General features: G+C 69.6%; 79 protein-coding genes, 1 tRNA gene, 1 pseudogene and 1 riboswitch (2 of these 82 only partly in view). Of the genes and pseudogenes, 33 read left to right on the top strand and 48 right to left on the bottom strand.

Annotated features, from left to right (window positions below; genetic code table 11):
* Positions 1-162: the 3' end of an excinuclease ABC subunit A gene (locus ACE3SG_RS02315; protein ID WP_374562327.1), read on the top strand. 2,502 nt of this gene lie to the left of the window's left edge; 162 of the gene's 2,664 nt are visible here — the last part of the coding sequence; its start codon lies off the left edge, out of view; it ends in the stop codon at positions 160-162.
* A gap of 49 nt (positions 163-211) precedes the next feature.
* Here ACE3SG_RS02315 and ACE3SG_RS02310 read toward each other — a convergent pair whose 3' ends face one another.
* From ACE3SG_RS02310 to ACE3SG_RS02300, 3 genes are all read right to left on the bottom strand, one after another.
* Positions 212-730, bottom strand: a complete 519-nt coding sequence (locus ACE3SG_RS02310; RefSeq protein WP_374562326.1) for a hypothetical protein — start codon at positions 728-730, stop codon at positions 212-214.
* 84 nt (positions 731-814) lie between these two features.
* Complete coding sequence (locus ACE3SG_RS02305) at positions 815-2,146, bottom strand: HlyD family type I secretion periplasmic adaptor subunit (RefSeq protein WP_374562325.1); 1,332 nt, start codon at positions 2,144-2,146, stop codon at positions 815-817.
* Complete coding sequence (locus ACE3SG_RS02300; protein ID WP_374562323.1) at positions 2,143-3,918, bottom strand: type I secretion system permease/ATPase; 1,776 nt, start codon at positions 3,916-3,918, stop codon at positions 2,143-2,145. Before ACE3SG_RS02300 ends, ACE3SG_RS02305 begins: the two co-directional genes overlap by 4 nt.
* A gap of 254 nt (positions 3,919-4,172) precedes the next feature.
* Here ACE3SG_RS02300 and ACE3SG_RS02295 point away from each other — a divergent pair, with 254 nt between their 5' ends.
* A complete protein-coding gene (locus ACE3SG_RS02295) occupies positions 4,173-17,537 on the top strand; it encodes a hypothetical protein (RefSeq protein ID WP_374562322.1) in 13,365 nt (4,454 codons plus the stop codon).
* A gap of 307 nt (positions 17,538-17,844) precedes the next feature.
* Here the strand turns inward: ACE3SG_RS02295 and ACE3SG_RS02290 are convergent, their stop codons facing one another.
* A complete protein-coding gene (locus ACE3SG_RS02290; protein ID WP_374562320.1) occupies positions 17,845-19,092 on the bottom strand; it encodes a choice-of-anchor tandem repeat GloVer-containing protein in 1,248 nt (415 codons plus the stop codon).
* 278 nt (positions 19,093-19,370) lie between these two features.
* Here ACE3SG_RS02290 and ACE3SG_RS02285 point away from each other — a divergent pair, with 278 nt between their 5' ends.
* The 3 genes from ACE3SG_RS02285 to ACE3SG_RS02275 all read left to right on the top strand — a co-directional run bounded on the left by ACE3SG_RS02285 (position 19,371) and on the right by ACE3SG_RS02275 (position 28,212).
* Positions 19,371-26,753, top strand: a complete 7,383-nt coding sequence (locus tag ACE3SG_RS02285) for a tetratricopeptide repeat protein (protein ID WP_374562318.1) — start codon at positions 19,371-19,373, stop codon at positions 26,751-26,753.
* Between the two features lie 41 nt (positions 26,754-26,794).
* Positions 26,795-27,244: an adenylyltransferase/cytidyltransferase family protein gene (locus ACE3SG_RS02280; protein ID WP_374562447.1), complete on the top strand. Its 450-nt coding sequence runs from the start codon at positions 26,795-26,797 to the stop codon at positions 27,242-27,244.
* 98 nt (positions 27,245-27,342) lie between these two features.
* Positions 27,343-28,212 carry a hypothetical protein gene (locus ACE3SG_RS02275; protein ID WP_374562317.1) on the top strand — a complete coding sequence of 290 codons (870 nt, stop codon included), beginning with the start codon at positions 27,343-27,345 and terminating at the stop codon, positions 28,210-28,212.
* A 302-nt stretch (positions 28,213-28,514) separates the two neighbouring features.
* On the opposite strand, the gene ACE3SG_RS02270 is transcribed toward ACE3SG_RS02275, so the two are convergent.
* From ACE3SG_RS02270 to rfaE1, 3 genes and pseudogenes are all read right to left on the bottom strand, one after another.
* The gene (locus tag ACE3SG_RS02270; RefSeq protein ID WP_374562316.1) at positions 28,515-29,912 is read right to left on the bottom strand and encodes a Kelch repeat-containing protein; all 1,398 of its coding nucleotides are present in this window, start codon (positions 29,910-29,912) and stop codon (positions 28,515-28,517) included.
* Between the two features lie 182 nt (positions 29,913-30,094).
* A pseudogene (gene rfaD, locus ACE3SG_RS02265) lies at positions 30,095-31,075 on the bottom strand (ADP-glyceromanno-heptose 6-epimerase); the annotation flags it as partial.
* Entirely contained in the window at positions 31,063-32,076 is a 1,014-nt protein-coding gene (gene rfaE1 / locus ACE3SG_RS02260) for a D-glycero-beta-D-manno-heptose-7-phosphate kinase (RefSeq protein ID WP_374562315.1), read from the bottom strand. The gene rfaE1 and the pseudogene rfaD, both read right to left, overlap by 13 nt.
* A gap of 128 nt (positions 32,077-32,204) precedes the next feature.
* Between rfaE1 and ACE3SG_RS02255 the strand changes: the two genes are divergently transcribed.
* From ACE3SG_RS02255 to ACE3SG_RS02245, 3 genes are all read left to right on the top strand, one after another.
* Positions 32,205-32,280: transfer RNA gene (locus ACE3SG_RS02255), tRNA-Thr, on the top strand.
* 241 nt (positions 32,281-32,521) lie between these two features.
* Positions 32,522-33,145 (top strand): hypothetical protein, encoded by a 624-nt coding sequence (locus tag ACE3SG_RS02250; RefSeq protein ID WP_374562314.1) that lies wholly within the window; start codon positions 32,522-32,524, stop codon positions 33,143-33,145.
* Positions 33,099-33,326: a tyrosine-type recombinase/integrase gene (locus ACE3SG_RS02245; RefSeq protein ID WP_374562313.1), complete on the top strand. Its 228-nt coding sequence runs from the start codon at positions 33,099-33,101 to the stop codon at positions 33,324-33,326. The genes ACE3SG_RS02250 and ACE3SG_RS02245 overlap by 47 nt, the downstream gene beginning before the upstream one ends.
* Before the next feature lie 161 nt (positions 33,327-33,487).
* On the opposite strand, the gene ACE3SG_RS02240 is transcribed toward ACE3SG_RS02245, so the two are convergent.
* From ACE3SG_RS02240 to ACE3SG_RS02195, 10 genes are all read right to left on the bottom strand, one after another.
* The gene (locus ACE3SG_RS02240) at positions 33,488-34,009 is read right to left on the bottom strand and encodes a hypothetical protein (protein WP_374562312.1); all 522 of its coding nucleotides are present in this window, start codon (positions 34,007-34,009) and stop codon (positions 33,488-33,490) included.
* 142 nt (positions 34,010-34,151) lie between these two features.
* Positions 34,152-34,445 (bottom strand): hypothetical protein, encoded by a 294-nt coding sequence (locus ACE3SG_RS02235; RefSeq protein WP_374562311.1) that lies wholly within the window; start codon positions 34,443-34,445, stop codon positions 34,152-34,154.
* 618 nt (positions 34,446-35,063) lie between these two features.
* A complete protein-coding gene (locus ACE3SG_RS02230; protein ID WP_374562446.1) occupies positions 35,064-35,429 on the bottom strand; it encodes a carboxymuconolactone decarboxylase family protein in 366 nt (121 codons plus the stop codon).
* An 89-nt stretch (positions 35,430-35,518) separates the two neighbouring features.
* Positions 35,519-37,534 carry a nitric oxide reductase activation protein NorD gene (locus tag ACE3SG_RS02225; RefSeq protein WP_374562310.1) on the bottom strand — a complete coding sequence of 672 codons (2,016 nt, stop codon included), beginning with the start codon at positions 37,532-37,534 and terminating at the stop codon, positions 35,519-35,521.
* A 6-nt stretch (positions 37,535-37,540) separates the two neighbouring features.
* Positions 37,541-38,341: a CbbQ/NirQ/NorQ/GpvN family protein gene (locus ACE3SG_RS02220; RefSeq protein ID WP_374562309.1), complete on the bottom strand. Its 801-nt coding sequence runs from the start codon at positions 38,339-38,341 to the stop codon at positions 37,541-37,543.
* A 4-nt stretch (positions 38,342-38,345) separates the two neighbouring features.
* Positions 38,346-39,725, bottom strand: a complete 1,380-nt coding sequence (locus tag ACE3SG_RS02215) for a cbb3-type cytochrome c oxidase subunit I (protein ID WP_374562308.1) — start codon at positions 39,723-39,725, stop codon at positions 38,346-38,348.
* Positions 39,726-39,738: 13 nt separating this feature from the next.
* A complete protein-coding gene (locus ACE3SG_RS02210) occupies positions 39,739-40,575 on the bottom strand; it encodes a c-type cytochrome (RefSeq protein ID WP_374562307.1) in 837 nt (278 codons plus the stop codon).
* 261 nt (positions 40,576-40,836) lie between these two features.
* A complete protein-coding gene (gene phnE, locus ACE3SG_RS02205; protein WP_374562306.1) occupies positions 40,837-41,664 on the bottom strand; it encodes a phosphonate ABC transporter, permease protein PhnE in 828 nt (275 codons plus the stop codon).
* On the bottom strand, positions 41,661-42,509 hold the full coding sequence (locus tag ACE3SG_RS02200) for a PhnE/PtxC family ABC transporter permease (RefSeq protein WP_374562305.1): 849 nt from the start codon (positions 42,507-42,509) through the stop codon (positions 41,661-41,663). The genes phnE and ACE3SG_RS02200 overlap by 4 nt, the downstream gene beginning before the upstream one ends.
* Positions 42,506-43,336, bottom strand: a complete 831-nt coding sequence (locus tag ACE3SG_RS02195) for a phosphonate ABC transporter ATP-binding protein (protein WP_374562304.1) — start codon at positions 43,334-43,336, stop codon at positions 42,506-42,508. The genes ACE3SG_RS02200 and ACE3SG_RS02195 overlap by 4 nt, the downstream gene beginning before the upstream one ends.
* A gap of 263 nt (positions 43,337-43,599) precedes the next feature.
* Between ACE3SG_RS02195 and selD the strand changes: the two genes are divergently transcribed.
* A complete protein-coding gene (gene selD, locus ACE3SG_RS02190) occupies positions 43,600-44,685 on the top strand; it encodes a selenide, water dikinase SelD (RefSeq protein WP_374562303.1) in 1,086 nt (361 codons plus the stop codon).
* Positions 44,686-44,829: 144 nt separating this feature from the next.
* Positions 44,830-45,513, top strand: a complete 684-nt coding sequence (locus tag ACE3SG_RS02185; RefSeq protein WP_374562302.1) for a hypothetical protein — start codon at positions 44,830-44,832, stop codon at positions 45,511-45,513.
* 54 nt (positions 45,514-45,567) lie between these two features.
* Here the strand turns inward: ACE3SG_RS02185 and ACE3SG_RS02180 are convergent, their stop codons facing one another.
* On the bottom strand, positions 45,568-46,215 hold the full coding sequence (locus tag ACE3SG_RS02180; RefSeq protein WP_374562301.1) for a UPF0149 family protein: 648 nt from the start codon (positions 46,213-46,215) through the stop codon (positions 45,568-45,570).
* A gap of 94 nt (positions 46,216-46,309) precedes the next feature.
* Between ACE3SG_RS02180 and ACE3SG_RS02175 the strand changes: the two genes are divergently transcribed.
* Both ACE3SG_RS02175 and ACE3SG_RS02170 read left to right on the top strand, forming a co-directional pair.
* A complete protein-coding gene (locus ACE3SG_RS02175; protein WP_374562300.1) occupies positions 46,310-47,305 on the top strand; it encodes a Bug family tripartite tricarboxylate transporter substrate binding protein in 996 nt (331 codons plus the stop codon).
* 8 nt (positions 47,306-47,313) lie between these two features.
* Complete coding sequence (locus ACE3SG_RS02170) at positions 47,314-47,862, top strand: methylated-DNA--[protein]-cysteine S-methyltransferase (protein ID WP_374562299.1); 549 nt, start codon at positions 47,314-47,316, stop codon at positions 47,860-47,862.
* Between the two features lie 46 nt (positions 47,863-47,908).
* Here ACE3SG_RS02170 and ACE3SG_RS02165 read toward each other — a convergent pair whose 3' ends face one another.
* Positions 47,909-48,520: a tRNA-uridine aminocarboxypropyltransferase gene (locus ACE3SG_RS02165; protein WP_374562298.1), complete on the bottom strand. Its 612-nt coding sequence runs from the start codon at positions 48,518-48,520 to the stop codon at positions 47,909-47,911.
* Positions 48,521-48,686: 166 nt separating this feature from the next.
* Between ACE3SG_RS02165 and ACE3SG_RS02160 the strand changes: the two genes are divergently transcribed.
* On the top strand, positions 48,687-49,160 hold the full coding sequence (locus ACE3SG_RS02160; protein ID WP_374562297.1) for a hypothetical protein: 474 nt from the start codon (positions 48,687-48,689) through the stop codon (positions 49,158-49,160).
* 58 nt (positions 49,161-49,218) lie between these two features.
* On the opposite strand, the gene ACE3SG_RS02155 is transcribed toward ACE3SG_RS02160, so the two are convergent.
* Both ACE3SG_RS02155 and ACE3SG_RS02150 read right to left on the bottom strand, forming a co-directional pair.
* Positions 49,219-50,040 (bottom strand): hypothetical protein, encoded by an 822-nt coding sequence (locus ACE3SG_RS02155; protein WP_374562296.1) that lies wholly within the window; start codon positions 50,038-50,040, stop codon positions 49,219-49,221.
* A 104-nt stretch (positions 50,041-50,144) separates the two neighbouring features.
* The gene (locus ACE3SG_RS02150) at positions 50,145-50,747 is read right to left on the bottom strand and encodes a hypothetical protein (RefSeq protein WP_374562295.1); all 603 of its coding nucleotides are present in this window, start codon (positions 50,745-50,747) and stop codon (positions 50,145-50,147) included.
* A 217-nt stretch (positions 50,748-50,964) separates the two neighbouring features.
* Between ACE3SG_RS02150 and ACE3SG_RS02145 the strand changes: the two genes are divergently transcribed.
* From ACE3SG_RS02145 to ACE3SG_RS02130, 4 genes are all read left to right on the top strand, one after another.
* Complete coding sequence (locus ACE3SG_RS02145; protein WP_374562293.1) at positions 50,965-51,696, top strand: BPSS1780 family membrane protein; 732 nt, start codon at positions 50,965-50,967, stop codon at positions 51,694-51,696.
* Between the two features lie 55 nt (positions 51,697-51,751).
* The gene (locus ACE3SG_RS02140) at positions 51,752-53,698 is read left to right on the top strand and encodes a radical SAM protein (protein WP_374562291.1); all 1,947 of its coding nucleotides are present in this window, start codon (positions 51,752-51,754) and stop codon (positions 53,696-53,698) included.
* Between the two features lie 265 nt (positions 53,699-53,963).
* On the top strand, positions 53,964-55,526 hold the full coding sequence (gene gshA, locus ACE3SG_RS02135) for a glutamate--cysteine ligase (RefSeq protein WP_374562290.1): 1,563 nt from the start codon (positions 53,964-53,966) through the stop codon (positions 55,524-55,526).
* Positions 55,527-55,921: 395 nt separating this feature from the next.
* Positions 55,922-57,703, top strand: a complete 1,782-nt coding sequence (locus ACE3SG_RS02130) for a S8 family peptidase (RefSeq protein ID WP_374562289.1) — start codon at positions 55,922-55,924, stop codon at positions 57,701-57,703.
* 113 nt (positions 57,704-57,816) lie between these two features.
* On the opposite strand, the gene ACE3SG_RS02125 is transcribed toward ACE3SG_RS02130, so the two are convergent.
* From ACE3SG_RS02125 to yicI, 17 genes are all read right to left on the bottom strand, one after another.
* Positions 57,817-59,511 carry a diguanylate cyclase gene (locus ACE3SG_RS02125; RefSeq protein WP_374562287.1) on the bottom strand — a complete coding sequence of 565 codons (1,695 nt, stop codon included), beginning with the start codon at positions 59,509-59,511 and terminating at the stop codon, positions 57,817-57,819.
* 260 nt (positions 59,512-59,771) lie between these two features.
* On the bottom strand, positions 59,772-61,565 hold the full coding sequence (locus ACE3SG_RS02120) for a diguanylate cyclase (RefSeq protein WP_374562286.1): 1,794 nt from the start codon (positions 61,563-61,565) through the stop codon (positions 59,772-59,774).
* 82 nt (positions 61,566-61,647) lie between these two features.
* Positions 61,648-61,881, bottom strand: coding sequence for a DUF1653 domain-containing protein (locus ACE3SG_RS02115; protein ID WP_374562285.1), 234 nt, complete (start codon positions 61,879-61,881; stop codon positions 61,648-61,650).
* A 22-nt stretch (positions 61,882-61,903) separates the two neighbouring features.
* Positions 61,904-63,961, bottom strand: a complete 2,058-nt coding sequence (gene paaZ, locus ACE3SG_RS02110; protein WP_374562284.1) for a phenylacetic acid degradation bifunctional protein PaaZ — start codon at positions 63,959-63,961, stop codon at positions 61,904-61,906.
* A gap of 218 nt (positions 63,962-64,179) precedes the next feature.
* The gene (locus tag ACE3SG_RS02105; protein ID WP_374562283.1) at positions 64,180-65,322 is read right to left on the bottom strand and encodes an ABC transporter substrate-binding protein; all 1,143 of its coding nucleotides are present in this window, start codon (positions 65,320-65,322) and stop codon (positions 64,180-64,182) included.
* Positions 65,319-65,987, bottom strand: a complete 669-nt coding sequence (locus ACE3SG_RS02100; RefSeq protein WP_374562282.1) for a TetR/AcrR family transcriptional regulator — start codon at positions 65,985-65,987, stop codon at positions 65,319-65,321. Before ACE3SG_RS02100 ends, ACE3SG_RS02105 begins: the two co-directional genes overlap by 4 nt.
* A 12-nt stretch (positions 65,988-65,999) precedes the next feature.
* The gene (locus tag ACE3SG_RS02095) at positions 66,000-66,893 is read right to left on the bottom strand and encodes a hypothetical protein (protein WP_374562280.1); all 894 of its coding nucleotides are present in this window, start codon (positions 66,891-66,893) and stop codon (positions 66,000-66,002) included.
* A complete protein-coding gene (gene paaE, locus ACE3SG_RS02090) occupies positions 66,883-67,968 on the bottom strand; it encodes a 1,2-phenylacetyl-CoA epoxidase subunit PaaE (RefSeq protein WP_374562279.1) in 1,086 nt (361 codons plus the stop codon). The genes ACE3SG_RS02095 and paaE overlap by 11 nt, the downstream gene beginning before the upstream one ends.
* Complete coding sequence (gene paaD, locus ACE3SG_RS02085; RefSeq protein WP_374562278.1) at positions 67,965-68,537, bottom strand: 1,2-phenylacetyl-CoA epoxidase subunit PaaD; 573 nt, start codon at positions 68,535-68,537, stop codon at positions 67,965-67,967. The genes paaE and paaD overlap by 4 nt, the downstream gene beginning before the upstream one ends.
* Positions 68,538-68,542: 5 nt before the next feature.
* Entirely contained in the window at positions 68,543-69,328 is a 786-nt protein-coding gene (paaC, locus tag ACE3SG_RS02080; RefSeq protein WP_374562277.1) for a 1,2-phenylacetyl-CoA epoxidase subunit PaaC, read from the bottom strand.
* A 16-nt stretch (positions 69,329-69,344) separates the two neighbouring features.
* On the bottom strand, positions 69,345-69,635 hold the full coding sequence (gene paaB, locus ACE3SG_RS02075; RefSeq protein ID WP_374562276.1) for a 1,2-phenylacetyl-CoA epoxidase subunit PaaB: 291 nt from the start codon (positions 69,633-69,635) through the stop codon (positions 69,345-69,347).
* 22 nt (positions 69,636-69,657) lie between these two features.
* On the bottom strand, positions 69,658-70,659 hold the full coding sequence (paaA, locus tag ACE3SG_RS02070) for a 1,2-phenylacetyl-CoA epoxidase subunit PaaA (RefSeq protein WP_374562275.1): 1,002 nt from the start codon (positions 70,657-70,659) through the stop codon (positions 69,658-69,660).
* Between the two features lie 117 nt (positions 70,660-70,776).
* Complete coding sequence (gene paaK, locus ACE3SG_RS02065; protein ID WP_374562274.1) at positions 70,777-72,084, bottom strand: phenylacetate--CoA ligase PaaK; 1,308 nt, start codon at positions 72,082-72,084, stop codon at positions 70,777-70,779.
* A 692-nt stretch (positions 72,085-72,776) separates the two neighbouring features.
* Positions 72,777-73,763, bottom strand: a complete 987-nt coding sequence (locus ACE3SG_RS02060; RefSeq protein ID WP_374562273.1) for a hypothetical protein — start codon at positions 73,761-73,763, stop codon at positions 72,777-72,779.
* 380 nt (positions 73,764-74,143) lie between these two features.
* Entirely contained in the window at positions 74,144-75,511 is a 1,368-nt protein-coding gene (locus ACE3SG_RS02055) for an MFS transporter (RefSeq protein ID WP_374562272.1), read from the bottom strand.
* A 12-nt stretch (positions 75,512-75,523) separates the two neighbouring features.
* Positions 75,524-78,769, bottom strand: coding sequence for a glycoside hydrolase family 9 protein (locus tag ACE3SG_RS02050; RefSeq protein WP_374562271.1), 3,246 nt, complete (start codon positions 78,767-78,769; stop codon positions 75,524-75,526).
* 2 nt (positions 78,770-78,771) lie between these two features.
* Positions 78,772-81,048, bottom strand: a complete 2,277-nt coding sequence (gene yicI / locus ACE3SG_RS02045) for an alpha-xylosidase (RefSeq protein ID WP_374562270.1) — start codon at positions 81,046-81,048, stop codon at positions 78,772-78,774.
* Positions 81,049-81,117: 69 nt separating this feature from the next.
* Here yicI and ACE3SG_RS02040 point away from each other — a divergent pair, with 69 nt between their 5' ends.
* The 12 genes from ACE3SG_RS02040 to ACE3SG_RS01985 all read left to right on the top strand — a co-directional run bounded on the left by ACE3SG_RS02040 (position 81,118) and on the right by ACE3SG_RS01985 (position 102,063).
* Positions 81,118-82,425, top strand: coding sequence for an ROK family protein (locus ACE3SG_RS02040; protein ID WP_374562269.1), 1,308 nt, complete (start codon positions 81,118-81,120; stop codon positions 82,423-82,425).
* Positions 82,425-83,903 (top strand): xylulokinase, encoded by a 1,479-nt coding sequence (gene xylB / locus ACE3SG_RS02035; RefSeq protein WP_374562268.1) that lies wholly within the window; start codon positions 82,425-82,427, stop codon positions 83,901-83,903. The genes ACE3SG_RS02040 and xylB overlap by 1 nt, the downstream gene beginning before the upstream one ends.
* A gap of 28 nt (positions 83,904-83,931) precedes the next feature.
* Positions 83,932-85,251 (top strand): xylose isomerase, encoded by a 1,320-nt coding sequence (gene xylA, locus ACE3SG_RS02030; RefSeq protein WP_374562267.1) that lies wholly within the window; start codon positions 83,932-83,934, stop codon positions 85,249-85,251.
* 201 nt (positions 85,252-85,452) lie between these two features.
* Entirely contained in the window at positions 85,453-88,485 is a 3,033-nt protein-coding gene (locus ACE3SG_RS02025) for a TonB-dependent receptor (protein WP_374562266.1), read from the top strand.
* 13 nt (positions 88,486-88,498) lie between these two features.
* Positions 88,499-90,157, top strand: a complete 1,659-nt coding sequence (locus ACE3SG_RS02020) for a DUF5597 domain-containing protein (RefSeq protein WP_374562265.1) — start codon at positions 88,499-88,501, stop codon at positions 90,155-90,157.
* A gap of 7 nt (positions 90,158-90,164) precedes the next feature.
* Positions 90,165-92,402: a hypothetical protein gene (locus ACE3SG_RS02015; protein ID WP_374562264.1), complete on the top strand. Its 2,238-nt coding sequence runs from the start codon at positions 90,165-90,167 to the stop codon at positions 92,400-92,402.
* A gap of 5 nt (positions 92,403-92,407) precedes the next feature.
* Positions 92,408-94,798: a glycoside hydrolase N-terminal domain-containing protein gene (locus ACE3SG_RS02010; protein ID WP_374562263.1), complete on the top strand. Its 2,391-nt coding sequence runs from the start codon at positions 92,408-92,410 to the stop codon at positions 94,796-94,798.
* Complete coding sequence (locus tag ACE3SG_RS02005; protein WP_374562262.1) at positions 94,795-96,093, top strand: GDSL-type esterase/lipase family protein; 1,299 nt, start codon at positions 94,795-94,797, stop codon at positions 96,091-96,093. The genes ACE3SG_RS02010 and ACE3SG_RS02005 overlap by 4 nt, the downstream gene beginning before the upstream one ends.
* A gap of 41 nt (positions 96,094-96,134) precedes the next feature.
* Positions 96,135-97,493 carry a GH1 family beta-glucosidase gene (locus ACE3SG_RS02000; RefSeq protein ID WP_374562261.1) on the top strand — a complete coding sequence of 453 codons (1,359 nt, stop codon included), beginning with the start codon at positions 96,135-96,137 and terminating at the stop codon, positions 97,491-97,493.
* Positions 97,494-97,504: 11 nt separating this feature from the next.
* Positions 97,505-98,968: an MFS transporter gene (locus tag ACE3SG_RS01995; RefSeq protein WP_374562260.1), complete on the top strand. Its 1,464-nt coding sequence runs from the start codon at positions 97,505-97,507 to the stop codon at positions 98,966-98,968.
* A 76-nt stretch (positions 98,969-99,044) separates the two neighbouring features.
* Positions 99,045-100,439, top strand: coding sequence for a glycoside hydrolase family 5 protein (locus tag ACE3SG_RS01990; protein WP_374562259.1), 1,395 nt, complete (start codon positions 99,045-99,047; stop codon positions 100,437-100,439).
* A gap of 7 nt (positions 100,440-100,446) precedes the next feature.
* Entirely contained in the window at positions 100,447-102,063 is a 1,617-nt protein-coding gene (locus ACE3SG_RS01985) for a family 43 glycosylhydrolase (protein WP_374562258.1), read from the top strand.
* Positions 102,064-102,075: 12 nt separating this feature from the next.
* Here the strand turns inward: ACE3SG_RS01985 and ACE3SG_RS01980 are convergent, their stop codons facing one another.
* The 4 genes from ACE3SG_RS01980 to paaG form a co-directional block, all read right to left on the bottom strand.
* Entirely contained in the window at positions 102,076-103,047 is a 972-nt protein-coding gene (locus ACE3SG_RS01980) for an ABC transporter substrate-binding protein (RefSeq protein WP_374562257.1), read from the bottom strand.
* Positions 103,048-103,332: 285 nt separating this feature from the next.
* Positions 103,333-105,387: a M13 family metallopeptidase gene (locus tag ACE3SG_RS01975; protein WP_374562256.1), complete on the bottom strand. Its 2,055-nt coding sequence runs from the start codon at positions 105,385-105,387 to the stop codon at positions 103,333-103,335.
* A 23-nt stretch (positions 105,388-105,410) separates the two neighbouring features.
* Positions 105,411-105,872: a hydroxyphenylacetyl-CoA thioesterase PaaI gene (paaI, locus tag ACE3SG_RS01970; RefSeq protein WP_374562255.1), complete on the bottom strand. Its 462-nt coding sequence runs from the start codon at positions 105,870-105,872 to the stop codon at positions 105,411-105,413.
* Entirely contained in the window at positions 105,873-106,667 is a 795-nt protein-coding gene (gene paaG, locus ACE3SG_RS01965; protein ID WP_374562254.1) for a 2-(1,2-epoxy-1,2-dihydrophenyl)acetyl-CoA isomerase PaaG, read from the bottom strand.
* A gap of 463 nt (positions 106,668-107,130) precedes the next feature.
* Between paaG and ACE3SG_RS01960 the strand changes: the two genes are divergently transcribed.
* Positions 107,131-108,684, top strand: a complete 1,554-nt coding sequence (locus ACE3SG_RS01960; protein ID WP_374562252.1) for a cytochrome ubiquinol oxidase subunit I — start codon at positions 107,131-107,133, stop codon at positions 108,682-108,684.
* 12 nt (positions 108,685-108,696) lie between these two features.
* On the opposite strand, the gene ACE3SG_RS01955 is transcribed toward ACE3SG_RS01960, so the two are convergent.
* From ACE3SG_RS01955 to ACE3SG_RS01945, 3 genes are all read right to left on the bottom strand, one after another.
* Positions 108,697-109,278: a TMEM165/GDT1 family protein gene (locus ACE3SG_RS01955; protein ID WP_374562251.1), complete on the bottom strand. Its 582-nt coding sequence runs from the start codon at positions 109,276-109,278 to the stop codon at positions 108,697-108,699.
* Between the two features lie 12 nt (positions 109,279-109,290).
* A riboswitch (yybP-ykoY riboswitch) is annotated at positions 109,291-109,480 on the bottom strand.
* 83 nt (positions 109,481-109,563) lie between these two features.
* Entirely contained in the window at positions 109,564-110,493 is a 930-nt protein-coding gene (locus ACE3SG_RS01950; RefSeq protein WP_374562250.1) for a diguanylate cyclase domain-containing protein, read from the bottom strand.
* A gap of 46 nt (positions 110,494-110,539) precedes the next feature.
* Positions 110,540-110,773, bottom strand: a complete 234-nt coding sequence (locus tag ACE3SG_RS01945; RefSeq protein WP_374562249.1) for a hypothetical protein — start codon at positions 110,771-110,773, stop codon at positions 110,540-110,542.
* Between the two features lie 134 nt (positions 110,774-110,907).
* On the opposite strand from ACE3SG_RS01945, the gene ACE3SG_RS01940 reads away from it, so the two are divergent.
* From ACE3SG_RS01940 to ACE3SG_RS01930, 3 genes are all read left to right on the top strand, one after another.
* On the top strand, positions 110,908-111,657 hold the full coding sequence (locus ACE3SG_RS01940) for a glucose 1-dehydrogenase (RefSeq protein WP_374562248.1): 750 nt from the start codon (positions 110,908-110,910) through the stop codon (positions 111,655-111,657).
* 67 nt (positions 111,658-111,724) lie between these two features.
* Positions 111,725-113,116: a hypothetical protein gene (locus ACE3SG_RS01935; RefSeq protein ID WP_374562247.1), complete on the top strand. Its 1,392-nt coding sequence runs from the start codon at positions 111,725-111,727 to the stop codon at positions 113,114-113,116.
* Positions 113,061-113,390, top strand: coding sequence for a hypothetical protein (locus ACE3SG_RS01930; protein ID WP_374562245.1), 330 nt, complete (start codon positions 113,061-113,063; stop codon positions 113,388-113,390). The genes ACE3SG_RS01935 and ACE3SG_RS01930 overlap by 56 nt, the downstream gene beginning before the upstream one ends.
* A 68-nt stretch (positions 113,391-113,458) precedes the next feature.
* On the opposite strand, the gene ACE3SG_RS01925 is transcribed toward ACE3SG_RS01930, so the two are convergent.
* The 3 genes from ACE3SG_RS01925 to ACE3SG_RS01915 form a co-directional block, all read right to left on the bottom strand.
* Positions 113,459-114,205, bottom strand: coding sequence for a hypothetical protein (locus ACE3SG_RS01925; RefSeq protein ID WP_374562244.1), 747 nt, complete (start codon positions 114,203-114,205; stop codon positions 113,459-113,461).
* A gap of 143 nt (positions 114,206-114,348) precedes the next feature.
* On the bottom strand, positions 114,349-114,837 hold the full coding sequence (locus tag ACE3SG_RS01920) for a hypothetical protein (RefSeq protein WP_374562243.1): 489 nt from the start codon (positions 114,835-114,837) through the stop codon (positions 114,349-114,351).
* 303 nt (positions 114,838-115,140) lie between these two features.
* Positions 115,141-115,343, bottom strand: the final stretch of a protein-coding gene (locus ACE3SG_RS01915; RefSeq protein WP_374562242.1) for a TPM domain-containing protein. The gene runs 298 nt beyond the window's last position; 203 of the gene's 501 nt are visible here — the last part of the coding sequence; the start codon falls outside the window, past its right edge; it ends in the stop codon at positions 115,141-115,143.

Genomic DNA, 115,343 nt, shown 5'->3' with positions numbered 1-115,343 from the left:
CGCACGGTGGCCGCGAGCGACTGGGTGATCGACCTGGGGCCGGGGGGTGGGCTGTCAGGCGGCCACGTGATCGCCACCGGCACGCCCCGGCAGGTATCGCAAGACCGCGCCAGCCGAACAGGGCAGTACCTGGCCCGGTATGTCGATACCGCGCCAGGCTGAGGCTTGCGCTGCAGCGGCCCCGGCGAAAAGACCGGGGCCGCCGCCGGCGTCACTTGCCGTCTCTGTCCGAGTCGCCCGGCGTCGCGCGCTCGACGGCGTCGCTCACGCGAGACCATGCGTCGCGGGTCGCGTGCTTGGCGCGGTCCCACTCCAGCGACGAGGTGCCGCGGGCCGTGGCCCACTTGCGCGACAACTCGGGCTCGATCTCGTCGTAGCTGCGGCTCGGGTAGGTGCTGAACGCCTCCACGCCGTAGGCATAAGCAGGGCCGAAATCATCGTACGGGGCATCACCCACGTAGGGCCGGGCCTTGTAGTTCTCGCGCCAGTAGGCGTCTTCGGCGGTCGGGTCGACCATCTCGGCCACGCCCTTGCCGGCCAGCCCTCCAAGCACGGCCCCCACGGCCGCCCCTGCGAGCGTTCCGACCGGGCCGGCCACGGTGCCCGTCGCGGCGCCGGCGGCGGCCCCGCCGATCACGGCGCCGAGGCCGGTGCCGACCGGGTGCGCGCCCGGTGCGCCGGTGATCGGATCACGGTTGGCCGAGGTCTGGTCTTTCGTCACGTTTCCCATGGCTTGTCCTTTCGCTTTGCGCAGAGGCGAACATCGCCACTGCTGCTGTGGGCGTATGGCAAGCCATGTGCCGGCGCTGGTGTCTCAGCGCTCGGCCAGCACCCCGTTCAGGCGCTTGGTCAGCGGGTCCAGCAGGTAGGCCAGCATCGAGCGCTGGCCGGTGGCGATCATCACCTGGGCCGGCATGCCGGGCTGCAGGCTGGCCACGCCGGCGTCTTTCAATGCCTGCGGCGTCACCGCCACCCGCACCAGGTACCAGCCTTCGGGGTTCTGCATGTCGGCGCTGCGGTCGGCGGCCACGTAGACCACCTGGCCTTCGGCCGGGCGGGTCAGGCGCTGGTCGCGCGAGGTGAAGCGCACCTGGCCAGTCATGCCGGTGACCAGGCCATCGGCCAGCCGCACCGGCACCTGGGCCTCGACCAGCAGGGCTTCGTGGCTGGGCACGATGTCCATCAGCTTCTGGCCCGCGGTGGCCACGCCGCCTTCGGTGTGCACCGCGAGGTCGACCACCGTGCCGTCGACCGGCGCGGTCAGCGTGCAGCGCTCGAGTTCGTCGCGCAACGCCGCGCGCTGCTCGCGCAGCTCGGCGATGCGCGACTGCACCTCGCTCAGCTGGGTCTCGATGTCGCGCCGCAACTCGGACTGGCGCTGCGCGCGCTTGGCCTGGGTCTCGGCCACGCTGCCTTCGACACGCGACAAGGTGCCGATGTCCTGGCTGTACTGGCCTTGCACGGCCATCAGGTTGCGCTCGATCTCGAACAGGCGCGCCCGCGCCACATAACCTTGCGCCTGCAGCTCACGCCAGGTCTTCAACTCTTCGTTCAACGAGCGGATCTGCTCTTCTCGCGTGCCCGACTGGTCTTTCAGCCCGCTGCCGTAGGCGCGCAGTGAATCGACCGCCGCCTGTTGCGCCACGTCGTCTTGCGACAGCGCGGCGCGGCGGGCATCGAACAGGCGCTGCTGGGCGCCCATTGCATCGGCCGCGGCAGGCGCTTTCGCATCGCGCAGCTCGCTCGGGAAGGCGATGCGCGCCAGGCCGTCGCGCTCGGCCAGCAGGCGCGCCTCTTGCGCGAGGGCCGGCCACCAGCGGGCCTCGATCATGCCGAAGCGGGCCCTAGCGTCGGTGTCGTCCAGCCGCAGCAGGGGCTGGCCCTGGTGCACCGTGTCGCCATCGCGCACGAGGATCTCGCGCACCGTGCCGCCATGCGCGTGCTGCACGCTGCGCCGGCTGCCTTCGGTCTTCACCACCCCGTCGGCCGGCACGCCTTCGGCCAGCGGCACCGCGGCCGACCACCACAGGGTGACGGCTGCGCCGATGGCCAGCGCGCCGAGGCCGAAACGCAGCGGGCGTTTCAGGTCCAGCGGCACCGGCGGTGGTGCGAGGTCGATCGTTTCCATCGTCTTGCCCGCGTTCATGCGCCGGCCTCCGTTGTCTCGGCCTGCGGCACCACGCGCGGCGGTGCGGCAGGCGGCGGCGTATTCGGCGCGGCAAAGCGCGCCAGCACCTCTTGCTTGGCACCAAAGGCCAGTGCGCTGCCTTCTTGCAGCACCAGCAGCTTGTCGGCCAGGCCCAGCACGCCGTTGCGTTGGGTGATCACGAAGACGGTCGCGCCGCGGGCCTTGCAGCCGATCAGCGCGGTGTGCAGCGCAGCCTCGCCGTCGGCGTCCAGGTTCGCGTTCGGCTCGTCCAGCACCAGCAGGCGCGGCTCGCCGTACAGCGCGCGGGCCAGCGCCACGCGCTGTTTCTGCCCGCCGGACAAGCCCGCGCCGTCCGGCCCCAGGGGCGTGTCGTAGCCGTGCGGCAGCTTCAGCACCATGTCGTGCACGCCGGCGGCGCGGCCCGCGGCCACCACCTTCTCGGCGTCCAGCGTGCCGAAGCGCGCGATGTTCTCGGCCACCGTGCCTTCCATCAGGTCCACCGACTGCGGCAGGTAGCCGATCCACGGGCCCAGCGCTTCGCGCGGCCATTGCGTGAGTTCGGCACCGTCCAGCCGCACCTGGCCGGCGGCCGGTGCGTCCAGCCCGATCAACAAGCGGCCCAGTGTCGACTTGCCCGAGCCGCTGTGGCCGATCACGCCGACGATGTCGCCCGGCATCGCCGAGCAGTTGATGCCCACCAGCACCGGCCGCGCACCACCCGGGGCCAGCGCCGACACCTGGTTGACGCTGATCTGCCCGCTCGGGGCCGGCAGCGCCATGCGCTCGGGCGGGTTGCCGGCTTCGATCAACAGGCTGTCCAGCCGGTCCCAGGCGTTGCGCACCTGAACCACCTGGCGCCACAGGTTCAACACCTGCTCGACCGGCGCCAAGGCGCGGCCGACGATCAGCGAGACCGCGAAGATGCCGCCGGCCGACAGCTCGCCATCGAGCACCAGCCAGGCCCCGAGTGCGAACACCAGCGACTGCATGGCCATGCGGGCGAAGCGTGTGCCGGCGCCCAGGGTCTCGGCCGCTTGGCTGGCGCGTGACTGCCAACCCAGCATCGCCAGATGGCGGCGCAGCCAGCGCTCGCGCATCACCGATTGCATGCCCAGTGCACGCACCAGCTCGCCATGGCGCGCGGTTTCGGCCAGCGACTGCTGGGCCAGCGCCCCCTCGACACCGGCACGCGCCAACGGCCCGGCGCTGCGCCATTCGCTGAGCCAGGTCAGCGTCAGCAGCATCAGCGTGGCACCAAGCACATAAAGACCCAGCAGCGGGTGCAGCAGCGTCGCGGCCAAGGCCATCACCGGCAGCCACGGCAGGTCGAACAAGGCATGCAAGGCCGGGCCGGAGATGAACTGGCGCACGGTGTGCAGGTCGGCCTGCGCCGCATTGGCGGCCAGCGCACCGGCGCCGGGGCGGCCGACCGCCGCGTCGTAGACCCGCTGGCGCAGCTTCTCGTCCAGGCGCATGCCGGCCACCACCATCAGCTCGCCCCGCGCCCAGTCGAGCGCGGCCAGCAACAGATAGAGCCCGAGCGCGATCGCGGTCAGCGCCAGCAAGGTGATGCCGTGGCGGCTGGACAGCACCCGGTCATAGATCTGCATCGAGTAGACCGACGGCACCAGCAGCAAGACGCTGGAAACCCCGCTGAACAAGGCGCAGGCAGCCAGCGCCCGTTTTTCGCCGGCCAGGGCGTGGGCCATCGGGCCCTGGCGGCGGCGCGGGGCGGTGGCGGGGCGGGCGGGCAATGCAGAAGAGGTCATCGGAAAACGATCCATGGCCGAGCGCCCGCCACATACAGCGGGTGCCAACGACAGGCAGGGTAGCCCCCCGGTAAACGCTTCAATCGAGAAATAAAGCCTGCGAATAACCCTCACTGGCGCTTCAAGCTGCGCCGCCCGAAGCCGAAAACTCGATGACGACCTGAAGGAGGGGGCGTCCGGCTGCGGCCGGCTCGCCAGACTTTCAGGTCACCCAGAACGTCAAAAACGTCACGCTTCAAGACCTCGGAGTTCTCATGATTGATTCGGTCGATATCAACGGTGTTGTCATCTCGGGCAACGTCAGCAGCATCGGCGGCACCACCGCCACCACGGATGTGCTGACCCTGCTCGGAACCGGTGGCAGCATCGCGATCAGCGCGATCGAAACCGTCCTGGGCTCCACCGGCACCGACGCGGTGACCTTGGATACCGCGAACAGCGGCACGGTGTTCGTCTCTGATATCGAGACCGTCGTCGGCTCGACCGGCACCGACGTGCTGTCGATGCTGACCAGCGGCACGATGTCGGTCAGCGGGGTCGAGAGCGTGCTCGGCACCACCGGCGCCGATGTGCTGAACCTGCTGGCCGGCGGCGCGGTCGCGGTCAGCGACATCGACACCGTGATCGGCTCGACCGACACCACCGACGCGGTCACGATGCTGGCCACCGGCACGATGACGGTCTCGGCGGTCGAATCGGTGATCGGCTCGACCGACAGCACCGACATCGTCAACCTGCTCGGCGGCGGCTCGCTCAGCGTCTCAGGCGTCGAATCGCTGGTCGGCACGACCGCGGTCGAAGTGGTTCGCCTGGCCAACGCCGGCGACTCGCTGTCGGTCTCGGCGATCGACACCATCATCGGCACCACCGACACCACCGAGGCGCTGACGCTGCTGGCCGCTGGCACCGTGTCGGTCTCGGCGATCGATTCGGTCACCGGCACCACCGGCACCGATGTGCTGAATCTGCTGGCGGCGGCAGCCGTCACTGTCAGCGATGTTGAATCGATCATCGGCTCCACCGGCACCGACACCGTCACGCTCGGCACCGCCGGCAACCTGGCGATCAGCCGTGTCGAGAGCGTGATCGGCACCACCGACACCACCGAAACCATCACGCTGCTGGCCACCGGCTCGGTCGCCGTCAGCGACATCGACTCGGTCGTCGGCACCACCGCCACCACCGATGCGGTGACGATGCTGGCCACCGGCTCGCTGGCCGTGTCGTCGGTCGACACCGTCACCGGCTCGACCGACACCACCGACGTGGTCACGCTGCTGAACGCCGGCACCGTGCGCGTCTCGGCGGTCGAGTCCGTGCTCGGCGCCACCGCCCAGGTCGAGGTGCTGCAACTGCTGGCCGCTGGCGCGGTCGCCGTCAGCGACATCGACACCGTGCTCGGCTCCACCGGCGCCGACGCGCTGACCATGCTGGCCACCGGCACCGTCAAGGTCTCGGGCATCGAGACCGTGATCGGCACCACCGACACCACCGACGTGGTGCAGCTGCTGGCCGCTGGCGCGGTGCGTGTGTCCGACGTCGACTCGGTCATCGGCTCGACCGGCGCGACCGATGCGGTGACGATGACCACCACCGGCGCCCTGTGGGTCTCGGCGATCGAGACCGTGGTCGGCACCGGCGACACCGCCGACGTGCTGACGCTGGGCGCCGCCGGCACCGTGCGCGTGTCCGACGTGGCCACCGTGCTGGGCTCGTCGTCGAACATCGAAGTGCTGCGCATGATCGGCGGCACGGCCGTCGCCGTGTCCGACATCAACACCGTGATCGGTGGCACCGGCGCGACCGACGCGGTCACGATGCTGACCACCGGCGCGCTGGCCATCTCGGCCGTCGAGAGCGTGATCGGCACCACCGACACCAGCGACGTGCTGACGATGCTGGTCACCGGCAGCGTGGCCGTCAGCGACATCGAAACCGTGCTCGGCAGCACCGCCGCCACCGACGCACTGACGATGCTGACCACCGGCACGCTGGCTGTCTCGGGCATCGAATCGGTCACCGGCACCACCGACACCACCGACGTGGTGAACATGCTGGCCGCCGGCTCGTTGAGCGTCTCGTCGGTCGACAGCGTGCTCGGCACGACCGCGGTCGAAGTGGTTCGCCTGGCCAACGCCGGCGACTCGCTGTCGGTCTCGGCGATCGACACCATCATCGGCACCACCGACACCACCGAGGCGCTGACGCTGCTGGCCGCTGGCACCGTGTCGGTCTCGGCGATCGATTCGGTCACCGGCACCACCGGCACCGATGTGCTGAATCTGCTGGCGGCGGCAGCCGTCACTGTCAGCGATGTTGAATCGATCATCGGCTCCACCGGCACCGACACCGTCACGCTCGGCACCGCCGGCAACCTGGCGATCAGCCGTGTCGAGAGCGTGATCGGCACCACCGACACCACCGAAACCATCACGCTGCTGGCCACCGGCTCGGTCGCCGTCAGCGACATCGACTCGGTCGTCGGCACCACCGCCACCACCGATGCGGTGACGATGCTGGCCACCGGCTCGCTGGCCGTGTCGTCGGTCGACACCGTCACCGGCTCGACCGACACCACCGACGTGGTCACGCTGCTGAACGCCGGCACCGTGCGCGTCTCGGCGGTCGAGTCCGTGCTCGGCGCCACCGCCCAGGTCGAGGTGCTGCAACTGCTGGCCGCTGGCGCGGTCGCCGTCAGCGACATCGACACCGTGCTCGGCTCCACCGGCGCCGACGCGCTGACCATGCTGGCCACCGGCACCGTCAAGGTCTCGGGCATCGAGACCGTGATCGGCACCACCGACACCACCGACGTGGTGCAGCTGCTGGCCGCTGGCGCGGTGCGTGTGTCCGACGTCGACTCGGTCATCGGCTCGACCGGCGCGACCGATGCGGTGACGATGACCACCACCGGCGCCCTGTGGGTCTCGGCGATCGAGACCGTGGTCGGCACCGGCGACACCGCCGACGTGCTGACGCTGGGCGCCGCCGGCACCGTGCGCGTGTCCGACGTGGCCACCGTGCTGGGCTCGTCGTCGAACATCGAAGTGCTGCGCATGATCGGCGGCACGGCCGTCGCCGTGTCCGACATCAACACCGTGATCGGTGGCACCGGCGCGACCGACGCGGTCACGATGCTGACCACCGGCGCGCTGGCCGTCTCGGCCGTCGAGAGCGTGATCGGCACCACCGACACCACCGATGTGCTGTCGCTGCTGGCCTCGGGCAGCATCGGCGTGAGCGATGTCGACACCGTGATCGGCGGCAGCGGCATCACCGAAATCGTCACGCTGCTGACCGCCGGCGCGATCGCCGTCAACGCGGTCGACACCGTGATCGGCACCACCGACACCACCGACGCCGTCACGCTGCTGGCCAGCGGCGCGATCAAGGTCTCGGCCATCGAATCCATCACCGGCACCGGCCTGGGCGGCGACGTCGTCACGCTGATGGGCAACGGCGCCGCGGCCACCGTCAGCGACGTGGCCACCGTGCTCGGCTCGACCGGCACCGACACCTTGACGATGGCGACCGCGACGCTCGCCACCTCGGGCATCGAAAGCATCGTCGGCTCGACCGGCACCACCGACGCCTTGACGCTGCTGGCCGCCGGCTCGGTGACCGTGTCCGATGTCGAAACCGTGGTCGGCAGCGCCGGCCTGACCGAAGTGGTCACGCTCGGCACCGCCGGCGCGGTCGCCGTCAGCGCGGTCGACACCGTGATCGGCACCACCGACACCACCGACGCCGTCACGCTGCTGGCCAGCGGCGCGATCAAGGTCTCGGCCATCGAATCCATCACCGGCACCGGCCTGGGCGGCGACGTCGTCACGCTGATGGGCAACGGCGCCGCGGCCACCGTCAGCGACGTGGCCACCGTGCTCGGCTCGACCGGCACCGACACCTTGACGATGGGCAGCGCGGCGGTCGCCGTGTCGGCCATCGAGAGCGTGGTCGGCACCACCGGCAGCACCGACGTGCTGACTCTGCTGGGCAGCGGCGGTGTCGCCGTGTCCGACGTCGACAGCATCGTCGGCGGCAGCGGCACGGTCGAGATCGTCACCGTCGTCGGCACCGGCGCCGCGCTGTCGGTCGCCAACATCAACACCGTGATCGGCTCGACCGACACCACCGACGTGATCACGCTGGCCGCCAGCGGCGCGCTGGCCGTGTCCGGCGTCGAATCGGTCATCGGCACCGGCGCCACCGGCGATGTGCTGAGCCTGCTGGGCAACGGCGCGACGCTGGAGGTGAGCGACATCGCCACCGTGATCGGCTCCACCGGCGCCGACCAGGTGACGATGGGCACCGCCACGCTGGCCGTGTCGGCCGTCGAAAGCGTCGTCGGCTCCACCGGCAGCGATGTGCTCACCCTGGCCGGCGGCGGCAGCGTGCAGACCAGCGATGTCGAAACCGTGCTCGGCGCCGCCAGCTCGGTCGACACCGTGACCTTCGAAGATGCCGGCGCGCACAGCGTCAGCAGCGTCGAGAGCGTGATCGGCTCGACCGCCACGACCGACGCGCTGACACTGCTGGCCGCGGGCGGCATCGCGGTGACCGACATCGAGACCGTGATCGGCTCTGGCGGCACCAACACCGTGACCCTGCTGGCTTCGGCCACGGTGGCGCTGTCCGACGTCGAGACCCTGATCGGCGCGGCCGGCACGACCGACGAGGTCACGCTGCTGAACGCCGGCACCGTGACGCTGTCGGGCGTCGAAAGCATCACCGGCTCGACCGGCACCGACCGCGTCACGCTGGTCGGCGGCGGCAGCGTCACCGTGGCCGGTGGCGCCAACGCCGTCGAATCGTTGACCGGCGCGGCCAATGCGGTCGAGGTGGTCACGCTGGCCGCTGCGACCAGCAGCAGCATCACGCTGTCGGCCATCGACACCGTGCTCGGCTCGACCGGCACCGACATCCTCTCGATCGCCACCGGCAGCCTGGCTGTCAGCGACGTCGAAACCGTCACCGGCACCACCGGCGTCGAGGTGCTGAGCCTGTTGACCGACGCGAGCATCAGCGTCTCGGCCGTCGACAGCGTGCTCGGCTCCTCCGGCACCGACGTGGTCACGCTGCTGTCGGCCGGCGCGGTCGCTGTCAGCGACGTGGAAACCGCCATCGGCACCACCGGCACCACCGACGCGCTGACGCTGCTGAACAGCGCCGCGATCGAGGTCTCGGCGTTTGAAACCATCACCGGCTCGGCCGGCTTCGGCGACACGGTGACGCTGCTCGACACCAACGCCAACGTGCTCGTCGGCGGCGTCGAGAGCGTGATCGGCCAGAGCGGCGGCACCGACGTGGTCACGCTGTCTTCCGCCGGTGCGGTCTCGGTCAGCGACATCGAGAGCGTGGTCGGCAGCACCGGCGCCGACAGCGTCAGCATGCTCGACGCGACCTCGCTGCATGTCAGCGCGATCGAGACCGTCACCGGCACCACCGCGACCGACGACACGGTCACGCTGGACGCGGCCGGCAACCTGTCGATCAGCGACATCGAATCGGTCGTCGGCTCGGGCAGCGGCGACGTCGTCACGCTGCTGGCTGGCAGCAGTGTCAGCGTGTCCGGCGTGGCCACGCTGGTCGGCTCGTCGGCCACCAACGACACCGTCACCCAGCTCGACACCAACACCACGCTGGCGGTCAGCGCGGTCGAAAGCGTGATCGGCGCCGGCGGCACCGCCGACACCGTGCAGATGCTGGTGGCCGGCGCGATCTCGGTCAGCGACGTGGACCTGCTGCTGGGCACCACCGACACCGCCGACGAAGTGACGCTGCTGACCGAAGGCACGCTGCAGATCTCCGGCGTCGAAAGCGTGACCGGCTCGGACGGCACGCTCGACGAGATCCAGCTGGTGACCGCGGGCAACCTGTCGGTCGCCGGCATCGAATCCGTTCGCGGCACCACCGGCACCGATGTGCTGACGATGCGCGACGGCACCGCCCTGACCGTCAGCGCGGTCGACACCGTGCTCGGCTCGGCCGACCTGGCCGACAGCGTGACGCTCGGCGCCGCCGGCACCCTGGCGGTGCAGGACGTCGAAAGCGTCAGCGGCAGCACCGCCACCACCGACGTGCTGCACCTGCTGGCCGCCGGCGAGGTGACCGTGTCCGACTTCGAGACCGTGGTCGGCGCTGCCGGCGCGGGCGACATCGTCACGCTGGGCACCGAAGGCGTGGTCGCGATGTCGGCCGTCGAGACGGTGATCGGCTCGACCGGCACCGCCGACGAGATCCATTTGATGACGAGCGGCAGCATCGTGCTGTCCGACGTCGAAACGCTGGTCGGCGGACTGGGCTCGACCGACAGCGTGACGCTGCTGACCACCGGCAGCCTGTCCATCAGCCAGGTCGAATCGGTGCGCGGCACCGGCGAATCGACCGATGTGGTCACCCTGCTGGCCGCCGGCACCGTGGCGGTCTCGTCGGTCGCCAGCATCATCGGCACCACCGGCGCCGACGCGCTGCGCCTGCTGGCCAGCGAAGCCGTTAGCATCAGCGACATCGACACCGTGCTGGGCACCGGCAACGCCAACGACGTGGTGACGCAGCTGAGCGAAGACGTGACGCTGCATGTGTCGAGCGTGGCCACGGTGGTGGGCACTACCGGCACCGCCGACGTGCTGCACCTGCTGGCCACCGGCGCGGTCGAGATCGATGCGATCGAGACCGTGCTGGGTTCGCTCGGCGTGACCGACGCGGTGACGATGGCCAACGGCGGCGCGCTCGCCGTCAGCGGCGTCGAGAGCGTGACCGGCAGCGCCGCCACCGACGACGTGGTCACCCTGCTGGCCGCCGGCGGCCTGCGCGTGTCGGACGTCGAGACCGTCGTCGGCACGACCGGCGTCGACGGCGTCTGGATGCTGACCGCTGGCGCGCTGGCCGTCTCTGCGATCGAGACCGTGGTCGGCACCGGCGACACCGCCGACGAAGTCACGATGCTGACCTCGGGCACGCTGCACGTGCGCAGCATCGCCAGCGCCATCGGCACCACGTCGACGACCGACATCCTTCACATGTTGTCCGCCGGCAGCATCGGCATCTCCGACATCGAGACGGTGCTGGGCAGCACCGGTACCGATGTGGTCACCGTGAACAACGGCGGCAACATGGCGATCTCCGGCGTCGAGACGGTGATCGGCACCGAAAGCACCGACGTGGTGACCCTGGTGGGCGCCAGCTCGATCAGCGTGTCCAACGTGGACACCGTGCTCGGCGTGTCCGGCTCGGCCGACGTGGTGACCATGCTCGCCGCCGGCTCGCTGGCCGTGCAGGATGTCGACACCGCGATCGGCACCACCGACGCCGGTGACACGCTGGAGCTGCTGGCGGCCAGCACGATCCGCGTCAACCGTTTCGAAACCGTCGTCGGCTCGACCGGCACCGACATCGTCACCGTGGCCGCGGGCGGCAGCATCGAGGTCAGCAGCGTCGAGACGCTGATCGGCACGACCGCGACGACCGACACCGCCACGCTGCTGAACGCCGGCACGATCGCCGTGTCCAGCATGGCCAGCGTCAACGGCTCGACCGGGACCGACGTGGTGCGCATGCTCACCGCCGGCAGCCTGACGACCAGCGACATCGAGACCGTGCTCGGCTCGGCCGGCGTGGCCGACATCGTGCGCATGACGACGCCGGGCACGATGTCCGTCAGCGGCGTCGAGACCGCCATCGGCACCACCGACACCGACGACGTGCTGGCCCTGCTGGCTGGCGGCGCGATCTCGGTCTCGCGCTTCGAAACCGTGACCGGCACCACCGGCACGACCGAAGCGGTGACGCTGATGACCGCCGGCAGCCTGTCGCTGTCGGGCGTCGACACCCTCGTCGGCACCACCGGCACCGATACCGCCACGATGCTGGCCGCCGGCACGCTGAGCATCAGCAAGGTCGACAGCGTGGTCGGCTCCACCGGTACCGACATCCTCAACATGCTGGCCACCGGCACGGTCAACGTCAGCGCCATCGAGCGCGTGGTCGGCTCGGCCGCCGCGACCGATGTCGTCAACGTGCTGGACGGCGGCTCGCTCGAAGTCTCCGACGTCGAATCGGTGGTCGGCAGTGGCGGCAGCGATACCGTCACGATGTTGGCCGCCGGCGCCCTGAAGGTCAGCGACGTGGCCAGCGTGATCGGCGCTTCGACGCTGGTCGAAGTGGTCACCCTCGCCTCGGGCAGCACGCTGGCCGTGTCCGACATCAACACCGTGCTGGGCCAGACGGCCGTCAACGACACGGTGCGGATGCTGGCCACCGGCAGCCTGGCCACCTCGGCCGTCGACAGCGTGCTCGGCACCACCGGCACGACCGACGCGCTGACGCTGCTGGCCGCCGGCGCGGTGACCGTGTCCGGCATCGAGAGCGTGACCGGCAGCGCCGCGCTGACCGAGACCGTGCGCCTGGGCGCCGCCGGCGAAAGCCTGCTGGTGCGTGGTGTCGACACGGTCATCGGCACCACCGGTGCCGGCGAATCGGTGAGCCTGCTGGCCACCGGCTCGCTGGCCGTCTCGGCGATGGAAAGCGCCGTGGGCACCACCGGCACCGGCGAAGTGCTGACCCTGCTGGCCGCAGGCAGCCTGACGGTGTCGGCCTTCGAATCGGTGATCGGCTCGACCGGCACCGACGTGCTGACGCTGGACGGCGCCTCGGCGACGATCGCCGTCTCGCGCATCGAAACCCTGGTCGGCACCACCGGCACCGACGTGGTGACGCTGAACGGCGGCGGCACGCTGCGTGTCAGCGGCGCCGAGACGGTGATCGGCAGCGCCGCCGCGACCGATGTGGTGACCCTGCTGGGCGCGCAGGCCGCGTTGTCGGTGTCGGCCATCGACAGCGTCATCGGCGGCACCGGCACCAGCGACACGCTGACCCTGCTCGCCGCGGGCAGCACCTGGGTCTCGGCGATCGAGTCGGTGATCGGCTCGACCGGCGTCGAGGTGCTGAGCATGAGCGCCGCCGGCGGCCTGGCGATCAACGGCGTCGACACCGTGCTGGGCACCACCGGCACCGACACCGTGACCTTGACCGGCTCGCAGACCGCCGTCGCCGTCTCGTCGGTCGACAGCGTGATCGGCAGCACCGGCAGCACCGACGCGGTGACGATGCTGGCCGCCGGCACGCTGCGCTTCAGCGGCATCGAGTCGGTCATCGGCTCGGCCGGTGCCGGCGACATCGTGATGCTGAACGCCGGCGACACGCTGCGCGCCTCGGGCGTCGAGACCATCATCGGCGCCACCGGCACCGAGGTGCTGACGCTGATCGGCAACGGCACGGTCGCCGTGTCGGCGATCGAGACGGTGACCGGCTCGACCGGCACCGCCGACACGCTGACGCTGCTGGCCGCACCGACCAGCGCGATGGCGATCTCGGGCATCGAATCGGTGATCGGCTCGACCGCCTCGACCGACGCACTGCAGATGCTGGCCGGCGGCACGCTGGCCACCTCGGCCATCGAGACCGTGCTGGGCAGCACCGGCACCGCCGACGCACTGACGATGCTGGCCACCGGCAGCATGTCGATCTCGGCGATCGAATCGGTCGTCGGCACCACCAACGCCGGCGACGTCATCACGCTGCTGGCCACCGGCGCGATCAAGGTCTCGGCCGTCGACACCGTCGTCGGCACCACCGCGACGACCGACCAGGTCAACCTGCTGGCCGCCGGCGCGATCGCCGTGTCGGACATCGACAAGGTCATCGGCACCACCGACCTGGGCGACACGCTGACGCTGCTGTCCGGCGGCGCGGTCGCGGTCTCGGCCTTCGAATCGGTGATCGGCACCGGCGCCGGCAGCGGCGACGTGCTGACGCTGCTGGCCGCCGGCCGCGTCGCGGTGTCGGACGTCGACAGCGTGATCGGTGCCACCGGCGCCGATGTGCTGAAGATGCTCAACACCGGCGCGGTGAGCGTCAGCGCGGTCGAGACCGTGCTGGGCACCACCGCCGCCGGCGACTCGGCCACGATGCTGGCCGCCGGCACGCTGGCGGTCTCGGCCGTCGAATCGGTCACCGGCACCACCGGCACCACCGACGTGCTGAGCCTGCTGGCTGCGGCGTCGGTCAGCGTCGACAAGATCGACACGGTGATCGGCTCGGCCGGCACCGACGTGGTCACCGTCACCGATTCCGGTGCGGCCGGCGCGTTGTCGGTCTCGGCGGTCGAAACGGCGATCGGCACCACGGCCACGGCCGAAGTGCTGACCCTGCTGGCCAACGGCAGCATCGCTGCCAGCGGCTTCGAGCGCGTGATCGGCTCGACCGGCGCCAGCGACACGCTGCGCCTGCTCGAATCGGCCGCGGTGCAGATCTCGGCGATCGAATCGGTCGTCGGCGGTGGCGACACCACCGATGTGGTCACGCTGCTGGCGGCCGGCTCGGTCGCGGTCAGCGCGGTCGAATCGGTGGTCGGCTCGACCGGCATCGATGTCGTTACGCTGCGCGGCGGCGGCGAGCTCCAGGTCTCCGGCGTCGAGAGCGTGCTGGGCACGACCGCCGTCGACGTGATCAGCTTCAACGGCGGCACACTGGCGATCAACGCCATCGACACGGTGACCGGCTCGACCGCCACCACCGACGTGCTGCGCCTGCTGGCCACCGGCACCGTCGCGCTGACCGGCGTCGAAACCCTCATCGGCACCACCGCCGTGACCGACGTGGCGCTGCTGCTGAACGGCGGCACGCTGGCGGTCTCGGGCGTCGAGACGGTCGACGGCACCGCCGCCGGCACCGACCGCGTCACCATGCTGGTGGCGGGTGTGCTCAACGTCTCCGACGTCGAAACCGTGACCGGCAGCGCCGGCGTGGATACCGTGAAGATGCGCACCGGCGATGCGCTGGCCGTTTCGGCGGTCGAATCGGTGGTCGGCTCGGCCGGCACCCGCGACGTGGTCACGCTGCTGGCCACCGGCAGCGTCAAGGTCTCGGCGGTCGAAACCCTGATCGGCACCACCGCCACCACCGATGTGGCGACGATGCTGGCCGGCGGCCGCCTGACCGTGTCGGCGATCGACTCGGTCATCGGCACCACCGGCACCACCGACATCGTGGCCCTGCTGGCCGCCGGCAACGTCGGCGTGTCGGGCATCGAAACCGTGCTGGGCACCGGCGCCAGCGGTGACGTGGTGCGGCAACTGGTCGGCGGCGCGCTGAAGGTCAGCGACGTGGCGACCGTGATCGGCACCACCGGCCTGACCGACGCGCTGACCCTGCTCGACGCGGGCACCGTCAGCATCAGCGCGATCGACAGCGTGGTGGGCAGCACCGGCAGCGACCAGGTCAACCTGCTCGCCGGCGGCAGCGTGCGCGTCAACGGCGTCGAAACGGTCTACGGCCTGGGCGGCAGCGTCGAGGTGGTCACCCTGGGTGTCACCGGCGCGCTGAGCGTGTCCAGCGTCGACACCGTGATCGGCACCACCAGCACCACCGACAGCGTCACGCTGCTGGCGGCCGGCGCGATCGCCGTCTCCGGCGTCGAGACGGTCACCGGCACGCTGAGCACCGGCGATGTCGTCACGCTGCTGGGCGCGGGCACGGTCGGCGTCTCGGATGTCGAGACCGTGATCGGCAGCACGCTGGCCGGCGACGCGGTGACGATGCGCCAGCAAGGCAGCCTCACCACCAGCGGCGTCAGCAGCGTGATCGGCACCACCGGCCTGAGCGACACACTGAGGCTGCTGGCCGACGTGAACGCGACCGGCATCTCGGCGATCGAGTCGGTGATCGGCTCGACCGCGGCGACCGACGCGATCAGCCTGCTGGCGGCGTCGACGATCGACATCTCGGCCGTCGAATCGGTGACCGGCTCGACCGGCACCGACGTGGTCTCGATGCTGGCCACCGGCACGCTGGCCGTCTCGGCCGTCGAAACCGTGGTCGGCACGACGGCCGCGACCGACGTGCTGCGGTTGCTGGCCGCCGGCGGTGTCTCGACCTCGGCGATCGACACGGTGCTGGGCACCACCGGCGCCGATGCGCTGACCCTGCTGCAATCGGGCACCGTGAAGGTCTCGAGTGTTGAGACGGTCAACGGCGCCAGCGGCTCGACCGACGTGATCCAGATGCTGGCCACCGGCACGCTGTCGGTGTCCGGCGTTGAATCGGTCGTCGGCACCACCGCGGCCACCGATGTGCTGGCACTGCGCGGCAGCGGCTCGGTCAGCATCCGCGTGTCGGGTGTCGAGTCGGTCAACGGCACCACCGCCACGGCCGATGTCGTGACGCTGGTCGGCGGCGGCTCGCTGTCGGTCAACGCGATCGAATCGGTGCTCGGCAGCACGGCCACCAACGACGTGGTCACGCTGCGCGGCACCGGCTCGCTGCGCGTGTCGGCGGTCGAGAGCGTCATCGGCACCACGCTGTTGACCGACACGGTCACGATGCTGGCCGCCGGCTCGATGCTGGTGAACAAGATCGACACCGTGATCGGCTCGGCCGGCACCGACATCGTCACCCTCACCGTGGCCGGCGCCCTGCGCGCCAGCGGCGTCGAAACCGTGATCGGCACCACCGGTGCCGACTCGGTGGTGATGCTCAGCGCCAGCCTGGCCGCCAGCGCGATCGAAACCGTGCTCGGCACCAACGGCACGACCGACGTGCTGCAGATGCTGGGCACCGGCGGCGTGCGCGTCGGCAACATCGAGACCGTGCTCGGCACCACCGGCACCGACAGCGTGACGCTGCAGGTCGGCGGCTCGCTGAAGGTCAGCAGCGTCGAGAGCCTGATCGGCACCACCGGCACCACCGACATCGTCACGATGCTGTCGGCCGGCAGCCTGAGCGTGAAGGACATGGAGTCCGCCCTGGGCTCCACCGGCACCGACACGCTGACCATGCTGACCGGCGGCGCGCTGCGCGTCGGCTCGATCGAATCGGTCAACGGCACCGCAGGCACCGCCGACGCGTTGACGATGCTCAGCGCCGGCAACCTGTCGGTCTCGGCGATCGAGAAGGTCACCGGCACCACCGGCACCGACGTGATCACGCTGCGCGGCACCGGCCTGCTGCAGGTCTCGTCCATCGAAACGGTGATCGGCACCACCGGCAGCACCGACAACGTCACCTTGCTGGCCGCCGGCAGCCTGTCGATATCAGGCGTCGAGACGGTGACCGGCTCGGCCGGCGCCGACACGCTGACGATGCTGGCGGCGGGCGCCGTGTCGGTCGGTGCGGTCGAAAGCGTGGTCGGCTCCGCCGGCAACGACACCATCACGATCCGCAGCGGCGCCACCACCGTCTGGGCCAAGGGCGGTGTCGATGCGATCACCGCCGGCATCGGGGTCGACAAGATCCTGTTCAAGGCAGCGTCGGAATCGGGCACCGGCTCGTCGGCCGACACGATCACCGGCTTCAACGCCGGCACCAACGCGACGGCGGTCGACCAGATCTACCTGCTGGGCCTGGTGCAGGGCACGCTGGGCTTCCGCGGCACGGGGGCCTTCACCTCCAGCGGCAACACCGAGGTGCGCGCCGTCAGCGGCACCACCTACGGCAGCGGCCTGGGTGCGGGTGACACCGTGCTGCTGGTCGACGTGAACGGCGACGGCGCGGTCGACATGGAGATCAAGCTGCTGGGCACCAATGTCAGCAACGTCGACGCGGGGGACATCTTCGGGAGTTGAGGCCCCCACGCCGGGGATGGAGCTCCCACGGCCCCTCGGGGCCTGCCTTGCAGGCCGCGCCGAGCCGGAGGCCCGGCCCTTTGCTAGACACAAACAGTCCTCAGGACTGTTTGTGTCCGAGCAAAGCCCCCCGGGCTCGCGCAGCGGACTGGTAAAGCCAGATCCGCCCACACCGCTTGATGTACGGCGGCGCTGCGCGCGCTTGAATCGGACGGAGAGGGTTGTGGCCTCGCATTGAGATGCGGTGCCGCCACCCTGCCCGCTCGCCACAAGCCGGCCCGCTTACTGCCCGACGACCCGCATCGCCCTATGGCTTGATCGTGAAGATCACGCCGGAGTCGACGCTCCCTCCAAACTCAGTCGTGCCAAGCAGCTTGTCTTCGCCCAGGCGTACGAGACCATCGCTCGGAAATACCCCATCGCTCCCGTTGAAGTTGTGAAGAGTTTTGTACGTCCCGCTTGTGGAGACGGAGTAGGCAGCGCCACAACCCGCCGGTTTGCAGTTCACATCATCCCCGCCATAACGGAGGACGCCATAGAGAAGATTCTCAGGTCCGAACACAAGCGTGCCAGTTGGAGAGTTGCCTTCGTGCAGGGAGTCGAACTGATGCACCAAGCTGTAGTCGCCGGTGGTGGTGATACGAAACACCGTGCCGCCATTGCCACTGCCCCCGCCGGTGGTGGTGCCATAGAGCACCCCGTCAGACGCTTCGACGAGGCCGGAGGAGGGGCTGTCGCCGGCTGAGCTATCAAAATCGTGCAGCACCGTTACCTCGCCTTCCGGCGTCATGCGATACAGCGTTCCGTACTGATGCTTGCCACCTTGCCAGGTAGTGCCGTAGAAATTCCCATCCTTGGCCAGCATCAATGGGCCTGACGGGAATGCTCCGTCACCATCTTGACCAGTGAACGAGTACAGCATGCGGACAACGCCCGACTTGCGGGAATATTTGAAGATGGCGCCGCAGCCCGAAGCATCATTGACAAAGCAAATCGGAGCCTGACCGGTGCCTCCTTCCACCGTGGTCCCGTAGAGCGAGCCATCTGGACCTTCTACCAGCGCCGCCGCAGGCAACGCGCCCTTCCTGCCACCGCGCTTAAATGCGTACAACAGCTCGAAATTGCCGTCGGCGTCCATGCGGAACAAGGTGCCACCATCCCGCGGGCCTCCGTAGTATGTCGTCCCGTAGAAATTGCCATCTGAGGCCAGAAGCAGTGAAGCCCAGGGAAACTGCCCGTCGGTCACGAAGTCGAATGAATGCAGCATCTTCGTAGTGCCATTCGGCTTCATCCGATAGATGGTTCCGCAACCGTAGGGCCGGCAGTGGGTTCCGACTCCGCCCTCGCTGGTCGTCCCATAGAAGTTGCCATCGGGCCCCAGGACCAAGGCGGCATTGGGGCGCCCGCTCAGCGGGGCGCCCTCGAAATCGTGCAGTACCTTGAATGACTCGCCGGCAGGCATCTGGTTGGTGGCCCGGTCGGGCGTCTGGGCGTTGACCAACGCGCAAGCCAGCGCAGTCGCACCCCAAGTCAGTATTCGAAACGTCAATGTCAAGGCATCCTCCCGTTTGATCCGTGTGAGTTTGACCGTGTGAGATTGGCAGCCAGCTGCCATGCCCCCTCCGGCCGATTGTCGGCGGCCGCGAAGTCGGCCAACCCCTCTGTCGAGGCTTGCACATTTGACAGGGACAGTGGCTCAACAGGTGATCCCACCCACGCCGATGTCGCGAGACACGGGTCAAGGGGATTGCCACAAAAGCTCCGGAATAGCCCGCCCACCGACCGTCTTTTCGGCGCTTGGGGCTGGCGCCGGCCCCCTACCCTTGGCAGGATATGGAGCTGCTCGCCCCCCCACCTGCCCTGCCCGCCCCGGACCTGGCCACCGCGCCACCCTCGCCGCCTGTCGGCGAGGTGCTGGACCTGCTGCGCCAGGCGGTCACCGCCTTTCGCGCCGGCCAGCCGCAGGCGATGGCCGAGGCCTGCCTGGCGGCGCTGAAGCTGGCGCCGACCCAGCCCGAGGCGCTGCAGCTGATGGGCGTGGCCCAGCACCTGCTCGGCCGGCACGAGACGGCGCTCGAATGGCTGGACAAGGCCGCCGAGCACAAGGCCGATGCGGCCGACCTGCACGTCAACCGCGGCGAGGTGCTGCGCACGCTGACGCGCTGGCCAGAGGCCGAGGCGGCGCTGCGCCGCGCGCTGGAGCTGCTGCCCGACAACGTCGAGGCGCTGAACAACCTGGGCCTGGTGCTGCAGGCCCGCGGCAACCACGCCGAGGCCGACGCCGCCTACCAGCAGGCGCTGGCGCTGCGGCCGGGCCATGTCGAGGCGTTGAACAACCTGGGCACGCTGCACCAGGAAACGCGTCGCCCAGCCGAGGCCGAGGCCTGCTACCGCGCGGTGCTGGCCGCGCAGCCGAACCATGTCAACGCACTGAACAACCTTGGCACCTTGCTGAAGGAAGCCGGCCGCGGCGACGATGCCGCCGCGCTGTACCGGCGCGTGCTCGAGATCGACCCGAAATTCCACCGCAGCTGGAACAGCCTGGGCCAACTGGCCAAGGACCGCGGCGACTACGACGAGGCGATCCGCTGCTACCAGCGCTCGCTCGAGCTCTCGCCCGGCAACGCCGACACGCTGTACAACATCGCGCTGGCCGACCTGCTGTTCGGCCACCTGCAGCGCGGCTTCGCCGGCTACGAAATACGCTACCACCCCCGCTCGCAGAACAAGAGCGCACCGCGCCCGCCGGCGCTGGGCTGCCCGATGTGGCAGGGCGAGCCGCTGCACGGCAAGCACATCGCGCTGGTGCGTGAGCAGGGCCTGGGCGACCAGCTGCAGTTCTGCCGCTACGCCGCGATGCTGCGCGACGCCGGCGCCGAGGTCACGCTGATCGTGGACGGCCCGCTGGTCGAGCTGTTCAAGAGCCTGGACGGCCCGGCGCGTGTGATCGCCCCCGGGCAGATGCACAACCACCGCTACGACTACTGGTCGTTCCTGCTGAGCCTGCCGCACCGCATGGCCACCACCGCCGGCCGCATCCCGGCGGTCGTGCCCTACCTGCGCGCCCCGGCCGGCAAGGCCGCCGCGTGGCGCCAACGGCTGGCCAAGCCGCCGGGCGTGCGCGCCACCGTGGGCCTGGTCTGGGGCGGCAACAAGGACCACGCGAACAACCGCAACCGCTCGGCCCGGCTGCAGACGCTGGCGCCGCTGCTCGAGCTGCCCGGCCTGCGTTTCGTCAGCCTGCAAAAAGGCGAACCGGCCGAAGAGCTGCGCACCTCGCACTGGAAAGACCAGGTGCTCGACCTCGACGCCGAGCTGAACGACTACACCGACACCGCCGCCGCGATGGCCGGGATCGACCTGCTGATCTCGGTCGACACCTCGGTCGTGCACCTGGCAGGCGCATTGAACAAACCCTGCTGGGTGATGGTCGCCCACGGGCCCGATTGGCGCTGGCTGCGCGAAGGCGAGACCACCGACTGGTACCCCAGCCTGCGGCTGCTGCGCCAAAGCGCGCCGCAAGACTGGGACAGCGTCGTGCAGACGATGCGCGAGCGGCTGGCCAACTGGGCCCCGGCCCGGCTGGTGCACGCCGCGACCGAGTTGCTGAGCCGCGCGATGGCCGCGCTGAACGCCGGCCAGGACAGCCGCGCCGAAGCGCTGTGCCGCGAGGCGCTGCTGGCCGACGCACAGAGCATCGACGGCTGGCATTTGCTGGCGCTGGCGTTGAAGCGCCGCCACCGCTTTGCCGAATCGCTGGCCGCGTTCGAGCAGGCGCTGGCGCTGGCGCACGAGCCGGGCTTTCGGGCCGTCATCCTGTCGAACCGCGGCAACACGCAACAGGCTGCCGGTGACCTGGCCCATGCGGTGGCCAGCTACCGAGAATCGCTCACGCTGGTGCCGCGCCAATCCGCCGCCTGGTCGGCGCTCGGCCAGTCGCTGCTGGCCCAAGGCAAGCCGGCCGAGGCCGAGGCCGCCTGGCGCGATGGGCTGGCCAGCGGCTGCGAACCTGCCGGCCTGCTGAACCTGCTGGCCGCCGCCGCCCAACGCCGCGGCGCGCCCACCGAAGCCGAACAACTCTTCCAGCAATCGCTGTCGCACGAGCGCAGCGCGCCGACCGAATACAACCTCGCCAACCTGTACAACGACGCCGGCCGCCCGGCCGACGCGATCGCGCACTACCGCGCCGCGCTGGCGATCGACCCGCAGTACAGCCTGGCCCAGACCTCGCTGCTGCGGGCCTTGCAGGCGGCCTGCGATTTCGACGGCGCCCGCGTGGCCACCGAGCAGGTGCTGGCCGCGGTGGACAGCGGCGGCGAAGACCCGCTGGCCGGCCCCGCGCAGCCGGTGTTCCCGTTCGCCTACCTCGCGCTGCCGGCCACCCGCGCACAGCAGCGCCGCTGCGCGCGCCAGTGGGTGGCCCGCCAATACGCCGCGCAGATCGCGCGTGCACCGCAGATCCGCTATGCCCCTGCGCCCGAGCGCGCCGCGGTCGACAGCAAGCTGCGCATCGGCTACCTCTCGTCGGACCTGCACGCCCACGCCACCGCTTACCTGATGGCCGAGGTGTTCGAGCGGCACGACCGCTCGCGCGTCGAGGTCTACGCCTACAGCTGCGGCCCGAACGACGGCAGCGCGATGCGTGAACGCCTGGTGCGCGCCGTCGACCACTTCATCGACTGCGCCACGCTCGGCCTCGAAGACCTGGCCCAGCGCATCCACGCCGACGGCATCGACATCCTGGTCGACCTGAAGGGCTACACCCGCGACACCCGCAGCGGCGTGCTCGCGCTGCGCCCGGCGCCGGTGCAGGTCAACTTCCTCGGCTACCCGGGCACGCTGGGCGCCGACTTCGCCGACTACGTGATCGGCGACCCGGTCGTCACGCCGCTGGGCCACGCCGCCGACTACGACGAGCGCATTGCCCAGCTGCCGCACTGCTACCAGCCCAATGACCGCCAGCGCGCGGTCGGTGCGAAGCCGTCACGCGCCGAGGCCGGATTGCCGGACGACCAGGTCGTGCTGGCCTGCTTCAACTACAGCTACAAGATCACCGAGGCGGTGTTCGCGCGCTGGTGCCAGGTGCTGCAGCGCGCGCCGAACACCGTGCTGTGGCTGTTGCGCTCGAACCCGCTGGCCGAGGCGAACCTGCGGGCCGCAATGCAGGCGCAGGGCCTCGATCCGCAGCGCCTGTATTTCGCCCCCGAGAAGCCGCTGGCCGAGCACCTGGCCCGCCTGCAGCTGGCCGACCTGGTGCTCGACACCGAGCCCTACAACGCCCACACCACGTGCAGCGATGCGCTGTGGGTCGGCGTGCCGGTGCTCACGCGCACCGGCGACACCTTTGCCTCGCGCGTGGCCACCAGCCTGCTGCACGCGGCCGGCGTGCCCGAGCTGGCGACGGCCAGCGCCGAGGCCTACATCGAGCTGGCCGTGGCGCTGGCGCAAGACCCGGCGCGCCTGCAATCGATCAAGCACCGCCTGGTCACCCAGCGCCTGGCGATGCCGCTGTTCGACAGCACCGCCTGGACGCGCGACCTGGAGAACCTCTACGACCGCATGGCCTGGCGCCAGCGCGAGGGCCTGAAGCCCACCGCGCTCGGCGCGATGACCGCCTGGCCGGCCACCGCGATCGAGCGCGCCTTCACGCTCTACCAGGCCGGTGCCGACGACGAGGCGCTGCCCTATGCCGAGGCGGCCCTGCGCGCCGAACCGGGCCGCGCCGACGGCTGGACGCTGCTGGGCATCCTGCACAAGCGCCGCGGCGACCTGGCCCTGGCCGAGGCGGCCTACCTGCGCGCGACCGAGCTGCAGCCAGCCTATGCCGACGCCTGGAACAACCTGGGCAACCTGCGCCGCGACCGCGAAGACAAGGCCGGCGCGCTCGCCGCCTACCGCGAGGCCGTGCGCCTGAACCCCGACAACGCCGAAACCGTGCACAACCTCGGTGTGGCGCTCGAACACTTCGGCGACTGGGACGACGCGCTCGCCGCCTTCGACACCACCGTGCAGCGCGACCCGCAGCATGTCGACGGCCACTGGAACCGCGCGCTGGCGCATCTGCTGCACGGCCAGTTCCAGCAAGGTTTCACCGATTACGAATGGCGCTTCGCGCGCCGCCAGCCCGAGCCGCGCGATTGCCCGCAGCCGGTGTGGGACGGCTCACCGCTGAACGGCCGCACCGTGCTGGTCTGGGCCGAGCAAGGCTTTGGCGACGCGCTGCAGTTCCTGCGCTTCGTGCCCGAGGTCAAGCGCCGCGGGGGCCGCGTCGTGCTCGAAGTGCTGGGCGAGATGATGGGCCTGGCGGCGCGCATCCCGGGGGTCGACGCGGTCACGCAGCGCGGCCTGCCGCCGCAGGCGCTTCCTGCCTTCGATTGCCACATCGCGCTGATGAGCCTGCCGCACGTGCTGGGCATCGCCGACGACACGCTGCCGACGCTCGTGCCCTATGTGCATGCCGACGCCGTGCGTTGCACGCATTGGCGCCAGCGCCTGGTGGACCATGGCTGGCAACCCGAGCGCGAGCTGGCGGTCGGCTGGGTCTGGGCCGGCAACCCGAATGTCAAGAACGATGGCCAGCGCTCGCCGCGTTTCGCGCCGTTCGCACCGTGGTTGCGCCTGCCGGGGCTGCGCTGGTTCGTGCTGCAAAAGGGCGACGGCCAGCGCGACCTCGCGGGGCAAGACCTGCCCGCCCACTTCGTCAACCTCGACAGTGAGATCCAGAGCTTCGACGACACCGCCGCGGTGATCGCCGAGCTGGACCTGGTCATCACGTCCGACACCTCGGTGGCCCACCTGGCCGGCGCGATGGGCAAGCCGGTCTGGGTGACGCTGCCCTTCCACCATGACTGGCGCTGGGGCCTGGACGACACGCAAAGCGCCTGGTACCCGAGCGCGCGCCTGTTCCGCCAGGCCACGCGCGGCGACTGGTCGCCGGTGCGCGACCGCGTCGCGTCGGCCCTCGGCCAACTCGTTCGGCAGCAGCTGCCTCGCACCGCGGGCGCCGCCCCGGCAGATGCGGCCGGCTGGCTGCAGCGCGCGTTCGCGGGTTACCAATCGCCGGTGTTCGACGCGGCCCGCGCCGAGGCCGACGTGGTCGCCGCATTGCAGCGCACACCGCAGCGCGCCGACGCCTGGGCGCTGCTCGGCGCCGTCCACCGCCGCGCCGGGGCCGATGGCCGCGCGGCCGAGGCCTACCGCCGCGCGATCGATGTCGACCCCGCCTACACCGACGCGTGGCGCAACCTGGCCAACCTGCACAAGGCACGCGGCGAATTCACCCAGGCCGATCGCCTGTATGCCGAGGCACTGCAACGGCAGCCGCACGATGCGTTGGCGCTGTCGCAGCAGTCCGACCTGTGGCGCCAGCAGGGCCGCACCGCCGACGCGGTGCGCGCCGCGCAGGCCGCGCTCGCGTTGCGGCCCGGCTTTGCCGAAGCCGCCCTGCACCTGGGCAACGCCTGCCTCGATGCGCACGACACCGAGGCCGCGCTGGCGGCCTACGAGCGTTGCCTGGCGCTGCAGCCCGGCAGCCTCGAAGCTCACTTCAACCTGGGCATCGCATTGCAGCGCGCCGACCGTGCCGCCGACGCGCTGCCGCATTTCGAGGCCGTGCTGGCCATGCAACCGGCCCACCACCGCGCCCGCTACAGCCTCGGCCTCGCGCTGCAATCGCTGCAACGCCTGGACGACGCGCAGGCGCACTACGAAACCTTGCTGGCCGCCGAGCCAACGCACTTTGCCGCGCGATTCAACCTCGCGGCGATCCACCTGGCGCGCGGCGCCCACGCCGCTGCGCTGGCCGAGCTCGAACATTGCCAGCGCTTGCAGCCCGGCCACCTGGGCGTGCAGTTGCAGGTGGTCCATCTGCGCCAGCAGTTGTGCGACTGGGGCCAATTGCCCGACGCGGCGGCCCTGCGCACGCTGGTGCAGCAGCTGGGCACTGCCCCGGCGGCCGATGCACCGGCCTTCGACCCACCGTCACCGTTCTCGGTGCTGTCACTGCCGCTGCCCTTGAGCGATGCCGACATCGCACCGATCGCTGCACGGCACGCCGCACACATCGCACAACGCGCCGGCCCACCGCTGGCGCCACGCCGCGCGGTCGACCGGCCGCGCCTGCGGCTGGCCTACGCCTCGGCCGACTTCCACAACCACGCGACGATGCACCTGATGCGCGGTGTGTTCGCGCGCCATGACCGCGCACGCTTCGAGCTGAGCGCCTGGTCCTTCGGGCCCGACGACGGCAGCGACTACCGGCGTGGGCTGAAGCGCGACGTCGACCAGTTCCACGACGCCAGCCACCTGACCGACCGGGCGCTGGCCGAGGCGCTGCGCGCGGCCGAGGTCGACATCCTGATCGACCTGAAGGGCTACACCCGCGACGCACGCCCCGGCGTGTTCGCGCTGCGCCCGGCACCATTACAGCTCACCTGGCTCGGCTACCCCGGCGCCGCCGCGGCACCGTGGTTCGACGCGACGATCGGTGACGCCACCGTCACGCCGCTGTCGGCGCAACCGGCCTTTGTCGAGCCGATCGTGAACCTGCCGCACTGCTACCAGTGCACCGACGACACCCAGCGCGTGGCCTCGACCGGCCTGACGCGCGCCGACTGCGGCCTGGCCGACCACGCGGTCGTACTGGCTTGCTTCTGCACCCACTACAAGCTCGACGCCGAGACCTTTGCGATGTGGCTGCGCCTGCTGGCCGACGAGCCGCGCGCGGTGCTGTGGCTGGTCGACGGCCCGGCCGAGACGCGCGAGCGGCTGCGCGCCGCCGCACAGGCGGCCGGCATCGCCGCCGAGCGCCTGGTGTTTGCGCCGGTCTGGCCCAAGCCCCGCCACCTGGAGCGCCTGGCCCTGGCCGACCTGGTGCTCGACACACGCTTCTACAACGGCCACACCACCGTCAGCGACGCGCTGTGGGCCGGCGTGCCGGTGCTGACCGTGCTCGGGTCGACGTTCGCCGGCCGCGTGGGCGCCAGCCTGCTGCGCGCGGCCGGCCTGCCCGACGGCGTGTCGAACAACGTCGCCGACCATGAAGCACTGGCCCGCCGCCTGATCGCCCACTCCCATGAGCGCCAGGCCTTGCGCCAGCGCCTGCGCGAAGCGCGGGGCCGCTCACCGCTGTTCGACACCCACAGCTTCGTGATCGACTTCGAAGCAGTCATCGAGCGCCTGTGGCGCGACAAGCTCGCGTCACAATCCGCAGCGTGAGCACCGACACCTCGTTCGATCGATTCGACCCCGCCCGCAAGCTGCTGAGCCTGGAACAGGCCGTGGCCGAGCACGGCAGCCGGCCCGGCACCGTGTTCACCAACGGCGTGTTCGACGTGCTGCACCGCGGCCACGTGGCCTACCTGGCCGCGGCCCGCGCACTCGGTGACCGGCTCGTCGTCGGCGTCAACAGCGACGCCTCGGCTCGCCGCCTGGGCAAGGGCCCGGACCGGCCGCTGAACCGCGAGATGGACCGCGCCTACCTGCTGGCCGGGCTGGAGAGCGTTGACGCGGTGCTGCTGTTCGACGAAGACACGCCGCTCGCGGTGATGGCCCGGCTGAAGCCGCTGATCTACGTCAAGGGTGGCGACTACGACATGGCGACACTGGCCGAAACCCCGCTGGTGCAGAGCTGGGGCGGTCGCTCGCTGGCGCTGCCGTTCGTCGACGGCTACTCGACCACCGCGCTGGTGCGCCGCATCCGCGGCTGAGGGGCGCCGAGGGCGCGGGTACGCCCGCTTGCAGCGGCCCGTGCGCGGGCCAAGAATCGATGCGCCAGGGAGCCCATCTGAAACGAAGGAATCGACACATGCGATGTCGCAGCCTGGCGCTTGTGGGGCTCGCCCTGCTGGCGGCGGCCGCTTGGGCAGCACCAGCCTCGCCCGCCGTGCAAACCATCGTCTACCCGCGGTCCGAAACCTTCGTCGACCCGCGTGACGACTACCCGGTCGAGCTGCTCGCGCTGGCGCTGCGCAAGGCCGACAAGGCCGTCGAGCTGAAGCCCAACCCGATCTTCATGCTGCAGGTGCGGCAGATCGTCGAGCTGGAGCAAGGCAACAGCCTCGACGTGATCTGGACGATGACCTCGATCGAGCGCGAGAAGACGCTGCTGCCGGTGCGCGTGCCGATCGACCGCGGGCTGCTCGGCTGGCGTTTGCTGCTGGTGCGGTCGCAGTCGCTGCCGCGGTTCGCCGGCCTGTCGACGGCGCAGCAACTCAAGCCGCTGCGCGCCGGCCAGGGCTTCGATTGGCCGGACACGGCGATCCTGCGCAGTGCCGGCTTCGAGGTCGACGAATCGGTGCGCTACAGCGACATCTTCCTGAAGCTCTCCGGTGGCCGCATCGACTACTTTCCGCGCTCGGTGCAAGAAATCTGGGGCGAGCTGGCGGCCCACAGCGGTTCGGCTTTCGCGGTCGAGCCGTCGCTCGCGCTGCACTACCCGGCGGCGATGTACTTCTTCGTCAACCGCCAGAACACGGCGCTGGCCGCCGACATCCAGCTCGGGCTCGAGCGCGCGCTGGCCGATGGCTCGTTCGAGGCGCTGTTCCAGCGCCACTTCGGCGCGGCACTGAAGCGGGCCGAACTCGACAAGCGCCGGGTGCTGGAGCTGGGCAACCCGCTGCTGCCGCCCGAGACCCCGCTCGGCAACCGCAAGCTCTGGTACCAGCCCACACGCTGAGACAAAAAAATAGGGCCACGATGGTTGCCCATGGTGGCCCCGAGGAGGAGTGGTCTCTGATCAGCGGATGGCGCTCGCCGCATGGTTCACATGCTCGTCGCGCCTCCCGCACCAGGCTAAGAGCACGGGCTGTGCCATGACCCGCTGAAGCTCGGGAAAGTCCGTAAGAAACGGCCGCCGAAACCGCCACCATCACCCTTCAGAGCCCGGCACCGGCAACAGCCGGCAACAACCAGGGCGGATTTCCGCACCGCGCGCCGCACCGGAAGTGCGGGAATCCACACCTGCCGGTCGGGCCGGGTTCAGTGATACAGCTCGGTGCTCGACAGCAGGCTGCGGTCGTCGCCGCCGGCGCCGATCAGCAACTTGCCATTCACCAGCAGCGTTGCGGTGTGGCCCCGCCGGTCGTGAGACAAGGACGCGCCGGCGGTCCACTGGCCGTTCGACGGGTCGAAGAGTTCCGCACTGCCCAGCACGTCATGGAAGGTCTGGACGCTGCCGTTGGCATCCAGACCACCGGTCAGCAGCACCCGACCATTGGGCAGCAGCGTGGCCGTGTGCTCCGCGCGCGCGGCCGTCAGCGGTGCGGCCGCCGACCACGTCCGGGTCGCCGGGTCGAACAACTCAGTGGCCAGGCCGGCGCCGAATCCGCCTGCCGCCAGCACCTTGCCGTTCGGAAGCAGCGTGGTCGAATGAACACCGCGAGGGACGACCATGTGCCCCGCCTCAGACCACTTGCCGGATGCCGGGTCGAACAGCTCGCTGCTGCCGACAAAACGCTCGACGGGAGACAAGGCATCGATCCCGCCGCTGACCAGCACCTTGCCGCTGGGCAACAACACGGCCGAGTGACGCCAGCGCCCATCGTGCATGGTGGGCAGGCTTTGCCATTTGCCGGTCGCCGGGTCGTACAGCTCGGCGCCTTTGAGCGTGCTGCTCAGCGTGTCGGAGCCCCCCGTGACCAACACCTTGCCATTGGGCAGCAGCGTGGCGGTGTGGTACTTGCGGTTCGTGTCCATGGAGCCGGTCTGCGTCCATGTGCCGGTGGCGGGGTCGTACAGCTCTGCGCTCGATTCGGCGAACAGGAAGAAGTTGGCCCAGTCGGCGCCGCCGACGACCAGCACCCGCCCGTCCAGCAGCCGGGTGGCCGTGTGCGCCACCCGTCGAGCCAACGGATCGCCGGTGGCCGTGAACGCCCCCGAGACCGGGTCGTACAACTCTGCGGACGCGTCTCTGGACTGGGTCTGCCCATGGCTGAGCAAGACCTTGCCATTCGCCAGCAGCACGGCCGTGTGAGCGTAGCGCGCGTGGCCCATCGCACTGGCGGGGGCGAACTCGCCCGTGCCGCCCGGCAAGCCACAGATCACGTTGACGTTGGCGATGTCGTTGCCGCCCATCGTGCCGACGCCATAGGTCGATGTGCAGGGCTGCGGCGTGGGCGTGGTTGCCGCCAGGTCGACGCGGTAGGCGCTGTCTTCGGCCACGCCCTTGGCAAAGGCGAAGCGCCCGTCGGCATGGACAGTCACGCTGTCACCGTTGTTGGTCAGCACCAGGCTGTTGCCGGCCATCAAGCCGGTCACCGTCCCGCCCAGCGAGCGAGAGACGGCGCTGGAGCCCCCGCCCCCGCCACACCCGACCAGCACGGTGATGGCCGCCATGGCCGCAGCGCGAGCACGCCACGCGTTAAAAGCATGTGTCATTTTGAATCCTCCCGAAATGCAACCGAGGATTCTGGCCCAGCGAACGCGTCGCCAATGACGCGGCGTGCGCGCCACTGCACGATTGGTTGAGATCAGGCCGATCGGCTGACTGCGCGCGCGACTTTGGTCGCAGTTTTGAGCGTATTGCCGCCGTGCGCCGGCAGGCCGTCGGTCGGGTTCAGCAGCCACTGCGCGTACAGCGCCACGCCGGTCGACACGTTGGTCATCGGGCGGGTGTAGCCGGCCTGGCGCAGCGCGCGCAGATCGGCTTGGGTGTGGCACTGGTAGTGGCCATGCAGGGCTTCGGGGAACGGCGTGTAGCGCAGTTGGCCGGCGTCGACCAGTGTGGACAAGGCCAGCGGCTCGTCGCCCCGCGCGACGCGGCAGCTGTTGAGCATCGCCGCCGCCACCGCGTTGAAGGGTTCTGCCCGGCCCGAGCCGACGTTGAACACGCCGCTCGCGCCGCCGTTTTCGAGCAGCCACAAATTCACGTCGACCACATCGCCGACCCAGACGAAATCGCGCTCGTGCGCGCCGGGGCCGTAGCCGTTGTAGTCGCCGAACAAGGCCACGTGGCCCTGGCTCTGGAACTGGCCGAAGTGGTGGAACGCGACCGAGGCCATGCGGCCCTTGTGCTGTTCACGCGGGCCGTAGACGTTGAAGTAGCGCAGGCCGGCGATCTGGCTGCCGGCACCGGCGGCCATGGCGCGCCGCACCGTCTGGTCGAACATCAGCTTGGACCAGCCGTAGACGTTGAGCGGCCGCTCGTGGTCGGGCTTTTCGGCGAACACCGTCGAGCCGCCATAGACCGCCGCCGACGAAGCGTAGATCAAGCGCGTGCCCTGCGCCAGGCAGGCTTCGAGCAGTCGGCGCGAGCACTCGTAGTTGCGCGCCATCATCAGCTTGCCGTCGTGCACCATCGTGTCCGAGCAGGCGCCCTGGTGCAGCACCGCGTCGACGCGGCCGAACTCGCCGCGCTCGAAGCGGGCGTAGAACTCGTCCATGTCGACATAACTCGACAACTGCGTGCCCACCAGGTTGCGAAACTGCTGGCCGTTGGTCAGGTCGTCGACCGCAATCACGTCGTCGATGCCGCGCGCGTTCAGCGCGTGCACCAGGTTGCTGCCGATGAAGCCGGCGGCGCCGGTGACTACGACACGCATGATTCGTTGCTGCGCTCACGCGCCGAGGTGGCGCGCTTCGGAATCGGCGTGGGCGCGGGCGCCGGGCCGGCTTCGTGCATCGCGGCCAGCAGCTCGTCGCGATCGACCGTGGACGTGCCGAACTTGCCGACCACGATGCCGGCGGCGCGGTTGGCCCAGCGCATCGCCTCGAACGCGTCGTCGCCCTGCGCCATGCGCCAGGCCAGCGTGGCCAGCACCGTGTCACCGGCGCCGCTGACGTCGAACACCTCGCGCACCCGGGCTGGCTCGTGCACCATGCCGCGGCCGTTGAACATCGTCATGCCCGCTTCGCCTTGCGTGACCAGCAGGTAGGTCCAGCCCAGGCGTTTGCGCAAGGCCACCGCTTGGCGCTGGAAGGCCGCGTCATCGGCCCACGGGCCGGCCACCGCCTTGAATTCACCGAGGTTGGGCTTGACCAGCGTCGCGCCGGCGTAGCGCGCCCAGTCCAGGCCCTTGGGGTCGACCAGCACCGGCTTGGCGTCCCTGCGCGCGGCGTCAATCAGGTACTCGCAGCGCGACAGGGCGCCTTTCGCATAGTCCGACAGCACCACCAGGTCGTGCTGGTTCAGCAGCGCCACGTAGCGCTTGGCCAATGCTTCCAGCATGCCGGGCAGCGGCTCGCTCTCGAAGTCGGCCCGCAGCATCTGGTGCTGGCGCGCCACGCAGCGGATCTTCTGGATCGTCGGGTAAGCCGGGTCGGCCACGCGCTCCAGGCGCACGCCGGCCTCGGCCAGGATTCTTTCGAGCGCGTCACCGGCTTCGTCGCGGCCCGCTAGCGTCAGCAAGGTGACCTGTGCACCCAGCGCGGCCAGGTTCAGCGCCACGTTGGCGGCGCCGCCGGCACGGTCGTAGCGGCGCGTGACGCGCAGCACCGGCACCGGGGCTTCGGGTGAGATGCGGTCGACGCTGCCGTCCCAGTAGCGGTCCAGCATGGCGTCGCCGACCACCAGGATGGGTTGGCTTTTTTCCACGGGAGCCATGTTCCCACCCACCCCGGAGGGCCAAGCCGTTGAAAAGACGGCCACGCACCGCCCAGTTTCGGCCGATGCGCCCGGCCAGGCTGGGGCTTCGAAGAAGGCGGAACAGCTCTGCTAGAATCCCGGTTTTCGCCGGTGTAGCTCAGTTGGTAGAGCAGCGCATTCGTAATGCGAAGGTCGGGAGTTCGACTCTCTTCACCGGCACCATCTTCAGTAGTGGCGCGGATTTCCGGCCCGTCAGGTCAGCAGCGGAATGCGATGGTCGCAGGACGCTGGTTACAACCCGACGAGGCCAGAGATGTTCAAGTCTTCAAACGCCCGGGATGCGACGATCGCGCCCCGGGAGGCGTCTTCCCAAACGCCTGACTCGATCGAAGGGCCCAGCAGCACGCTGGGCCCTTCCGCTGTCTATGCCCCGCGCCTGAACGCCCACGCCCTGGCACAGCGCATGGCCGCCAAGGCCACGCGCCTGCAGCGCCGGCACCAGCTTTCCGAAGTCATCCGCCAGTACATCGCCGACAACGGCGGGCTGCTCGAACGCGACCCCGGTCGACTGTCGACGCTGCGCATGTGGGATTCGGTGTTGGGTCAGCACATGCTCGACGAGATCAGCTCCGACGAAGTGGCCGAAGCTCTGGCCATGTACGCCGAGACGCCGGTGCAGCGCTATGTCGGCATCGACCGCGCAACCGGTCAGAGGCGCTACGTCGAATGCGGCCAGCGCTCGCCGGCCACGGTCACTCGTGCGAAGGTCGTGCTGTCGGCGGTCTATGCCTTCGCCAAGGACAAGGGTCTGTTGTCGCGTGGCTTCGCGCCACCGACGCGCGAGATCCGAGGCCGGGGCTTCAAGGCCGCCGAGCTGCCCGACCGCGCCCTGAGCTTAGCCGAAGTCGAGAACCTGCTGGCGCACGCCCGCACCGCACCGTGGGAAAGGTTCTACCTGTTCGTGCTAATGGCCTTGACCACTGGCGCCCGTCGCGGCGAGCTGAGCAAGATCCGGGGCCGTGACCTGAACCTGAATGGCGATGAGCCGCATGCGGTTGGTCAGGCGCTGCGGCGATCTATCAAATAAGCGCTTCCACCATCTGCGCCACACGGCAGGCACCAGCTTCGCCAACGACGGCAGAAGCGAGTCGGAAATCGCCGCGCTGTTGGGCCACAAGACATTGGCCATGGTGTCCCGCTACACCCAGGTTCAGCCGCACGCCAAGGCGCGCACCTTTCGCGAATCCTCGCTGGCCAAGCGGAAATGAACGATAGCCCCGTCGGGGCCGTCGTTCACGCGAACCCGGTTGACATTGGACGGCTGGCAATTCGCACTATCGCGGCACCAGGCCTGGCGAGCGCGTGAAAAGCGAGTGGGCACTGACGGCCTTTTGGTTCTGTCCGCAACTGATCCCCGTCGGCCTACCGGCTACCAGTGAACCCTAACGTCTTCGAACTCCTGGCTTTCTGAGAAAGCGGCAGGTAGTGGCGCGAAGTTCATGCGTCCATCAACCACCGACACCGCGGTAATTTGTCTGTAGACCAAGTCGACATACTCTCCGCAGTACAAGGCTTGATCGGGGCTAGGTGCCGTCGGGGGCTTTGCGCCCACAGGGAAAAGCTTCCTGAACACGCAACGCCAGCTAGTTGAAATCTGTCCAGCAAAACTGGCACGCACACCGGCCATGATGGCGCCACCTAATCCGTATGGGCCGCAAAGCTGATCAGCATAGTCGCACAGGTCGAACTGCTCTAGTGCGGTAAGACCGACCAGTCGCCTAACTCGAATAAATGACGCACCGCTCGCACTTGTGAAAAGGCGGTGGCTAACCCCCGGCTTCAATGCAGCGTCAAAGACATGATCTTTGCCAGCATACATCGCCACATGTGTGAACGCAGAGTGGCAAAAAGGGTAGACGAGCCGCTGAGCGCCGATGATGGTGTGCTGCACCAGGTCCGGAACCTGGGGTGCGAATAGCACTATGTCGCCAGGCAACACCCCATGCGGAACGCCGGGATGTCCCGCCGGGGCAGGTGGCAAGATGCCCCAAGCGGCATTCCACAGAGGAGGCCAAGCCATAGGCTTGGCCGTCTTAGCTCGAAGTGAGCTGAACTACCGCCCGCTTGCTGTTGACGAAGAACTTGACCGCTTGGCCTTCATGCAGCACCTCGAAATCTCTCGGGGTGAGCAACCGCTTCGTGAGCGTGAACAGGAAGCCTGTCGCCCCCTCTCTCAGGTACCCGGACTTGAGTTGAGGGTCAAAGGCGACGACGACACCCTCCTTCTGATCTCCCACGGGACTGCGAAGCGCGAGGTCCTTCTCGGCATCCGCTGCCGAAGGCGCGGGGCGCTTCGCTGGAAGCTCGCTAAACAGGGCGGTTGACATGTCGTTCTCCGTTTAAAGCCATTGAACTCGTCATTTGGCGAGCCGGATACCCTGCGTCTTTGGGATGCCGGGGTATCGGTCGCGTAGGCGCTCTTGTTGAGTGGCGATACGACGTCGAAGGACCAAAGGATGCATCTCTGTGAGACTCTTGGCATAGACAACCCGTACGAGCGAATCGCGATTCGTCCCCGTCAAGGTTGGCGCACTATCTTGCGCACGTGTAGTGGATAACGCTTGAAGCGTCTTCAAAGGCCGGATAAACCCTAAAAAACCAGGGTCTTTTGCAAACAGCACCACGGTACACATGCCTCGGTAGCGACTCTGCGCGGTTCCCATAGAGTGGGCAACTGTCGATCCCGCATGCGGCACTATGTGATCAGTGCAAATTTGCAAGTTCAGCAATCGTCATGCCCGGCAACTGCATCGCAATTGTGCTGTCGCGGGCCACTGCAGCGGTTGATCGACGTCAACGCCCCTAGCCCCAAAAGCCTCAAGTCACCGGCACCAATCTCGACGAGGGCCTGCAGGCCCTTGTTTCGTCTGGGGGCCTTGTCACCGCGTTGCCAGCGGCGCGGCGCCTCGGTCAGGCGCGGCGCCCGCTCGTCGCGCGACGGCCGCTCAGGCCACCGCCACGGTCGCCTGGCTGAATTCGTCGAACGCGGCCAGCGCGTTGGCGCTGTACATCAGTGACGGCCCGCCGCCCATGTAGACGGCCACGCCGAGCGCTTCCTCGACCTCGCCTCTGGTCGCCCCCAAGCGCACGAGCGCCTTGGTGTGGAAGCCGAGGCAGGCGTCGCAGTGCGCCGCCACGCCGAGCGCCAGCGCAATCAGCTCTTTGGTCTTGGGCGACAGTTCGCCACTGGCCAAGCTGGCCTTGGCCAGCTCGCTGAAACCCTTCATCGTTTCTGGTTGGCCGCTGCGCAGCGTCGCGAGATGCGCCGAAACCCCGCTCGTCAGCGTCTGGTAGGAGGTGCTTGATGTCATCTTTTCAGCATGCCCCGGCGCCGCCCGCCAGGTGTTGACCCCTATCAACCCCATCTCCGCCAGGGCAGGCCCGCCCGGATTGCCCGTCATCATGACGCCTGCAGCAGCCGCCTCATCCAGTCGAGCAGCACGGTCGGCAGCAGTTCGGGCCGGGGCAGCAGCGCGTACTGGTGGGCACCGAAGATGCCGGGCATGTAGGCCGCCGCCTGACGGTCGACGGTGAGACAGAACGGCTGGATGCCCTGCAGCCGGGCCTCGGTCACGGCCTGGCGCATGTCCTCGGCGCCGTAGCGGCCCTCGTAGTCGTCGATGTCGTTCGGCTTGCCGTCCGACAGCATCAGCAGCAGCCGGTGGCGGGCCGGCTGCTGCATCAGCACCGCGGTGGCATGGCGGATCGCCGCGCCGGCCCGGGTGTAGTGCTCGGGCTCCAGGCTCGCGATCCGCCGCGCCACGGCGGCGCCGAAAGGCTCGTCGAACGGTTTGACGACCCGGATGACCACACCATGCGGCCCCTCGCCCGAGAACGCCAGGATGGCATTCGGCTCGGCCATCCCCTGCAAGGCGATCGAGACCAGCAACAGCGCCTCGCGCTCGACGTCGATCACGCGCTTGTTGGCGCCAACCCAGCCGTCGGTCGAGCCGCTGATGTCGGCCAGCAGCACGATGGCCATGTCGCGCCGGGCCTGGCGGCAGCTCTGGTAGAGCCCTGGCAGCATCGGGTGGCCTGCCCGAAAGTCGGCATAGGCGGCGATGTAGGCATCCAGGTCAATCTCGTCGCCTTCGAGCTGCTTGTGCACCCGCACCCGCCGGGCCTTGAGCATCTCGAAGCGCCGCTTCACCAGGTTGATCGTCGACCGATGCTGGTCGAGCGTCGCGTCGACCCAGGCCTGCGGGCCCTCGGGCGCGGTGCCCACGTGCACGGTCACGCCGCGTTCGCGGTAGGCCTGCACGGCGCAGTCCCATTCGGGGTAGTGCAAGGCATGGCCCTGCCCGGCCGCGGTGGCGGCGCCGCGCCCCGCGCGCGCTTCGGGCGGCTCGTCCGACAGCAACACCTCCTTGGGCCGACCGGGTGAGCTGACCAGGCGGGCCTCGGGCAGCTCCGACAGCGAATCGGCAAGCTCTTGCGCGGCGGTCGCCTCGTCCCGGTCCGTCGGGCGTTGCAGGCCGATGGGGTCTTCGGCTTGCTCGTGCGGCGCCGCGGTCTGCACCATGAATGCGCCTTGCTTCTCGTCGTCTTCGTCTTCGGGCGCTTCGCGCACCTCGGGCCGGCGGCTCATGCGCGCGCTGCGAGGCGGCCCGCGCTCATCGTCATCCGCCAGTGGCTCGGCAGCTTGCGCAGCAACAGACGTTGTCAGCGGTGCACGCAGTTCGCCGGTCCAAAGATCGCGGTAGAGCAGCCGCCCTTTCACCGGGCGCATGCCCTGGCCACGCAACTCATTCGCCACCTCGCGAGCACGCGCCACGCAGTCAGGCAGCGGGTGGACCGGCGATGCGGCGATGTCGGCCGCCAACGCGCTGCGCACCAGCGCCTCCAGCGGTGCCCGGTGCGCGGGGAACAGCGCCAGCGCCGGCCGCTGCGCCAGCGCCATGCGCCGCAGTGCGTGCAACGCCGTGGCGGTGCCGGGCAGTTGGCGCACCAGTTCGGCATCGGCGGCCTGGGCTTCGAGCAGCAAAAAGACCGCCTGCTCCAGCCGGTCCTGCAACGATGGCCACACCGCGGCGCCACCCCGGCTGGCCCGCTGCGCCTGTTGCAGCGCGAGCACGCGAAACTGCTCGAGCCCGCTGAAGCCGGGTTGGTCGGGCAGCAGCGCCGGCAGCCAGATGCTGTGGCCATCGGTGGCCGGCAGCGCCGCGGTGACCCTCGGGCCCTCGGCTTGGCGGAACACCTTCGTCAGAAACGTGGCCGGGGCCGGTGGCTCGGCGATGCGCAACAAGAACGATCTGCCGAAGACCGCCGACAGCAGCAGATCCAGGCGCGGCGCCACGTCGCGCAGGCCCGTGACCTTCGGGCCGGGCAGGCCGCGGCGATGGCGGCGCCACAGGTCGCGTGCAAAGACGGTGGCGTGCCGCGCCACATCGGTGATGACCTCTTCGGCCTCGGCCATAACCTCTCAGACAAAAGTGGCGTCGACGAGGTCGCGCATCGCGCCGACCAGCGCGTCGTCGTCGGAGAGCGGCGCGACGATGGCCACGTAGCACGCCTGCCGGACCTCGATGCCGCTGGCCACCAGCCGGGCCGCGGCGATCAGCAGCCGCGTGCTCGGCACCTCGGCCAGCCCCCGGTCCTGCAAGGCCCGCAGGCGCTGTGCGAGCGACACCAGCGCGGTCGCGGTGGCGTGGTCCGACACGCCCTCGCGCTGCACGATGGCCGCCTCGCGCGGCGCCGGCGGAAAGCCGAAATCGAGCGCGACGAAACGTTGGCGCGTGCTCGGCTTCAGGTCTTTCAGCAGCCGCTGATAGCCCGGGTTGTAAGACACCACGAGCTGGAAACCGGCCGCCGCCTCGACCAGCTCGCCGGTCTTGTCGATCGGCAGCAGGCGGCGGTGGTCGGTCAGCGGGTGCAGCACCACCACCGTGTCCTGCCGGGCCTCGACCACCTCGTCCAGGTAGCAGATGGCGCCTTCGCGCACCGCGCGGGTCAGCGGCCCGTCCTGCCATTGCGTGCCGTCGTGGCGGATCAGGAAGCGGCCGATGAGGTCGCTCGCGGTGAGGTCGTCGTGGCACGACACGGTGACCAGCGGCCGCTTCAACCGCCAGGCCATATGCTCGACGAACCGCGTCTTGCCGCAGCCGGTGGGGCCCTTGAGCATCACTGCCAGGTGGCGAGCGTGGCACTGCTCGAAGATCTCGACCTCGCGGCCCGATGGCAGGTAGTACGGCTCCTCGGCCTGGCGCGTCAAGTCATCGACCACTCACTCAAGCCCTCGCGGGACTGGCCACGCGCCCCGGCGGCGCGTCACGCTCTGCGTCTGCCGTGATCTCGAACCGCGGCGCATGGCGGAAGAAGTCGATGATGAACAGCGCCACCCCCAGCGCGAACAGCGAGGCGGTCGCGATCAGCATCAGGAAGTGCACCTGGATCTTCAGCTGCGCGTCGAGGTAGCCCAGCCCCAGGATGCGCTCGAGGTACACCTGCCCGATGCCGGCCGTGGCGAACGACAAGGTCATGCCGAACATGCCGGCCACCTGCAGCCAGAAGGCCCAGTAGCCCATCGGTGAGCCCTCTTCGCGCCGGCTCGGCGCCATGGCCGGCAGCGCATAGGTGATCATCGCCAGCACGATCATCGCGTAGGCGCCGTAGAAGGCAGCATGGCCGTGCATCGCGGTGATGAGGGTGCCGTGCGTCCACTTGTTGACCTGCGGCCAGGTGTGCGCCAGGCCCAGCACGCCGGCGCCGAAGAGCGTGAAGACGGCGCTGCCCACCGTCCAGTGCAGGGCCAGCGTGTTCGGGTGGGCCAGCCCCGAGCGCCGCATCGCCGAGTAGGCGTAGACCGCCATGCCAATCAGGGCCACCGGTTCGAGCGCGCTGAACAGGCCACCGATCGGCAACCAGTAGCTGGGCACGCCGACCCAGTAGTAGTGGTGCGCGGTGCCGAGGATGCCGGCGATGAACACCAGCCCGACGATGACGTAGAGCCATTTCTCCATCACCTCGCGGTCGGCGCCCGACAGGCGGATCAGCAGGTAGGCCAGGAAGCCGCCCTGGATCATCTCCCACACGCCCTCGACCCACAGGTGGATCGTCCACCACCGGTAGAAGATCGAGACCACGTAGTTCTTGTATTCGAACAGCGCCGGCAAGAACAGCACCGCCGCACCCGCCACACCCAGCAACAGCACGCCCTCGGTCGTCGTGAAGCGGCCCGACTTGCGGATCGTCATCGCCACGTTGTAGAGGAACATCAGCATCACGACGACGATGATCAGCTTGTGCGGCAGCGGCTGCTCGAGCAGCTTGTTGCCGGTGCCGTAGCGGAACAGGTAGCCCACCACCGCGGTCACGCCCATCAGCACCCACAGCGCCAGTTGCACATAGGCCAGCTTGACGCTGTGCAGCTCGGTGCGCGACTCGTCCGGCACCATCCAGTAGGTGGCGCCCATGAAGCCGGTCAGCACCCACACGATCAGCAGGTTGGTGTGGATGACCTTGGTGACATCGAAGGGCAGGATGTTGATCAGCGGGTCGGGCCCGAGGTACTTGGCCGCCGACAGCAGGCCGAACACGATCTGCAGGCCGAACAGCACCATGGCCACCGCGAAGTACCAGTACGCCACCGATTGGGACTTGTATCGCATCGCCGCTCCCCTGTTATTTGAGGCTCAACAGATAGGCCGCGAGTTGGTCGACCTGTTCGGGCTTCAACGATTGCCCATAGGTGTTCGGCATGAACGACACGCCGTCGGCCGAGTACATGGCGCCCGGCACGACATGCGCGCTGGGCTCGAGGATGGACTCGTGGACATAACCTTGCGCGTCCTTGGCCTTGCCCTTGTAGCCAGGCGACGAAACGGTCTTGAGCGCCCGCTCGCCCACGCCCGCGAGCGAGGGCCCTGCCATGTTGACCCCCGGCGCCACCGAGTGGCAGGCGTTGCAGGCCGGCGTGACCGAGCGGAACAATCGCTCGCCCAGCGCCATCGGGTTTTCGCTGCCGCTGACCGGCCGCGCGGCCGGTGGCGCGCCGGCGGACTCGGTCGTGTCGGTGCCGGGGATGGTGGCCCCGGTCACGAGGATCGGCCGCGGTGGCCAGCCCTGGTTGTCGACCTTGCTGACCCAGTCGAGAAACGCGATCAGGTGCTTGATCTCGTCGTCGCTCAGGTTCTGCTTGGGCATCAGGCGCCGGTGCCGCTGCTCGTCGTAGAACTGCGACGGGTTCTTCATGTAGGCGGTCAGGTACTGCTCGCCGCGCAGCTTGGCGATCTTGGTCAGGTCGGGCGCGTAGTAAGCGCCTTCGCCGAACAGCGTGTGGCAGTTGACGCAGTTGTTCTTGTGCCAGACGTCCTTGCCGGCCACGACCTCGTCGGTCAGCTGATCGGCGTTGGTGAGCTTCGGAAACTGCCGGTGGCTGTCGACCGTCAGCGCAAGAAACGCGAGGGCCGCGATCGCCGTCGAACCGATGGCGAAGAGCCGTGTTTGCCGCTTGTTCATCGTGGCGCCTCCACAGTGCGCGTCAGACGCCGATACCGGTCCAGTAGGTGACCGAGATGTACGCGGCATACAGCACCGCCAAGGCCATCAACAGCACGATGGCATAGCTCACCAGCTTGAGGGGTCCGTGCACGCGGCACCTCCGTCCTTGGTCGTTCTTGTGTGGCGTGACCGTAGCATGCATCGGGCGCACTGGAAAGCGCTTGGCCCGCGCCCGGCCAGGTCTTTGGCCATGTCGCAACGCCGTGCCCGGCGCCATGCCTACCGCGTCATCCACCGCCGCCAGACATGGCTGGCCAGATCGACGCCCCCCACCAGCAGCAGCATCGCGATCAGGATCGTCGCCGTCTTGCCCATGTGGAACAGGCCCATGTGGAACACCAGCAACTGGCCCAGCCCGCCCGCGCCGACCACCCCCAGCACGGCCGCCGCGCGGATGTTGTTCTCCCAACGATACAAGGCATAACTCATCAGTTGCGGCAACACCTGCGGCAGCGTGGCATACCAGAAGACCGGGCCGGCGCGCACGCCCTGCGTTCGCAACGCGGCGGCCGGGCCCGGCGGGGCGTTCTCGATCGCCTCGGCGAACAGCCGCCCGAGCACGCCGGTGGTGTGCACCGCCAGCGCCAGCGTGCCTGCAAAAGGCCCGAGGCCGGCGGCGATCAGCAGCAGCGTGGCCCACACCAGCTCGGGCACCGAGCGCAGTGCGTTCAGCAGCAGCCGCGTCGGGGTGCGGGTGTGCGCCGCATCTTGTGCGTGCAGGCGGCTGGCGGGCAGCGCAAGCAGCAGGCCGCCCACGGCCGCCAGCGCCGTGCCCAGAGCCGACATGGCCAGCGTCTCCCAGGTGGCACCCAGCACCTGCCGCAAGAACGGTGCGCTCACATCGGGCGGAAAGAACTCGCCGCCGAAACGCGCCATGCTGCGCGCCGCGTCGGGCGAGAAGAACTGTGCCCACTGCAGATCGAGCGACCAGAAGCTGGCGACCACCAGCACCAGCAGGCCGGCGCAGAACCAGCGGGCCTTGTTGCGCGCGTCGAAGATCTGCGGCGGCAGCTTGTAGGGCGGGTTGGCGGCGCGGCGCTGCGTCATGCCAGCACCTTTCGCAGCCAGGCGCTGGTGCGGTCGGCCAGCGCCACCAGGCCAAAGAACACCAGCAGCATCGTGCAGACCTCGCCACCGGCGAACATCTTCATCGCGCCATCGAGCTGCTGGCCCAGGCCGCCCGCGCCGACGAACCCGAGCACCACGGTCGAGCGGATCGCGCATTCCCAGCGGTAGACGGTGTACGAGACCAGCTCGCCGGCGTTCTGCGGCAACAGGCCGAAGCAAAACGCCTGCAGCCGGCCACAGCCGTTGCGCAGCAGCGTTTCGGTCGCATGCAGCTCGCCGCTCTCGAGGATCTCGCCGTAGACCTTGCCCAGCATGCCGCCGTAGGTCAGCGCAATCGCCAGCACACCGGCGGTCGGCCCCAGGCCCACGACCCGCACGAAGACCAGCGCCCACACCAGCTCGGGCACGCTGCGCAGCGCGATCAGCAGCCACCGCACCGACTGCCGCACCACAAAAGGCACGCCGGCCATGCGCCCCCGCAGCGCCGACACCGACAGCACGCGCGTCGACACCAGCGTGAGCGGCAGCGCGATGAGCAGGGCCAGCGTCATGCCGGCGGTCGCGATGGACACGGTGCGCCAGGTTTCTCGCGCCACCATCGACAGGAAGTCGGGCGACAGCGCCGGCGGCAGAAAGCTGCGCAGGAACTTGCCGGTCACCTGCAGGCTGCGGGCGTCGAACGCCTGCCAGGGCTTGAACTCGGTGGCCACCAGCAGCGGCCACAGCAGCACCAGCGCTGCGCCGGCCCAGAACAGCCGGCCCCGCCACGCGGGGTCACGCGTGGGCGGGCCGAGCGCCGCGCGCAGCGGGGCAGCGCCGTTCATCGGCAGTGCATCACCACGGGTGCCGGCACCGGCTCGCCCGGCATGGCCGGCGCGGCAGCGCCGTGCAGCTCGTCTTCGTGCTGCGCGTAGAGCTGCTGCAGGCGCTCTGGCGTCACCTCGGCGGCCGGCAGGTCGAAGGCGATCCGGCCATCGCGCAGGCCGACGATGCGCGGGAAGTGGGCGAGCGCGGCGTCGACCTGGTGCAGGCTGGTGACCAGCGTGACCTGGCGCTCGCGCGCCGAGTCGACCAGCGTGGTCAGGGCCTGGCGGGCGCGGGTCGGGTCGAGCGACGACAGCGGCTCGTCGACCAGCCACAGCCGGGCCGGCGACAGCAGCGCACGCGCCAGGCCCACGCGCTGGCGCTCGCCGCCGGACAAGCGATCGACCCGCTCGAACAACTTGTCATCGAGATCGAACCGCGCCAGCGCTTCATACGCCGCGGGGATGTCGGCCGGGTAGAACAGCGAGCGCAGGCTGGCCAGCAGGCCCATCGCCGGCAGGCGGCCGGCCAGCACCGCGGTCACCACCCGTTGACGCGGGGGCAGCGGGGGCACCTGCGGCGCGAGAAAGAGCTGGCCACGCAGCCGGTGCAGCTCACGCGTGGGCAGGCGCCACGGCGCTTGCCCGTCCCACCGGTAGTCGCCCGCAGCAGGCGGCAGCGCGCAGGCCAGCAGCTGCAGCAGCGTGGTCTTGCCCGCGCCCGAGGGGCCGATCACCGCCAGTTGCTCGCCACCCGCCACCTGCAGGTCGATGGCCCGCAAGGCCGGCGCGGCCGCGGCGCGCGCAGCGGGGTGGCGCGCGTCCACCTGCGCGAGTTGCAGCTTCATCCGCGCCCCTTCGCCGGCGAGCGGATGTTTGATTCAGCGGCCGCCGAGGCGGCAGCGGGTTGCGGGTGGGCCATGCCCGGGCACTCTATCCGCAAGAGGGCCGTTCAGGCGCCGGCGAGCGCACCGGCACAGCGGTGCCGGTGCCCCCTGCCGGCGTGCGTGCGCCGCGCGCCCGCTATGCTTGCCCGCACGCACCCGCCATGCGCGGCGCGCCGGTCTGCCCGGGCGCGCTGCGCCGGCCCTCTCCCCCTTCGAGCCTTGCCATGAATTCACCTGCCTCGCCCACCACCGACCTGCCGGCCGTGACCGAGCCGCGCCTGACCTCGCTGTCGCACGGCGGCGGCTGCGGCTGCAAGATCGCGCCCGGGGTGTTGTCCGAGATCCTCAAGGGCACCGCGGCGATGCCGGTGCCCAAGGCGTTGCTGGTGGGCATCGAGACGTCCGACGACGCGGCGGTCTACCAGCTCAACGACGAGCAGGCGCTGATCGCGACGACCGACTTCTTCATGCCGATCGTCGACGACCCGCACGACTTCGGCCGCATCGCCGCCACCAACGCCATCAGCGATGTCTACGCGATGGGGGGCCGCCCGATCCTCGCGCTGGCGCTGGTGGGCATGCCGATCAATGTGCTGTCGACACAGACCATCGGCCGCATCCTCGAAGGCGGCGCGTCGGTCTGCCGCGCGGCCGGCATCCCGATCGCCGGCGGCCACACGATCGACTCGGTCGAGGCGATCTACGGCCTGGTCGCCCTGGGGCTGGTGCACCCGAAGCACGTCAAGCGCAACGCCGATGCGCAGCCGGGCGACCTGCTGGTGCTGGGCAAGCCGCTGGGTGTGGGCGTGCTGTCGGCGGCGTTGAAGAAAGGCGAGCTGGGTGACGCCGGCTACGCGCAGATGATCGCCTGCACGACCCAGCTCAACACGCCGGGGCCCGACCTGGCCGCGCTGCCGGGCGTGCACGCCTTGACCGACGTGACCGGCTTCGGCCTGGCCGGGCACACGCTGGAGATGGCGCGCGGCGCGCGCTGCGACGCCCAGCTCGACTGGTCGGCCGTGCCCTTGCTGGCCGGCGCCAAGGCGCTGGCCGCGCGCGGCTTCGTCACCGGCGCGTCGGGGCGCAACTGGGCCGGCTACGGTGCCGACGTGCGCCTGCCCGCCGGCTTCGCGGCCGAAGACCAGGCCTTGCTGAGCGACCCGCAGACCAGCGGTGGCCTGCTCGTGGCCTGCGCGCCGCAGGCGCTGGACGCTGTGCTCGCGGTCTTTGCCCGCCACGGCTTCGCCCAGGCCGCGGTGGTGGGGCAAATGGCGCCGGCCAGCGGCGCCCCGCGGCTCGTCGTCGGCTGAGGGCGCCGGTTACACCGGGCGCGATCCGGCGTGTAACCGCCCCCGATCCTGCGCAGCAGCGCACGGCCACCTTGTAAACACCCGCCTTTTCCGGCTCAACGCGCCGCCCGGCATGACGAAGACGCCTTCAACAGGAGTCTTCTCGTGCGCAAATACCTGCTGGCCTGCTTCACGGTGTTCACGTCGCTGGCGGCCACGGCCGCCGACCTCACCGACACCGAGATGCGCTGGCTCAAGGGCGCGTGGCCGGTCATCACTTATGCCGAGCAGGCCAAGCTGCCGCTGGACATCGTGGTGCAGCCGCAGCCCACGCCCGGGCAAGCGCCGCTGGCGCTGGGGTTCGTCGACGGCCGCTGCAAGCTGGTGCTGTCGATGCGCGGCAACCCCGAGGCCGAGGCCACGCTGCAGCGCATTGCGCCGGATCTGCTGAACACCACGCTGGAGCTGATGGCCGCGCATGAGCTGGGCCATTGCCGCCGCTACCTCGACGGCGCGTGGATGGGCCTGCCGGCCGGCTTCACCGCGGTCGAGCCCGAGGGCCTGAAGCCCGAGTTGCGCAGCGCCTGGCAAAGCATGAAGGCCACGCGCCGCGAAGAAGGTTATGGCGACCTGGTCGGCCTGGCCTGGACACAGCAGCACCACCCCGAGGCCTATGCGCGCCTGCACGCCTGGCTGCTGAGCGAACGCGCGATCGACCTGATCCCCGGCAGCCACCACGACACGCTGGCCTGGGTGCGCCTGGCCACCGATGGCCGGGTGCTGGCCGGCGCCACGCCGTTTGCCGGCGCCAGCGAGCTGTGGAAAGCTGGGCTGGCCTCGCAGGAGTGAGCGGCCCGGTCTGACGGCCCCCGGGGCAAACCTCGGCAAAGCCGCAGCAGAACTTCAGTCTTTGGGCGATGCGGCGTAACGCCGCGCGTGCATCGCCAACACGCCGGCCACCACCTCGCGCGCCATCGCATCGCGCGCCGCCGGGTCGGCCAGGGCCTGCGCCTGTTCGCTGTCGGGCTCGGGCACGTCGTCGCCGCCCAGCAGCGCGATCGTCGCCAGGGCCGGGCCCAGCTCCGCGTCGGCCTGCCAGTCGGCCCAGGCCTCGGGCTGCAGGTCGATCGCCTGCAGGAAACCGGTGCACCAGTCCTGCGCGTCGACCCACTCTTCGTGGCCCTCGGCGGCGTCGGCTTCGACGATGCTGAACAGCGGCTCCCAGAACTTCGCCTGGTCACGCAGCTGGCAGGCCACCGCCTGCAGGTGGCGCAAGGCGAACAGCGTGGCGCGCTTGCGCTGGCGGTTGCTGGCAAAGGGCTCGCCGTTGGGGCCGTCGCCGCCCCAGATCAGCGGCAGCCAGTCGGCGGTGGGGGCCTGGTCCAGCCCCTCGGCCGGGCCGAGCAGCATCGCGGTCAGGTAGCCGTCCACGCCTTCGATGTTCATCGCGCCGTCGGCAGGCAGGGCCTGCAACAGCTCGTCAAAGGCCTCGAGCTCTTCGTCGCTCAGCGGCGAGTTGTTCGAGGCGCGGTCGAATTGCGGGTAATTCATGGTGGGCGCTGATTGTGGCGCAGCAGGGCCGGCCCCGCACGCCCATGCCAGGTCTGGGTTAGGCTGGCACCTTCACCACGAGGAGAGCCCGCCCATGCCCAGCCTGCCCTGTTTCAGCCGCCGCCAAGGCCTGGCTGCCGTCCTGGCCCTGGCCGCCACCGCATTGACCGGCCTGGCCCAGGCTCAGCCGCTCACCGGCAAGACGGTCAAGCTGCTGGTGGGGTTTCCGGCCGGCGGCGGCACCGATGCGATCGCCCGCGTGCTGGCCGAGAGCCTGAAGGACGAACTGGGCGCGACGGTGATCGTCGAGAACAAGCCCGGCGCCGGTGGCCAACTGGCCGCGCAAACCTTGAAGACCGCCGCGCCCGACGGCACCACGCTGTTCCTCAGCCACGACCACTCGATCTCGATCCTGCCGCAGGTCGTCAAGACACCGGGCTTCGACCCGGCGGTCGACTTCGTGCCGGTGGCGGGCTTCGCCACCTTCGTCAACGCCTTCGCTGTGTCGGGCGGCACGCCGGCCAAGTCGTTCAACGACTATGTCGCGTGGGTCAAGAGCGCCGGCGGCGGCAAGGGCGCGGTCGGCGTGCCGGCGCCGGCCTCGGTGCCCGAGTTCCTGGTCAAGGTGATCGCCGAGAAATACAAGCTCGACCTGGTTGCCGCGCCCTACCGCGGCAGCGCGCCGATGATGGCCGACATGCTCGGCAACCAGATCGCCTCCGGCGTGGGCTCGGTGCCCGACTTCATCGAGAACCACAAGAGCGGCAAGCTGCACGTGGTGGCCGTGCTGGGCGGCACCCGCCAGCCGGCGCTGCCCGATGTGCCGACCTTCGCCGAGCTGGGCCTGGCCGGCTTCGAAGACGTGCCCTACTACGGCGTCTTCGCGCCCGCCGGCACGCCCAAGGCCACGCTGGACCAGTTCTCGGCCGCGCTGGCCAAGGTGCTGGCCAAGCCCGCGGTGCACGACCGCCTGACCGCGATGGGCCTGACGGTCGGCCACATGAGTGGCGAGCAGCTGGGTGCGCGCGAAAAGGCCTACACCGCGACCTGGGCCAAGATCATCAAGGCCACCGGCTTCGTGCCGCAGTAAGCGCATCGATGGGCGGCTTCGCGTTCTTCGACACCCCGGCCGGCCTGTGCGGGCTTGCCTGGAACGACGCGCTCGCCGTCTGCGGCGGGCAGTTGCCCGAAGCGACCGCGGCGCTGACGCGCCAGCGCATGCAGCAGCGCTTTCCACAGCTGCATGAGAGCGCCCCGCCGCCCGCCATGGCCGACGTGCTGCGCCGCTTGGCCGCGGCGCTGCAAGGCGCCCCCGACACGCTCGAAGACGTGCCGCTGGCCGATGCCGAGGTGCCCGAATTCAACCGCCGCGTCTACGCGCTGGCACGCCGCATCCCACCTGGCCAGACACGAAGTTATGGCGAACTCGCGGCCGAGCTGGGCGGCCCGGCCGTCGCCCGCGCCGTGGGCCAGGCCTTGGGCCGCAACCACTTCGCGCCGCTGGTGCCCTGCCACCGCGTGATGGCCGCCAACGGCCAGTCGGGCGGCTTCTCGGGCCCGGGCGGCCTGAAGACCAAGCTGCACCTGCTGCAGCTCGAAGGCGCGCCACTCGGCAACGCCTCGGCCGATCAACCGGGCTTGTTCTGACGGCCCTGTGCGAGGGGCTGCGGTAGCCGTGGCTCGATCGTGACGATCACGCCGCCGCAGGCTGATGCCGGGCCGCCACGCCGGCCACGAAACAACCGAAGGCATCGAGCAGCGGCGCGGCGTCGAAGGCCGGGCCTTCCAGCATCGCCAGGGCCTGCACGGTGGCTTCGAGTGTCGAGACCTGGTCGGCCCGCCGCGCTGCGCGGATCGCGCGGTAGCGGGTTGGCGCCGGTGCGCCCAGCGCCAGCCGCGGCAGCGCAGCCAGGGCCGGGTGCTCGATCAGCATCCGCAGGCTCTTGCGCCATGTCGCGTCGAGCACCACCAGCCGCAGCGGCGTGCCCACCGGCATCGCCGGGGCCAGCGACGCGGGTGCGGCCGGCACGTCCGGGTAGAGCAGCCGCGTGTGCCGCCCCGGGCGCTGCAACAGTGCCTGCAGCGCCTCGGGCGCGAAGCGCTCGCCCACGACCACCTCGCAGTGCGCGAGGGACAAGCGCAGCAGCGCCACGCTGTTCTTGGCCTGGCGCTGCTCCTGCGGGTGCTGCAGCACCAGCACCTCGGTGCGGTGGGCGGTGGGCCGCGCCAGCGCGCACAGGCAGGTCGCCTGCGGGCGCAGGCAGCGCGCGCAGGTGGCGCGGCGGGGGGTGGGCAGGCCGTTCACGCGGGGAATAATCGCACGCCCGTCCGGCACGCCGACCGACCCGCGTCGGCGTTGGATGCCAACGGTGATGGTGGTGGCGATGACCTGGCGCGGGCCGACTGCAGCTGCTCACAACCTCGCGCGGGCGCCGCAAGCCGCCCCCCACGCCCCAGGCCACAATACGCCGATGAACTCCCGCCTTCGTCTTCTGGCCGCCTTGTCGTTCGCGCTGGTCGCGGGCGGCTGTGGCATGTTCTCTGGGGCCCGGGGCCCCGCCGCGTCGCCGGCAGATCCGTCGACCGGGTCGGTGGTGGTGCTGTACCACGTCCACCTCGGTGTCGACGAAGAGAGCTTTACCGACCACACCGTCTACCTGAACGGCGAGCGCGTCGGCCGCCTCAACGCGGGCGAAGAGCTGCGGCTGCAGGTCGGGCCGGGCATCAGCGAGTTGAAGATCCTCCCCGCGATGCGTTGGCTCGGCAGCACCCGACAAGACCCCCTCAAGTACAGCATCGAGACGCCCAAGGGCGCCACGGCCACGCGCTACATGCGCTACCGCACCGCGTCGGGCGAGGCGCGCATCACGCCGGTGACCGGCGCGGTGCTCGCCGACCGTGAGCTGACGCCGGTGACCGAGCTCGAGTACAGCGCCCGGAACTGATCGGCTCCGGGGGCGGCGCGCCTCAGAGAGCGGGCATGAGCGAAAGACCCTCAGGCTCTCAGCACCCCACGCTGCTCAGGTAGGCCGTGGGCGGGTTCTTGCCGGGCTTGGCCTGGGTCGACAGGATCAGCGCCTCGTGGCCGCTGTTGTTGCCGCCGATGCCGAAGAGAAAGTCGGGCTTGCCGTCGCCATCGAAATCGCCGAGCGCGTTCAGCCGCACGTCCCAGCCGAAGCCGCCCAGGTCGTAGTCGAAGCGCGCGCCGTCGATCTCGAGCGAGAACTGAACGCCCTCGCCGTAGGGGCGGCCGTCTGCCGTGCGCAGGCCGTTTTGCACCGTGAAGGCGTAGGGCTTGTCGTTCAGCGTCATCTGGAACCGATAGCCCAGCTCGGGCTGCAGCATCGTCGTGCCGTTCTTGAAACGGTGGATAGGCACGCTGCCGGCCTTCCACGCCACGCCGGGCACGCGGGCGTAAAGATCGGCCGCCACGTCAGGCGGGACCTCCTGCAGGTTGCCTTCGTAGGGCTGGGTCTCGGCCCGCGTGACCTGGTCGGTGATCGGCTTGAAGCGCTCGCGCGCTTCGGCGGCGGCCAAGGGGCGGATCGTCAACGTGGCGGCCTGCGCGTCCAGCATCAGCACGGCCCAGCCGTCCATCGGCCAGTGCTGGGCGGTGCGGCCCTCGAACGGCGCAGGGATCAGGAAGGTGCCGACGCTGCCGCCCCATTCGCCCTGGCGCAGCAGCGCGCCCGGCGCGGGCAGCGGCTCAGCCAGCGCGCCGGCCGAGGCCACGAGTGCTGCGCCAGCCAACGCGGCGGTGGTGGCGAAGCGCCAGGTGGCGGTCGAGGGGCGGGGCGTCGTGGCGGGCTGATGTCGAGCGTTCATGGCGCTGGATGATGCCCGCCGGCCCCCGATCTCGGTGTGAGAGTTTCCTCACGCGCGTGAATGCGTGAAGGGCCGCGGCGCGCGGCCCTCGCACCCGAGAGTGATCAAGGCCCCGGTGCGGTCTCGCGCAGCTCGACCCGGTCGACATAGAACAGGCCGCCGTTCGGGTCCTGGTTGTAGATGACCATCGTGTCGGTCGCGCCGGTCGAGTCGGTGCAGACACGAAGCTGCTCCCACTCACCGTGCTTGGTGCTCCAGCTGACCGGGCCGGTGTTGCCGCCGCTGGACTGCATCGCCACCTGGCCCTTCGAGACCTTGACCCAGGCCGAGAACATGTAGGTCTTGCCGACCGTGTTGGGGATGCTCTGGAACACCCCGCCCTCGTTGCCGCCGGCCCTGAACTTGAGCATCAGGTTGCCGCTGGCACCCGGCGCGTTCGAGGGCACCAGCGTCGAGCAGACCTTGGCCCCGCCGTTGCTGCTGTGCATCGTCCAGTTGGCGGCGGCCGAGTTGGTGGAGCCGCCGCGCGGTGTCCAGCAGGTTTCGGTGCCCACGGGCACGCCGGCCTGGGCCACTTCGAAGCTGGCATTGACCGCCGTGTTGCCGGTGACAAAACCGATCGGCGGGCAGTAGATCGACGCCGGCGAGCCGGCCTGGGCCGAGGCGGCCAGGGCCAGCAGGCTGGCCGTGAGGATGGGGTACTTCATGGGGGTCTCCCGAGGCTGCAGGGTTGCCGGCCCGTGGTGGCCGGCGGCGCCAGTGTGGGCGGTGGCCCGGCGCCAGCCCATCCCGGGGGCTAGGGGACTTCGGCGTGTCCGGATCGGGCAGTGAAATACGAAATACGCCCGCGCCAGTCGGCAGCGGCAGAGAAACCGGCTATCGTGCGGCGCGTGGCAAAACCAGCCAGGGATCAAGGAGATTGAAATGGCGGAAATGAACAACAGTGGCCTGCAGCCGCGCAGCGTGGACGCCGGCCGCGGCATCAGCTGGTGGACCGAGGGGTGGGCGCTGTTCATGAAGAACGCCGGCATCTGGATCGTCATCGCGCTGATCCTGGTCGTGGCCTCGGTGGTGCTGAACTTCATCCCCTTCATCGGCTCGCTGGCCTTGACGCTGCTGACGCCGGTGGTGACGGGCAGCCTGCTGCTGGCTGCGCGCAAGACCGAGAGCGGCGGCGCGCTCGATGTCGCCGACATCGGCCTGGGCTTCAAGGAGTCGCTGAACCCGCTGCTCGTGCTGGGCGCGCTGCTGCTGGGCGCCAGCGTGGTGATCGTGGTGGTGATGAGCGTGCTGGGCTTCGGCGCGATCATGGGCATGGGCGTAAGCGGGGCGTCGCACAGCATGGCCGGGATGATGGCCGCCGCCGGTTTCGGCTTGATCGCGCTGCTGGTCGGGCTGGCGCTGTTCGTGCCGGTGGCGATGGCGATGTGGTTCTCGCCGGCGCTGGTCGTCTTTCACGGCGTGCCGCCGGTGGAGGCCGCGCGTGCCAGCTTCACGGCCTGCCTGCGCAACATCGTGCCGTTCCTGCTGCACGGCATCGTGTTCTTCGTCGCGGCGATCATCGCGTCGATCCCGTTCGGCCTGGGCTGGCTGGCGCTGCTGCCGGTGGTCATGCTGACGATGTACATCTCTTACCGGGACGTGTTCGGCAGCTGAGGCCGTCGCGCCCCGGCCCGGGGCGCTGCAGGGCGCGGCACAATTTCGCTACCGAATGACCGCCGCCCCTGCCCCTTCTGCCCCGCTGCGTGTGCTGTCCGTCATCCCACCGATGACGCAGCTGAACACGCCGTACCCGTCGACCGCCTACCTGACCGGCTTTTTGCGCTCGCGCGGCATCGACGCGGCTCAAGAAGACCTCGCGTTGGCGCTGGTGCTGCGGCTGCTGTCGCCCGCCGGCCTGCCGCAGCTGCGTGACGCAGCGCAGGCCCTGCCCCCCGCGCGCCACACCGCGCAGACGTGGCACTTCATCGACGAATACCCGCGCTACGAGGCCACCGTCGGCCGCGTGATCGGCTTCTTGCAGGGCCGCGACCCGACGCTGGCCCACCGCATCAACACCCGCTTCTTCCTGCCCGAGGGCGAGCGCTTTCGCTCGCTCGAGATCTACCAGCAGCTCTACGCAGAAGACGCCGACCCGCTGGCCTGGGCCTTCGGCGCCCTCGGCCTGCAGGACAAGGCGCGCCACCTGGCCACGCTGTACCTGAACGACCTGGCCGACGTGCTGCGCGACGCGGTCGACCCGCGCTTCGAGTTCGTGCGTTATGCCGAGCAGCTGGCCACCAGCCAGCCCAGTTTCGACCCGCTGGCCAGCGCGCTGGCCGCGCCGCCGAACCTGATCGACACCACGCTGCAGGCGCTGACGCTGCAGGCGCTGGACCGCCACGCGCCGCAGGTCGTGCTGCTGTCGGTGCCCTTCCCCGGCGCGGTCTACGCCGCGCTGCGCATCGCGCAGGCCATCAAGGCGACCCAGCCCGGCATCACCACCGTGCTCGGCGGCGGCTTCGTCAACACCGAGCTGCGCGAGCTGGCCGAGCCGCGGCTGTTCGACCACATCGACTACGTGACGCTGGACGCCGGCGAGCGCCCGCTGCTGGCGCTGCTGGAGCATCTGCAAGGCAGGCGCTCGGCCTCGCGCCTGGTGCGCACCTTCACCCGCGACGCCACCACCGGCCAGGTGCGCTACACCAACTGGGCCGAGCCCGAGGTGCCGTTCGACGAGGTGGGCACGCCGACCTGGGACGGCCTGCCGCTGGACCAGTACCTGTCGCTGCTGGACATGCTCAACCCGATGAACCGGTTGTGGAGCGACGGGCGCTGGAACAAGCTCACCGTGGCCCAGGGCTGCTACTGGAAGAAGTGCAGCTTCTGCGACGTCACGCTCGACTACATCTCGCGCTACGAGGCTGCCTCGGCCAGCACGCTGGTCGACCGCATCCAGGCCATCGTCGCCGAGACCGGCCAGACCGGCTTTCACTTCGTCGACGAAGCGGCCCCGCCCAAATCGCTGAAGGCGCTGGCCGAAGAGCTGCAGCGCCGGCAGGTCGAAATCTCGTGGTGGGGCAACATCCGGTTCGAGAAGACTTTCAGCCCGGCGCTGGCGCAGCAGCTGGCCGACAGCGGCTGCATCGCGATCTCGGGCGGGCTCGAGGTGGCCTCGGACCGCCTGCTCGCGCTGATGAAGAAGGGCGTCTCGGTCGAGCAGGTGGCCCGCGTGACCAAGGGCTTTGCCGACGCCGGCATCCTGGTCCACGCCTACCTGATGTACGGCTTTCCGACGCAGACCGTGCAAGACACGGTCGACGCGCTCGAATACGTGCGGCAGCTGTTCGAAAACGGTTGCATCCACTCGGGCTTCTTCCACCGCTTCGCCTGCACCGTGCACTCGCCGGTCGGCCAGCACCCCGAGGACTACGGCATCACGCTGCTGCCGCTGCCCGATTCGCCGTTCGCGAAGAACGACGTCGGCTTCGTCGACCCCACGGGCGCCGACCACGACGCGCTCGGCAAGGGCCTGAAGAAGGCGATCTACAACTACATGCACGGCATCGGCCTGGACGAGGACGTGCGGGCCTGGTTCACCGACGTGCGCGGCAAGGTCCCACGGCCCACAGTGCCAAAGCAGCGAATCGCGCGCAGCTTGACGGCAGCCAGCCTATAGTCGGCGTTGGCCTGTCCGGCCTCGCCTGTCACTCGACGATTCGCCCTAGGGCGACGCTGAATAAGTCCCCGCGAGGCGGCGCGCCCTGGTTTGGGATGGGCTGCAAGGCGCAAACCACAGCCATAGCTTGTGCTATGGCGAGGATTTGCAACGCCGCAGACCGCCCAAAGCAGGGACGCGCGGCCCGCGCGGGACTTGTTCAGCGTTGCCTTAGCACAGCCGCCCAATCCCCCACGCCGAACAACGGTCATTCAACTGTCTTCCAATGGCGCACCCTGACGACAACACCAACGACGCCGTGAGCCTTTTGAACACCAGACTGCAGGCCTTGTCTGCCGAGCGCCTGCGCGGCATCCGGCGCGGCATCGAGAAAGAAAGCCTGCGCGCATTGCCGGGCGGCGCACTGGCGCAGACGCCGCACCCGCTGGAGTTGGGCTCGGCGCTGACGCACCCCACGGTGACCACCGACTTCAGCGAGTCGCAGGTCGAGCTGATCACCGGCGCCCACCTGAGCGTGGCCGGCTGCCTGGGCGAGCTGGGCGAGATCCACCAGGCGGTCTTCCACGCGCTCGAAGCCGAGGGAGGGCAAGAGCGGCTGTGGGTGTCGAGCATGCCCTGCTGCCTGCCGGCCGAAGACCAGATCCCGATCGGCCAGTACGGCCATTCGAATGTCGGCCGCGCCAAGACGGTGTATCGCACCGGCCTGAGCCACCGCTACGGCCGGCGCATGCAAACGATTTCCGGCATCCACTACAACTGGTCGATCCCGGGCGCGACGAGCGACGACTACTTCGGCCTGATCCGCAACTTCCGCCGCCAGTCGTTCGTGCTGCTGTGGTTGTTCGGCGCCTCGCCCGCCGTCTGCAAGACCTTTGTCGACGGCCTGCCGCACGGCCTGGATCCCCTCGGCCCCGGCACGCTGCACCTGCCTTACGCCACCTCGCTGCGCATGGGCCGCCTGGGCTACCAGAGCGATGCGCAAAGCCGCCTGGCCGTCAGCTACAACGGCCTGGCCGGTTATGGCGGCTCGCTGCAGGCCGCGCTGACCGCGCCCTACCCCCCGTACGAAAAGATCGGCCTGCGCGACGCCGACGGCAACTGGAAGCAGCTGTCGACCCACCTGCTGCAGATCGAGAACGAGTTCTACGGCACGATCCGGCCCAAGCGCACCATACACACCGGCGAGCGCCCGCTGCATGCGCTGCGCGAGCGCGGTGTCGAGTACATCGAGGTCCGCTGCATGGACCTGGACCCGTTCGAGACCATCGGCATCGGCGCCACCACCGCGCACTTCATCGACGTCTTCCTGCTGCACTGCCTGCTGTCGGACAGCCCGCCCGACACGCCCGACGAGATCGCCGCGATGGCGCGCAACCAGCACCTCACCGCGGCGCGTGGCCGCGAGCCCGGCCTGAAGCTCGAACGCGACGGCCGCGAGATCGCGCTGGTCGACTGGGCGGCCGAGATCGTCGACCGCTGCGGCCCCATTGCCCGCCGGCTCGACGAGCTGCACGGCGGCAGCGCGCACGCCGACGCGCTGGCCGCGGCGCAGCGCGCGCTGACGATCCCGGCCACGCTGCCGTCGGCCCGCGTGATCGAGGTGATGCAGCGCGAATACGGCGGCGAGTTCGCGCCGTTCATCGACGCGCGCTCGGGCCAGGCCCGCGAGCAGATCCTGTCGCGCCCCCTGCCAGACCCCGACGCACCGGCGCGCTGGGCCGCCACGGCGGCCCGATCGCTGGTCGAGCAGCGGCAGATCGAAGAAGCCGAGACGCAGACCTTCGAAGACTTCCTGGCCGACTACCTGTCACCAGCACGGCTGGGTTAGGGCAACGCTGAACAAGTCCCTCGCGGGGACTTGTTCAGCGCCGCCTTGGCGCCACGGCGCCATCGGTGCGCCGTCTCCGGCCCAGTCCGGCCCGAGCACGCCAGCCGCCACGGGCTGATGCACCCTCGGGCCACAAGCCGAACTACCCCAGCCTCCAGCGTGCGCTTCGGCCGCGCTCCGCGTCGAACCCGCATCAACCCGAAGCGGGTTAGCACCGAGTAGCTGCAAGCCGACCGTGGCCCGTACAACTGCGGCCACGAGAGCAAGGTGCCACGAGCGCTTCGCCTTCGCGGGGCGCCACGACGCCCGGCCACCATGCCGGGCGTTGGCCTGACTCGCCCAAATTATTCGACGCGGCCGGGCGACGCCGCGATGAGCCACTGGAGACGACTTCGATGTACCGTTTGACTCCGTTGGGACGCGCCGTGCTGGCCGCCCTGAGCATCGCCTTCACCGGCGCGGCCATCTCTGGCAGCCCGGCGTTCGCCGAGGCCGACCTGGCCGCGCAAGATGCCACCGCCACCGAGCGCCTGATCGTCAAGTACCGCGACCACGCGGGCCTGACTGCCGCCGCCAGCAACGCCGCACAACGGCTGGCCGGCCTGCAGCAAGCCGCCACCGCGCTCGAAGGCGCCCAGCTGAAGCTGATGCGCCACACCGCCCTCGGCTCGCATGTGCTGACGCTCGACCGCAAGCTGCCGCTGGCGCGCATGCAGGCCCTGGCGGCCCGCATGATGGCCGACGACCCGACGATCGAGTACGCCGAGCCCGACCGCAAGATGCACGCGCTGGCCACGCCGAACGACGCCAGCTACAGCAAGCAGTGGGACCTGTATGAAGACACCGGCGGCATCCGCGCGCCGGCGGCCTGGGACATCTCCACCGGCAGCGGCGTGGTGGTCGCGGTCATCGACACCGGCTACCGCCCCCACGCCGACCTGAAGGCCAACATCATCGCCGGCTACGACTTCATCGCCGACACCTTCACCTCGAAAGACGGCAACGGCCGCGATTCGGACCCGTCGGACCCCGGTGACGCCAGCGCCGCCGGCGAATGCGGCACCGGCAGCCAGGCCCGCAACTCCAGCTGGCACGGCACGCACGTGGCCGGCACGATCGCCGCGGTCACCAACAACTCCACCGGCGTCGCCGGCATCGCCTACAACGCCAAGGTGCAGCCGGTGCGTGTGCTGGGCCGTTGCGGCGGCTACACCTCGGACATCGCCGACGCGATCGTCTGGGCCTCGGGCGGCACCGTCAGCGGTGCGCCCGCCAACGCGACGCCGGCCAAGGTGATCAACATGTCGCTGGGCGGCAGCGGCGCTTGCGACAGCACCACGCAAAGCGCGATCAACGGTGCCCGCTCGCGCGGCACGGTGGTGGTGGTCGCGGCGGGCAACAGCAGCGCCGACGTGTCGGGCTTCAACCCCGCCAACTGCTCGGGCGTGATCGCGGTGGCGGCCACCAACCGCTACGGCGCCCGCGCGTCGTACTCGAACTACGGCGCCAAGATCGCGCTGGCCGCGCCGGGCGGCGAGACCAGCAGCAGCGCCGACAACGGCATCCTCTCGACGCTGAACAGCGGCACCAACACGCCGGGCGCCGACAGCTACGCCTACTACCAGGGCACGTCGATGGCCTCGCCGCACGTGGCCGCGGTGGCCGCGCTGATGCTGTCGAAGAAGCCCGGCATGACGCCCGACGAGGTGGCGGCGAAGCTGAAGTCGTCGGCCCGCCCGTTCCCGGGCAGCTGCAGCCAGTGCGGCACGGGCATCCTGAACGCCCAGGCTGCACTGACCGACAGCACCCCGCCCCCGGGCACCAACGAGCTGGAGCCCAACAACTCGATGTCGGCCGCGCAGGCCGTGGCCGCACCGGCCACGCTGCAAGGCAACATCGGCGCGTCGAGCGACCAGGACTGGTTCGTCGTCAACCTCGGCTACTACAAGCAGCTGACCGCGACGCTGACGCCCAACAGCAGCAGCGACTACGACCTTTACCTGTACGACGCCAGCGGCAACCTGCTGGCCAAGAGCGAGCGCGATGTCGGGCTGGTCGACACCGCGAAATTCACCAACACCTACTACTCGAGCCAGAAGGTCTACGTCTACGTGAAGTACTACAGCGGTGGCACCGGAGCCACCAGCGGCAAGTACTCGCTCGACCTTCGCTGGTAGTGAATGCAAGACATGCTGGGTGCTCTGGAGTCAACAACGGTTGACCCCTGAGTTGACTCGCCCCCTCGCACGTTGGAGGGGGCTTGGCGGCAAGCGCCAGATGCCGGGCCAGTTCAGAGGGCCGCGCGCACCTGGTTGCGGCCGCCTTTTTTACATTCGTACAACGCGGTGTCGGCCCGCAGCAGCGCGTCGGCCACGGATTCACCCTCGGTCATCGCGGCCAGGCCCAGGCTCATCGTCACCACCATGTCGGGCGCGATGCGGGCCCACGGGTGGCGCTCGATCGTGGCCCGCAGCCGGTCGGCGACCTTGAGGGCCTGGTCCAGCGGCAAGCCGCCGCCGAAGCCGACGACGAACTCTTCGCCGCCCCAGCGTGCGATCGCGTCGTGCGGGCGCAGGTGGTCGCGCAGCAACCGGCCAATCGCGCGCAGCACCTCGTCGCCGCTGGCGTGCGAGAAGCGGTCATTGATCTGCTTGAAGTGGTCGATGTCGCCGATCATCAGCACCAGCGGCTGCTCGGGCCCGCGCTCGGCCTGCAGTTGCAGCACGCGCTGCTCGAACTGGCGCCGGTTGGCCAGGCCGGTCAGCGGGTCTTCCAGGGCCTGGCGCTTCAGCTCGCCGGCCTCTTCGGCCATGTGGTTGACCTGGCGCTCCAGCTCGGCGCTGCGCATGCGGGCCAGCTCAGCCTCGACCCGGTTGCGCTCCACGTCGACCCGGGCGGCCAGGGCCTGGGCACGGGTGTCGGCCTGCGCGGCCAGCAGGGCTTCACGCGTCTCGGCGTAGCGCTTGAAGAAGTCGAGCGCCGAGCGCCAATGCTGCTGGGCCTCTTGCAGGTGGCTGTTCTCCAGGTGCACGCGGGCCATCAGCTCCTGGTCCTGGCTCTCGTTGACCAGCGCCAGCGCCTCGGCCACGTGCGCGGCCGCGAGCCGGTGCTGGTTGCTCAGCCGCTCGACCCGCGCCAGGTGCAGCTCGAGGCTGGCGCGGCTGGGGCCCAAGCCGGCGATCTTGGCCGACCTGACGCCCAGTTTCAGCACCGCGCGGGCCTCGTCCAGCTCGCCCAGGCCGATCATCGTATCGGCCGCCTCGACGGCGCCGGTGAGCACGAGATGATGGCGCTCGCCGGCCACCAGCTCGTCGAGCAGCAGGCGCAGTTCATCGTAGGCGGCCTGGATCGTCGTTCGATCGGCGTGGCGCTTTCGCACCGCCACCAGTCGGTACGAGTACAGGTTGGCCTTCGACGCCGCCTTCAGGTTCTCGTCGCTGTGGCGCGTGTTGAGCTCGATGCAGCGTCCCCAGGCGGCCAGCGCTTGGTCCATCTGACCGAGCGCCTCGTGCACGGCACCGGCGTTGGTCCAGAACACGCACTGGTGCCAGGGTTCGTCGCCGACCAGCGGCAGCAGCTGGATCGCGCGGTTGAGCAGCTCCAACGCCTCGGCCGCCTGCCCCAGCTGAGCCACCGTGATGGCGTGCGCGGCGAGCATCCGCAGCAGGCGGATCGGGTCGCCCGCGCGCGTGTACAACTCGATGCCCAGATGGCCTGCGGTCACCGATTCCTTCAGCTTGCCCGCGTACTGGTACGCAATCGACATCAGGTGCTGGCAGACGCCCATCTGCAACGTGTCTTCCGCTGCCGAAACGATCGGCCACATCTGCTGACACAGCGCGATGCCGCCTTCGAGCTGCCCGCTGCGCACCATCGTCGCGGCGCGCTCCAGCGTAGCGGCGGGCGTCTCCTGTTCGAGAGGGACGACCGGCTCGGAAGCGGCCTTCTTGCGCGCGGATTTCGGCGCCAGCGAGCGCGTCCGCATGGCGCCGACGATTTGTGCAAAGCCCAATTCACCCGGCGATGACGGCGCGGCGGCCGCGCCGGTGACCGTATCGGGGCCCTGCGAAGCGTTGGATGTTCGGGATCGAGGTCGCGGCATCGGCTGCAATTCTCCAGGCGTTGTTTGCATCGTAGCGAGCAACGGCCAAGGCTTGTAAGGGCAATTAACGCGCCCAGGGCACGCAGCGCACGCGGCGTGCGGATGTGCGCGCGCCAGGCGGTCGGGCGCACGGCAAAACAACGCTACCGGGCCGCTCGCACCTGGTTGCGGCCGCCCTTCTTGCATTCGTACAGCGCGGCATCGGCGCGCTGCAGGGTGTCGGCCAAGGTCTCGCCGTCCCTGCATTCGGCCAAGCCCAGGCTCATCGTGACCTTCAACCCATCGGCCATCGAGGCCCATGCGTGCCGCTCGATGGTGCCGCGCAAACGCTCGGCCACCCCCAGGGCCCGGGCCAGCGTCAGGCCGGCACCGAACCCCACGACGAACTCTTCACCCCCCCAGCGCGCCACAACATCGTGCGGACGCAGATGATCGCGCATCAGGCGGCCGATGGTGCGCAAGACCTCGTCGCCTTGTGTGTGCGAATGCTGGTCGTTGATGCGCTTGAAATGATCGATGTCGCCCATCATCAGCACCAGCGGGCGGCCGGGCACGCCCTCGGCTCGCAGCTGCGCGATGCGCCGCTCGAACTGGCGCCGGTTGGCCAAGCCGGTCAACGGGTCTTCCAGGGCCTGGCGCTTCAGCTCGCCGGCCTCTTCGGCCAGGTGCTCGACCTCGCGTTGCAGCTCGGCGCTGCGCAGGCGCGCCAGCTCGGCCTCGACCCGGTTGCGCTCCACGTCGACCCGCGCGGCCAGGGCCTGCGAGCGCGCCTCGGCCTGCGCGGCCAGCAGCGCCTCGCGAGTCTCGGCGTAGCGCTTGTAGCTGTCCAGCGCGGCGCGCCAGTGCTGCTGCGCCTCTTGCAGCAGGCTGTTCTCGAGGTGCACGCGGGCCAGCATCTCCAGGTCCTGGCTCTCGGTGGCCAGCGCCTGCGCCTCGGCCACATGCGCCGCCGCCAGCCGGTGCAGGCCACCCAGGCGTTCGACACGGGCCTGCAGCAGCTCGAGGCGGGCGCGCTTGGGGCCCACGCCGGCAGTCTGCGCGGCCTTCAAACCCAGGCGCAGCAGCGTGCGGGCTTCGTCGGTCTCGCCGAGCTGGATCATCACGTCGGCCGACTCGGCCACGTAGTTCGTCACCAGGTGCAGGCGACCGTCCTGCACCAGCTCGTCGAGATAGCGGCGCTGCTCGGCATAGGCCGCGAGGATGGTCTCGCGATCGGCCTTCTGCTTGCACAAGGCCCCCAGGCGAACGGTCAGCAGGTTGCCCTTCGCGATCGCCTTGATGCTGGGTTCGTCGAAGTGCGGGCTCAGCTCGATGCACCGCGCCCAGGCGGCCAGCGCCTCGTCGGTCTGGTCCAGCGAGTCGTACACGGTGCCGGCGTTGTTCCAGAACACGCACTGCTGCCAGGGCTCATCGGCCACCAGCGGCAGCATCTGCACGGCCCGGCCGAGCAGCCCCATGGCTTCGGCGGCCTGGCCCAGTTGGGCGAGCGTGATCGCATGCAGCGACATCATCCGCAACAGCCGCACCGTGTCGCCCGCGCGGGTGAACAACTCGATGCCCAGGTAGCCGGTGGTCAGCGCCTCTTTCAGCTTGCCGTTGTAGTGGTAGCCGATCGCCATCACATGCTGGCAGATGCCCATCTGCAGCACGTCGTCGGCCTCGCTGGCCTGCGGCCACAGCTTGTGGCTCAGCGCCAGCCCGGCCTCGACCTGGCCACCGCGCACCATCTGCAGCGCGCGCTCCAGCGCCTCGGCCAGCGTCTCTTCGGCCGCCGCCACGGGTGCCGGCGCCGCGGCCTTCTTGCGAGGCGGCTTGACGGGCGGCCGCAGGTTCGCGGCCCCGACGATTTGCGCAAAGCCCAGCTCACCGGGCGACCGTGCCGGCGTCAAGCCGGCCTCCACGGTAACGGCGCGGGCACGTTGACGAGAAACGGGCATCGGTTCAGTCCGGCGGTCCAGCAATGACCGCCGCATACTAACCAGCCCAGGCGCCGGTTCTGCGCCCCAAGCGGTAACGGTTTCAGTCGATACGTGCGAAGCGCAACACCTGCCGGCCTTCGATCTCGACCTGGCCGAAGAACATCGCATGCGGCCGCACCCACAGGCCGCTGGCGTTGTACAGCGGGCGGTAGACGACCACCGCCTCCAGCGTTTCGCTGTGGCGCGCCACGCCGATCACCTCGTACTCGCCGCCCTTGTAGTGGCGGTAGCGGCCCGGGGGTGTGTCGGGCAGCGGTGGCAGGTCGTTACTCATGGGGCGCCCTGCGCGGCATGTCTCATGCCGCCGGCGTGGTGTGCTTGGCCACCAGCGTCAGGATGTCGTAGCTGGCCACCAGCTCGCCGTGCTGGTTGGTCACCTCCACATCCCACGCGACCACGCCCTGGCCGCGGCCCTTGTCGTCGACCTTCATGCGGTCGATCTTGCGCTTGGCGGTCAGCCGCGCCTGGATCGTGTCGCCAATCGCCACCGGCTTGACGAAGCGCAGCGTGTCGAGCCCGTAGTTGGCCAGCACCGGGCCCGGCGCGGGGCTGACGAACAGACCGGCCGCGGCCGACAGCACGAAGTAGCCGTGCGCGATGCGCTGGCCAAACTGCGTGTCCTTCGCGGCAATCTCGTCGAAGTGCATGTAGAAGTAGTCGCCCGAGACACCACCGAAGTTGACGATGTCGGCTTCGCTGACTGTGCGGCGGTGCGTCAGCAGGCTTTCGCCGATCTGCAGATCCTCGAAGTGGCGGCGGAACGGGTGCACCTCGGTCTCGATGCGGGCCGCGCCGCGCACGTACTCGCCGGTCACTGCGGCCAGCATCGTCGGCGAGCCCTGCACCGCCGTGCGCTGCAGCAGGTGCTTGACGGCGCGGATGCCGCCCAGCTCTTCGCCACCGCCGGCGCGGCCCGGCCCGCCGTGCTTGAGCATCGGCAGCGGGCTGCCGTGGCCGGTGGATTCGGGTGCGGCTTCGCGGTCGAGGATCAGCATGCGGCCGTGGTGCGCAGCGGCCACCGGGATCGCCTTCGCCGCGATCGCCGGCGTCTTGGTGACCAGCGAGCCAACCAAGCTGCCCTTGCCGCGCGCGGCCAGCGCCAGCGCCTCGTCGAAATCGTCGTAGGGCATCAGCGTGCTGACCGGGCCGAAAGCCTCGATGTCGTGCACCGCGTCGGTGGCCATCGGGTGCGATGCCAGCAGCAGCGTCGGCGCGAAGAACGCACCTTCGGCCGTGCCCGCGCCTTGCGGTGTGAAGGCATCGGCGCCGCAGATGAGCTCGGCGTCCTGGCGCAGCATCGCCACCCGCTCGGCCACGTCGGCCTGCTGCGCATGCGAGGCCAGCGCGCCCATCTTCACGCCTTCGATCGACGGGTCGCCCACCACCGTCTTCGCCAGCCGCGCCTTCAGCGCCGCGGCCACCGCGTCCACATGCTGGCGCGGCACGATCGCACGGCGGATCGCGGTGCACTTCTGGCCGGCCTTGACCGTCATCTCGCGCGCCACCTCTTTGACGAAGAGTTCGAACTCTTCGTCGCCGGGCTGCACATCGGGCCCGAGGATCGCGCAGTTCAGCGAATCGGCCTCGGCATTGAACGGCACCGAGTGGCGGATCAGGTTGGGGTGCACGCGCAGCTTGGCAGCCGTGTCGGCCGAGCCGGTGAAGGTGACCACGTCGGCACCGTTCAAACGGTCCAGCAGGTCGCCGGTGCCACCGATCACCAGTTGCAGGCTGCCCGGCGGCAGGATGCCGGACTCATCGACCAGCCGCATCATCGCCTCGGTCAGGTAGCTCGTCGCGGTGGCGGGCTTGCCGATGCAGGGCATGCCGGCCAGGAAGCTGGGCGCGAACTTTTCGAGCAGGCCCCAGATCGGAAAGTTGAATGCGTTGATGTGCACCGCGACACCGCCGCGCGGCACCAGGATGTGCGTGCCGGCAAAGCCACCCTTCTTGCCCAGCGGCACCACGGGGCCTTCGTGCACGACATTGCTGCTCGGCAATTCGGCCGAGCCCATGCTGGCGTAGGCGAACAAGGTGCCCGTGCCGCCTTCGATGTCGATCCAGCTGTCGGCCCGCGTCGCGCCGGTGTGGGCCGAGATCGCATAGAGCTGCTCTTTGCGCTCGTTCAGGTACTTGGCCAGCGCCTTCAAGCGCGCCGCACGCTGCTGAAAGTTCAGTGCCATCAGCCCCGGCAGGCCCGTGCCCCGCGCAAAGTCGAGCGCCTCACCGAAGTGGATCACGTCGGCATGCGTACGGGCCACCGGCTGGCCGTTGATCGCGCTGCGCAGCGTTTGCGCCGCCTCTTGGCCGATCCAGCGGCCACCGATGAAGCTCTGAAGTTGAAGCACGCTCATGAAGAGAGATCCTTGTCGAATGTCATGCAGAGTAAGGCGCGCAACGCCGCCTCCTCCAAGTCGTCGGCGCGGATCCGGCTTTGCCGGTCCGCTGCGCGAGCCCCCTCGGGGGGCTTTGCTCGGACACAAACAGTCCTGAGGACTGTTTGTGCCTAGCGAAGGGCCGAGCCTCTGGCTCGGCGCGGTCTGCAAGACGCCCCCCGGAGGGGGCGTGGGGGTCAATCAAGCTTCCAAGCGCCCTTGTCGATCTTGACCATCACGCGTGCGCGCTGGTCCAGGCCCAGGTGGTCGGCGGCGGACATGTTGAAGATGCCATGCGCACCCGGCAATTCCTTCACCTGCTCCAGCGCGTCACGCAGCGCGGTGCGGAACGCGGGCGTGCCCGGCTGGCCCTTCTTCAGCGCCACCGGCACGGCGGCGGTCATCAGCAGGCCGGCGTCCCACGCATGCGCGCCGAAGGTCGACACCGAGCCCTTGCCGTACATCGCCTCGTACTTGGCCACGTAGTCCTGGGCCGACTTCTTCACCGGGTGGCCGGCGGGCAACTGGTCTGCCACCAGCACCGGGCCGCTGGGCAAGAACTCGCCCTCGACGCTCTTGCCGCCAACGCGCAGGAAGTCGTTGTTGGCCACACCGTGGGTCTGGTAGACCTTGCCGGTGTAGCCCCGCTCGGCCAGGGCCGAGGCCGGCAAAGCGGCCGGCGTGCCAGAGCCGGCGATCAGCACCGCGTCGGGCTTGGCCGCGACCAGCTTCAGCACCTGCGCGGTGACCGACGAGTCGGTGCGCGCATAACGCTCGCTGGCGACGATCTGGATGCCCTTGATACCGGCGGCCTTGCTGAACTCGCCGTACCAGCCCTCGCCGTAGGCGTCGGCAAAGCCGATGAAGCCGACCGTCTTGATCTTCGCGTCGGCCATGTGCGAGACGATGGCCAGCGACATCATGATGTCGTTCTGCGGCGTCTTGAAGACCCAGCGCTTCTTCGCGTCCTGCGGCTCGACGATGCGGGCCGAGGCGGCCATCGAGATCATCGGCACCTGCGCTTCAGAGACAGCGTCGATCATCGCCAGCGAGTTCGGCGTGGTGGTCGAGCCGAGGATGATGTCGACCTTGTCCTCGGTGATCAGGCGGCGCGTGTTGGCCACGGCCTTGGTCGTGTCCGACGCGTCGTCGAGCACGATGTAGTTCACCTTCTGCCCGGCGATCGTCGTCGGCATCAGCGCGATGGTGTTCTTCTCGGGAATGCCGAGCGACGCGGCCGGGCCGGTGGACGACACGGTGACGCCGACGTTGATGTCGGCGAACGCGGCGCCGGCGGCCAGCACGCAGGCCGCGGCGACGAGGGTCTTGAGGGCTTTCACAGGGCAGTCTCCTTTCGAGGGGTCTTCTTGCGGGAGGGCGACACGGGTTCGGGCGGCACCGGCACGCTGACAGCGCCCAGGCCACCAAAGAACAGCTCGGCCACCATCGGGGCCATCTGCTCGTGGGTCAATCGCTGACCGTCTTCAGCCGGCTTCAGCCAGGTGAACATCCAGTTGATCATGCCGAACAGCAGCATGGTCAGCGGCTTGTGCAATTCTGCGGGCTTCAACGCCGGCCGCACCGCGGCCACCGCCTCGGCAAAGGCGTTGACCACGCGGCGCTCGATGCCCAGCACGCTCTCGCGCTCGGCATCGGCGAGGAACTTCACGTCCTCGGTCAGCACACGGTGCTCGTTCTGCGCGTTCGAATACTCGCGCACGAAACGCACGATCAGCTCGCGCAGCCGGGCCTCGGGCGCCAGCGGCTGCGCCAGCACCTCTTCGACCACCGCTTCGAGCCGCTTCACATGCGCCTCGGCCACCAGCGCGAGCAGCGCGTGCTTGTCGCGCACGTAGTGGTACAGCGCCGCCTTCGACAGATCACACGCCGCCGCGACCTGGTTCATCGACGTGGCGGTGTAGCCCTGCTGCGCGAACAAGGCCGAGGCCTTCGCGAGGATCTGGTCACGCTGATCGTCGTAGCCGGCGGAGCGGGGACGGGCCATCGGTGGTTGTCGTCAGTGCGAAAGAAAGCCCAGCTCGGCCATCTGCCGAGCCAGCTTGGGAATCGAGTCCTTGTACCACCCGAGCGTCTCGCCAACGACCCGGCCGTCCTCGATGAAGAAGAACACCGGCGTCGCCGGGATGTGGCGTTGGGGCCAGCCCTTGCGGTCGAACACGACCTGCGTCGGAAAGGTGAACGTCTTCAGCGGCCACTCGCGGAAGAACTCGGGGCCGTAGTTCACATCGGGCAAGTGGACCCAAAGCGACTGCGCCTTGAACACCGAGCTCAGCAGCGGGTCGGCCGTGATGTCTTTCGCGGCGGCCTGGCAGAAGCCGCAGCCCGGCGAGGAATAGACCACCACGTGGCGACCCACGTTCAAATCGGTCGACTGCTCGACCAGCCTGAGCGGCTGCTCCTGCACCGTCCAGTACCTGACGGCAGTCGCCGCTGGCGCCCTCGCCAGCGGTTCGCGCGGGATCAACAGTTTCTTCGCGTAAGGCAGGCGCTCGGCCTCTTCGACCCGGCCGGTGGCCATCAAGGCACCGAACACCGAGTCGTCACGCGAAGCGTCGGCAGGGCGACGGCGCTTCAACTCGTCGGCCAGCAAGATCGTGATGTCGGCATCGGCCGAATCGCCGTTCAGATGCAGGCGCGGATACAGCGCGCCGAAGACCCTGTCGATGTCCTTCTTGCTGATGGCGCCAAGGCGCCGGTCGGCCTTCAGGTCCTGCAGGCATTGCAGTTGACGGCTTGCCGCTTGCGATGCATCGAGCAGATAGTCCAGGCCGCAGGCCCGCGCCGGTGGTTCGCTGGCCGCGGCCTGGCAGGCGGGTTGAGCGACGAGGCACAGCGCGGCCGCCAGCACCGCGCCACCCCTCGGTGATGAGGCAACGCCCTCAGCGCTCATCGAACGACACCGTCACGCACGGCGTCAGCGGGTGCGCCTGGCAGGTGAGGATGAAACCGTCGGCGACTTCGGATTTTTCGAGCGCGAAGTTGCGGTCCATGCGCACCTCGCCGTCGATCAGCTTGGCACGGCAGGTGCCGCAGACGCCGGACTTGCAGGAGAACGGCACGTCCATGCCTGCCGCCGACGCCGCGTCGAGGATGCTGGGGTCGGTCTTGCGGAAGACGATGTCGCGCGTGAGCCCATCGCGCACCACCGTGATCTTGGCGTTGTCGGCGTCGCCTTCTTTCGGCGCGTGCAGCTTGGCCAGGTCGCCGGCCGATTGCAGCGCGATGCCGAAGCGCTCGATGTGGATGCGCTCTTGCGGCATGCCCGCTTCGAGCAATGCCGCTTCGCCTTCGTCGTTCATCGCGTACGGGCCGCAGACGAAGGCGTGGTCGATGTGGCTCACGTCGATCACCGTGCGCAGGAACTCGCTGATCTTGTCGCGGTTCATCATGCCCATGTTCAGGGGCGAGTCGACCTGCTCGTCGCTGAACACGTGGTGCAGCGTCAGCCGCGTCATGTAGCGGTTCTTCAGGTCTTCGAGCTCTTCCTTGAACATCGTCGACGCGGCGCGGCGGTTGCCGTAGACCAGCGTGAAGCGGCTGCCCGGCTCGCGCGCCAGCACCGTCTTCATGATCGACAGGATCGGCGTGATGCCGCTGCCGCCGGCCAGGCCCAGGTAGTGGCGCGGCGCCTCGGGTGCCAGTGGCACGAAGAAGCGACCCTGCGGCGGCATCACCTGCAGCGTGTCGCCCGCCTTCAGGTGCTGGTGCAGCCAGTTCGAGAAGATGCCGCCGGCGACCTTGCGCACGCCGACACGCAGCTCACCGTCGTCCAGCCCGGCGCAGATCGAGTACGAGCGGCGCACGTCCTGCCCGTCGACATCGTGGCGAACGGTCAGGTACTGGCCCTGCGTGAACTTGAACAGCTCGGCGTGCTCGTCGGGCACCTCGAATGAAACGATCATCGCCTCGTCGGTGTCGGGGCGGACTTCGCGCACACGCAGCGGATGAAAGTGAAGCGTGGTCATATGGGTTTGAAGTGTTCGAAGGGTTCACGGCAGGCGAGGCAGCGGTACATCGCTTTGCAGGCCGTGGAGCCGAAGGCAGACAGGCGCTCGGTCTGCACGCTGCCGCAGTGGGGGCATTCGATGCCGCGGGCCATGATGCGAATCGGCGAGCCCTCGGCGCTGCAATGCCCGGGCGGCGCAATGCCATAGGCACGCAGGCGTTCGCGGCCGGCTTCGCTGATCCAGTCGGTCGTCCAGGCGGGGGCACGTTGCATCGTCACGCTGACCGGGCCGAGCCCGTCTTCTTCCAGCGCGCGCACGATCGCTTCGTTGATCTGCTCGGTGGCGGGGCAGCCCGAGTAGGTGGGGGTCACCGTCACCGCCAGGCCCGCACCGGTGTCGACCACCTCGCGCACCAGGCCCAGGTCGACCACCGACAGCGCCGGCACCTCGGGGTCGGGCACGCTGCCCAGCACCCCCCAGGCGCGCTCGACGCGGCCTTCGCCCACGCGGCGCGCCGGCACGGCGGGCAGCGCCCAGCGTGCGTCCGGCGTCGGCAGCGGGGGGAACAGGCCGCGGGTGTCGACCATGGCTGTCACCACTTGCCGCCGGGGTAGGCGCGCTGCAGGTGCTGCATCTCGGCCAGCATGTAGCCCAGGTGCTCGCTGTGCACGCCGCGGCTGCCGGTCGAGCGGAAGGCGGTGTCTTTCGGCAGCGCCAGCCGGGCATCGGCCAAGACCGCGCTCACCGCCGCATGCCAAGCGGCACGCAACTCGCTGCGCGCCGGGCCCAGGCCGGTGGCGGCGGCGTTCGCATCGGCGTCGTCGTCGTCGAACAGCTCGGCGACATACGGCCACAGGTTGTCCAGCGCCTGGCGCATGCGGCGGGTCGATTCTTCGGTGCCGTCGCCCAGGCGCGCGACCCAGTCCGACGCGTGTTCGACGTGGTAGCGCGCTTCCTTCACGGCCTTGCCGGCGATCGCCGCCACTTCGGCGTCGCTGCTGGCTTGCAGCCGCTGCCAGAACAGGTGCAGCCAGGTGCCGAGCAAGAGGTTGCGCAACACTGCATCGCCAAAGTCGCGCCCACCCTTGCGGCCCGGCAGCTCGGCCAGCGTCATGTTCAGGTAGTCGCGATCTTCACGCAGGAACGCGAGCTGGTCTTCGTCCACCGGCACGACCGCGCCCTGCCCCACATGCGTGAGCAGCCCGCGCGCCTGGCCCAGCAGGTCGAGCGACATGTTGGTCAGCGCGATGTCTTCTTCGAGGATCGGGCCGTGGCCGCACCACTCGGACTGGCGCTGGGCGTGGATCAGGCAGGTGTCGGCCACGCGCAGCAAGTAGCGCGCGCGCAGGTCGTTCGGCGGGGTGATCGAGGGAGTCATGTCGTGCGGCCCCGGCTCACATGTGGTTCACGGACTCGGGCAGCTCGTAGAACGTCGGGTGGCGGTACACCTTGTCCTCGGCCGGGTCGAAGTACATGTCCTTGTCGGCCGGGTCGGAGGCCACGATCTGGTCCGAGCGCACGACCCAGACGCTGGTGCCTTCCATGCGGCGGGTGTAGACATCACGCGCCAGCTGCACCGCCATCTTGGCGTCACTGGCGTGCAGGCTGCCGCAGTGCTTGTGGTCCAGGCCGGCCTTCGGGCGGACGAAGACTTCCCACAGCGGCCATTCATTTTGTGTCGTCATTGCGTGTTGCTCCTGTGGTTCTTCAAGCAGCCTGGGCCGCGGTGATCTTCTTGCGGGCATGCGCCAGGGCGGCCTCGCGCACCCAGGCGCCGTCGTCCCAAGCCTTCACGCGGGCGGCCAGGCGCTCGCGGTTGCAGGGGCCGTCGCCGCCCACCACGCGCCAGAACTCTGCCCAATCGATCGGGCCGAAGTCGTAGTGCTCGCGCTCGGCGTTCCACTTCAGCAGCGGGTCGGGCAGCGACACGCCCAGCACCTTGGCCTGCTCAACGGTGGCGTCGATGAACTTCTGGCGCAGGTCGTCGTTGCTCAGGCGCTTGATGCCCCAGCGCATCGACTGCGCGGTGTTCGGGCTTTCGGCATCCGGCGGGCCGAACATCATCAGGCTCGGCCACCACCAGCGGTTGGTGGCGTCTTGCACCATTGCCTTCTGCTCGGGCGTGCCGTCGGTCATCATCACCAGCAGCGCATCGAAACCCTGGCGCTGGTGGAAGCTTTCTTCCTTGCAGACGCGGATCATCGCCCGCGCATACGGCGCATACGAGCAGCGGCACAGGGGGATCTGGTTCATGATCGCCGCGCCGTCGACCAGCCAGCCGATCACGCCCACGTCAGCCCAGGTCAGCGTGGGGTAGTTGAAGATTGAGCTGTACTTGGCTTTGCCGGTGTGCAGCGCGTTCAACATCTGGTCGCGGCTGGTGCCCAGCGTCTCGGCGGCCGAATACAGGTACAGGCCGTGGCCCGCTTCGTCCTGGATCTTGGCCAGCAAAATGGCCTTGCGCTTGAGCGTGGGCGCACGGGTGACCCAGTTGCCTTCGGGCAGCGCGCCGACGATCTCGGAGTGCGCATGCTGGCTGATCTGGCGCACCAGCGTCTTGCGGTAGTGCTCGGGCATCCAGTCTTTCGCCTCGATGAAGGCGCCTTCGTCGATGCGCGCCTCGAAGCGCTCTTCGAGCACCGCCTCTTCGGCCGTGCGCACGGCCTTGCGCTCTTCCTTCGGGCCGGTGTCCATGGCTTGGGTGTACATAGCGTTTCCTCAGGCAATCGTTGAGCAAGTTGCTGCCCGGCGAGCCCGCTCCCGCGCGTGCAGGCGAGGCCAGCCCTGGTAGCGGGCGGTGAGCGAAGCAAGCGGGGCCAGCATGTTCTAGCGGGGGCGCTTGTCGATGACACGCCGGGCCTTGCCGACCAGCGTGCGTTCGATCGATTCAGGCAGCCCCACGTCGACACGGGCGCTGATGCCGATCAGGTTCTTGATGCGCTGCTGCAGTTGCTGGCCCATCAGCCCGCGGTCGGCACCGGCATGGGTGGGCAGCACCTCGGCCAGCACCTGCACTTCGTCCAGCGCACCCTCGCGGGTGACCACGATCTGGTACTGGCCTGACAGGCCCATCGTCTGCAGCACCAGCTCTTCGATCTGGGTCGGGAACACGTTGACGCCGCGGATGATCAGCATGTCGTCGCTGCGGCCGACGATCTTGCCGATGCGCCGCATGCTGCGCGACGTGGGAGGCAGCAGCCGCGTCAGGTCACGCGTGCGGTAGCGGATGACCGGGAAGGCTTCTTTCGTCAGCGAGGTGAAGACCAGCTCGCCCTCTGAACCGTCGGGCAGCACGGCGCCGGTTTCGGGGTCGATGATCTCGGGGTAGAAGTGGTCTTCCCAGATCACCGGGCCGTCTTTGCTTTCGACGCACTCGCTGGCCACGCCCGGGCCCATCACCTCGGACAAGCCGTAGATGTCGACCGCGTCGATGCCGGCGGCGGCCTCGAGGTCGCGGCGCATCGCTTCGGTCCATGGCTCGGCGCCGAAGATGCCGAGCTTGACCGACATGTCGCGCGGGTTCAGGCCGTGGCGGCGAAACTCTTCGACGATCACCTGCATGTAGCTCGGGGTGACCATGATGATGTCGGGCTTGAAGTCGCGGATCAGCTGCACCTGTTTCTCGGTCTGGCCGCCGGACATCGGGATCACCGTGCAGCCCAGCCGCTCGGCACCGTAGTGCGCGCCCAGGCCGCCGGTGAACAGGCCGTAGCCGTAGGCCACGTGGACGATGTCGCCGGGCCGCCCGCCGGCGGCCTTGATCGAGCGCGCCACCAGGCTGGCCCAGGTGTCGATGTCGGCCTTGGTGTAGCCCACCACGGTCGGCTTGCCGGTGGTGCCCGACGATGCGTGCACCCGCACCACCTGCTCGCGCGGCACCGCGAACATGCCAAACGGGTAGTTGGCGCGCAGGTCGTGCTTGGTGGTGAACGGAAACTTCGCCAGGTCGGCCAGGCTGCGCAGGTCCAGCGGGTGCACGCCCTTGGCATCGAAGGCCTTGCGATAGTGCGGCACGTTGGCATAGACGCGGTCCAACGTGCGTTGCAGCCGGCGCAGCTGCAGGGCCTGCAACTCGTCGCGGCTCGCGGTTTCGATCGGCTCCAGGTCGCCGGGGGCAGGCGTCTTCACGGGCATGCGATGGGTCTCCAAGCGCCGCCCGAATTAATCTACCGAACGGTCGGTAAATGATAACCACACGACCGTGTTTGACGCAAGTCAGGGTTTCTTGAAGTTGCCACCGGGGGTTGGTAAGGTCGGGGTGGGCGTGTCGCGGCGGGCGGTACCCGCTAGGGGCTCAGAGTCCGCGCCCTCGGCTTGCAGCCGAGGGTGCCCTGCAGTGCTCGCGCTCGTGGCCGCGGCCGAACTCGCTGCGCTCACTGCGTTCGCTGCGCTCGACCAACGGCCGCGAGTCAGATGACGAGGCTCGCTGGCGCTCGCTGCCACGAACGCTGTGCGCTTCGGCGCTCCCATTCGCCCCCAGCGGGTACCGCCCGCCACGAGGGCCACGGTGGTGGCTGTTCTCTCCGCCGTACTGCAACGGCTCTGCAAAGGGGCGTGTGGGCTGGCTGCGGCGCGAGTCAAGGGCGCCGAGAAGCGCAGGCCGTTTGGCCACGCGCGTCAGCGCGCACGTGAACTGATTCGGCCCAGCTGTTCGAGCACAACGAGCGAAGCGAGTGGAGCGAGTTCTGGGCCGGGCCACACGGCCGAGCATCGCAGGGGAGCCCTCGCTGAAAGCGAGGGCCGCCCGCCCCGAGCGCCGCAGCCAGCCCGCGCGCCCCTTTGCCGCGCCTACGTCGGCAAGAAGCGCACCGATGATGCCCGCCGGGTCAGGCCATCACATTCGCAATGCGCAGGAAGCTGCCGTTGGAGATTTGCAGGAAGTCGCCGCGGCTGCTGCTGCGCACACCCACGAAGACCTTCTCGCCGGCCAGCAGAACCACCGGGCCCGAATTGAGGTAGCACCACGAATCCTGGTTGTTGCCGGCGCTCGCGACGGCCGATTCGGCCAGCACGTTCATGGTGCCGCTCGGGATGGCGACGGACTTGGCGCCGTAGCGGTTCTCCACCATCACCCGCGCGACGCCCGGCGCCACGATGCGCGCCGAGATCTGCACGCCGGCGTTCTTCTTTTCGCCCAGGACCTCATCGGTCAGGCTGGTGTGGCTGACCCGCACCAGGTCGCCGACGATCGGATCGAAGCTGCCGGAAGGCAGCGCCACGTCGGTGTAGGTCATGCCGCCGGCGGCGATGGAGCCGGGCTCCCAGGTGACGCTGACGCGCACGGACTTCGGCACGCTCGACCCGGCGGTGTCGTGCGCGGCCATCCGGTCGAACCGGCTCGGGTCGGGGATGGGGGTGACCTCGCCTTGGGTATAGACCGGCGTCTTCACGCCGGCCCTGGCGCGCAGGATCATCAGCTTGCGCGAGTCGACGTCGTACCCGTCCTGCCCCGAGCCCCGCGACTGTGCCGGCCAGTCCATGTTGGCGGTCATGTGGTAGAGGTCGTCTTTCAGCACGGTGATGACGCCGTCGCCGGTCATCGCGTACTTTCCGCCGTTGGACTCGTCGAAGATGTTCTTCGTGATCGGGATCATGAACAGGCGATCGTCCGGGATGCGGATCACGCCGTATTCCTCGACGTGGTCGGTCGGGGTGTAGGAGAAGTGGCCGCGCTGGATGCCGCGCATGCCACCAGGCACAAAGTGCTCGGGCTGCACGCCGCCCGGGGCCAGCCGGTTCGATCGCGCATGTGCCGCCAGTGGCATGGCCAGGGCTGCCGCGGCAGCCGTCAAGATGGTTCGACGGTTGGTCATGGTATGTTCTCCTAATTCGTTATTTCAACGTAATGTGTTTCTGCATGGGCAGTCTTCTCGATCTGCCAGGCAGTTCATCGACAACAGGGGCGGCGACGCACGGGCGCGCGCGCCCCGCGAGCGGTGCAAGCCCAGTCGTCTTGAGCGCACCACGGCACATGCCGTGACTTTTAGGCGTTATGTTTTTGCGCGCTCAGTGAAGAAGACGCAAAAGAAGCGGCCGCGAAGACATGCAAACTAGGGGGTGGGCAAAAAATGCCCACTGCCGCCACCACGGCAACGCCACGCGCAGGGCTGTGCAGAGCCCGGCCGGCCGCACGAGCGGCGCGACCCTTCTTTTTCCCTGCCCTGACCCCGTCGTCCTGACGGGAGGCTAACGTTCAATGAGTACGGCTCGGCCCCATGCGCTCCGCACCCTGCTCGGGGTGCGGAAACGGCGCCCGCCACGCCAGCACGATGGGCGGCACCGACGCGATCAGCACGAAACCGAAGAAGGTGACGTAGTGGTGGTCGCAGGCGGCGAAGGCCCAGCCGCTGACGGTGCCGGTGGCCCACTTGGTCAGCGCCATCACGCCGGTGGCGAAGGCGTAGTGGGTCATCTTGAACGGGCCCGGCGCGATCTGCTGCATCATGTAGAGCATGTGGCCGACCGAGCCCATGCCGAAGCCGAACTTCTCGACCGCCACCACCACGCCGATCCACACCGGGTCGGTCGGCAACGCGTAGCTCAGGTAGAAATAGGTCAGGTGCGGCAGGTTCAACACCAGTGCCAGCACGAAGAACGAGCGCGGCAGCGTGCGCCGTGCGACCAGAAAGCCGCCCAGGAACGCCCCGGCGATGAAGGCCAGCGTGCCGGCCGTGCCGTTGATGAGGCCGAGTGACTCGTTGTTCAGGCCCAGGCCGCCGGCGCTGCGCGGGTCGAGCATGAACAGCGGCCCGAAACGCTCGATGAACCCTTCGCCGAAGCGGTAGAAGAAGATCACCGCCAGCATCATCCAGATGCCCGGCTTGCGAAAGAAGCTGAGCCACGAATCGCGCAGGGCCGAGAAGGCCGCCCCCACGCCCTGCCCTTGCACGCTCGAGGGCGCGCCCGGCGGCAGCACGCTCAGGTGCCACAGGCCGAACAAGCCCATCACGAAGGCGGTGCCGAACATCACCACCATCCAGCAATGGACCCACGACAGGCCGACCTGGTTGTGCAACCAGCCCGTCAGCGACACCAGCAGGCCCGACGCGATCACCGCGCCCAGGTTCCAGCACATGCCTTGCAGGCCCGCGTAGCGCGCCTGGTCACGCAGCGGCATGGTCGTCATGAACACGCCGTCGGCCACGATGTCTTGCGTGGCCGAGGCGAAGCCGGTGATCCAGAAGAACGCGAGCGACAGCCGAAAGAAGCCCTCCAGCGGCAGGCAGAAGGCCACCAGGCCGAGCGAGAACATCATCGTGAACTGCATCGCGATGACCCACCAGCGCTTGCTCTTGAAGGGTTCGAGCAAGGGCGACCACAGCGGCTTCAGCACCCACGGCAGGTACATCTGCGAGGTGTAGAGCGCGATGTCTTCGTTCGAGATGCCGAGGTTCTTGTAGAGGATCGCGGCAACCACGCCGACGGTGACGTTGGGCAAGCCCATCGCCAGGTACAGCGAGGGCACCCAGCTCAGTGGATGGCGACTGGGCAGCACGGTATCGGCCGGCTTGGCGGCAGGCAACAACGCGCCCGCATCGGCGGTTTCAGTGGTGGGGGGCATCACGGCATGGGCTCAGCGGCGAGAAGGGGTCAAGGCCTGCAAGGCGGCCGAGACATAGACCAGCGGCGCGTTCCAGTTGATCGCGACCTCGTTGCTGGCGTAGCTGCAGTCGTGGTCGAGGTAGGCCCGGGCCGGCACGCCGGACGGGTACGGCACAGGGCAATGCGCCTGGTCTTGCTGGCCCGGGTTGGGCCCGCCGGCCACGAAGCCGGGCACGGGCGCCGCCACGCCATCGGCCTGCGACGGGCGGTGGTGCGGGTGCTGGGTCGAGCGCTCGCCGAAGCCGGTCACCATCGACATGTCCACCGCGTTGCGGCCCAGCACATAGTCGAGCAGCGCCTGCGCCGCATCGAGGTGGCGGCGCTCGCCGCCGAGCCGGTAGCCCTGGATCAGCATCAAGGCCTGGTTCAGCGCCACCGAGTTGCTGCCCCAGATGAAGTCGCCGCCCTGCAGGCTCACGCGCCAGGCCGAGGCCTGCCAGGCCGCCGCCAGCGCATCGGCCTGCGTGGTGATGCGGCGGGTGATCAAGCGCTGGTCGGCAGCCGCCGTCAATGCGCCCCGGTGGTGGGCCAGCGAGACCCAGGCCAGCGGTGCCACGCCGGCCCAGCTGGGCACGCCGGTCTCGACCTCGCCCGCCTTCATGGCCGCGTAGTAGGCGTCGTTGCGCGTGCTGATGTACAGCTCGGCGGCGGCCCAGGCAACCTCGTCGGCGAGCTGGTCGTCGTCGTAGGCGCCGGTCTGGATATCGGCCGGCTGGCGGTAGACCTCGCCCGGGTGCGCCACGGCCCAGCGCCAGGCCGACTCGGCCGCCACGAGCATGCGCTGCGACAGGCCCGGGTGCTCACGCGCGTGGGCCTGGTAGACGCGGCTCGCGGTGGCCATCACCGCGGCGAAGTTGAGCGCCGCGGCAGTCGTCTTCTGCACCACGTAGCGCGGGGCAGTCGCCTCGTGCGGCATCACCGCGCCGTCGAAGCCGGGGTTGGTGAGCTTGTGGTAGACCCCGCCGTCGGCCGGGTCCTGCATCGCGAGCAGCCACTCGAGGTTCCACAGCGCCTCGTCGAGCACATCGGGCAGCGTGTTGCCGCTCTCGGGAATGTTCAGCGACTGGCGCTGGAAGAACGCCGGGAAGTGCTCGTAGGCCGCGAGCAGCGTGTAGGTCGAGATGCCCGAGTTGACGACGTACTTGTTGTAGTCGCCGGCGTCGTACCAGCCCTTCGGCGCGCTGATCAGCGTGCCCTCGGGCCGCGACGGGCTGGCGGCCGAGGCGTGCACGCGCACCTCGGTGTCGGGGTGGCCGGCCGGGCGCGCGTAGGCGCCGGCGTGCTGGGGCAGCAACGCGGTGCTGGCCCGGTTGAAGTAGAAGGCCTTGAGGCTGGCCGCGTTCAGCGCGGCGTAGGCATCGACCGCCACCTCGAAGGGCGCCGAGTCGGCCAGCCCCGGCACGCGCAAGCGGTAGCGGCCCGCCCGGGCCAGCGCCGAGAAGTCGGCCACCCGCACCACCTGCTGCGCCGGGGGCCAGAGCGCGGCGGGCGCGAGCGGGCCTTGCAGCACCACCGCACCGCTGCGCGCATCGACCACGCTGAAGCGCGAGGCCGCGGTGTCGGGCACCAGCGCCTGTTTCGTGGCCCCGGGCAGGTAGCCGACCTGGTTGAGCTTGATGTGGCGCCCGTCGGCGTGGGGGGTTGGCTCTGGCTGCAGCGTGAACAGCACCACGTCGTTGCTGCGCATCGGCAGCGTCCAGCGCAGGCGGCCGTCGGTCCCCACCTGCACGCGCTCGTCGACCTCGGGGCGGTCGTCGGTCAGGGCCTGCAGCTTCTGCAACTGGGCCGGGCTCAGCGCGTCGGGCGAGCCCATCTCAAGGTAGGCGGTGTGCGCATCGTTGGCGTGAAAGCCGGTGCGGTGCAGCTGCAGCCGGTAGCGGCCCGGCGCGAGGTGGTTCACGCTCAGCTGCACCGGGCGCGAGGGCGTTGCCGGCAGCGGCTTGCCGTAGAAGGACCGGTTCGTCAGCGCCTGCTGCGGGTGCTGCCAGTCCCACACCAGCAACGCCGTGCGATCGCCATCGGCCGCGGCGAACGCCGCCTGGTCGGCCAAGGCGATCTCGCGGCCACGCAGTGCATGGAGGTACTTGTAGGCGAAGAAGGCCGGCTTGCGCACGCCTTCACGCGTCAGCAGCCCGAAGCCGCCGTGAAAGGGCGTGGGCGGCGGGCCAGCTTCTTCGAACAGGTCGCTGTAGGTCCAGTAGCTCATGGCCTGCGCGAGGCCACGCGTGGCGCGCAGCTTGGTCAGGATCCACGGCGCGCTGACATAGCTGTCGTGCACCCGGTCGCGCGGGTTGTAGCTGGTGCTCCACTCGGTGATGTACAGCGGCAGGCCGGGCGAGGCCGATGCGTCGATCTGCTGCCGCACGCGCCGCACATCGCCAACGATCGAATCCGGCGAGGGCGAGAGCTTGCGGTCGTCTTCGCCCTTCTCGTCGAGAAAGCCGCCGTCCACGCCATAGGTGTGCGTGGTCACGAAGTCGACCGGCACCGCATTCGCCTTCGCATAGGCCAGAAACTCGGGCACCCAGGCCGCGCCAGCGGTGGCCGGGCCGCCCACCGTCAAGGCCGGGTCGATGCGCTTGATCGTGCGCGCCGTCGCCGCGTAGAGCGCGAAGTAGGCGGCCTGGTCGGCCCGCTCCCAGAAGCCGTCGAGGTTGGGCTCGTTCCACACTTCGAACGGCCAGCGGCGCACCTCGTCGGCACCGTAGCGCGTGATCAGGTGGCGCACGAAGGCGTCGACCAGCGCGCCCCACCCTTCGGGCTGCGGGTGCGAGGTGTTGCCCTTCCAGTAGAAGATGGTCTGCGGCGAGGTGGCCAGCGCTTCGGGCGTGAAACCCAGCTCGACGAAAGGCCGGATGCCGCGTGCCAGCAGCCCGTCGAACAGCTTGTCGATGGCCGAGAAGTCGTAGACCGTGCGGCCATCGACCACCCGCACCACGCCCAGCACATCGTGAAAGATCGCGTGGCAGCGCACCGAGCGAAAGCCCAGCTCGCCGACCACCGTCTTCAGCTGGGCCAGGCTGTCGTCGCGGCCCAGCGTGCCGGGGTAGTCGGCGCCCACCGCCAGGTCGAAGAAGCGGTCGACCGGCTGTTGGGCGAGCGCACGGTCCAGCACCAGCTCGCGGGCCGGCGACTCGGCCGCCGAGGCGTTGCAGACACTCATCATCAGTCCGATCACGAAGGCCGCCCCGACGCGGCTCCAGCAGTGCGTCGCCATCTTCAGGCCGCCTCGAAGTGCAGCGTGGCCGCGCTGGCCTGCACGGGGCTGCGCGCCCCGTCGACCTGCAGGCACCAATCACGCAGCGCCCCTTCGGTCACTGTGGCGGTGTAGCGCCCGCCCTCGCGGGTGACCACACCGCGTGCGGCGATGCGGCCTTGCGGCGACGCCACGGCAAAGGGCGCACTCGCGCCCTCGTCGAGGGCGAACACGCGCAGCGTCACGCCAGCCGCATAGTCGTAGTCCGGCCGCTCGGTCTCGGCGCCCCAGGGCAGCACGGTGTTGGGTGCCACATACAGCGGCAGGCTCATGAAGCCGTGCTGTTCGCGCAGCCAGCGCCCACCCGCTTGCGGCTCGCCCGACAGCAGGTGCGTCCAGCGGCCCTCGGGCAGGTAGACATCGACCTCGCCCGACTCGCTGAACACCGGCGCCACCAGCAAGGCCTCGCCGAGCTGGTACTGCCGGTCCAGCGGCGCGCAGGCGGGGTCGGCCGGGTGCTCGACCACCATCGCCCGCATCACCGGCACGCCGGTCTCGCTGGCCTCGATGGCCTTGGCGTAGAGGTAGGGCATCAGCTGGTGCTTCAACCGCGTGAAGGCCTGCAGCACGTCGCAGCTTTCTTCGTCGACCAGCCAGGGCACCCGGTACGAGCTGCTGCCGTGCAGCCGGCTGTGCGACGACAGCAGGCCGAACTGGATCCAGCGCTTGTAGACGGCCGGCGGCGGATTGCCTTCGAAGCCGCCGATGTCGTGGCTCCAGTAGGCGAAGCCGCAGCTGGTGAGCGACAGGCCACCGCGCAGGCTCTCGGCCATCGACTCGAAGGTCGACCAGCAGTCGCCGCCCCAGTGCACCGGAAAGCGCTGGCCCGACGCGTAGGTGGAGCGGGCGAAGACCACCGCCTCTTCTGGCCCGCGCACATCCTGCAGCACGCGGTAGACGACCTCGTTGTACTGCAGCGCGTAGAGGTTGTGCATCTCCACCGGGTCGGAGCCGTCGTGGTAGACCACGCCTTCGCTCGGGATGCGCTCGCCGAAGTCGGTCTTGAAACAGTCCACCCCCATCGCCAGCAGCCGGCGCAGGTGGCCCTGGTACCAGGCCACGGCCGCCGGGTTGGTGAAGTCGACGATCGCCATGCCGGGCTGCCACAGGTCGGTCTGCCAGGTCAGGCCGTTCGTGCGGCGGATGAAGTAGCCCTGCCTGACCCCTTCGGCGAACAGCGGCGATTTCTGCGCCACGTAGGGGTTGATCCAGAGGCTGATCTTCAAGCCCCTGGCCTTCAGCCTTTGCAGCATCGCCTCGGGCTCGGGAAAGCCGCGCCGGTCCCACTCGAAATCGCACCACTGGAATTCGCGCATCCAGAAGCAGTCGAAGTGAAAGACCGACAGCGGCAGCGCGCGCCGTTTCATCTCGTCGATGAAGTGCGTGGCGGTCACCTCGTCGTACTGCGTGGTGAACGAGGTGGTCATCCACAGCCCGAAGCTCCACGCCGGCGGCAGGGCCGCGCGGCCGGTCAGCGCGGTCAGGCGCTGCAGCACGGCCTTGGGCGTCGGGCCGGCGATCACGCAGTAGTCGAGGCTCTCGCCCTCGCGGCTGAACTGCACACGCGCCGTCTTCTCTGAAGCGACCTCGAACGATACCGGGCCAGCCTCATTGACGAGCACGCCGTAGCCGCGGTTGGTGAGGTAGAACGGCACGCTCTTGTAGGCCTGCTCGCAGGCGGTGCCGCCGTCCTTGTTGGTGTTCTCGACCACCTGGCCGTTCTTGACCCAGGGCGTGAAGCGCTCACCCAGGCCATAGACGCATTCGCCGACCGCGAGCGACAGCTGCTCGTGCACGAAGGCCCCGCGACCGGCCCACTGGATGTAGCCCAGGCCACGCCAATCGCTGCGCGTGAGCACGCGCCCGCCCTCGCGAAAGGTCAGGCCCCAGCCCTCGCCTTTGCGCACGTCGACCGACAGCGCACCGGAGGTCAAGGTCGCCCGCAGCGGCGTGTCTTCGATCTGCACGCTCGGCCGGCCCGCGCCGGGCATCGGCACATGCAGGCGCGGTGCTTCCGAGGCCGAGAAATGCGCCACGCTGACACGGATCACGCCAGGCAGCGGTGAGCTCAGCGTCACGGTCAGCGTGGGCCCTTGCAGCGTGTCGCCGCGGTGCTTGATCGGCCGTGTGGTCGCCAGCACGACCAGCCGGTCGTCGTGGGCCTCGACCGCATAGGCCTCGGCCGCGTAGTGCGCCGCGACGCCGGGCTGCAGCATCCATTGCCCGTCGGTGAACTTCATGACTCTGTCCGAACGAAAAACAGGCCGGCAGTCTCGGCCCGGCGGCGAAAACTGGGGCTAGGTGTTTACGTGACTTTAGTTCGTTTGACGCTCGAACTAATATCGATCCACCCATTCTGGTCGAAGTGCAACAAGGAGACAGGCTTGCTGGCCGAGGCATCCGGAAATCAACAACTGCTCAAGGACATCAATCGGATGGCCCTGGTGCGGCACCTGTGCGCCCACCCCGGCTTGTCGCGAGCCGACCTGGCCACCGCGGCCGGGTTGACGAAGTCGACGGTCAGCCTGCTGACGCGTGAGCTGATCGCCGAGGGTTGGCTGGTCGAGCGCGAGATCGTCGCCACCGGCGACCTCGGGCGTCGCCCCACGCCGCTGTTCGTTGACCCTTCGCGCCTGCTGCTGCTGGGCGTCGAGGTCGGCATCGATTCGGTCCGCGCGGTGGCCACGTCGCTGACCGGCGAGGTGCTGGCCACGGTGATCACCCCGCACGGCGCCGGCAAGACCGCCAAGGCCTGCATCGCGTCGCTGGCCAACACCTTGCTGAAGCTGCGCAAGCAGTTCGACGAGGTCAAGCACCAGATCATCGGCATCGGCGTCGGCCTGCCCGGCGGGGTGGACGAAGCGCGCGGCTTCCTGCACTTCGCCCCCAACCTGGGCTGGCGCGACGTGCCGTTCGGCGCGCAACTGGCCGACAAGCTCGCCGGCTCGGCCTTGGCCGAGGTGCCGCTGTATGTGCAGAACGAAGCCGACGTGGCCGCGCTCGGCGAGATCGAGTTCAACCCCTCGCAGCAGTCGGACCCGCTGCTGTACGTGAGCATCAACCAGGGCGTTGGCGCCGGCGTGGTCGTCGGCGACCGGCTGCTCACCGGCAGCCGCGGCTTCGCTGGCGAGGTGGGCCACATGGTGTTGCAGATGAACGGCCCGCCCTGCTCGTGCGGGCGCCGCGGCTGCGCCGAAGCGCTGATCGGCTTGCGCGCGATGCTGCGCACGGCCGAGGCCGAAGCGGCGACCACCCCGCTGCTGGCCCAGGTGCAGGCGCGCCTGGCCGAGGGCGACGCCGAGGTCAGCCGCGCCGTCAAGAAGGCCGGCAACCACCTCGGCGTGCTGCTGCAGAACCTGGCGTCAGCCTACGACCCCGCGTGCATCGTGCTCGGCGGCTCGGTGGTCGAGCTGGGCGAGGTGTTCCTGCAGCCTGCGCTGCGCACACTCAACGACTACGCCGAGGCCGCCAACCTCGCGCCGCCCACCGTGCAGGTCTCGCGCTTCGGTGCCGATGCGGTCGCCGTCGGCGCCGCCGCGTTGGCGCGCTACCACCTGACGCGCCCGCTGGCGGCACCGGTGTTTCATGGCAAGACGCTGCCTGAGGGAGCCCGCTGATGCACCTCGGCATCGATCTGGGCACCTCGGAGGTCAAGCTGCTGTTGCTGGATGCAGATGGCCGCATCGTCGGCCAAGCCGGCTCGCCGCTGCAGGTGTCGCGCCCGCAGCCGTTGTGGTCCGAGCAGTCGCCCGAGGCCTGGTGGCAGGCCACCGAGGCCGCAGTGGCCACGCTGCGCAGCGCGCACCCGCAGGCCTGGGCCGAGGTGCGGGCCATCGGCCTGTCGGGCCAGATGCACGGCGCGGTGCTGCTCGACGAGGCCGACCGCGTGCTGCGCCCGGCCATCTTGTGGAACGACGGCCGCAGCCATGCCGAGTGCGACCTGCTCAGCGCCGCGGCGCCGCGCCTGCACACCATCGCCGGCAACCTGGCGATGCCCGGCTTCACCGCACCGAAGCTGCTGTGGGTGAAGCAGCACGAGCCGGACCTCTTCGCCCGCATCCGCAGCGTGCTGCTGCCCAAGGACTACCTGCACCTGCGCCTAGGCGGCGAAAAGATCGGCGACCCGTCGGACGCATCCGGCACGCTGTGGCTGGACGTGGCCGCGCGCGACTGGTCCGACGAACTGCTGGCCGCCTGCAGCCTGGACCGCGGCCAGATGCCGCGCCTGGTCGAGAGCAACCAGGCCGCCTCGACGCTGCGGCCCGAGCTGGCGCGCGCGTGGGGCCTGCGGCCGGGGGTGGTGATCGCCGCCGGCGCGGGCGACAACGCGGCCAGCGCGATCGGCATCGGCGCCACCTCGCCGGGCGATGGCTTCATCTCGCTCGGCACTTCGGGCGTGCTGTTCGTCGTCAACGACCGCTTCCGGCCCAACCCGGCGTCTGCCGTGCACGCGTTCTGCCACGCGCTGCCGCAGCGTTGGCACCAGATGAGCGTGATGCTCTCGGCCGCCAGTTGCCTGAAGTGGTTCACGCGCTTGAGCGGCGCGCCCGATGAGGCGACGCTGCTGGCCGAGGTCGCCGCGTTGCCGGCGGGCGCGTTCGACACGGCGCCGATCTTCCTGCCTTACCTGGCCGGCGAACGCACACCCCACAACGACCCGTTCGCACAGGGCTTGTTCTTCGGCCTGAACCACGAAACCACGCGCGCGACCTGCGCTTACGCCGTGCTCGAAGGTGTGGCCTTCGGCCTGGCCGACGGGCTGGCCGCGCTGCAGGCCGCGGGCACCGAGGTCAGCCGCTTGTCGCTGGTGGGCGGTGGCGCGCGCAGCAGCCTGTGGGCCCAGCTGATGGCCGATGCGCTGGGCGTCGAGATCCTGGTGCACACCGGTGGCGAGGCCGGCGGTGCCCTGGGCGCAGCGCGGCTGGCCTGGCTGGCGGCGGGCGGCCGCGAGGCGCAGGTGTGCGCCAAGCCCGAGGTCGCCGCGCGCTACCAGCCGGCGCCCGCGCGCGATGGCCCGCTGCGCGAGCGCCTGCAACGTTTTCGTGCGCTGTACCGCCAGTCGAAGAACCTGAACACCCATGGCGCCACGGCCTGAGCGCCTCTCACCCTCACCCTGATTCCCCATGACCAGCTACTTCGAAGACATCGCCCCGATCGCCTACCGCGGGCCGGACAGCCTGGAGCCCCTGGCCTTTCGACACTACGACAAGAACCGCCTGGTGCTGGGCAAGCGCATGGAAGAGCACCTGCGCTTCGCCGTCTGCTACTGGCACAGCTTCTGCTGGACCGGGCTCGACCCCTTCGGCCAGGGCACCTTCCTGCGGCCGTGGTTCGAGGGCGGCTCGCCGATGGAGCAGGCGCGGCAGAAGGCCGAGTCGGCGTTCGACTTCTTCGCCAAGCTCGGCGCGCCCTACTACTGCTTCCACGACCGCGACGTGGCGCCCGAAGGGGCCACGCCACGCGAGAGCCACGAGAACTTCCGCCGCATGGTCGATGTGCTGGGCCACCAGCAGCAGCGCACCGGCATGAAGCTGCTGTGGGGCACGGCCAACCTGTTCAGCCACCGGCGCTTCATGGGCGGTGCGGCCACCAACCCCGACCCCGCCTTGTTCGCGATGGCCGCGCTGCAGGTGCGCGATGCGATGAACGCCACGCGCGAACTGGGCGGCGAGAACTATGTGCTCTGGGGCGGCCGCGAAGGTTATGAGACGCTGCTGAACACCGACCTCGCGCGCGAGCTGGACCAGCTCGGCCGCTTCCTGAACATGGCGGTGGAACACAAGCACAAGACCGGCTTCAAGGGCACGATCCTGATCGAGCCCAAGCCGCGCGAGCCGAGCAAGCACCAGTACGACTTCGACACCGCCACCGTCTACGGCTTTCTCGTGCGCTACGGGCTCGAGAAAGAGGTCAAGGTCAACATCGAGGCCAACCACGCGACGCTGTCGGGCCACAGCTTCGAGCACGAGATCGCCACCGCCGCGGCGCTGGGCATCCTCGGCAGCATCGACATGAACCGCGGCGACCCGCAGCTCGGCTGGGACACCGACCAGTTCCCCAACAACGTGCCCGAGACCGCGCTGGCGCTGTACCACGTGCTGCGCGCCGGCGGCCTGGGGCAAGGCGGCCTGAACTTCGACGCCAAGGTGCGGCGCCAGTCGATCGACGCGGCCGACCTGTTCCACGGCCACATCGGCGGCATGGACGTCTGCGCCCGCGGGCTGCTGATCGCCGAGAAGATGATCCTCGACGGGCGGCTGCAGGCCGCTGTCGACGCGCGCTACGCCGGCTGGGAAGCCGCCGGCGCGCAGGACATCCTCGCCGGCCGCGTCTCGCTCGACCAGTTGGCCGAGCGTGTGCTCGCCGACAACGTCGATGTCGCCCCCGTCTCCGGCCGCCAGGAGGCGCTGGAGAACCTCGTCAACCGTTTTTGCGGAGCCTGACCCACCGGCAAAGCAGTACCGCACCACCCCCGCCTGGCGCAGCGAGATGGCCGCGGCATGAACCGCGCCGCCGCCGCATGCGTGTCTGGCCCCACGGCTTGAGGAAGCGCGGCAATCAGCCGGCCGCGCAGGTTGTCCCGAGTGAGGGATATGTCTGAACCACAGAGAAAGAAAGAGATGAGACAAGTTCAGAAGACAACGTTGTCAGTCGCTGCTGCCCAGGTGGCTCTGATGTGGTGTGGCGGTGCCATGGCGCAGGCCACGCCCGGGCCTGTGCCGCCGGCCACCACAGCTGCCCCCGCCGCAGCAGCCAGCGCGGCGCCCAGCCCGAGCGAAGCGACGACCGCCATCGTCGTGCAAGGCAAGCGCGCGGCCCTGCAGTCGGCCCAGAAGATCAAGCAAGAGTCCGACGAGATCGTCGACTCGATCGTCGCCGACGACATCGGCAAGCTGCCCGACCGATCGGTGACCGAGGTGCTGCAGCGCATCGTCGGCGTGACCATCGACCGCACGATGGCCAAGGGCGACCCCGAGCACTACTCGGTCGAAGGCTCGGGCGTGAACATCCGCGGCCTGAGCTGGGTGCGCTCGGAGCTCAACGGCCGCGACTCGTTCAGCGCCAACGGCGGCCGCTCGCTCAACTTCGAAGACGTGCCGCCCGAGCTGATGGCCGGCGTGGACGTCTACAAGAACCCCTCGGCCGAGCAGATCGAAGGCGCCATCGGCGGCCTGGTGAACCTGCGCACCGCCCTGCCCTTCGACTACGGCGGCTTCAAGGGCGCGGTGTCGCTGCAGTCCACCTACTCGCCGCTGCGCGAGAAGGCCTCGCCGTCGGGCTCGGTGCTGCTGTCCAACACCTGGGTCACCGACGACTTCGGCAAGTTCGGCGCCTTGATCGACCTGGCCTACTCCGAAAGCGCGACCCGCAACGACAAGATCCAGGTCGAGCCCTACTACCCGCGCACCGACATCGTCGCCGGCCAGACGGCGTGGGTGCCCAAGGGCGCGCAGTGGCGCTCGGAAGACTTCGACCGCACCCGGCAAGGCGCCTACGGTGCGCTGCAGTGGAAGCTGGGCGACGTTGAATCGTCGCTGACGCTGTTCCGCTCCGACTACAAGATGGACTGGGCCGAGAACGCCCTGTTCGCGCAGTCCAACGCCTACAACATCACCGTCGACGACGGGGCCACCTGGGGCCCCAACGGCAACCTGGTGCGGGGCACGATGCGCGCCCCGGCCGACGGCGGCATCAACTTCGGCGCCGACACCCGCATCATGACCCGCGAGTCGGCCACGCAGGACCTCGGCTGGAACCTGAAGTGGAAGGCCTCCGAGCAGTGGAGCTTCAGCACCGACCTGCAGTACATCCGCGCGACCACGACCAGCTTCGACTCGACGGTGGCCACCGGCGTGCAGATGCCCAAGGAAACGATCGACCTGTCGGGCGACGTGCCGCGCCTGATCTTCGACGACGACGACCGCGCCCGCCTGGCCGACCCGGCCCACTACTACTGGGGCTCCACGATGGAGCACTTCGAGAAGAGCAAGGGCACCGAGAAGGCCTGGCGCGGTGATGCCAAGTTCAAGTTCAACGACCCGGTGCTGGTCGACCTGCGCTTCGGCCTGCGCCTGACCGACCGCGATGCCCACACGGTCAACACCGGCTACAACTGGTCGGCCGTCACGCAGCCCTGGATGGCCTGGTGGTACCTCGCCCCCGGCAGCCTGGCCTACCTGAACGACCCGCGCTTCAGTGCCGGCGCCCACCTGCGCAGCTTCGACAACTTCTTCAACGGCAGCATGTCGATGCCGTCGCTGATTTTCCCGGACGCGAGCGTGGCGGGCGGCTACCCCGACAGCTACGCCACGCTGCACGGTTATGCCAAGACCTTGTGCGAAGAGTTCAACGGCGCCGGCAGCGGCGCGTGCTTCGACTTCTGGAACGCACGCGATGCCTCCGACCCGCAGTTCTTGAACCGACAGCGCGAGCGAACGCAGGCAGGCTACGCCCAGCTGCGCTTCGCCTTCGACGAGTGGCAGTACCCAGTGGACGGCAACGTCGGCCTGCGCGTGGTGAACACCCGCAACAAGGCCGATGGCTACACGGTCTTCGTGCCCGCGACCAACGTGCCCGACGACGCCACCGGCGTGCCGGTGCCGACCATCGCCGCCTTCGCCGAGGCCCAGAACTACGCGCACGACTACGTCAACGTGCTGCCCAGCCTGAACCTGCGCATGAAGGCAGGCAAGGACCTGCAGTTCCGCTTCGGCTACGCCAGCGGCATCTCGCGGCCCGACTTCAGCGACATGCAGGCCTACACCAGCCTCAGCCAGACCGCCACGGTGACCACGCTGCCCGACGGCACCACCCGCGTCGACAGCGTCACCCACACCGGCACCGCGTCGGGCAACCCGATGCTCAAGCCTGTGAAGTCGCAGCAGGTCGACCTCACGGCCGAGTGGTACTTCGGCCGCACCGATTCGGTCACCGTCGCCGCCTTCTACAAGGACCTGAAGGACATCATCGTCAAGCAGACGTACGCCAAGCAGCTGACCGACACCAGCGGCCAGCCGGTCGACTTCGTCGTGACCGGCCCGATCAACGGCGCCAACGGCCACGCCGCGGGCATGGAGGTGGCCTACCAGCAGTACTTCGACAGCCTGCCCGACTGGCTCTCGGGCTTCGGCGTGCAGGCCAACTACACCTTCGTGGACAGCAAGCGCAAGCTGCACAGCCCCGTGTACTCACCCTACTGCAGCGGCGGCAACACGGCCGCCAACGTCAACCTCAACCTGAACGGTTGCGACACCGACGGCCGCACCTTCGGCGACCTGCCGATCGAGAACCTCTCGCGCCACGCCTACAACCTGACGCTGATGTACGACAAGGGCCCGGTCTCGGCACGCGTGGCCTACAGCTGGCGCTCGAAGTACCTGCAGGCGGTCAACGCGAACGGCACCAACGGCGGCGACGGCACCGACACCAATCCCGACAGCCCGACCAACGGCCAGCACAACGTGGCCTGGGCGCTGCCCACCTGGCAAGACGCCTATGGCCAGGTCGACGCCGGTGTCTCGTACAAGTGGAGCGACAACCTGCAGATCGGCCTGGAGGGCCAGAACCTCACCGACTCGACCAACAAGCAGTTGATGCAGCAGCACATCGGCATGATGGGCCGCGCGTGGAACGCCAACGGGCCGCGCTACACGGTCACGCTGCGCTACGCCTTCTGACCGGGGCGTCGTGATGCTCAAGACCTTGTACAGCCTGCTCGCCGGCGGCTGCCTGCTCGGCGCGTCGGTCGGTGCATCGGCCAGCGCGGCGCCCCCGGCGCCGCACCTGGTCGAGCGCGATGGCCGCCACGCGCTGATCGTCGACGGCGCGCCCTTCCTGGTGCTCGGCGCGCAGGTGCACAACTCGAGCAACCACGCCGAGGCGCTGAAGAAGGCCTGGCCCGCGGTCGCCGACCTGCGGGCCAACACCGTCGAGGTGCCGATCGCGTGGGAGCAGATCGAGCCGGTCGAAGGCCGCTTCGACTTCAGCTTCGTCGACACGCTGGTCGCGCAGGCCCGCCAGCACCAGGTGCGCCTGGTGCTGCTGTGGTTCGGCACCTGGAAGAACACCAGCCCGCAGTACACGCCGGGTTGGGTCAAGTTCGACAACCGGCGCTTCCCGCGCATGGTCGACCGCGACGGCAAGCTGAGCTACTGCCTCTCGCCCTTTGGCGAAGACACGCTGCAGGCCGACAAGAAGGCCTTCGTCGCGCTGATGGGCCACCTGAAGAAGATCGACCAGGGCCGCCACACGGTGATCATGGTGCAGGTCGAGAACGAGGTCGGCACCTACGGCCTGGTGCGCGACTTCGGTCCGAAGGCGCAAGCGGCCTTCGAGCAGAGCGTGCCGGCCGCCGTGCTGCAACGCAAGAAGCCGCCAGTGCCACTGGCACCGAGCGGCGCGTGGAAGGCCGTCTACGGCGACTATGCCGACGAGTACTTCCACGCCTGGGCCATCGCCCGCTACATCGAAGAGATCGCCCGGGCCGGCCGCGCGGTGTACGACCTGCCGATGTATGTCAACAACGCACTGCGCAATCCGCTCGAGCCGCTCGCCCCCTGGAAGGGCAACTTCGCCAGCGGCGGCCCGACCTTCGACGTGATCGACATCTACAAGGCGGTGGCGCCACACATCGACATCGCGGCACCCGACCTCTACAGCCCCGAGCACGCCCAGGTGCACGGCTCGCTGGACCGCTTCCAGCGGCCGGACAACGCGCTGTGGGTGCCCGAGATGGGCAACGCCGCGCCCTATGCCCGCTACGTGTATTCGATCCTCGGGCGCGGCGCGCTCGGCGTCAGCCCGTTCGGCATCGACTACGCCGACTACAGCAACTACCCGCTCGGCTCGAAGCACACCGACCAGCAGATGGTCGCGCCCTTCGCGCCGATCTACGCGGCCTTCGGCCCGCTGCAACGCCAGTGGGCGCAGTGGGCCTTCGAGGGCCGCACCTTCGGCGTGGCCGAGGGTGACGACCATGCGGACCAGACGGTGGCGATGAAGGGCTGGAAGGCGAACGTCTCCTTCGGCCAATGGCAATTCGGCGAGAAGGACTGGCCCGGCAACGCCAAGGAGCCACCGGCCCACGCCCAGCAGCTGCTGGGTGGCGTGGCGATCGCGCAGACCGGTGACGACGAGTTCCTGATCGTCGGCCAGTACGCGCGGGTGCGCATCGAGCCCGACACGCTCGCCGGCCGGGCGGGCGCGATGATCGACCGCGTCGAGCAGGGCCGCTTCGACGCGCAGGGCCGCTGGGTCGTCGAGCGGCACTGGAACGGTGACCAGGTCGACTGGGGCCTGAACCTGACCGCGACGCCGGTGACCTTGAAGGTCCGCATGGGTCGCTACTGACAACGCCATGCAACGCCGCCATCTTCTCCTCGGCGCGGGCCTGACGGGCCTGCACGCGCTGGCCGGTCTGCACACGGCCACGGCGCAGGCCGCAGCGCCGGCCCCGGCCGACCCGCACGACAGCCGCGCCTACGGCTGGCAAAGCGTGCCCTTCGGTGCGGGCGGCTTCATCACCGGCTTCTTGTTCCACCCCCGCGAGCGCGGGCTGCTCTATGTGCGCACCGACATCGGCGGCGCCTACCGCTTCGACCCCGGCGCCCAAGCCTGGGTGCCGCTGCTCGACCACCTCAGCCGCGCCGATGCCGACCTGATGGGCGTGCTGAGCCTGGCGGTGGACCCGAACGACACCCACCGCCTGTACGCCGCCTGCGGCCTTTATCTCGACGAGCGCGACCGCCCCGGTGCGCTGCTCGCCTCGGCCGACCGCGGCGCCACGTGGCAGGTGCACGAGCTGGGCATCCACCTCGGCGGCAACTCGCCCGGCCGCGGCTCGGGCGAGCGGCTGCAGGTCGACCCGCACGACGGCCGCGTCCTGTGGCTGGGCAGCTCACGCAACGGCCTGCTCAAGAGCACCGACCACGGCCGCAGCTTCCAGCCGCAGGGGCTGCCGGCGCGGCATGTGTCGCTCGTGCTCATCGACGCGGCGGGTGGCCGGCCGGGTGAGGCCTCGCGCACGGTCTATGCCGGCACCCACGACGAGCCGGGCCTGTGGGTCTCGCACGACGGCGGCGCCCGCTTCGAGCGCGTCGCCGACACGCCCCGCCAGGCCCCCCAGCGCGCGGCCTTCGGCCCCGACGGCACGCTGTACGTGAGCTTCTCGCTCGGCGACACGGCCGTGGCCTGCAACCCGAGCTACGCCAAGACCGGCAGTGTCTGGCGGCGCACGCCGGCCGGCGCCTGGGCCGACATCACCCCCGAGCGGCCCGGCGAAGGGCGCCACGGCTTCGGCTACGCCGGGCTCGACGTCGACCGCCAGGTGCCGGGCCGGCTCGTCGCCTCGACGATCGAGCGCTGGGCCGAGGGCGACGAGATCTTCGTGTCCGACGACGGCGGCGACCACTGGACCGCGCTGTCGACCCGGTCGCAGCACGAGGCCGAGGCCCACCCCTGGCTGGCCGCCTACATGCGCACCGAGCGCCGCATGGGCCACTGGACCTCGGCGCTGGCGCTCGACCCCTTCGACGGCCGGCGCGCGCTCTACGGCACCGGCTATGGCGTGTGGATGACCCACGATCTCGGCGCCGCGCGCAGCGATGCGCCGATCCGCTGGGTCTTCACCGTCGCGCAGATGGAGGAAACGGCCACGCTCGAGATCCGCTGCCCCGCCAGCGGCCCGCGCCTGGTGGCCGCGATGGGCGATGTGGCCGGCGCCGCCTGGCACGACACCGCCCAAGCGCCGGGCCAGCACTTCTTCGTGCCGAGCAAGGAGACCAACCGCTCGATCGACGTCGCCGAGCTGGCGCCCCAGGTGATGGCACGCAGCGGCGACGGTCCCTCGGGCGGCCATTGGTCCGACGATGGCGGCGCGCACTGGCAACCCTTCGCCAGCTCGCCGCGCGCCGGGCGCGACCAGGCCGGTGGCGTGGCCGTGTCGGCCCGCGGCGGTGTCTTCGTCTATGCCTCGGCGCAGGCAGCCCTCTGGTCGGACGACCGCGGGCAGCACTGGGCCGCCTGCACCGGCTGGCCGACCACCCGCGTGCCGCTCGCGCCGGTGGCCGACCGCACGGTCGACGGTGTGTTCCACGTGCTCGACCACGAACACGGCCAGGTGCTGACCAGCACCGACGGAGGCCGGCACTTCGCCGTCGCCCTCGGCGGCTTGCCGGCGCTGGCCGACCACCCATCGGCGCAACTGGTGAGCGCCCCCGGCACGGCGCACGAGCTGTGGCTGGTGCTGCACGACCGATTGCTGCACGTGCCCGGCCCCGGCCAGGCGCCGCGCCGCATCGATGCGGTCGCCGAAGCCTGGATGATGGCGCTGGGCCGCGGCGCGGCCGGCGGCGCCTACCGACACAGCCTGTACCTCTGGGGCCGCGTGCGCCAGGGCCCGGGGGAGCCGGTCGAAGGCCTCTTTCGCTCGGACGATGGCGGCGCCCGCTTCGTGCGCATCAACGACGACGCGCACCGCTACGGCCGGCTGCTGTCGATGGCGGCCGACCCGCGCGAACATGGCACCGTCTACCTCGCGCCGCACGGCCGCGGCGTCGTGGTGGGCCGGCCGCTCACCGCGGCGACGCACGGGTGATCACCATGCGACACGCCACCACGCTGCGGTCGATCGGCCTGCTGCTCGCCATCGCGCTCGTGAGCCTGTTGGCGCACGCGGCCCCCGAGGCCCGGCTGTTCTACCAGCGGCCGGCCGCCGACACCGCCGAAGGCTGGGAACGCGAGGCCCTGCCGATCGGCAACGGCCGGCTCGGCGCGATGGTCTTCGGCCAGGTCGAGCGTGAGCACCTGCAGTTCAACGAGATCACGCTGTGGACGGGCGACGAACGCGTGATGGGCGCCTACCAGCCCTTCGGCGACCTGTTCGTCGAGTTGAATGGTCACGACCAGCCGGCCACCGACTACCGGCGAGAGCTGCTGATCGACCGCGGGCTGCACCGCGTGGCCTACACGCTCGGCGGCGTGCGCTTCGAGCGCGAGGCGATCGCCAGCCACCCGGCGCAGGTGATCGTGCTGCGCCTGTCGGCCGACCGGCCGGGTCAGTACAGTGGCCGCGTCAGGCTCACCGATGCGCACGGTGCGCGCCTGGTCGCGAGCGGCAGCCAGATCGCGGCCGACGGCTCCTTGCGCGGGCAAGTTGCGCCGTCCACCAACGCCATGGGTTATGCCAGCCGGCTGCAGGTGGTGCATGAAGGCGGCACGCTGCGGGCCGACGGCGACACGCTGGTGTTCGACCGCTGCGATGCGCTGACGCTGGTGCTGGGCGCCGGCACCAGCTATGTGGCCGATGCCGCGCGCCGCTTCCAGGGCGAGCCGCCGCAGGCGCGCGTCGCCGCGCAGGTCGCCGCCGCAACGCGCCATTCGTGGGCGGCGCTGAAAGACGCGCACGAGAAAGACGTTGGCGCACTGGCCGGCCGCGTGGCGCTCGACCTCGGCGCCACCGCGCCCGAGCGGCGGGCCTGGCCCACCGATGCGCGCCTGGCCGCCTACACCGCCGATGGCCAAGACCCGGAGCTGGAGGCGCTGCACTTCCAGTTCGGCCGCTACCTGCTGGCGGCCAGCTCGCGCGATTCGTTGCCGGCCAACCTGCAAGGCCTGTGGAACCGCAGCCCCACGCCACCGTGGAATGCCGACTACCACACCAACATCAACCTGCAGATGAACTACTGGCCGGCCGAGCCGACCAACCTGGCCGAGCTGCACCAGCCCTTCTTCGCCTTCGTGCGCAGCCTGTTGCCGGTGTACCGCCGCACCGTGGCCGACATCGCCGCCGAGGCGCTGGCCCACCCCGGTGTCGCGCGGCCCGGCCTCACGCCCTGGGGCGAGAGCTTCAAGACGACCGAAGAGACCTTCCTCGGCGCCAACGGCCAGCCGGTGCGCGGCTGGGCGCTGCGCACCGAGTCGAACCCCTTCGGCGCGATGGGCTACCTGTGGAACAAGACCGGCAACGCCTGGTACGCGCGCCACTTCTGGGAGCACTACGCCTATACGCAAGACCGGGTCTTCCTGCGCGATGTGGCCTACCCGCTGATGAAAGAAGTCTGCGCCTTCTGGCAAGACCAGCTGAAGGTGCTGCCCGAAGGCCCGCTGAAAGGCCGGCTCGTGGCACCGAACGGCTGGTCGCCCGAGCACGGGCCGGTTGAAGACGGCGTCAGCTACGACCAGCAGATCGTCTGGGACCTGTTCAACAACACCGTCGAGGCGGCCGACGCGCTGGGCACCGACCGCGTGTTCCGCGACCAGATCGCCACACTGCGCGACCGCCTGGCGGGCCCGCGCATCGGCCGCTGGGGCCAGCTGCTCGAATGGCTGCACGAGAAAGACGACCCGGTGCTCGACACGCCGGCAGACACCCACCGGCACGTCTCGCACCTGTTTGCGCTGTACCCCGGGCGGCAGATTTCGCCGACCCGCACGCCGGCCCTGGCCGCCGCGGCACGCACCAGCCTCGAGGCCCGGGGCGACGCCGGCACCGGCTGGTCGATGGCCTGGAAGATGGCCTTCTGGGCCCGGCTGCAAGACGGCGACCACGCCCACCGCATGCTGCGCGGCCTGCTGGCCACGCCGGGCGCCCGCGCGGCGCAGCAGTCGAGCGCGGGCAGCGAAACGAACAACGCCGGCGGCACCTACCCCAACCTGCTCGACGCGCACCCGCCGTTCCAGATCGACGGAAACTTCGGCGCCACCGCCGCGATCGCCGAGATGCTGCTGCAGTCGCACGGCGGCGAGATCCACTTGCTGCCGGCGCTGCCCGCGGCCTGGCCTGACGGGTCGGTTCGTGGCCTGCGCGCGCGCGGCGGCTTCGAGGTCGACATCGCCTGGGCCGGCGGGCAACTGCGCTCGGCCACCGTGCGCTCGGTGGCCGGCGCCGGCGGCGGCGTGGTGCGCTACCGCGGCCAGACGCTGGCCCTGCAACTGCGGCCCGGGCAGGGCCGCCCACTCACCCTGGCCGACCTGCGGCCCACCTCACCATGACCTTCCCGCTTCACCGCCCCCTGGCCGGCCTGCTGCTCACGCTGGCCGGCGCAACCGCCACCGCTGCCGGCGAGCGGCTGCTGTTCAACGGCCAACCCGCGCCGGGCCTGCGCCTGACCGTGGTCGACATGGAGGGCGAGGTGCCCTTCACCGGCGACGCCGTCGTCGTGCCCAAGCCGCCCAAGCCGCAGGTGCCCACCAGCGAGGTGCGCGCCGAGCGCCGCGGCCAGGCCGTCCGGCTGCAATGGAAAGAAGCCTGGTACGCCGCGCTGCGCTTCGAGGCCGACCCACCATGGGACCTGAGCGCCGACCTGGCCGACGCGACGCTGGAGTTCGAGGTGCGCAGTGACGACCTCGCCCAGGCCGGGCTGAACATCGCGATGTCTTGCGGGCCCGATTGCGGCCGCAAGGTCAACCACGTGATGGCGTCGCGCGCGCTGGTGGGCAAGGGCTGGCAACGCCTGGCGTTCTCGTTGCAGTGCTTCGTGCGCGAGGGCGCCGATTTCCGCCGCGTCGAGCGGCCCTTCGTGCTCGAGACCAGCGGCACCGGCTCGGTCGAGCTGGCCAATGCGCGCATCGTTCGCCACGGCCAGCCCAACACCCCCTGCCCCGACTACCGCAGCCAATCGGTCACCGCCACGCCGCTGGAGGAGATCTGGTCGCTCGACTGGTGGATGCCGCGCCACGAGGCGAAGCGGGCCGAAGTGCGCCAACGCCAGCAGGCCGGCGAGCGGGTCGAGCTGGTCTTCATCGGCGACTCGATCACCCAGGGCTGGGAAAACGAAGGCCAGGCCGTCTGGCGCAAGCACTATGCGCCGCTGAAGGCGCTGAACCTCGGTTTCGGCGGCGACCGCACCGAGAACGTGCTGTGGCGCCTGCAGCACGGCGAGCTCGACGGCATCCACCCCAAGGCCGCCGTGCTGATGATCGGCACCAACAACACCGGCGACCGGCGCGAAGACCCGCGCACCACCGCCGCCGGCATCCGGCGCCTGCTCGACGAGATCCGCCAGCGGCTGCCGGACACACCGGTGCTGCTGCTCGCGGTGTTCCCGCGCGGCGAACAGCCCAGCGACCCGCTGCGGCGCCTGAACCAGCAGCTCAACCAGCTGATCGCCAGCTTCGCCGATGGCCGGCAGGTGGTCTTTCTCGACATCGGCCACGCGCTGACGAACCCGGACGGCACGCTCTCGCGTGACGTGATGCCCGACCTGCTGCACCTGAGCGAGAAGGCCTACGCGGCCTGGGCCGACGCGATGGCCCCGGCCCTGGCGCCCTGGCTGGCGCGGCCCTGAAGCCCACCCGACGCGGCGATGCCCCATTTCCCCCGAGCGCGATGAACACGACCTTCACCTATTCCAGCCCCTTCCCGGACAGCTTCGTCTTCGGCGTCGCCGCGGCCTCGGCGCAGATCGAGGGCGCGGCCTTTGCCGACGGCAAGGGCGAGTCGATCTGGGACCACTTCGCCCGCATCCCCGGCAAGGTCGCGCATGGCGACACACTGGACCAGGCCTGCGACCACTACCACCGCTTCGACGAAGACTTCGCGCTGATGGCGTCGCTGGGCATCCAGCACTACCGCCTGTCGATCGCGTGGCCGCGCATCTACCCGCAAGGCGACGGGCCGTTGAACCCCGCCGGGCTGGCCTTCTACCACCGCCTGCTCGAGAGCATGGCGCGGCACGGCATCACGCCGTGGATCACGCTGTTCCACTGGGACCTGCCGCAGGCGCTGGAGGACCGCGGCGGCTGGACCTCGCGCGCCACGGTGCAGGCTTTTGCGCGTTATGCCGACACGGTGGTGCGCGAGTTCGGCCAGCGCGTGAAGAACTGGATCACACTCAACGAGATCCGCTGCTTCACGATGCTGGCCTATGGCTACGGCACCAAGGCGCCGGGCCGGCGCGAAAGCGCCGCGGTGGTCAACCAGACCTTCCACCACGCGCTGCTGGCCCACGGCCACGGCGTGCGGGCGGTGCGCGAGTTCGGCGGCCCAGGCGCGCGCGTCGGGCTGACCGACAACTGCGATGTCAGCGTGCCGGTGACCGAGTCGCCGGACGACATCGCCGCCGCGCGGGCCTGGTTTCTCGACAAGAACCTGCACGTGCTGGGCGCCATCCACAACCGGGGTTATGCCGAGACCTACCTGAAGCGTGTGGGGGCCGACGCACCCCAGGTGCAGCCGGGCGACTTCGACCTGATCAGCCTGCCGACCGACTTTCTGGGCCTGAACATCTACACCGCCACCTACGTGCGTGCCGGCCGCGGTGGCGAGCCCGAGGCCCTGAGCCTGCCGCCCAACTACCCGCGCGCCGACAGCGCCTGGCTGCACCTGGTGCCGCAGGCCATCTACTGGGCCACGCGCATGTGCCACGAGCTGTATGGCCACCGCTCGATCTACATCACCGAAAACGGCTGCGGCTACAACGACGAGCCGGTGGTCAACGGCGAGGTGATCGACCTGCACCGGCGCGACTACCTGCGCAACCACCTGCGCGAGGTGCACCGCGCGATCGCCGACGGCGTGCCGGTCGACGGTTACTTCCTCTGGTCGTTCATCGACAACTACGAGTGGGAAGACGGCTACCAGCGCCGCTTCGGCATCGTGCACTGCGACTTCGAGACCCAGCAGCGCACGCCGAAGCTCTCGGCCCACTACTACACCGACGTGATGCGCACGCGCACCGTGCTCTGAAGGACGACACCGTGGCCGACACCGCACTCGACATGACGCCCGCCCCCGCCGCCCGGCCCGCCGCGGCCCCCGCGCCCGCCGACCGCGTGCCGATGAGGCAGAAGATCGGCTACGGCCTGGGCTCGGTGATCGACATGTGGGGCCACTGGCTCTACCCGACGCTCGCCTTCCACGTCTACAACGTGTTCCTCGGCATGGCGCCCGGGCTGATCTCGACCGCACAGATGGTCAAGATCTTCATCGACGCGGCATCGGACGCGCTGTTCGGCTGGGTCAGCGACAACACCCGCACGCGCCACGGCCGGCGCCGGCCGTTCATCCTGGTGGGCGGGGTGCTCGCGGGCATCGGCCTGCCGCTGATGTTCGCCGTGGGCCGCGGCTGGAGCGACACCGAATACTTCATCTTCATGCTGGTGTCCACGGCCCTGTACGTGCCGGTGATGAGCTGCTTCAACATGCCGTGGGTCAGCCTGGGCGCCGAGATGACGCCCGATTACCACGAGCGGACCAGCGTGCAGTCGACCCGCAACGCGATCCAGAAAGCCCCCGAGCTGGCGATGTTCTTCGCCGCCCAGTTCACCACGCTCGCCGTCTTCAACGACGCGCACGGCAAGCCCGACATACTGCTGGGTGCGCAGACGTACTGCGCCATCCTGGGCGCGATCATGGTGGCGGCGGCGGTGGGCGTGTTCCTGCTGACCCGCGAGCGCTACTACGAGGCGGTGGTCGTGGGCCACCGGCAAGAGCGCATCCCCTTCACCGACACGCTCGGCCGCACGCTGCGCTGCCAGCCCTTCCGCCACGTGCTGTGCATGGTGCTGGCCTACGGCATCGGCACCGCGATGGTGGCCGCACTCGGCTACTACAACACCGTCTACTACGTCTGCAAGGGCGATGTGGCGCTGGCCACCCGGTGGAACACCGCGATGGGCGCCGCCGGCATGGTGTTCGGCTTCCTGGGCATTCCGTTCTTCACGATGCTGGCGCGGCGCGTGGGCAAGCGCCACGCGCTGGCCACGGTGTTCGCGCTGGCGATCGGTGCCTTCATCGGCGACTGGTGGCTGTACGACCCCGAGCGCCCGGTGCTGCAGCTGTTCGCCTGCGGCTTCGTGGCCTTCACCGGCGCGGGCTTCTGGATCCTCTACGGCTCGACGATCGGCGACGTGGTGGACCACGACGAGCTCGAGACCGGCCAGCGGCGCGAGGGCTCGTTCTCGGCCTGCCAGTCGTGGATCAGCAAGGTCGGCATCGCGCTCGGCGTGGGTGCCTCGGGCTGGATCCTGCAGTTCACCGGCTTCGATTCGAAGATCCCGGTGCAGAGCGAGCACGCGATCTTCATGATCCGCATCCTGCTGTCGGGCCTGCCGGTGATCGGCCTGGTGATCGCGCTGATCGCGATCCTGCGCTTTCCGCTCACCGAGCAGCGCATGCGCGAGATCCGCACCCAGCTCGAAGCCCGGCGCGGGCAGGTCTGACCGACGAGTTTCCCGACGCGGCCCGAGCCCGGCGGAAACCACCGTGCCGAGCCCACCCACCACGAAAGGTCCCTCTGTGAAGCCCTTGTCATCGTTGGTATTGGTCGTCTTCGCGCTGTGCGCCGGGCCGCAGGCCCAGGCCCAGGGTTGTGCCAGCGCCGGTGGCGCCACGGTCTGCCTCACCGCCACCGGCACGGCCAGCAACGTGCAGCTGAGCTGGACGGTGAGCGGCACCGTCACCGGCCTGCAGGTCTACCGCGACACCGACAGCGACGCCAATGGCCGCACCCGGCTGGCGATGCTGGGCGGCTCGGCCCGCAGCTACACCGATGCGGGCGCCGTGTCGGGCACGCCCTACTGGTACTGGGTGAAGTTCAGCACCAGCAGCGGCAGCTACAACTCCAACACCGCCGCCACCACACGCGCGGGCATGCGCAACCTGACCAGCCTGCAGCTCTCGGCCAACCTGTCGCCCGGCTGGAACGTGGGCAACTCGCTCGAGGCCATCGGCGGCGAGACCGCGTGGGGCAACCCGCTGGTGTCGCAGGCGCTGATGAACGCGGTCAAGTCGGCCGGCTTCAAGAGCGTGCGCATCCCCGTGTCGTGGAAGCAGTACGCCGACGCCAACGACAACATCAGCGCCAGCTGGATGGCCCGCGTGACCGAGGTGGTGAACTGCGCGCGCAGCGCCGGGCTGTACGCCGTCATCAATATCCACTGGGACGGCGGCTGGATGCAGCCCACCTACGCCCAGCAGGGCACGGTGAACGCGCGCATCACCAAGTTCTGGACCCAGATCGCGAACAATTTCAAGACCTACGACGACCGGCTGCTGTTCGCCGGCACCAACGAGGTCATGGTCGACGGTGACTACGGCACGCCGACGGCCGAATACACCACCGTGCAGAACAGCTTCAACCAGACCTTCGTCAACGCGGTGCGGGCCACCGGCGGCTACAACGTGCAGCGCCACCTGGTCGTGCAGGGGTTCAACACCAACATCGACCACACCAACAACTTCTTCACCGTGCCCAGCGACCCGGCGACGAAGAAGCTGATGGTCGAGGTGCACTACTACGACCCGTACAACTTCACGCTCAACACCGGCAACGACACGATCTGGCAGTGGGGCAGCATCGTCACCAGCGGCGCCAACACCGAGACCTGGGCCAACGAGGGCTACGTGGACAGCCAGATGAACAAGATGAAGTCGCGCTTCATCGATGGGCTGGGCATGGCGGTGGTCCTGGGCGAGTACTCGGCCGTGGCGCGCACCAGCGTCGACAGCGCCCAGAAGTACCGCAGCTACTGGGACCAGTACATCACCCGGGCCGCCTTCACCCGCGGCATCGTGCCGATCTATTGGGACGCGGGCGCCACCGGCAACCACAGCTCGGGCCTGTTCAACCGCGCCACGGGCGCGCAGGCCTACCCCAGCCTCATCGGCACCATCGTCAATGCCGCGAAGTGATCAACCCTTGCCAGCGCCTTCGCCGCTGACACGGCGGCGGCTGCTGCAAGCCACGGCCGCTGCCGGCGCCCTGCCGCTGCAGGGAGCGGCGGTCGCTGCGCCATCACCCCCGTCATGCGCCGAGCGCGAGCCACGCTTTGGCCGCGGCATCGAAGGCCAGCGCCAGGCCGACCTGGGCGACGGCAGCTACCGCAACCCGGTCGTGCCGGGCGATCACCCCGACCCCACCATCCTGAAGGACGGGGCGGACTACTACATGACCTTCTCGTCGTTCCAGTCCTACCCCGGCGCGGTGATCTGGCACTCGACGGACCTCGTCAACTGGGCGCCGATCGGCCCCGCCCTGCACCGCCCGATCGGCAGCGTCTGGGCGATGGACCTGGTCAAGCACGGTGGGCGCTACTACCTCTACATCCCCTCGCTGCAGGACGACGGCACCGCGATCCACGTCATCCATGCCGACGACATCCGTGGCCCGTGGAGCGAGCCGATCGACCTGAAACTGCCGGGCTGCATCGACCCCGGCCATGCCGTGGGCGAAGACGGCCAGCGTTATCTCTTCGTCAGCGGCGTGCGGCGCATCCGGCTGGCGGACGACGGCCTGTCCACCATCGGCGAGTTGACGCATGCCTGCACCCCATGGCGCTACCCGCCAGACTGGGTGGTGGAGATGTTCGCGCCCGAGGGCCCGAAGCTCTTTCGCCGCGGCGCGTGGTTCTACCTGGTGGCCGCGGTGGGCGGCACCGCCGGCCCGGCCACCAGCCACATGGTCACCGTGGCACGCTCGGCGTCCATCGACGGCCCGTGGGAAGACTGCCCGCACAACCCCGTCGTGCGCACCAGGAGCGCCGACGAGCCCTGGTGGTCGCGCGGCCACGCCAGCGTGGTCGAAGGGCCGGCAGGCGACTGGTGGATGGTCTACCACGGCTACGAAAACGGCTACCGCACGCTGGGCCGGCAGACCTTGCTGGAGCCGATCGAGTGGACCCGCGACGGCTGGTTTCGCGCCCGGGGCGGCACGCTGGCGCAGCCGCTGCCCAAGCCGCACGGCGGCCTGGCCGGGCCGTCGGGCATGGCCCTGTCCGACGATTTCTCAGGCGGCTCGCTGGGCCCGCAGTGGAGCCTGTTCGCCCCCGGCCCGCTGGAGGCGCAACGCCTGCGCCCCACGCCGGGCGGCCTGGTGCTGCAGGGCAAGGGCAGCACGCTGGCCGACTGTTCGCCGCTGACCTGCCTGGTGGGCGATCGCCACTACGAGGCCTCGGTGGTGCTCGACATCGAGGGCGATGCGCAAGGCGGCCTGGCCCTGTTCTACGACCCGCGCGGCTTCGCCGGCCTGGGCTTCAGCCGAACCCAGATGCACACCTACCACTACGGGCAGGAGCACCGCTGGATGCGCGAGCCCGTCGACGCCCGCACGGTGCGCCTGAAGCTGACCTGCCGCGACCAGGTGGCCACCTTCGAGCACTCGCTCGACGGCGAGCACTGGACGCGCCACCCCTGGCAGATGGAAGTCTCGGGCTTCCACCACAACGTGTTCGGCGGCTTTCTGAGCCTGAAGCTGGCGCTGTTCAGCGCCGGCCACGGCCAGGTGCGCCTGCGCGACTTCGTCTACCGAGGGCTCTAGCGACTCAGGTGGCTAGTGAATCGCCGACGACGCCAGCGTCGCACACTTGGCCGAGTTGCCGCGCACCACGAAGGGTTGATCGGCCCACGGGCCCTTGCCGCAGCTGTTGTCGAGCAGGCAGGTGCAGGCCTTGGTTTGCAGCAGCTGGTTCACCGCGGCCTGGTCTTTGGGTGAAAGTTTCGGCAATTTCGGCGACAGCACCAGCTGCATCGCATCGGGCGGCGGCGGCGCGTCGGCCGGCGGCAGCGGCCCGAGGATGGTGACGATCGGCTCGGCCGGCCCCTTGCTGCCGCTGCGCAGGCGGCGCAGCTGCGCCAGCCCGGCCTCCATCGCTGCGTAGCCGCGCGCCACCGAGTAGGTGAACGGCCGGCGGTTCGCCGCGGTGAAGGTGGCCTCGGCCTGCTGCCAGCGCGATTTGTCGTAACCCAACACCGGACACAGGATCGCGTCGTACTGCTCGCGCAGGATCGGCTCGAAATCCATCCAGCACGAGGTTCGGCCCGAGATGCGCAGCCCGGTCTCGGCGCGCAGGTTGGTGGCCATTCGCTCGGCGAGGTAAAGCTCTTGCCGGCCGAGCTGCAACACCCCGGGCGGCGGCGTCTGCAGCCGCTCGGCATGGGCCGAGACATAGGGCAACCCCGCCTCGGACACCACCTTGGGCGCCTGGCCGATCGCGCACCAGCTGCCCAGCACCAGGTCGACCTTGGCGGCCACCAGCTCACGCGCCGCAGCCTCGCCCTTGCGCGGGTCGCAGGCGCTGTCCTTGATGACCAGCGTGGGCACCGGCTGGCCGGGCCAGGTCTTGATCGCCAGCTGCATGCCGAGCACGATCTCTTCGCCCTCGGTCGCACTGGGCCAGCTCTGCGGCACGATGGCCCCGATCGTCAACGCCTGGCCGGCCTGGGCCAGGCTGCACAGGCCCGATCCGAGCGCCAACACCACTCCCAGCGCCACCCGGCGCCCCCAACGACTTTCACCCTTCATTCCCTCGGACTCCTTATTTGCTTCCATCCACGCGCGGGCCCCGTCGCCGCGGGTTGCCGCGCCCGTCCAGCGGTATCGCCCGGACGCGCCTCCGAGGCAATCACCGTTTACCCGAGTGCAAGCGTCGTACCTGCTTGTAACAGCCCTCGGGGCGGGACGAATGGACGGTTCGGCCGTCAGCCGCGTCAGAACTGACGGCCGGCGCGGGCATCAGAAAGCAAAAAGCCCCGGCCGAGGGCCGGGGCTTCCGAGGGTGGCGGGGGGCCGCGGCGGGCCGCCCGGGGCTTACCAGACCCGGCAGCGCTTGACCGGCGCCATCGGCTGGCCCGGCTTGCACGAGAAGGCCTGCTCGAACTCGGGCATGTTGACCACCAGGCCGTTCACGCGGTACTTGCCGGGCGAATGCGGTTCGATCTTCGCGTTGATGCGCAGCTCTTCGGGCCGGGCGCTCTCGCAGGCCCACTGGGCAAAGCCGATGAAAAAGCGCTGGATCGGCGTGAAGCCTTCGCGCTCGGCCACCGGCGGGGCCCCGGCGATCTCGGTCTTCCAGGCGATCAGCGCCAGCACCAGCCCGCCCAGGTCGGCCAGGTCTTCACCCAGCGTCAGCTTGCTGTTGATCTTGATGTCGTCGACGATCGTGTACTGGGCGTACTGGTCGGTCAGGCACTTGGTGCGCTCGTTGAAGGCCTTCTCGTCCTTCGGCGCCCACCAGTTCTTCAGGTTGCCCTGCGCATCGAACTGGCGGCCTTCGTCGTCGAAGCCGTGCGTCAACTCGTGGCCGATGGTGCCGCCGGTGTTGCCGTAGTTCGGCCCGTCGTCCATCTTGGGGTCGAACAGCGGCGGCTGCAGCACGCCGGCCGGGAAGTTGATGTCGTTCATCTGCGCGTTGTAGTAGGCGTTCACCGTCGGCGGTGTCATGCCCCACTCGCCGCGGTCGACCGGCTTGCCGATCTTGGCCAGCTGGCGCCGCACGTCGAACTCGGTGGCGCGCTGCACGTTGCCCAACAGGTCGTCACGCGCGATGCGCACCGAGCTGTAGTCGCGCCAGCGGTCGGGGTAGCCGACCTTGTTGACGATGGTGGCGAGCTTTTCGAGCGCCTTCTTCTTGGTCGCCGGGCTCATCCAGTCCAGCGCCTGGATCTCGGCGGCCATCGCCTCCTCGATCTGCTGGGTCATGTGCACCGTCTTCTTCTTCTGCTCGGGGCTGAAGGCGCGGCGCACGAACTCCTGGCCCAGCGCGTCGCCCAGCTCGGCGTCGACCAGCGTCACGCACTGGCGCCAGCGCGGGCTCGGCTCGGGGATGCCGCGCAGCGCCTTGCCGAAGAAGGCGAAGTTCTCCTGGAAGAACGGCGAGGCCAGCTGCGGCGCCACCGCGTGCACCAGGTGCCAGCGCAGGTAGGTCTTGATCTCGGCCAGCGGCCGCGTGCGCAGCTGCTGGTCGACCGCCTTCACGAAGGCCGGCTCGGTGACGTTGAACACGCGCTGGTCGGCCAGCCCCAGCGACTGCAGGTACTGGGCCCAGCCGAAGCGCGGCGCCAGGCGCTGCAGGCCGCGCAGGTCGACCTTGTTGTACAGGCGGTGCGGGTCGCGCTGCTGCACGCGCGTCAGCTGGGGCCTGGCCAGCGCGGTCTCGATCTGCAGCACCACCGCGGCGTCGCGCTTGGCCTGCTCGGGCGTGCTGCCCACCAGCTCGAGCATGCGCGCGACGTGGGTCAGGTAGTCGGCCCGGATGCCGCGCATGCGCGCGTCGTTGAGCACGTAGTAGTCGCGGTCGGGCAGCGACAGGCCGCCCGCCGAGACGAACGCGATCACGCGTGTCGAATCGCCGAAGTCCTGGTTCTGGTCGAAGTTGAACAGCAGGCCGCCGTTGCCGGTGGCCAGGTGCAGCGCGGCCAGCAGGCCGGGCAGCTCGTCGATGCGCTGCAGTGCGTCGATGCGCTCCAGCCAGGGCAGCAGCGGCTTGAAGCCCTGGGCGTCGACCTTGGCCTCGTCCATGCACGACGCGAACAGGTCGCCGATCTGCTGCTGCGGCACCGAGCGGCCCTCGGTCTGCTGGGCCAGGTTGTCGAGAATGCCCCAGAGGAAGCGCTTGTTCTCGTCGCCCATCTTGGCGTAGACGTCCCAGCGCGCCTGGTCGGGCGGGATCGGGTTGTTCTGCATCCAGCCGCCGCAGGCGTACTGGTAGAAGTCTTCGCAGGGCTTGGCGCTGGTGTCCATGCCCTTCACGTCCAGGCCCGGGGTGTAGGGCAGCTCGGTCAGGGGTTGGTCGGCAGCAGCGGTGAGGCTGGCGGCACCGGCCAGGGCCAGTGCAGCGAGAACGCGGTTCAACGGGTGAAGCATGAAAAGAACTCTGGAAGGGAAAGTCAGCTCAGGCTGGCCGGGTCGACGACAAAGCGGCCTTTGAGCGTGTACGAGCGGCCGCGGAAGGCGGCCACGCGTTCGCCGCGCTGGTTGCGCACGTCGATGTCGTAGACGCCGGTGCGGCCGGCCTTGTTCACCTCGCTCGCGGTCGCGGTCAGCACGTCGCCCAGGCGGGCCGCGGTGACGAGGTTGACGTCGAAGCCCGAGGCCACGGTGACCTCGTTGTAGGCGTTGCAGGCGAAGGCGAAGGTCGAATCGGCCAGCGTGGTGATCAGGCCACCGTGGCAGATGTCGTGGCCGTTGAGCATGTCGTCGCGCACGGTCATCGACAGCGTCGCGGTGCCGGGGCCGATGGCCAGCACCCGCATGCCCAGGGCCTTCGACGCGCGGTCGTCGCGCCACATGGCGTCGCGCACCGCTTCTGCCAGCCGCTGCGGGTCGGGTTGGGGGTCTGTCGCAGCCATTCAGCGGTCCTTGAACTGCGGCGCGCGCTTTTGCTGGAAGGCGGCCACGCCTTCGGCAAAGTCGTGCTGGCGGCCCAGCTCGCGCTGCAACTGCGCTTCGAGCGACAAGGCCTCGTTCATGCTCATCTGCGCCGCCGCGTCGAAGGCCTGGCGGGTCGCGGCCAGCGCCTTGCTCGGCATCGCGGCCAGGCGCTGCGCCAGCGCCATGCAGGTGTCCATCAGCGCGGCATCGTCGACGCACTGCCAGATCAGGCCCAGGCGTTCGGCCTCTTCGGCCGGCAGCTTGTCGCCGGTGAGCGCCAGGCCCAGCGCACGGCTGCGGCCCACCAGGCGCGGCAGCAACCAGGTGCCACCGCAATCCGGGATCAGCCCGATCTTCGAGAAGGCCTGGATGAAGCTGGCCCCGCGCCCAGCCACCACCAGGTCGCAACCCAAGGCGAGGTTCGCGCCGGCCCCGGCCGCCACGCCGTTGACGGCGGCGATCACCGGCACCGGCATCGCGCGTACGCGCTGGGCCAGCGGCTTGTAGTTGGCTTCGATCACCGCGCCGATGTCGACCTTGCCGTCGGCGCCGGGCGCCATGCCGGGGTCGTTCAGGTCTTGGCCGGCACAAAAGCCACGGCCCGCGCCGGTGAGCACCACGGCGCGCACGTTGGCGTCTTGGGCGGCGGCGTCGAGTGCGTCGCGCAGCTCGGCGTGCATCGCGCTGGTGAAGCTGTTCAGCGCCGCGGGGCGGTTCAGGGTCAGCGTGCGCACGGGGCCGGCATCGGCCACCAGCACCAGGGGTTCGGTCATCTCAATCTCCGCAGAAAGCCAGGGCGGCCCAGTTCACCGACCGACCGGTCGGTCAGCCGCCATGCGGGTGATTCTCGTCCAGTGGCCACGGCCGCTGATGTCGGGGCGGCCCGGGCAAACCCGAGTCCGCCCTTTTCAATCGTGCCAACGGTGCCGGCGACGCTGAATGAGTCCCTGCGAGACGGCGCGCCCTGGTTTGGGATGGGCTGCAAGGCGCAAACCACAGCCATAGCTCGTGCTATGGCGAGGATTTGCAACGCAGCAGACCGCCCAAAGCAGGGATGCGCGGCCCGCGTGGGACTTGTTCAGCGTTGCCCTGGATGAACCGACGGTGTCCGCCGTGCAAACCGGCGTAACGAGTCGTTCGCGGTGAGGCCGATGAGAAGACGCTTGCCGCCGTTGATCGCCCGAGTGCTCGGGCCGTTGGCGTCCCACACTGGCGCCTTCCTCCACGAACCCCGACATGACTGCCGACGCCTTCTCGCTGAGCCTGATGCGCCTGGAATTCGGCATCGCCGCCAGCTTCCATTACCTGTTCGTTCCGCTGAGCCTGGGCTTGATGCTGGCAGTCACGTTGATCGAGGCCGCGCACTGGCGCACCGGCCGCACCGTGTGGGCCGAGGCCGCGCGTTTCTGGTGGCGCTACTTCCTGCTCGCCTGGCTCGTGGGCATGGTCACCGGCTACCCGTTGCGCTGGCAGCTGCAGTCGCATTGGCAGGGCTACACCGAGCAGGTGCGCGAGGTGCTCGGTGCGGTGATGACGCTGGAGGGCTGGATCGCGCCGCTGATGCTGTCGCTGGTGGCGGCGCTCGGCCTGGCCCGCCGGCGGCTGCGGCCAGCCACCCGCGGGGTGTTGAGTGCGCTGCTGATGCTGGCGATGGCCACCCAGGCCGCGGGTATCTTGACGATCAACGCGTGGATGCAGCACCCGGTGGGTGTCGAGTTCAGCGCCGAAGGGGCGCGGCTCACCTCACTCATGGCGGTGTTCGCCAACCCCTTCGCCCACACCAAGATCGCCCACACCTTGAGCGCCAGCGTGCTGACCGGTGCGTTCTTCATGCTCGCCGTGGCGGGCGCCTGCCTGCTCAAGCGCATGCACCTGCCGCCGGCGCGCGTGTCGATGCGGGTGGCGCTGGCCATGGGCCTGGTGGGTGTGGTGGCCACGCTGTACACCGGCCACGACAGCGCGCTCGACGTAGCGCAGCAGCAGCCGATGAAGTTCGCCGCGATGGAGGCCCACTGGTCGGCCGATTCCGACGAGGCTGCGCTGGTGCTGTGGGGCTGGCCCGACATGGCCACGCAGACCACCCACGGCGCGCTGGCGCTGCCCGGTGCGATGCGGGCCATGGTCGGCGGCGCATCGCCGCCGGGCCTGCACGAGCTGACCCGGCAGGCCAGAGACAACATCCGCCGGGCCCTGCAACCTGGGGCACCGGCCGGGCTGGCACCGTGGCGAGGCCTCTACCAACACGCGGCTCGCCTGCATGCCGACACCTGGCCAACGCTGGGCGACGAGGCTCGCCTGACGCTGGCGGCCGAGATGAGCCGCCCGCATGTGCCGACGCTGTTCGTGGCCTTGCGCCTGATGGCCGCCATCGGCGTGCTGCTGCTGGGCGTGCTGCTGTTCGCCTGGCGCCAGCGCGTCGCGCTGGAAAGCGGCCACGGCAGCCGCCGCCTCGTCGTCTTGCTGATGGCCTGCCTGCCGCTGCCCTGGGTCGCCACGCTGAGCGGCTGGATGGTGGCCGAGGTCGGCCGCCAACCCTGGGTGGTCTACGGCCAGCTGTTGACTGCGCAGGCGGCCGTGCCCGGCGCCGCCGCGGGCCACCCGGCCGCGCTGCTGGTCAGGCTGGTGGTCTACGCGCTGATCGGTGCCTTGTTCGTGCGTGGCTGCGTGGGCCTGTGGCGCCACGGCCCCGCGCCGCTCGCGTGGTGGGGCCCGGCGCTGCGCCCGCTGCGGTGGCGGCTGCCGCTGTGGCGCCCGACGGCACTGGCGGCCTGCACCTCGATGCTCGAATAGGGCCTGTTCACACTACGCAGGCATGCCCGGCAGCGAGCCGACGCCGGCCAGCGTCAAGCCGCCCAGCACCGCGAAGATCAACGCCGACACGCCGTGCACCAGCCGCATCGGCACCTTTCGCGCGACCTTGTCGCCCAGCAGCACCGCCGGCACGTTGGCCAGCATCATGCCCAGCGTGGTGCCGGCCACCACCGCGGCCAGCTCGCTGTAGCGCGCGGCCAGTGCCACCGTGGCGATCTGGGTCTTGTCGCCCATCTCGGCCAGGAAGAACGCGAGCACCGTGGTGCCGAAGACGCCGAAGCGGCCGGCCGCGTGCGGCGCGTCGTCGGCCTTGTCGGGCACCATCATCCAGCCGGCCATCGCCAGGAACGACAGGCCGATGATCCAGCGCAGCCATTGCGGCCCGAGCCAGCCGGCGATGCCGGCCCCCAGCCAGCCAGCGGCCGCATGGTTGGCCAGCGTGGCCACCAGGATGCCGGCCACGATGGGCCAGGGCCGCTTGAAGCGCGCGGCCAGCAGCAGCGCCAGCAACTGCGTCTTGTCGCCCATTTCACCGAGCGCGACGACGCCGGTGGAGATCAGGAATGCTTGCATGAACGTGTCCAGGGGCCGGCGCGAGTCCGATGACCAAAACACCCTCCCGGCCCACGCGAAGGTGCTTGGTCAAAGGTCTGGCCGGGCCCGGTGCGACCGGGCTGCCGCTGCCATGGTGCCCGCATGGCGCAGGCCCCAAGTGTGTTGACAACGGCCACCGCACGAAGACCGCGCGGCGTGGCTACTCCCCCATGACGAAGAGGCCGTGATTCTATCGGGCCACCGATCCGCCGCACCGCGAACAGGGTCACGAACCCGTTGGCCGCGCGCCCGGCGACCGCCTGGTCAAGGTGCATCGAGTGCGGTCGCCGGCGCCAGCCTGAAGCAGTTGCGCCCGGCCCCCTTGGCTTCGTACAGGGCGCGGTCCGACGCCTGCATCAGGGCCTCGCGGTCGGCGCCATGCTCGGGAAACCACGCCACGCCGATGCTCAGCCCCGGCTTCGCGACCACATCGCCGATGGCATAGGGTCGCGCCGCCGACTCGAGCAGGCGGGTGGCCAGGGCGTCGACCTCTTCTGCCGACTGGACATCGGCCGTCAGCAGCACGAATTCATCACCGCCGACACGCGACAGGGTGTCGTACTCGCGGACGCAGGTCTTCAGCCGCGAGCTGACCTCGACCAGGAAACGGTCGCCGGCCGCATGCCCGTGGCTGTCGTTGATCGCCTTGAAGTTGTCGAGGTCGATGGTGAGCAGGTACAGCTTCTGGCCGGCCCGCCTGGCGTGGGCGATCGCGTCGTCGATCTTGGCCTCGAGCAGCACGCGGTTCGGCAGGCCGGTGAGAAAGTCATGCGTCGCCATGTCCTCGGCCCGGTCTTTGGCGGCCTTGAGCTCCAACTCGAGCCGCTTCAGTGGCTCCACGTCGGCCACGTGCACGAAGATGCCGACGACCCGGCCGTCGACCAGGCGCGGGATGTAGGTGGCCAGGCTGTGGCGAGAGCCGTGGCCGTCGGGCCGGGGAATCGCGCGCTCGAAGACCTGCTTCTCGCCCCGGTAAGCCGCTTCGATGAAGGGCAGGTTCTTCTCGTACAGCGGCCCGAGCAGCTCTTTCAGCGTCACGCCCAGCAGTTCTTGTCGCCCGCGGCCGAACCACTGCTGATAGGCCTGGTTCGCGAAGCGGCAGACCTGGTCAGCGTCCCAGTAAGCCACCATCGCATCGAGGTGGTCGACCAGCTCGATGAGCAAGGTGCCGATTGCTTCGGGGCGTTTGGACATCAGGCCGCTCCGTGACGAGGCCTGCGCAACACCGGCCACACATTTTTCAATCACCCAGCGGCGCGCCGCCGCCCCAGCGGCTGCGCCATTCGTCCCACCATTCCTGCTGCATCTTGACGATCGACTGCTGCCACGCGCCGAGGGCCTGCCACTGCATCTGCTGGGCCTGAAGAACGGCGCTCGTCAGGTCGGGCCAGGTGCCGGCGCCCCAGGCTCCCAGCGGCGACGACGCGGCGTTGTCCATGGGCGGGAACGATGGGAACTGTGGGAACAGCGACATGGCAGGCACCTCATCGGTTGGGTTCAAAGGACCACTCTAGTCCCCACCGGGCCGCGATTGTTGACGCGGGTCAATCGGTGGCGCCCGCCGCGGACTACGCTGGCGCTCGCAAGGCCTTGACCAAGGAGGACGCCATGCTGCAAGGAAAAGTGAGCCTCGTCACCGGGGCAGCGTCGGGCATCGGACGCGCCATCGCACTGTCGTACGCCCACGCCGGCGCGAAGGTCGTCGTCTCGGACCTGAGCCCCGAAGGGGGCCGCGAGACGGTGGCCCTGATCGAACGCGACGGGGGCGCCGCCTTCTTCGTGCCGGCCGATGTCAGCCGCCCCGACGACTGCAGGGATCTCGTGGCCCGAACGGTTCGGCATTTCGGCCGCCTGGACGTCGCCTGCAACAACGCAGGCATCGGCGGCGAGATGGCCCCCACCGCCGACTACCCGATCGACGCCTGGCAGCAGGTGATCGGTATCAACCTGTCGGGGGTGTTCTACGGCATGAAATACCAACTCGCCCAGATGATCGCCAACGGCGGCGGCGCGATCGTCAACGTGGCCTCGATCCTGGGCCAGGTGGCGTTTGCCGGGGCGCCGGCCTACACCGCCGCCAAGCACGGCGTGATCGGCCTGACCAAGGCGGCCGCCCTCGACCATGCCGGCCAGCATGTGCGGGTCAACGCGGTGGGCCCGGCCTTCATCCACACCCCGATGATCGAGCGCCTCGAGCACGACGAGGCGGCGAACGCGCAACTGGTCGCCCTGCACCCGATGGGCCGGCTCGGCCAGCCGGACGAGGTGGCCGAGCTGGTGCTGTGGCTCAGCTCGGCCAAGGCCTCGTTCGTGACCGGCGCGTACTACCCGGTGGACGGCGGCTACCTGACCCGCTGAATCGCGCGGCCGGCGCGCGCCAGCGGGTCGAACCCAACACCCGAACGAGACAGGGGGAGACCACGGCATGAGGACCATTCCTGTGCAGGACGACGGCCGGTCCGGCCCCCGGTCGCGCATCGCCGTCGTCGTGATTCACGGCATGGGCGAGCAAGAGCCGATGCAGACACTGCGCGGCTTCGTCAACACCGTGTGGGAACGAGACCGCAGCCTGTTCAAGGGGCTGGAGGGCTCGAAGAACTTCGACCCCTGCCACGCATGGACCGAGCCCGACGACCTGTCGGGCTCGATGGAACTGCGGCGCGTCACGACCCGGGGCACACGAGACCCGGCGAGCCCCGGCTCGGGCGACCTCGGTGTGCGCGCCGACTTCTTCGAGCTGCACTGGGCCGACCTGACCGTCGACACCACCTGGGGCGACTTTCGCCGCTGGTTGACCGGCTTGCTGTGGCGCCGCCCGCGCGAGGTGCCGCCTCGGCTGCGCCTGCTGTGGGTGCTGCTGTGGCTGATCGTGGCCTCGATCTTCGTCAGCGGGCTCGCCTCGCCGCTGCCCAAGTTCCTCGAGACCTTGGGCCTCGATGCGTCATGGCTGAGGGGCCTGTTCAGCTGGCCTTACTGGGCCTGGGTGGCCACCGGCAGCCTGCTCGCGGGTGGCCTGGTGAAGGGCCTGGCGACGGCCTACTTCGGTGACGTGGCCCGTTACGTGAGCGCCGCGCCGCACAACATCAGGGTGCGCAAGGAGGCGCGCGAACGGGGCCTGAAGCTGCTGTCGGAGATCACCAACGCCACGTACCCGAACGACGCGTCGAGCGAGGCCGGCCCGCCGGACTACAAGTACGACCGCATCGTGCTGGTGGGCCACAGCCTTGGCTCGGTGCTGGCACACGACCTGGTGTGGCTGGCCTGGAACGAGCTGTCCAGAGAGTCTTTCGCCGATGGCTCGCCCGTGCACCTGGCCGTGCAGGCGTGCGAGCGGGCGGGCTACGACCTGCTGGTCGCAGCCGGCGCCAAAGAGTCGAGCAGCGGCATCCTCGGCGACCGCCGGCGGGGCTACACGCCCAGGCCCAAGGTCCGCTTGCCGGCATTCGACGACAGGCTCGCGGCCTACCGGCTGGCGCAGCGCAAGCTGCTGCGCGTGCTGGCCCAAGGCCAGGGCCTGAACAAGCGCTGGATCATCTCCGACCTCGTCACCGTCGGCAGCCCGCTGACGCACGCCAGCGTGCTGATCGCCCGCCATGCGCAAGATCTCGAGAACAAGATCAACCTGCGCGAAGTGCTGCATTGCCCACTGCTCGACAACGACGAAGACGAGCGCCGGTACCGCTTCTCTTACCGCGTGGCCGACCGGGCCGGCGAAGGCCCCCCCGCGCTGGCAGATGCACCACGGCTCGGCGATGGGTGCCGTGCGCTGGACCAACATCCACGACGCCAGCGGGCCCTGGTCGTTCCCGTTCGGTGACCTGATCTCGGGCCCACTGTCCTACATCGAGAACTCGCCCAACTTCGGGCCCGGTGTGGTCGATGTCCGGGTCAAGATCAGGCGCGGCGGGCTGCTCGCGCGGGTCGGCCTGGCGCGGCTGTTCACGCACACCCAGTACTGGGACTATTCGCAAAAGCTCGCCGACACTGACTCCGAGCCAGAACACGTGCTGGCCCTGCGCGACGCCGTCAACGTGCTCGACGACGAGGCCGTCGACCGGCGCCTCATGCAGCGCGCCAAGGCCTCGGGGTAGCGGCGTCGGCCCGTTGGCCGGGCCCAGCAGCGGCGGCCCGCTCGGCGCGGCGCCGCCATGCGGGCAGGTCAGGCAGCGCGCCGCGCCACCGCCGCCTTGCGCGCGGGCGCACGCCGCTTCGCCGGCACCTTGGCCGCGCGATGCGACTTGACCACTTCGTCGATGCCTTCGGCCATCCCGCGCACCACCTGTTGGACGGCCTGCGCGGCCAGGCTGCTGATGTCGCGTGCGGTGGCCAGCGCATCACGCGCCGAACTCTTCGCAATCGCCGCGGCGCCCTCGCCAGCCTCGGCCACGCCCTCGGCAATGCCCTCCAGCGCGCTGCGGGCCACCGAGCCGATCTCGGCCCCCACGCGATGGCCCTGCTTGATCGCCACCTTGACGATCTCCGACGCGGCGCGCGACACATTGCCGCGCGCATCGTGCACACCGGCGATCACGCCGCGCGCGGCCCCCTTGATGCTGACGTTCAGCTCGCTGCCGGCCGATTCAGCGGCCTGGATCGCACCGGCCAGCACGTCGCGCACGACGACGGCCAGCTCCCTCGCCGCGCCACCCGCGGCCGCCAGCGCCTCGCCGACCGTGCGCCGCGCCAGCTGCGCGATCTCGGTCTCGATCGTGCGCATCTGCTTGAGCGTGTCGGCCACGCCGTGCTTGATCGCATCGCCGGCATGGCCGAGCGACGGTGCGCGCGCGGTGCGCCGCTTGACCGCCGGTTGTTTGGCTGCGGCCCGCTTGGCGGGCGCCGCCTTGGCCGGGGTCTTGCGTTTGACAGCGGCCTTCTTGCCGCCCTTCGATGCGCTGGAAGTTGCCATGCGATGAATCTCCTGGTGTGGTCGTGGACCGTCGAGGACCGGGGGTCGGCCCCACAGCCCGAAGCTAGCCCGCCCGAGGCGAGGCGAGCTTGATCGAAATCAGCCGCGGGTGCGTGACCACGCGCGGCGCGCGGCGTCATGCGCTACGGCTTCTTGCCGTCGTACGGGCTGCCCGGCAGCGGCTGGCCGCGCTCGGGCGACACCTCGGCATCGACCGGAAAGTAGAAGAACGCCTGGTGGTGATCACCCGGGTGAATCGTGGTGGTGTTGCGTTGCGTCGCGCCGCCCAGGCGCGCCTCGATGTCGTAGCGCCCCAGCGGCAGGTCGATCAGCAGCCACGGGCCGTCCAGCGGCGCATCGAACACCACCCGCTGCTGCGCATCGGTGATCGTGACGCGCACGTCGACCAGAAAGGCCCCCGTCTTCTTCGCCGCGGTGACCACCCACAGGCTGAAGGCGTCGCGCCGGGCGTGCAGGTAGACCTGCTCACTCTCCGAGACCCCACCGGACACGTAGGCATGGCCCTGCGCCGTCTTGCCCTCTTGCACCGCCTGTGCGCTGCCGGCCAGGCACAGGCTGAAGACACCGAGTTGAACCGCCCGGCTGGCGAGCTTTCGCAATGAGGGTTGCATGAAGGCTTCTCCGGAAAGGGATGAGGGCCCTAGTGTCCTGTCCCGCAAATAACTGACATTTGGACGGGCCGAAATGGGGATGAACGCAAGGCGCCGAGCCGGGCAGATACCGGGTGGTATCTGCCCGGCTTGGCAACGCGGCGAGCACCCCATTGCGGCCCGCTGCGCAGCAGTTCGGCCAGATGCCGCCCTCGCGCGGCCGTGCGCCAAGGCCGATACCACCCGGTATCGGCCTCGTCACCCGACGGCACGATCATCAGCATCTGGCCGAATCCAAATGGCAGTTATTTGCGGGACAGGACACTAGACGAAGGCTGGCGCATCGGGCAGCTCGTTGCTGCGCCGGGCACCCGCCGCGCTGGTGGCCAGATGTTGCGCCACCGCGTGCACGCAGGCAACGGCGCCTTGCTCGTAATCACCGTGGCGGAAGGCCAACTCCATGTCGTGGCAGATGGCCTCCCAGCCGCCGGGGCCGACGCTGGTGTCGATGCCACGGTCGGCGACGA

It is taken from the genome of Ideonella sp. (assembly GCF_041914305.1).
Taxonomy (GTDB): Bacteria; Pseudomonadota; Gammaproteobacteria; order Burkholderiales; family Burkholderiaceae_C; genus Ideonella.
This window is presented reverse-complemented; position numbering and strand designations above follow the sequence as displayed.

Coding starts and splice junctions, on each gene's coding strand:
- ACE3SG_RS02180 (WP_374562301.1), bottom strand. CDS start 46,215: ATGAATTACCCGCAATTCGACCGCGCCTCGAACAACTCGCCGCTGAGC.
- ACE3SG_RS01920 (WP_374562243.1), bottom strand. CDS start 114,837: ATGCAACCCTCATTGCGAAAGCTCGCCAGCCGGGCGGTTCAACTCGGT.
- paaE (WP_374562279.1), bottom strand. CDS start 67,968: ATGACCACGCTTCACTTTCATCCGCTGCGTGTGCGCGAAGTCCGCCCC.
- ACE3SG_RS02310 (WP_374562326.1), bottom strand. CDS start 730: ATGGGAAACGTGACGAAAGACCAGACCTCGGCCAACCGTGATCCGATC.
- ACE3SG_RS02050 (WP_374562271.1), bottom strand. CDS start 78,769: ATGGCGACGCACTGCTGGAGCCGCGTCGGGGCGGCCTTCGTGATCGGA.
- ACE3SG_RS01960 (WP_374562252.1), top strand. CDS start 107,131: ATGACTGCCGACGCCTTCTCGCTGAGCCTGATGCGCCTGGAATTCGGC.
- gshA (WP_374562290.1), top strand. CDS start 53,964: ATGGCGCACCCTGACGACAACACCAACGACGCCGTGAGCCTTTTGAAC.
- paaK (WP_374562274.1), bottom strand. CDS start 72,084: ATGCCCGTGAAGACGCCTGCCCCCGGCGACCTGGAGCCGATCGAAACC.
- ACE3SG_RS02235 (WP_374562311.1), bottom strand. CDS start 34,445: ATGTCAACCGCCCTGTTTAGCGAGCTTCCAGCGAAGCGCCCCGCGCCT.
- ACE3SG_RS01935 (WP_374562247.1), top strand. CDS start 111,725: ATGAGGACCATTCCTGTGCAGGACGACGGCCGGTCCGGCCCCCGGTCG.
- ACE3SG_RS02250 (WP_374562314.1), top strand. CDS start 32,522: ATGGCCGCCAAGGCCACGCGCCTGCAGCGCCGGCACCAGCTTTCCGAA.
- ACE3SG_RS02125 (WP_374562287.1), bottom strand. CDS start 59,511: ATGCGGACGCGCTCGCTGGCGCCGAAATCCGCGCGCAAGAAGGCCGCT.
- ACE3SG_RS02285 (WP_374562318.1), top strand. CDS start 19,371: ATGGAGCTGCTCGCCCCCCCACCTGCCCTGCCCGCCCCGGACCTGGCC.
- ACE3SG_RS02160 (WP_374562297.1), top strand. CDS start 48,687: ATGAACTCCCGCCTTCGTCTTCTGGCCGCCTTGTCGTTCGCGCTGGTC.
- ACE3SG_RS02195 (WP_374562304.1), bottom strand. CDS start 43,336: ATGAAGCTGCAACTCGCGCAGGTGGACGCGCGCCACCCCGCTGCGCGC.
- ACE3SG_RS02225 (WP_374562310.1), bottom strand. CDS start 37,534: ATGGCCGAGGCCGAAGAGGTCATCACCGATGTGGCGCGGCACGCCACC.
- ACE3SG_RS02155 (WP_374562296.1), bottom strand. CDS start 50,040: ATGAACGCTCGACATCAGCCCGCCACGACGCCCCGCCCCTCGACCGCC.
- ACE3SG_RS02100 (WP_374562282.1), bottom strand. CDS start 65,987: ATGGCCCGTCCCCGCTCCGCCGGCTACGACGATCAGCGTGACCAGATC.
- ACE3SG_RS01955 (WP_374562251.1), bottom strand. CDS start 109,278: ATGCAAGCATTCCTGATCTCCACCGGCGTCGTCGCGCTCGGTGAAATG.
- ACE3SG_RS02020 (WP_374562265.1), top strand. CDS start 88,499: ATGCTCAAGACCTTGTACAGCCTGCTCGCCGGCGGCTGCCTGCTCGGC.
- ACE3SG_RS02295 (WP_374562322.1), top strand. CDS start 4,173: ATGATTGATTCGGTCGATATCAACGGTGTTGTCATCTCGGGCAACGTC.
- ACE3SG_RS02005 (WP_374562262.1), top strand. CDS start 94,795: ATGACCTTCCCGCTTCACCGCCCCCTGGCCGGCCTGCTGCTCACGCTG.
- ACE3SG_RS02000 (WP_374562261.1), top strand. CDS start 96,135: ATGAACACGACCTTCACCTATTCCAGCCCCTTCCCGGACAGCTTCGTC.
- ACE3SG_RS02145 (WP_374562293.1), top strand. CDS start 50,965: ATGGCGGAAATGAACAACAGTGGCCTGCAGCCGCGCAGCGTGGACGCC.
- paaA (WP_374562275.1), bottom strand. CDS start 70,659: ATGTACACCCAAGCCATGGACACCGGCCCGAAGGAAGAGCGCAAGGCC.
- paaB (WP_374562276.1), bottom strand. CDS start 69,635: ATGACGACACAAAATGAATGGCCGCTGTGGGAAGTCTTCGTCCGCCCG.
- ACE3SG_RS02010 (WP_374562263.1), top strand. CDS start 92,408: ATGCGACACGCCACCACGCTGCGGTCGATCGGCCTGCTGCTCGCCATC.
- paaD (WP_374562278.1), bottom strand. CDS start 68,537: ATGGTCGACACCCGCGGCCTGTTCCCCCCGCTGCCGACGCCGGACGCA.
- rfaE1 (WP_374562315.1), bottom strand. CDS start 32,076: ATGGCTCCCGTGGAAAAAAGCCAACCCATCCTGGTGGTCGGCGACGCC.
- paaZ (WP_374562284.1), bottom strand. CDS start 63,961: ATGAGCGTGCTTCAACTTCAGAGCTTCATCGGTGGCCGCTGGATCGGC.
- phnE (WP_374562306.1), bottom strand. CDS start 41,664: ATGACGCAGCGCCGCGCCGCCAACCCGCCCTACAAGCTGCCGCCGCAG.
- ACE3SG_RS02275 (WP_374562317.1), top strand. CDS start 27,343: ATGCGATGTCGCAGCCTGGCGCTTGTGGGGCTCGCCCTGCTGGCGGCG.
- ACE3SG_RS02245 (WP_374562313.1), top strand. CDS start 33,099: ATGAGCCGCATGCGGTTGGTCAGGCGCTGCGGCGATCTATCAAATAAG.
- ACE3SG_RS02305 (WP_374562325.1), bottom strand. CDS start 2,146: ATGAACGCGGGCAAGACGATGGAAACGATCGACCTCGCACCACCGCCG.
- ACE3SG_RS01940 (WP_374562248.1), top strand. CDS start 110,908: ATGCTGCAAGGAAAAGTGAGCCTCGTCACCGGGGCAGCGTCGGGCATC.
- ACE3SG_RS01980 (WP_374562257.1), bottom strand. CDS start 103,047: ATGAAGGGTGAAAGTCGTTGGGGGCGCCGGGTGGCGCTGGGAGTGGTG.
- xylB (WP_374562268.1), top strand. CDS start 82,425: ATGCACCTCGGCATCGATCTGGGCACCTCGGAGGTCAAGCTGCTGTTG.
- ACE3SG_RS02115 (WP_374562285.1), bottom strand. CDS start 61,881: ATGAGTAACGACCTGCCACCGCTGCCCGACACACCCCCGGGCCGCTAC.
- ACE3SG_RS02015 (WP_374562264.1), top strand. CDS start 90,165: ATGCAACGCCGCCATCTTCTCCTCGGCGCGGGCCTGACGGGCCTGCAC.
- ACE3SG_RS02055 (WP_374562272.1), bottom strand. CDS start 75,511: ATGCCCCCCACCACTGAAACCGCCGATGCGGGCGCGTTGTTGCCTGCC.
- ACE3SG_RS02150 (WP_374562295.1), bottom strand. CDS start 50,747: ATGAAGTACCCCATCCTCACGGCCAGCCTGCTGGCCCTGGCCGCCTCG.
- ACE3SG_RS02215 (WP_374562308.1), bottom strand. CDS start 39,725: ATGCGATACAAGTCCCAATCGGTGGCGTACTGGTACTTCGCGGTGGCC.
- ACE3SG_RS01945 (WP_374562249.1), bottom strand. CDS start 110,773: ATGTCGCTGTTCCCACAGTTCCCATCGTTCCCGCCCATGGACAACGCC.
- ACE3SG_RS02170 (WP_374562299.1), top strand. CDS start 47,314: ATGGGCGGCTTCGCGTTCTTCGACACCCCGGCCGGCCTGTGCGGGCTT.
- ACE3SG_RS01950 (WP_374562250.1), bottom strand. CDS start 110,493: ATGTCCAAACGCCCCGAAGCAATCGGCACCTTGCTCATCGAGCTGGTC.
- ACE3SG_RS01975 (WP_374562256.1), bottom strand. CDS start 105,387: ATGCTTCACCCGTTGAACCGCGTTCTCGCTGCACTGGCCCTGGCCGGT.
- selD (WP_374562303.1), top strand. CDS start 43,600: ATGAATTCACCTGCCTCGCCCACCACCGACCTGCCGGCCGTGACCGAG.
- ACE3SG_RS02270 (WP_374562316.1), bottom strand. CDS start 29,912: ATGACACATGCTTTTAACGCGTGGCGTGCTCGCGCTGCGGCCATGGCG.
- yicI (WP_374562270.1), bottom strand. CDS start 81,048: ATGAAGTTCACCGACGGGCAATGGATGCTGCAGCCCGGCGTCGCGGCG.
- ACE3SG_RS02300 (WP_374562323.1), bottom strand. CDS start 3,918: ATGACCTCTTCTGCATTGCCCGCCCGCCCCGCCACCGCCCCGCGCCGC.
- ACE3SG_RS02130 (WP_374562289.1), top strand. CDS start 55,922: ATGTACCGTTTGACTCCGTTGGGACGCGCCGTGCTGGCCGCCCTGAGC.
- ACE3SG_RS02140 (WP_374562291.1), top strand. CDS start 51,752: ATGACCGCCGCCCCTGCCCCTTCTGCCCCGCTGCGTGTGCTGTCCGTC.
- ACE3SG_RS01925 (WP_374562244.1), bottom strand. CDS start 114,205: ATGGCAACTTCCAGCGCATCGAAGGGCGGCAAGAAGGCCGCTGTCAAA.
- ACE3SG_RS02200 (WP_374562305.1), bottom strand. CDS start 42,509: ATGAACGGCGCTGCCCCGCTGCGCGCGGCGCTCGGCCCGCCCACGCGT.
- ACE3SG_RS02095 (WP_374562280.1), bottom strand. CDS start 66,893: ATGAGCGCTGAGGGCGTTGCCTCATCACCGAGGGGTGGCGCGGTGCTG.
- paaC (WP_374562277.1), bottom strand. CDS start 69,328: ATGACTCCCTCGATCACCCCGCCGAACGACCTGCGCGCGCGCTACTTG.
- ACE3SG_RS02120 (WP_374562286.1), bottom strand. CDS start 61,565: ATGCCCGTTTCTCGTCAACGTGCCCGCGCCGTTACCGTGGAGGCCGGC.
- ACE3SG_RS02210 (WP_374562307.1), bottom strand. CDS start 40,575: ATGAACAAGCGGCAAACACGGCTCTTCGCCATCGGTTCGACGGCGATC.
- ACE3SG_RS02175 (WP_374562300.1), top strand. CDS start 46,310: ATGCCCAGCCTGCCCTGTTTCAGCCGCCGCCAAGGCCTGGCTGCCGTC.
- paaI (WP_374562255.1), bottom strand. CDS start 105,872: ATGGCTGCGACAGACCCCCAACCCGACCCGCAGCGGCTGGCAGAAGCG.
- ACE3SG_RS02230 (WP_374562446.1), bottom strand. CDS start 35,429: ATGACATCAAGCACCTCCTACCAGACGCTGACGAGCGGGGTTTCGGCG.
- paaG (WP_374562254.1), bottom strand. CDS start 106,667: ATGACCGAACCCCTGGTGCTGGTGGCCGATGCCGGCCCCGTGCGCACG.
- ACE3SG_RS02060 (WP_374562273.1), bottom strand. CDS start 73,763: ATGACCAACCGTCGAACCATCTTGACGGCTGCCGCGGCAGCCCTGGCC.
- xylA (WP_374562267.1), top strand. CDS start 83,932: ATGACCAGCTACTTCGAAGACATCGCCCCGATCGCCTACCGCGGGCCG.